Annotated in this window: 104 protein-coding genes, 1 tRNA gene, 4 pseudogenes and 3 riboswitches (1 of these 112 running past the window's edge); of the genes and pseudogenes, 54 read left to right on the top strand and 55 right to left on the bottom strand. The window is 66.0% G+C overall.

The annotated features are described in order from the left end of the window. Positions 1–368 precede the first annotated feature (368 nt). The 6 genes and pseudogenes from AC50YA_RS12480 to AC50YA_RS12505 all read left to right on the top strand — a co-directional run. On the top strand, positions 369–1,445 hold the full coding sequence (locus tag AC50YA_RS12480) for a LacI family DNA-binding transcriptional regulator (RefSeq protein WP_494982592.1): 1,077 nt from the start codon (positions 369–371) through the stop codon (positions 1,443–1,445). Between the two features lie 35 nt (positions 1,446–1,480). Further along, positions 1,481–2,788 carry an extracellular solute-binding protein gene (locus tag AC50YA_RS12485; RefSeq protein WP_494982593.1) on the top strand — a complete coding sequence of 436 codons (1,308 nt, stop codon included), beginning with the start codon at positions 1,481–1,483 and terminating at the stop codon, positions 2,786–2,788. A gap of 12 nt (positions 2,789–2,800) precedes the next feature. Then, on the top strand, positions 2,801–3,766 hold the full coding sequence (locus AC50YA_RS12490; RefSeq protein ID WP_494982594.1) for a carbohydrate ABC transporter permease: 966 nt from the start codon (positions 2,801–2,803) through the stop codon (positions 3,764–3,766). After that, positions 3,766–4,698 carry a carbohydrate ABC transporter permease gene (locus AC50YA_RS12495; RefSeq protein ID WP_494982595.1) on the top strand — a complete coding sequence of 311 codons (933 nt, stop codon included), beginning with the start codon at positions 3,766–3,768 and terminating at the stop codon, positions 4,696–4,698. Before AC50YA_RS12490 ends, AC50YA_RS12495 begins: the two co-directional genes overlap by 1 nt. Before the next feature lie 3 nt (positions 4,699–4,701). Further along, entirely contained in the window at positions 4,702–5,787 is a 1,086-nt protein-coding gene (locus AC50YA_RS12500) for a glycoside hydrolase family 130 protein (protein WP_494982596.1), read from the top strand. Between the two features lie 365 nt (positions 5,788–6,152). Next, positions 6,153–8,011, top strand: a pseudogene (locus tag AC50YA_RS12505) (trehalase-like domain-containing protein); the annotation flags it as partial. A 254-nt stretch (positions 8,012–8,265) separates the two neighbouring features. On the opposite strand, the pseudogene AC50YA_RS12510 reads toward AC50YA_RS12505, so the two are convergent. From AC50YA_RS12510 to AC50YA_RS12520, 3 genes and pseudogenes are all read right to left on the bottom strand, one after another. Continuing rightward, positions 8,266–9,146 (bottom strand): annotated as a pseudogene (locus AC50YA_RS12510) (AEC family transporter). Positions 9,147–9,242: 96 nt separating this feature from the next. After that, positions 9,243–9,668 (bottom strand): aspartate 1-decarboxylase, encoded by a 426-nt coding sequence (panD, locus tag AC50YA_RS12515; protein ID WP_185261871.1) that lies wholly within the window; start codon positions 9,666–9,668, stop codon positions 9,243–9,245. A gap of 107 nt (positions 9,669–9,775) precedes the next feature. Then, complete coding sequence (locus AC50YA_RS12520; protein ID WP_494982597.1) at positions 9,776–10,702, bottom strand: LysR substrate-binding domain-containing protein; 927 nt, start codon at positions 10,700–10,702, stop codon at positions 9,776–9,778. Positions 10,703–10,855: 153 nt separating this feature from the next. Between AC50YA_RS12520 and AC50YA_RS12525 the strand changes: the two genes are divergently transcribed. Together AC50YA_RS12525 and AC50YA_RS12530 are read left to right on the top strand one after the other, a co-directional pair. Further along, positions 10,856–12,319 carry an amino acid permease gene (locus tag AC50YA_RS12525; RefSeq protein WP_494982598.1) on the top strand — a complete coding sequence of 488 codons (1,464 nt, stop codon included), beginning with the start codon at positions 10,856–10,858 and terminating at the stop codon, positions 12,317–12,319. Between the two features lie 277 nt (positions 12,320–12,596). Further along, positions 12,597–16,094 (top strand): proline dehydrogenase family protein, encoded by a 3,498-nt coding sequence (locus AC50YA_RS12530; RefSeq protein WP_494982599.1) that lies wholly within the window; start codon positions 12,597–12,599, stop codon positions 16,092–16,094. A 637-nt stretch (positions 16,095–16,731) separates the two neighbouring features. Here AC50YA_RS12530 and AC50YA_RS12535 read toward each other — a convergent pair. Continuing rightward, positions 16,732–17,586, bottom strand: coding sequence for a LysR substrate-binding domain-containing protein (locus AC50YA_RS12535; RefSeq protein ID WP_494982712.1), 855 nt, complete (start codon positions 17,584–17,586; stop codon positions 16,732–16,734). 162 nt (positions 17,587–17,748) lie between these two features. On the opposite strand from AC50YA_RS12535, the gene AC50YA_RS12540 reads away from it, so the two are divergent. Continuing rightward, positions 17,749–19,137: an MFS transporter gene (locus AC50YA_RS12540; RefSeq protein WP_494982600.1), complete on the top strand. Its 1,389-nt coding sequence runs from the start codon at positions 17,749–17,751 to the stop codon at positions 19,135–19,137. A 53-nt stretch (positions 19,138–19,190) separates the two neighbouring features. Here AC50YA_RS12540 and AC50YA_RS12545 read toward each other — a convergent pair whose 3' ends face one another. Further along, a complete protein-coding gene (locus tag AC50YA_RS12545) occupies positions 19,191–20,345 on the bottom strand; it encodes a N(5)-(carboxyethyl)ornithine synthase (protein ID WP_494982601.1) in 1,155 nt (384 codons plus the stop codon). Continuing rightward, positions 20,342–20,479, bottom strand: coding sequence for a hypothetical protein (locus AC50YA_RS12550; protein ID WP_167349828.1), 138 nt, complete (start codon positions 20,477–20,479; stop codon positions 20,342–20,344). The genes AC50YA_RS12545 and AC50YA_RS12550 overlap by 4 nt, the downstream gene beginning before the upstream one ends. Before the next feature lie 146 nt (positions 20,480–20,625). Here AC50YA_RS12550 and AC50YA_RS12555 point away from each other — a divergent pair, with 146 nt between their 5' ends. Then, a complete protein-coding gene (locus AC50YA_RS12555) occupies positions 20,626–21,063 on the top strand; it encodes a hypothetical protein (RefSeq protein WP_494982602.1) in 438 nt (145 codons plus the stop codon). Between the two features lie 26 nt (positions 21,064–21,089). On the opposite strand, the gene AC50YA_RS12560 is transcribed toward AC50YA_RS12555, so the two are convergent. Continuing rightward, a tRNA-Gly gene (locus AC50YA_RS12560) sits at positions 21,090–21,163 on the bottom strand. 251 nt (positions 21,164–21,414) lie between these two features. On the opposite strand from AC50YA_RS12560, the gene AC50YA_RS12565 reads away from it, so the two are divergent. Beyond that, positions 21,415–21,858 carry an SRPBCC family protein gene (locus AC50YA_RS12565; RefSeq protein ID WP_494982603.1) on the top strand — a complete coding sequence of 148 codons (444 nt, stop codon included), beginning with the start codon at positions 21,415–21,417 and terminating at the stop codon, positions 21,856–21,858. Positions 21,859–21,861: 3 nt separating this feature from the next. Here AC50YA_RS12565 and AC50YA_RS12570 read toward each other — a convergent pair whose 3' ends face one another. After that, entirely contained in the window at positions 21,862–23,574 is a 1,713-nt protein-coding gene (locus AC50YA_RS12570) for a CAP domain-containing protein (RefSeq protein WP_494982604.1), read from the bottom strand. A 138-nt stretch (positions 23,575–23,712) separates the two neighbouring features. Here AC50YA_RS12570 and dcd point away from each other — a divergent pair, with 138 nt between their 5' ends. Further along, positions 23,713–24,288: a dCTP deaminase gene (gene dcd, locus AC50YA_RS12575; protein ID WP_494982605.1), complete on the top strand. Its 576-nt coding sequence runs from the start codon at positions 23,713–23,715 to the stop codon at positions 24,286–24,288. A gap of 48 nt (positions 24,289–24,336) precedes the next feature. Here dcd and AC50YA_RS12580 read toward each other — a convergent pair whose 3' ends face one another. The 3 genes from AC50YA_RS12580 to AC50YA_RS12590 form a co-directional block, all read right to left on the bottom strand. After that, the gene (locus AC50YA_RS12580) at positions 24,337–25,518 is read right to left on the bottom strand and encodes a cation:proton antiporter (RefSeq protein ID WP_494982606.1); all 1,182 of its coding nucleotides are present in this window, start codon (positions 25,516–25,518) and stop codon (positions 24,337–24,339) included. A 5-nt stretch (positions 25,519–25,523) separates the two neighbouring features. Next, positions 25,524–26,006, bottom strand: coding sequence for a cation:proton antiporter regulatory subunit (locus AC50YA_RS12585; RefSeq protein WP_494982607.1), 483 nt, complete (start codon positions 26,004–26,006; stop codon positions 25,524–25,526). 188 nt (positions 26,007–26,194) lie between these two features. Then, positions 26,195–27,598 carry an MFS transporter gene (locus AC50YA_RS12590; RefSeq protein ID WP_494982608.1) on the bottom strand — a complete coding sequence of 468 codons (1,404 nt, stop codon included), beginning with the start codon at positions 27,596–27,598 and terminating at the stop codon, positions 26,195–26,197. A gap of 194 nt (positions 27,599–27,792) precedes the next feature. Between AC50YA_RS12590 and AC50YA_RS12595 the strand changes: the two genes are divergently transcribed. Genes AC50YA_RS12595 through mnhG form a run of 6 tightly spaced genes read left to right on the top strand, consistent with a single transcriptional unit; the run spans position 27,793 to position 34,275 of the window. Continuing rightward, positions 27,793–30,852 (top strand): Na+/H+ antiporter subunit A, encoded by a 3,060-nt coding sequence (locus AC50YA_RS12595; protein ID WP_494982609.1) that lies wholly within the window; start codon positions 27,793–27,795, stop codon positions 30,850–30,852. Then, positions 30,849–31,442 carry a Na(+)/H(+) antiporter subunit C gene (locus AC50YA_RS12600; RefSeq protein WP_494982610.1) on the top strand — a complete coding sequence of 198 codons (594 nt, stop codon included), beginning with the start codon at positions 30,849–30,851 and terminating at the stop codon, positions 31,440–31,442. Before AC50YA_RS12595 ends, AC50YA_RS12600 begins: the two co-directional genes overlap by 4 nt. Beyond that, positions 31,439–33,046, top strand: a complete 1,608-nt coding sequence (locus AC50YA_RS12605; protein WP_494982611.1) for a Na+/H+ antiporter subunit D — start codon at positions 31,439–31,441, stop codon at positions 33,044–33,046. The genes AC50YA_RS12600 and AC50YA_RS12605 overlap by 4 nt, the downstream gene beginning before the upstream one ends. Beyond that, the gene (locus AC50YA_RS12610) at positions 33,043–33,588 is read left to right on the top strand and encodes a Na+/H+ antiporter subunit E (RefSeq protein ID WP_494982612.1); all 546 of its coding nucleotides are present in this window, start codon (positions 33,043–33,045) and stop codon (positions 33,586–33,588) included. Before AC50YA_RS12605 ends, AC50YA_RS12610 begins: the two co-directional genes overlap by 4 nt. Next, the gene (locus AC50YA_RS12615) at positions 33,585–33,863 is read left to right on the top strand and encodes an MrpF/PhaF family protein (protein ID WP_494982613.1); all 279 of its coding nucleotides are present in this window, start codon (positions 33,585–33,587) and stop codon (positions 33,861–33,863) included. Before AC50YA_RS12610 ends, AC50YA_RS12615 begins: the two co-directional genes overlap by 4 nt. After that, entirely contained in the window at positions 33,853–34,275 is a 423-nt protein-coding gene (mnhG, locus tag AC50YA_RS12620; protein WP_494982614.1) for a monovalent cation/H(+) antiporter subunit G, read from the top strand. Before AC50YA_RS12615 ends, mnhG begins: the two co-directional genes overlap by 11 nt. A gap of 127 nt (positions 34,276–34,402) precedes the next feature. On the opposite strand, the gene AC50YA_RS12625 is transcribed toward mnhG, so the two are convergent. Together AC50YA_RS12625 and AC50YA_RS12630 are read right to left on the bottom strand one after the other, a co-directional pair. Further along, complete coding sequence (locus tag AC50YA_RS12625; protein WP_282330513.1) at positions 34,403–34,666, bottom strand: DUF4235 domain-containing protein; 264 nt, start codon at positions 34,664–34,666, stop codon at positions 34,403–34,405. Between the two features lie 41 nt (positions 34,667–34,707). Then, positions 34,708–35,250, bottom strand: coding sequence for a heme-degrading domain-containing protein (locus AC50YA_RS12630; RefSeq protein ID WP_494982615.1), 543 nt, complete (start codon positions 35,248–35,250; stop codon positions 34,708–34,710). A 57-nt stretch (positions 35,251–35,307) separates the two neighbouring features. Beyond that, positions 35,308–35,450: riboswitch (TPP riboswitch) on the top strand. 64 nt (positions 35,451–35,514) lie between these two features. Here AC50YA_RS12630 and AC50YA_RS12635 point away from each other — a divergent pair. From AC50YA_RS12635 to AC50YA_RS12645, 3 genes are read left to right on the top strand one after another with little or no spacing between them, the layout of a single operon-like run. Next, on the top strand, positions 35,515–36,165 hold the full coding sequence (locus tag AC50YA_RS12635) for an ECF transporter S component (protein ID WP_494982616.1): 651 nt from the start codon (positions 35,515–35,517) through the stop codon (positions 36,163–36,165). Further along, positions 36,165–37,817, top strand: coding sequence for an ABC transporter ATP-binding protein (locus AC50YA_RS12640; RefSeq protein WP_494982617.1), 1,653 nt, complete (start codon positions 36,165–36,167; stop codon positions 37,815–37,817). Before AC50YA_RS12635 ends, AC50YA_RS12640 begins: the two co-directional genes overlap by 1 nt. After that, entirely contained in the window at positions 37,814–38,608 is a 795-nt protein-coding gene (locus AC50YA_RS12645; protein WP_494982618.1) for an energy-coupling factor transporter transmembrane component T family protein, read from the top strand. Before AC50YA_RS12640 ends, AC50YA_RS12645 begins: the two co-directional genes overlap by 4 nt. Positions 38,609–38,654: 46 nt before the next feature. On the opposite strand, the gene AC50YA_RS12650 is transcribed toward AC50YA_RS12645, so the two are convergent. Further along, positions 38,655–39,428, bottom strand: a complete 774-nt coding sequence (locus tag AC50YA_RS12650) for a glycoside hydrolase family 25 domain-containing protein (RefSeq protein ID WP_494982619.1) — start codon at positions 39,426–39,428, stop codon at positions 38,655–38,657. 250 nt (positions 39,429–39,678) lie between these two features. On the opposite strand from AC50YA_RS12650, the gene AC50YA_RS12655 reads away from it, so the two are divergent. Both AC50YA_RS12655 and AC50YA_RS12660 read left to right on the top strand, forming a co-directional pair. Further along, positions 39,679–41,202 (top strand): UDP-N-acetylglucosamine 1-carboxyvinyltransferase, encoded by a 1,524-nt coding sequence (locus tag AC50YA_RS12655; RefSeq protein WP_494982620.1) that lies wholly within the window; start codon positions 39,679–39,681, stop codon positions 41,200–41,202. 129 nt (positions 41,203–41,331) lie between these two features. Further along, positions 41,332–42,600, top strand: a complete 1,269-nt coding sequence (locus AC50YA_RS12660) for a glutamate--cysteine ligase 2 (RefSeq protein ID WP_494982621.1) — start codon at positions 41,332–41,334, stop codon at positions 42,598–42,600. 76 nt (positions 42,601–42,676) lie between these two features. On the opposite strand, the gene AC50YA_RS12665 is transcribed toward AC50YA_RS12660, so the two are convergent. The 4 genes from AC50YA_RS12665 to AC50YA_RS12680 all read right to left on the bottom strand — a co-directional run bounded on the left by AC50YA_RS12665 (position 42,677) and on the right by AC50YA_RS12680 (position 45,324). After that, on the bottom strand, positions 42,677–43,288 hold the full coding sequence (locus AC50YA_RS12665; protein ID WP_494982622.1) for a hypothetical protein: 612 nt from the start codon (positions 43,286–43,288) through the stop codon (positions 42,677–42,679). 163 nt (positions 43,289–43,451) lie between these two features. Then, positions 43,452–44,660, bottom strand: coding sequence for an O-succinylhomoserine sulfhydrylase (locus AC50YA_RS12670; RefSeq protein WP_494982623.1), 1,209 nt, complete (start codon positions 44,658–44,660; stop codon positions 43,452–43,454). Then, positions 44,657–45,070 carry a rhodanese-like domain-containing protein gene (locus tag AC50YA_RS12675; RefSeq protein WP_494982624.1) on the bottom strand — a complete coding sequence of 138 codons (414 nt, stop codon included), beginning with the start codon at positions 45,068–45,070 and terminating at the stop codon, positions 44,657–44,659. The genes AC50YA_RS12670 and AC50YA_RS12675 overlap by 4 nt, the downstream gene beginning before the upstream one ends. After that, on the bottom strand, positions 45,067–45,324 hold the full coding sequence (locus tag AC50YA_RS12680) for a DUF1737 domain-containing protein (protein WP_494982625.1): 258 nt from the start codon (positions 45,322–45,324) through the stop codon (positions 45,067–45,069). The genes AC50YA_RS12675 and AC50YA_RS12680 overlap by 4 nt, the downstream gene beginning before the upstream one ends. A 13-nt stretch (positions 45,325–45,337) precedes the next feature. After that, a riboswitch (SAM riboswitch) is annotated at positions 45,338–45,453 on the bottom strand. A gap of 250 nt (positions 45,454–45,703) precedes the next feature. Here AC50YA_RS12680 and AC50YA_RS12685 point away from each other — a divergent pair. Both AC50YA_RS12685 and opgC read left to right on the top strand, forming a co-directional pair. Beyond that, positions 45,704–46,087: a hypothetical protein gene (locus AC50YA_RS12685; RefSeq protein ID WP_494982626.1), complete on the top strand. Its 384-nt coding sequence runs from the start codon at positions 45,704–45,706 to the stop codon at positions 46,085–46,087. An 86-nt stretch (positions 46,088–46,173) separates the two neighbouring features. Then, positions 46,174–48,657 (top strand): OpgC domain-containing protein, encoded by a 2,484-nt coding sequence (gene opgC, locus AC50YA_RS12690; RefSeq protein ID WP_494982627.1) that lies wholly within the window; start codon positions 46,174–46,176, stop codon positions 48,655–48,657. Here opgC and AC50YA_RS12695 read toward each other — a convergent pair whose 3' ends face one another. From AC50YA_RS12695 to AC50YA_RS12720, 6 genes are all read right to left on the bottom strand, one after another. After that, positions 48,658–50,241 carry a long-chain-fatty-acid--CoA ligase gene (locus AC50YA_RS12695; RefSeq protein WP_494982628.1) on the bottom strand — a complete coding sequence of 528 codons (1,584 nt, stop codon included), beginning with the start codon at positions 50,239–50,241 and terminating at the stop codon, positions 48,658–48,660. 116 nt (positions 50,242–50,357) lie between these two features. Next, the gene (locus AC50YA_RS12700; protein ID WP_494982629.1) at positions 50,358–51,554 is read right to left on the bottom strand and encodes an acetyl-CoA C-acetyltransferase; all 1,197 of its coding nucleotides are present in this window, start codon (positions 51,552–51,554) and stop codon (positions 50,358–50,360) included. A gap of 103 nt (positions 51,555–51,657) precedes the next feature. Further along, positions 51,658–52,215: a GNAT family N-acetyltransferase gene (locus AC50YA_RS12705; RefSeq protein ID WP_494982630.1), complete on the bottom strand. Its 558-nt coding sequence runs from the start codon at positions 52,213–52,215 to the stop codon at positions 51,658–51,660. Between the two features lie 13 nt (positions 52,216–52,228). Further along, on the bottom strand, positions 52,229–52,693 hold the full coding sequence (locus tag AC50YA_RS12710) for a pyridoxamine 5'-phosphate oxidase family protein (protein WP_494982631.1): 465 nt from the start codon (positions 52,691–52,693) through the stop codon (positions 52,229–52,231). Between the two features lie 97 nt (positions 52,694–52,790). Continuing rightward, on the bottom strand, positions 52,791–53,258 hold the full coding sequence (locus tag AC50YA_RS12715; RefSeq protein WP_494982632.1) for an NUDIX hydrolase: 468 nt from the start codon (positions 53,256–53,258) through the stop codon (positions 52,791–52,793). A 32-nt stretch (positions 53,259–53,290) separates the two neighbouring features. Continuing rightward, a complete protein-coding gene (locus AC50YA_RS12720; protein ID WP_494982633.1) occupies positions 53,291–54,232 on the bottom strand; it encodes an aminodeoxychorismate lyase in 942 nt (313 codons plus the stop codon). Positions 54,233–54,324: 92 nt separating this feature from the next. Between AC50YA_RS12720 and cls the strand changes: the two genes are divergently transcribed. Beyond that, positions 54,325–55,800 carry a cardiolipin synthase gene (gene cls, locus AC50YA_RS12725; RefSeq protein ID WP_494982634.1) on the top strand — a complete coding sequence of 492 codons (1,476 nt, stop codon included), beginning with the start codon at positions 54,325–54,327 and terminating at the stop codon, positions 55,798–55,800. Between the two features lie 547 nt (positions 55,801–56,347). Here the strand turns inward: cls and AC50YA_RS12730 are convergent. From AC50YA_RS12730 to AC50YA_RS12760, 7 genes are all read right to left on the bottom strand, one after another. Beyond that, positions 56,348–58,540: a chorismate-binding protein gene (locus tag AC50YA_RS12730; protein WP_494982635.1), complete on the bottom strand. Its 2,193-nt coding sequence runs from the start codon at positions 58,538–58,540 to the stop codon at positions 56,348–56,350. Beyond that, positions 58,537–59,097, bottom strand: a complete 561-nt coding sequence (locus tag AC50YA_RS12735) for a low molecular weight protein-tyrosine-phosphatase (RefSeq protein ID WP_494982636.1) — start codon at positions 59,095–59,097, stop codon at positions 58,537–58,539. Before AC50YA_RS12735 ends, AC50YA_RS12730 begins: the two co-directional genes overlap by 4 nt. A 129-nt stretch (positions 59,098–59,226) precedes the next feature. Beyond that, positions 59,227–60,237, bottom strand: a complete 1,011-nt coding sequence (locus AC50YA_RS12740; RefSeq protein ID WP_494982637.1) for a bile acid:sodium symporter family protein — start codon at positions 60,235–60,237, stop codon at positions 59,227–59,229. Between the two features lie 132 nt (positions 60,238–60,369). Then, positions 60,370–60,993, bottom strand: a complete 624-nt coding sequence (locus tag AC50YA_RS12745) for a LysE family transporter (protein WP_494982638.1) — start codon at positions 60,991–60,993, stop codon at positions 60,370–60,372. A gap of 109 nt (positions 60,994–61,102) precedes the next feature. Further along, positions 61,103–61,582, bottom strand: a complete 480-nt coding sequence (locus tag AC50YA_RS12750; protein ID WP_494982639.1) for a hypothetical protein — start codon at positions 61,580–61,582, stop codon at positions 61,103–61,105. Positions 61,583–61,657: 75 nt separating this feature from the next. Continuing rightward, the gene (locus AC50YA_RS12755; protein WP_252568627.1) at positions 61,658–62,479 is read right to left on the bottom strand and encodes a methyltransferase domain-containing protein; all 822 of its coding nucleotides are present in this window, start codon (positions 62,477–62,479) and stop codon (positions 61,658–61,660) included. 102 nt (positions 62,480–62,581) lie between these two features. Continuing rightward, positions 62,582–63,097 carry a MarR family winged helix-turn-helix transcriptional regulator gene (locus AC50YA_RS12760; RefSeq protein ID WP_494982640.1) on the bottom strand — a complete coding sequence of 172 codons (516 nt, stop codon included), beginning with the start codon at positions 63,095–63,097 and terminating at the stop codon, positions 62,582–62,584. Positions 63,098–63,264: 167 nt separating this feature from the next. Here AC50YA_RS12760 and AC50YA_RS12765 point away from each other — a divergent pair, with 167 nt between their 5' ends. Continuing rightward, positions 63,265–65,493 carry an MMPL family transporter gene (locus AC50YA_RS12765; RefSeq protein WP_494982641.1) on the top strand — a complete coding sequence of 743 codons (2,229 nt, stop codon included), beginning with the start codon at positions 63,265–63,267 and terminating at the stop codon, positions 65,491–65,493. A 7-nt stretch (positions 65,494–65,500) separates the two neighbouring features. Here AC50YA_RS12765 and AC50YA_RS12770 read toward each other — a convergent pair whose 3' ends face one another. Further along, complete coding sequence (locus tag AC50YA_RS12770; protein ID WP_494982642.1) at positions 65,501–66,430, bottom strand: NAD-dependent epimerase/dehydratase family protein; 930 nt, start codon at positions 66,428–66,430, stop codon at positions 65,501–65,503. Positions 66,431–66,555: 125 nt separating this feature from the next. Between AC50YA_RS12770 and AC50YA_RS12775 the strand changes: the two genes are divergently transcribed. The 9 genes from AC50YA_RS12775 to AC50YA_RS12815 all read left to right on the top strand — a co-directional run bounded on the left by AC50YA_RS12775 (position 66,556) and on the right by AC50YA_RS12815 (position 74,974). Then, positions 66,556–67,287, top strand: coding sequence for a TetR/AcrR family transcriptional regulator (locus AC50YA_RS12775; protein ID WP_494982643.1), 732 nt, complete (start codon positions 66,556–66,558; stop codon positions 67,285–67,287). Between the two features lie 114 nt (positions 67,288–67,401). Continuing rightward, entirely contained in the window at positions 67,402–67,629 is a 228-nt protein-coding gene (locus AC50YA_RS12780; RefSeq protein WP_494982644.1) for a hypothetical protein, read from the top strand. Between the two features lie 224 nt (positions 67,630–67,853). After that, positions 67,854–69,725 (top strand): molecular chaperone DnaK, encoded by a 1,872-nt coding sequence (gene dnaK, locus AC50YA_RS12785; protein ID WP_494982645.1) that lies wholly within the window; start codon positions 67,854–67,856, stop codon positions 69,723–69,725. Positions 69,726–69,727: 2 nt separating this feature from the next. After that, entirely contained in the window at positions 69,728–70,399 is a 672-nt protein-coding gene (locus tag AC50YA_RS12790; protein WP_494982646.1) for a nucleotide exchange factor GrpE, read from the top strand. Positions 70,400–70,493: 94 nt separating this feature from the next. Next, complete coding sequence (locus tag AC50YA_RS12795) at positions 70,494–71,468, top strand: DnaJ C-terminal domain-containing protein (RefSeq protein WP_494982647.1); 975 nt, start codon at positions 70,494–70,496, stop codon at positions 71,466–71,468. Positions 71,469–71,483: 15 nt separating this feature from the next. Continuing rightward, positions 71,484–71,909: a heat shock protein transcriptional repressor HspR gene (locus AC50YA_RS12800; RefSeq protein WP_494982648.1), complete on the top strand. Its 426-nt coding sequence runs from the start codon at positions 71,484–71,486 to the stop codon at positions 71,907–71,909. A gap of 116 nt (positions 71,910–72,025) precedes the next feature. Then, complete coding sequence (locus AC50YA_RS12805; RefSeq protein ID WP_494982713.1) at positions 72,026–72,397, top strand: hypothetical protein; 372 nt, start codon at positions 72,026–72,028, stop codon at positions 72,395–72,397. A gap of 292 nt (positions 72,398–72,689) precedes the next feature. After that, a complete protein-coding gene (locus AC50YA_RS12810; RefSeq protein WP_494982649.1) occupies positions 72,690–74,690 on the top strand; it encodes an FAD-binding monooxygenase in 2,001 nt (666 codons plus the stop codon). 71 nt (positions 74,691–74,761) lie between these two features. Further along, positions 74,762–74,974 carry a hypothetical protein gene (locus AC50YA_RS12815; RefSeq protein WP_494982650.1) on the top strand — a complete coding sequence of 71 codons (213 nt, stop codon included), beginning with the start codon at positions 74,762–74,764 and terminating at the stop codon, positions 74,972–74,974. A gap of 46 nt (positions 74,975–75,020) precedes the next feature. On the opposite strand, the gene AC50YA_RS12820 is transcribed toward AC50YA_RS12815, so the two are convergent. The 5 genes from AC50YA_RS12820 to AC50YA_RS12840 form a co-directional block, all read right to left on the bottom strand. Beyond that, the gene (locus tag AC50YA_RS12820; protein WP_494982651.1) at positions 75,021–75,878 is read right to left on the bottom strand and encodes a prephenate dehydratase; all 858 of its coding nucleotides are present in this window, start codon (positions 75,876–75,878) and stop codon (positions 75,021–75,023) included. Between the two features lie 87 nt (positions 75,879–75,965). Next, positions 75,966–76,106: a hypothetical protein gene (locus AC50YA_RS12825; RefSeq protein WP_494982652.1), complete on the bottom strand. Its 141-nt coding sequence runs from the start codon at positions 76,104–76,106 to the stop codon at positions 75,966–75,968. 100 nt (positions 76,107–76,206) lie between these two features. After that, positions 76,207–76,926: a GntR family transcriptional regulator gene (locus tag AC50YA_RS12830; protein ID WP_494982653.1), complete on the bottom strand. Its 720-nt coding sequence runs from the start codon at positions 76,924–76,926 to the stop codon at positions 76,207–76,209. A 5-nt stretch (positions 76,927–76,931) separates the two neighbouring features. Then, positions 76,932–77,432, bottom strand: a complete 501-nt coding sequence (locus AC50YA_RS12835; RefSeq protein ID WP_494982654.1) for a PTS sugar transporter subunit IIA — start codon at positions 77,430–77,432, stop codon at positions 76,932–76,934. Further along, complete coding sequence (locus AC50YA_RS12840; protein ID WP_058930899.1) at positions 77,429–77,659, bottom strand: PTS sugar transporter subunit IIB; 231 nt, start codon at positions 77,657–77,659, stop codon at positions 77,429–77,431. The genes AC50YA_RS12835 and AC50YA_RS12840 overlap by 4 nt, the downstream gene beginning before the upstream one ends. Before the next feature lie 185 nt (positions 77,660–77,844). On the opposite strand from AC50YA_RS12840, the gene AC50YA_RS12845 reads away from it, so the two are divergent. Genes AC50YA_RS12845 through nagB form a run of 3 tightly spaced genes read left to right on the top strand, consistent with a single transcriptional unit; the run spans position 77,845 to position 81,170 of the window. Beyond that, on the top strand, positions 77,845–79,119 hold the full coding sequence (locus AC50YA_RS12845; RefSeq protein WP_494982655.1) for a PTS transporter subunit EIIC: 1,275 nt from the start codon (positions 77,845–77,847) through the stop codon (positions 79,117–79,119). Continuing rightward, entirely contained in the window at positions 79,109–80,377 is a 1,269-nt protein-coding gene (locus AC50YA_RS12850) for an N-acetylglucosamine-6-phosphate deacetylase (protein WP_494982656.1), read from the top strand. The genes AC50YA_RS12845 and AC50YA_RS12850 overlap by 11 nt, the downstream gene beginning before the upstream one ends. Further along, complete coding sequence (nagB, locus tag AC50YA_RS12855; protein ID WP_494982657.1) at positions 80,358–81,170, top strand: glucosamine-6-phosphate deaminase; 813 nt, start codon at positions 80,358–80,360, stop codon at positions 81,168–81,170. Before AC50YA_RS12850 ends, nagB begins: the two co-directional genes overlap by 20 nt. Here nagB and AC50YA_RS12860 read toward each other — a convergent pair. After that, positions 81,160–81,344 (bottom strand): annotated as a pseudogene (locus AC50YA_RS12860) (aldehyde dehydrogenase family protein); the annotation flags it as partial. The gene nagB and the pseudogene AC50YA_RS12860 overlap by 11 nt on opposite strands. A 13-nt stretch (positions 81,345–81,357) precedes the next feature. Between AC50YA_RS12860 and AC50YA_RS12865 the strand changes: the two are divergent. Continuing rightward, positions 81,358–81,777, top strand: a complete 420-nt coding sequence (locus AC50YA_RS12865; protein ID WP_494982658.1) for a hypothetical protein — start codon at positions 81,358–81,360, stop codon at positions 81,775–81,777. A gap of 118 nt (positions 81,778–81,895) precedes the next feature. On the opposite strand, the pseudogene AC50YA_RS12870 reads toward AC50YA_RS12865, so the two are convergent. Then, positions 81,896–83,622, bottom strand: a pseudogene (locus AC50YA_RS12870) (HNH endonuclease signature motif containing protein). A gap of 225 nt (positions 83,623–83,847) precedes the next feature. Beyond that, a complete protein-coding gene (locus tag AC50YA_RS12875) occupies positions 83,848–87,354 on the bottom strand; it encodes a DEAD/DEAH box helicase (RefSeq protein ID WP_494982659.1) in 3,507 nt (1,168 codons plus the stop codon). Positions 87,355–87,546: 192 nt separating this feature from the next. On the opposite strand from AC50YA_RS12875, the gene AC50YA_RS12880 reads away from it, so the two are divergent. Then, positions 87,547–88,398, top strand: coding sequence for a DMP19 family protein (locus AC50YA_RS12880; protein WP_494982660.1), 852 nt, complete (start codon positions 87,547–87,549; stop codon positions 88,396–88,398). A gap of 140 nt (positions 88,399–88,538) precedes the next feature. Here the strand turns inward: AC50YA_RS12880 and AC50YA_RS12885 are convergent, their stop codons facing one another. Next, positions 88,539–89,132 carry a DUF5655 domain-containing protein gene (locus tag AC50YA_RS12885; RefSeq protein ID WP_494982661.1) on the bottom strand — a complete coding sequence of 198 codons (594 nt, stop codon included), beginning with the start codon at positions 89,130–89,132 and terminating at the stop codon, positions 88,539–88,541. A gap of 153 nt (positions 89,133–89,285) precedes the next feature. Here AC50YA_RS12885 and AC50YA_RS12890 point away from each other — a divergent pair, with 153 nt between their 5' ends. From AC50YA_RS12890 to AC50YA_RS12905, 4 genes are all read left to right on the top strand, one after another. Next, entirely contained in the window at positions 89,286–89,921 is a 636-nt protein-coding gene (locus tag AC50YA_RS12890; RefSeq protein ID WP_494982662.1) for a protein tyrosine phosphatase, read from the top strand. A gap of 141 nt (positions 89,922–90,062) precedes the next feature. Beyond that, positions 90,063–90,641, top strand: a complete 579-nt coding sequence (locus AC50YA_RS12895) for an RNA polymerase sigma factor (protein ID WP_494982663.1) — start codon at positions 90,063–90,065, stop codon at positions 90,639–90,641. Continuing rightward, positions 90,634–91,500, top strand: coding sequence for a hypothetical protein (locus AC50YA_RS12900; RefSeq protein WP_494982664.1), 867 nt, complete (start codon positions 90,634–90,636; stop codon positions 91,498–91,500). Before AC50YA_RS12895 ends, AC50YA_RS12900 begins: the two co-directional genes overlap by 8 nt. A 278-nt stretch (positions 91,501–91,778) precedes the next feature. Beyond that, positions 91,779–92,795, top strand: a complete 1,017-nt coding sequence (locus AC50YA_RS12905) for a DUF6454 family protein (protein WP_494982665.1) — start codon at positions 91,779–91,781, stop codon at positions 92,793–92,795. 58 nt (positions 92,796–92,853) lie between these two features. On the opposite strand, the gene AC50YA_RS12910 is transcribed toward AC50YA_RS12905, so the two are convergent. Beyond that, on the bottom strand, positions 92,854–93,411 hold the full coding sequence (locus AC50YA_RS12910) for a COG4315 family predicted lipoprotein (RefSeq protein ID WP_494982666.1): 558 nt from the start codon (positions 93,409–93,411) through the stop codon (positions 92,854–92,856). Between the two features lie 211 nt (positions 93,412–93,622). On the opposite strand from AC50YA_RS12910, the gene AC50YA_RS12915 reads away from it, so the two are divergent. Both AC50YA_RS12915 and AC50YA_RS12920 read left to right on the top strand, forming a co-directional pair. After that, positions 93,623–94,123 carry a sigma-70 family RNA polymerase sigma factor gene (locus AC50YA_RS12915; RefSeq protein ID WP_494982667.1) on the top strand — a complete coding sequence of 167 codons (501 nt, stop codon included), beginning with the start codon at positions 93,623–93,625 and terminating at the stop codon, positions 94,121–94,123. Further along, the gene (locus AC50YA_RS12920; RefSeq protein ID WP_494982668.1) at positions 94,120–94,785 is read left to right on the top strand and encodes an anti-sigma factor family protein; all 666 of its coding nucleotides are present in this window, start codon (positions 94,120–94,122) and stop codon (positions 94,783–94,785) included. Before AC50YA_RS12915 ends, AC50YA_RS12920 begins: the two co-directional genes overlap by 4 nt. A gap of 44 nt (positions 94,786–94,829) precedes the next feature. On the opposite strand, the gene AC50YA_RS12925 is transcribed toward AC50YA_RS12920, so the two are convergent. Together AC50YA_RS12925 and AC50YA_RS12930 are read right to left on the bottom strand one after the other, a co-directional pair. Then, the gene (locus AC50YA_RS12925) at positions 94,830–95,312 is read right to left on the bottom strand and encodes a type II toxin-antitoxin system RatA family toxin (protein ID WP_494982669.1); all 483 of its coding nucleotides are present in this window, start codon (positions 95,310–95,312) and stop codon (positions 94,830–94,832) included. Between the two features lie 58 nt (positions 95,313–95,370). Continuing rightward, on the bottom strand, positions 95,371–96,126 hold the full coding sequence (locus AC50YA_RS12930) for a DUF1206 domain-containing protein (protein ID WP_494982670.1): 756 nt from the start codon (positions 96,124–96,126) through the stop codon (positions 95,371–95,373). A 314-nt stretch (positions 96,127–96,440) separates the two neighbouring features. Between AC50YA_RS12930 and AC50YA_RS12935 the strand changes: the two genes are divergently transcribed. Both AC50YA_RS12935 and AC50YA_RS12940 read left to right on the top strand, forming a co-directional pair. Then, on the top strand, positions 96,441–98,024 hold the full coding sequence (locus AC50YA_RS12935) for a fimbrial protein (RefSeq protein ID WP_494982671.1): 1,584 nt from the start codon (positions 96,441–96,443) through the stop codon (positions 98,022–98,024). Positions 98,025–98,132: 108 nt separating this feature from the next. Then, positions 98,133–98,579: a hypothetical protein gene (locus tag AC50YA_RS12940; RefSeq protein WP_494982672.1), complete on the top strand. Its 447-nt coding sequence runs from the start codon at positions 98,133–98,135 to the stop codon at positions 98,577–98,579. A 15-nt stretch (positions 98,580–98,594) separates the two neighbouring features. Here AC50YA_RS12940 and trmB read toward each other — a convergent pair whose 3' ends face one another. After that, a complete protein-coding gene (gene trmB, locus AC50YA_RS12945) occupies positions 98,595–99,518 on the bottom strand; it encodes a tRNA (guanosine(46)-N7)-methyltransferase TrmB (protein ID WP_494982673.1) in 924 nt (307 codons plus the stop codon). A 19-nt stretch (positions 99,519–99,537) separates the two neighbouring features. Then, the gene (locus AC50YA_RS12950) at positions 99,538–99,957 is read right to left on the bottom strand and encodes a DUF1003 domain-containing protein (RefSeq protein ID WP_494982674.1); all 420 of its coding nucleotides are present in this window, start codon (positions 99,955–99,957) and stop codon (positions 99,538–99,540) included. A 102-nt stretch (positions 99,958–100,059) separates the two neighbouring features. Between AC50YA_RS12950 and AC50YA_RS12955 the strand changes: the two genes are divergently transcribed. Then, entirely contained in the window at positions 100,060–101,400 is a 1,341-nt protein-coding gene (locus tag AC50YA_RS12955) for an MFS transporter (RefSeq protein WP_494982675.1), read from the top strand. A 1-nt stretch (position 101,401) separates the two neighbouring features. After that, on the top strand, positions 101,402–102,784 hold the full coding sequence (locus AC50YA_RS12960) for an MFS transporter (protein ID WP_494982676.1): 1,383 nt from the start codon (positions 101,402–101,404) through the stop codon (positions 102,782–102,784). 69 nt (positions 102,785–102,853) lie between these two features. Here AC50YA_RS12960 and AC50YA_RS12965 read toward each other — a convergent pair whose 3' ends face one another. After that, positions 102,854–103,579 (bottom strand): SAM-dependent methyltransferase, encoded by a 726-nt coding sequence (locus tag AC50YA_RS12965; protein WP_494982677.1) that lies wholly within the window; start codon positions 103,577–103,579, stop codon positions 102,854–102,856. Positions 103,580–103,960: 381 nt separating this feature from the next. Between AC50YA_RS12965 and AC50YA_RS12970 the strand changes: the two genes are divergently transcribed. Further along, complete coding sequence (locus AC50YA_RS12970; RefSeq protein WP_494982678.1) at positions 103,961–105,889, top strand: DEAD/DEAH box helicase; 1,929 nt, start codon at positions 103,961–103,963, stop codon at positions 105,887–105,889. Between the two features lie 141 nt (positions 105,890–106,030). On the opposite strand, the gene AC50YA_RS12975 is transcribed toward AC50YA_RS12970, so the two are convergent. From AC50YA_RS12975 to AC50YA_RS13010, 8 genes are all read right to left on the bottom strand, one after another. Next, positions 106,031–106,681: an MBL fold metallo-hydrolase gene (locus AC50YA_RS12975; RefSeq protein WP_494982679.1), complete on the bottom strand. Its 651-nt coding sequence runs from the start codon at positions 106,679–106,681 to the stop codon at positions 106,031–106,033. Between the two features lie 14 nt (positions 106,682–106,695). After that, entirely contained in the window at positions 106,696–107,703 is a 1,008-nt protein-coding gene (locus tag AC50YA_RS12980) for an aldo/keto reductase (protein ID WP_494982680.1), read from the bottom strand. 77 nt (positions 107,704–107,780) lie between these two features. Beyond that, a complete protein-coding gene (locus tag AC50YA_RS12985; RefSeq protein ID WP_494982681.1) occupies positions 107,781–108,407 on the bottom strand; it encodes a nucleoside/nucleotide kinase family protein in 627 nt (208 codons plus the stop codon). Positions 108,408–108,416: 9 nt separating this feature from the next. Continuing rightward, complete coding sequence (locus AC50YA_RS12990) at positions 108,417–108,806, bottom strand: DMT family transporter (protein WP_494982682.1); 390 nt, start codon at positions 108,804–108,806, stop codon at positions 108,417–108,419. Beyond that, entirely contained in the window at positions 108,806–109,129 is a 324-nt protein-coding gene (locus tag AC50YA_RS12995; RefSeq protein WP_248763758.1) for a DMT family transporter, read from the bottom strand. Before AC50YA_RS12995 ends, AC50YA_RS12990 begins: the two co-directional genes overlap by 1 nt. 9 nt (positions 109,130–109,138) lie before the next feature. Beyond that, positions 109,139–109,204, bottom strand: a riboswitch (guanidine-III (ykkC-III) riboswitch). A 146-nt stretch (positions 109,205–109,350) separates the two neighbouring features. After that, positions 109,351–109,881 carry a ferritin gene (locus tag AC50YA_RS13000; protein ID WP_494982683.1) on the bottom strand — a complete coding sequence of 177 codons (531 nt, stop codon included), beginning with the start codon at positions 109,879–109,881 and terminating at the stop codon, positions 109,351–109,353. Positions 109,882–109,965: 84 nt separating this feature from the next. Further along, a complete protein-coding gene (locus AC50YA_RS13005) occupies positions 109,966–110,643 on the bottom strand; it encodes a HutD/Ves family protein (RefSeq protein ID WP_494982684.1) in 678 nt (225 codons plus the stop codon). 115 nt (positions 110,644–110,758) lie between these two features. Then, positions 110,759–111,079 carry a hypothetical protein gene (locus tag AC50YA_RS13010; RefSeq protein ID WP_494982685.1) on the bottom strand — a complete coding sequence of 107 codons (321 nt, stop codon included), beginning with the start codon at positions 111,077–111,079 and terminating at the stop codon, positions 110,759–110,761. Between the two features lie 149 nt (positions 111,080–111,228). Between AC50YA_RS13010 and AC50YA_RS13015 the strand changes: the two genes are divergently transcribed. Together AC50YA_RS13015 and AC50YA_RS13020 are read left to right on the top strand one after the other, a co-directional pair. Then, a complete protein-coding gene (locus AC50YA_RS13015) occupies positions 111,229–111,555 on the top strand; it encodes a phosphotransferase (protein WP_494982686.1) in 327 nt (108 codons plus the stop codon). 87 nt (positions 111,556–111,642) lie between these two features. Then, positions 111,643–112,106, top strand: partial view of a phosphoribosylanthranilate isomerase gene (locus AC50YA_RS13020; RefSeq protein WP_494982687.1) — the 5' portion only. It continues 139 nt past the right edge of the window; only the first 464 of its 603 coding nucleotides appear in the window; it begins with the start codon at positions 111,643–111,645; its stop codon lies off the right edge, out of view.

The raw sequence follows: 112,106 nt of genomic DNA on the forward strand, positions 1-112,106 counted from the left end.
CTGCCCCTCCGACGACAACGCATTGTCACCCGCGCCGTCAAACGCAAGATGTCCAACTGGCCACTCAAACGAATACCAAAGAAACCTAAGTAAACGGCATTGGGTCTAGTCCCGGGCCAGCCACCACCGAGCGGGGTTCTCACCCGCGTCACGCCAAGCACCCTTTTGGAAAGCCCGACGGCGGGGTCCCCCGGAATCACACGGCGGGCGCCGCCGTCGTGGTCCAAAAGCGTGCCCTGCGTGACGCGATTCGCATCTGTAGGTCAGCCAGGCTCTTGACATCACTCAGCTGAACCGGTTAAGTAGAGTCTACTGAACCGGTTCAGTGGCGTGCGTCACGGGACCCGAAACCTGAAGGGCCCCACATCATGGCAGTAACCATCAGCGACGTCGCCCACGCGGCCGGCGTCAGCAAAGGTGCTGTCTCTTATGCGCTCAACGGCCAGCCCGGCGTCAGCGATGCCACCCGGGGCCGGATCCTGCAGGTCGCCAAAGAACTTGGCTGGAAGCCGAGTCTTCGCGCCAAGGGCCTGTCCTCCGCGAAGGCCTACGCGTTGGGCCTGGTGGTGGCCCGCGATCCGAAGCTCCTCGGCACGGACCCCTTCTTCCCGGCCTTTATCGCGGGCATCGAAACCACCCTCGCCGAGCATGATTACACGCTGGTCCTGAGCGTCGCCACCGCGCCCGGCGCCGAGGAGCGGGCCTACCGCAAACTTGCCGACGGCGGCCGCGTGGACGGCGTGATCCTGACCGATGTGCGGCACAACGATTCCCGGATCGGCCTGCTGCGCGAGCTCAAGCTGCCGGCGGTGACGCTCAACAGGCCGGATTCGGACTCACCCTTCCCGGCAGTGTCCATGGATGACACGGACGGCATCACGGCCGCCGTCGAACATCTGCTCGCCCTGGGGCACGTCCGGATCGGCCATGTGGGTGGCGCCCAGGAATACATCCACGGCCGCAGCCGCCGCCGGGCCTGGGAAGCGGCCATGGCCGCCGCCGGCCTCGCAGCGGATCTGTTCGCGGAAGCGGATTTCACGGCGCCCGGGGGAGTGGCCGCCACCGCGGACCTGCTCCGCCGGCCGGACCGCCCCACCGCGATTGTCTATGCGAACGACCTGATGGCGACGTCCGGCCAGTCCTTCGCCCAGTCCCAGGGCCTGAGCGTTCCGGGTGATCTGTCCATCACCGGTTACGACAATGCAGAGTTCACCCAATACCTCAACCCGCCCCTCACCACTATCGCCACTGACCCCATGCGCTGGGGCAGAGTTGCTGCGCAGGCCCTCCTGGACCAGCTCAACGGCACGCACTCCGGCCAGGATACGGACCTGCAGGCACCTTCCCTGCTGGTCCGCGCCTCCACCGGCCCCGCCCCATCCACAACCACCAAGCCAGCAAACAAGCAAGCCACCAAGCAACCAAAAGAGCACACCAACCCGTAGCAGATCCCCACCGGGACCAGTACCAAGGAGTCGCAATGAAGCGCTTTACCAAAGCCACGCGAATATTGTCAGTGGCCGCCCTGACCGTGATGGGCGCGGGCCTGGCTGCCTGCGGCGGCAGCGGAGGGGGCGGCGACGGCGGCTCCGGCCCCGCCACGGAGGCCAAGGGCCCCATCAAGATCTGGTACTCCAACAACGAGTTCGAGGTTAAGTGGGGCAAGGCCATGGTGGAATCCTGGAACTCCGCGCACCCGGACGAGAAGATCGATGCTCAGGAAATCCCTGCCGGCAAGAGCTCCGAAGAGGTCATCGGCGCCGCCATCACCGCCGGCAACGCTCCCTGCCTGGTCTTCAACACCGCGCCTGTGGCCGTTCCCCAGTTCCAGAAGCAGGGCGGTCTGGTGGCCCTGGATGAATTCCCGGACGGGCTCCAGTACATCAAGGACCGCTCCGGTGACCTGGCGGACCAGTACAAGTCCGCGGACGGCAAAATGTACCAGCTGCCCTGGAAGTCCAATCCCGTCGTCCTCTTCTACAACAAGGACACGTTTGCCAAGGCAGGGCTGGATCCGGAGAACCCGAAGCTGGGGACCCACCAGGAACTGCTGGACACCGCCCGGACCCTGGTGTCCTCAGGTGCTGCCACCACTGCCATCTGGCCGTCACCGGCCAGTGACTTCTTCCAGGCCTGGTTCGATTTCTACTCCTTCTACGCAGCCAACTCAGATGGCACTCCGCTGGTGACGGACGGCAAAGCCACGTTCGACAGCGAGCAGGGCAAGCAGGTAGCCACCATGTTCGAGACCCTCTACAAGGAGAACCTCGCCTCCAAGGAGGTCTACCAGGGTGACTCCTTCCTGGAGGGCAAGGCCGCCATGTCCCTGGCCGGCCCCTGGGCCATTTCGGCCTATAAGGACAAGGTGAACTGGGGTGCGGTCCCGGTCCCCGCTGCCGCGGCAAAGACTGATACCTCAACCTTCTCCGACGCCAAGAACGTGGCCATGTACTCCGCGTGCGAGAACCAGGGCACGGCTTGGGAGGTCCTGAAGTTCGCCACCGGCGAGGAGCAGGACGGCAAGCTGCTGACCGACACCGGCCAGATGCCCATGCGCAAGGACCTTCCCACGGTTTACGCGGACTACTTCGCCAAGAACCCGGCGTACACCCAGTTCGCCGAGCAGGCTGCGCGGACCGTGGAGGTCCCCAACGTCTCCAACTCGGTTGAAGTCTGGCAGACCTTCCGCACCGCCTACGCCAAGGCCGTGATCTTCGGGAACGAAAGCATCGACACCGCGTTCAAGGACGCGGCGGACAAGATCGACCAACTGGTAGCCCAGAAGTAGCGGTGACCCCCAATGTCACTCCGCTCTTCTAGTGGGAACCCCGTCACGGGGACACCGGCTGGTGGAACGGCGGACCGGCGGCTGGTGCCCAGGAAGCGTAAGAACTTCCTAGGCCCCCAGCCGCTGGGCCTGCTGTTCAGCGCCCCCTACGTCATCTACGTCCTGGCTGTCCTGGCGTTTCCCCTCGGCTACGCCGTCTACATTTCGTTCCACGATTTCTTCTTCACCGCACCACGGGTCAAGGTGGAGCGGCCGTTCGTGGGGTTCGAAAACTACATCACCGTCCTGTCCGACCCTGCGGTCCAGCGCTCCTTCCTGAACATCGGCGTCTTCCTCATCATCAACGTCCCGCTCACGGTGGGCCTGTCCCTGCTGCTGGCCAACGCCCTGAACCGCGTGACCCGGCTCAAGACCTTCTTCCGCCTCAGCTACTACGTCCCCTACGTGACGGCGAGCGTCGCCGTCGTGGGTGTCTGGCTGTTCCTGTTCCAGGGAAACGGGCTGGTGAACACGCTGCTGGGGCCCCTGGCCCCAGCCCCTTCCTGGCTGGTTAATTCGTGGCTGGCAATGCCCACAGTGGCCCTGTACGTGACGTGGAAACAGCTGGGATTCTTCATCCTGCTGTACCTCGCGGCGCTGCAAAACATCCCCGACGAGCTGTACGAATCGGCGGCCGTGGACGGTGCCAACAAGTGGGTCCAGTTCTGGAACATCACCGTGCCAGGCGTCCGGCCCGCCAGCGTCCTGGTCACGCTGCTGGCCACCATCACGGGCGCGAACCTCTTTACCGAACCGTACCTGCTGACCGGCGGCGGCGGCCCGGACGGGGCCTCGGCCTCCCCGGTGTTCATCATGTACCAACGGGGCATCCTGCAGGGGAACCCCGACGTCGCTGCCGCGCTGGGCGTGGTGCTGGTGATCGGCGTCCTGCTGATCGCCCTGATCCAGAAACGCCTCGTGGGCGGGAAGGAGGACTGATGTCCGTCACCAACGCACAAAACGCCAAGAACGACGACGACGCCCGCCGGCACCCGGAACCAGCGGAACCCGCCCTGCGTCCCGACTCGGGCGTCGAAAAGCGTCGCAACCTGGGTGTGGGCAGCTTCATCCTGCTGGGCGTGGGCGCCTTCGTTTTCCTCTTCCCGTTCTATTACATGCTGATCGGTTCGCTGCAGACCTCCCCGGACACCTCGATTTTCGGCGCGTTTCCCAATCCGGCCAATATCACCGGCGCGAACTATGTACAAATCAACGAGTCCATCAACCTGTTCCGCGGCCTGCTCAACTCCGGCATCTTCACCGGCGGCGTCATCCTCTTTACGGTGATTTTCGGGCTGCTGGTGGGCTACGCCCTGGCGCAGATGAAGTTCCGCGGCCGCGGCGTGGTGTTCGGCATGATGCTGCTGGTCCAGATGATCCCGTTCCAGCTGCTGCTCATCCCGCTCTACGTCATGATCGTGCGCGATTACGGCCTCGCGGACAGCTACCTGGGCATGATCCTGCCGTTCGCCATCAACTCCACGGCGGTGTTTGTGTTCCGCCAGTACTTCCTCCAGTTGCCCTCAACCCTGTTTGAGGCGGCCCGGATCGATGGGGCCTCGGAGCTGCGGATCCTGTGGCAGATCGTCATCCCGCTGGTCCGGCCTGCCATCGTCACCGCCGTGCTGCTGACCTTCATCGGCCCGTGGAACGAATTCCTGTGGCCGTTCCTGGTCACCAAGGAGCAGTCCCTGCAGCCCCTGGCCGTGTCCCTGGCCAACTTCATCTCCAACATCGCCGGCCAGGCCGGCAACCCGTTCGGTGCCATCCTTGCCGGTGCCTGCGTCCTGGCGGCCCCCGCCGTCGCGCTGTTCATTTTCTTCCAGCGCCAGTTCATTTCCACCAATATCGGTTCCAGCGTAAAGGGCTAATCCATGACTTCCCCCCACACTTCTGTACTTCCCACTGTCCCCTTCACCCTCACCCGCGCCGGCGTCATCATGACCCCCGAGCCCGGCAACGACTTTGAAGCCGAGGGCGTCCTCAACCCCGCCAGCGGCCGCAGCCCGGACGGCGAGCTGTACCTGCTGCCGCGGCTTGTGGCCACGGGCAACGTGTCCCGCGTGGGACTCGCCAAAGTGATCATCAACGACGACGGCGTGCCCACCGGCGTGGAACGCGAAGGCGTGGTCCTGGCCCCGGACGAAGGCTGGGAACGCGGCATGAACAACGCCGGTACCGAGGATCCGCGCACCACCTGGGTACCCGCACTTGGCAAGCACCTCATGACCTACGTGGCGTACGGCCCGCTGGGTCCCCGCCTCGCCTTCGCCCACTCCGAGGACCTGAGGAACTGGGAACGCCTGGGCCCCTGCTTCTTCGAGTACCAGGCCGATCTCTCCATGGACCTGAACCTGTTCCCCAACAAGGATGCGGTGTTCTTCCCGGAACCGGTGAACGACCCCGACGGCGTGCCCTCCTACGCCATGCTGCACCGGCCCATGTGGGACCTGGGCTGGATCCGTCCCGGCGAAGGCGAGCACCTGCCCGCCGGCGTCACGGACAACCGTCCCGGCATCTGGATCTCCTACGTGGCCGTGGCCGACGTCGAGCGCGACCTGCGCAACCTGGTGCACATGGGCAAGCACCGGCTGGTGGCCCTCAGCGAGTTCCCCTTTGAGGAACTGAAGATCGGCGGGGGCCCGCCCCCCATCCGCGTGGACGAAGGCTGGCTCCTGATCCACCACGGCGTGGCCGGCAAGATGGCCGCCTCTGCCTTCGAGCAGCAACAGAACGTCAACTACACCGCCGCGGCCATGATCCTGTCCGCGGACGATCCGTCCAAGGTCATCGCCCGCAGCGACAAGCCTTTGTTGGCGCCCGAAACCGAGGACGAGATCTCCGGGATCGTGCCGAATGTGGTGTTCCCCACCGCGATCGAAAAAATCGGCGACCAGCTGTTTGTGTTCTACGGGATGGCCGACTCCAAAATCGGTGTGGCCAAACTGGACCGGGTCTGACGGTGATGGCATCACTGTAGGCCACGCGGCCGGTGGTGACGGCGGTGGCCCCGGGCGGCTTCACCCTGGTGACACTGACCGCCGGCTGAGGTTCACTGCCGGCCGGTCGGCGTCACGCACGGCAGCCTTTTAGAAAGCACGACGGCGCCCTGCCGCGGATTTGCGCGGTGGGGCGCCGTCGTCGGGCCTAAAAGCCTGCTCTGCGTGACACGACGCGACGCGAGGCCAGCGACGGAAGGTGAGCCCCGCCGTCGGACTTTACACGGTGGCAATAGACGGGACATTCAGGCGAAACCGCCCGGCGGAAACATGGATTGCGGCCCCTCCTGTCTTTCCGGGCCAGGCCCTGCTTAAGGAGTGCACGCATGGCTACGCCGTTGAACCAGAGTGTGGCGGATTCCGCCTTGCTGACCCGATCGCTGCCGCTGGGGCTGCTGCGGACGTTCATCCAGTCGGACCTGGCGGACGAAGGCTTCACTCCCACCCTCCTGGCCGAACTGAAGGTCCTTGCCCGCGTCCCCGGGCTTTTGGTGGCCTGCAACTACGGCGGAACACTGTGTGACGCGGAGGGAATCTCCACCAAGACCCTTCCCCTGGGCAGCGCTGCGATCGCACTCCGAGCCCTGGCGGCCCTGCCCAACACCCACGCCGCCGTCATCTCCGGGCGCTCGCTGCGTGACCTCGCCGCTGTGTCACGGCTGCCCGCGGAGGTGCATCTCATCGGATCGCACGGCGCGGAGTCGGACATGGCCTTCGCCCACGTCCAGGACCTCGCCACCGAAGCCACGCTCCACAAAGTAGGCACTGCACTTTCGGAGGCCGTGGGTTTCCAGGAGGGCATCTGGATCGAACGGAAGCCCGTGGCCGTGTCCGTGCACACGCGGCCGGCCTCGCCGGAGGTGGTGCGGCTGGTGACGGATACGGCGCGGGAGATCGCCAGGGCGCATGGGCTGTTCTTCATCGTGGACGGTTCGGTCCTGGACCTCTCGGTATTGAAACCGGCCAAGGCGGACGCTATGGAATTCTACGGTCCCGGCTGGGCGCCAGTGCTGCGTTGTACGCAGGGGACGCCTACAGCGACGAACTGGCCATCGCCACTTTCCGCGGCCCGGACCTGGGGTTGCGCGTGGGGCGGGGGGAGACCCGCGCTTCCCACCGGCTGCGGGACCCGCAATCCTTCGCCCGCGTCCTGGCCTCCTGTTCGAGCTGCGGCGTGCCTGGCTCTTCGGCGAGGACGCCGTAGGGCTCGAGGGCCACACGATGATCGGCAACGGATCCTCCACCGCTTTGGTCACTCCGGATGCCAAGGTCTGTTGGATGAGCAACCCGCTCCCGGATTCAGGGTCGCTGTTCGCCCACATCCTGGGCGGGGACGCCGCCGGGCACTTCTCCGTTGAGCCGCTTAAGTCCTCGCAGGTTCTGGGCCAGCGCTATGTGGACAGCACCATGATCGTGGAGACGCGCTGGGCGGACGTGACTGTCACGGATTACCTGGAGCCGGCACCGGACGGGATCACCAGCCTGGTCCGGGTGCTCACCGGCACCGGCACCGGCGGCGCCAAGATCGTCTTCGCACCCCGGCCGGATTACGCCAACGCGCCGTTCAGCATGGAAGCCCGCGGCGATGAGCTCCATGTGGTGGCAACCTCCGATCCCATCTTTCTTTTTGCCCCGGGCGTCAGTTTCACCATCACCTCGGACGGCCTCCACGCCACGGCCACCGCTTCGGTCAACCTGTCTACACCAAGGTGATGTGCTGGGTGACGCTGAACCGCGCACTCCGGACCGCCGCCCGGCACGGCAGAACGCCGGATCCGTCGTGGGAACCCACAGCCCGGACCATCCAGGCGGAGTCCTGCGCGAAGGCTGGGATGACTCGGCCGCGTCCTACACGGTGGCCTACGACAGCCCCGACCTGGATGCAGCCGTCCTGCACATCGGGCTCTCCGGCCTGCTGGATGTCACTGACCAGCGGTTCCTGGACGCCGTCACCGCCGTGGAACGGGAACTGCGGGTAGGCCCCACTGTTTTCCGGTACAGGTACGACGACGGCTTGCCGGGTTTGGAGGGCGGCTTCCACATCTGCACCACCTGGCTGATTGGGGCTTACGTTGCGGTGGGCAGGATCGAGGAGGCCTGGGACCTGTTCGACCAGTTGGTGAACCTTTTCGGCCCCACCGGCCTGCTGCCCGAGGAATACGATCCAAGTACGGAGACACACCTGGGGAACCACCCGCAGGCCTACTCGCATCTGGGGTTCATCCGCTGCGCCCGGATCCTGGACCGGCACAAGCCAGAGGCCAAGTGGCCGTAACCCCGCGGGCTCGTTCCCGGCTGCCTGCCGGTTTGTCACGCACGGCACCCTTTTGGAGAGCACGACGGCGGCCGGCCGCGGAATGGCGCGGTGGGCGCCGCCGTCGGGCGCTAAAAGCCTGCCTGGCGTGACGCGGGGACCTACCGTAGGGCGCAAGCCGCAAATCAGTTAAGCAGCAGGGCGACGCCGATCATGGCGGGTACCGCCAGCACCGTGGTGATCAGGACGGTGTCCTTGGCCACGGTGAGGCCGGTCTGGTAGCGGCTGGCCGCAACAAAGACATTTTGCGCCGTGGGCAGGGACGCAACCACCACGGCCGCGAACAAGGCCTGGCCTTCGATGCCCAGGACAAAGCGGGCAAAAACGTAGGCAATGGCAGGGTGGACCACAAGTTTGAATGCGCTGGCCAGGAGGGTGTCCACGCGCCTGCCGGCGGCCGCCTGCAATGGCCGGCTGCCGCTCAGGCTCATGCCGAAGGCGATCAGCATGGCCGGAATCGCCGCCCCGCCAATGAGGTGGATGGGCTCAAGGACCAACGGCGGAACCTCCCAGCCCGTCCCTGCCACCAGCAGGCCCAGGCCGGAGCCAACAATCATCGGGTTCCGCAGGACCATCAGAATGAATCCCCAGGGAGTGGTGCGGTGCGAGCTGGTGCTGGCGTCCAGGATCATCAGGAAAACCGGCGTGAAGAAGGCCAGCTGGAAGATCAGCAGCGGCGCCACGTAGCTGGCGTCGCCCAGGACGTAGACGGCGATGGGGATGCCAAGGTTCGCGGAGTTGGCCAGGGAGGCGGCCATCGAGGACATCAGTGCTTCCGGCAACGCGCGCTTCAGGACGAAGTTCACGATGCTGAAGAAGACAATGGCGGTGCAGACCGCGGATACTGCCGTGACCAGCAGCGGTTCCGCGAAGACTTCCCCCAGCTGCGCCTTGCTGAGGGTCTCGAAGAGCAGGGCGGGGCTGGCCACGAAGAAAGTCAGGCCGCTGAGGACCTGGCGGGCGTTGTCACCGAGGATCCGTTGGCGGCCCACAACCAGCCCACCATGATGATGAACCAGACAACAAAGAAGCCCTGCAGCACGCCTACGAAGACAAGCCTCCGAGGCTGCGGCGGCGGTGTCTGCCCGGACTCACCCTCCGGCTACAGGGCGGCGTTGTTAAGGGCGAACGGCGGGCGCATCAGGCCCGGCGTGAGGCCCTCGGCGGGGTCATTGCCCAGCTGGATGATTCTGTTGTCCTGGTCCACGTGGACCACGCGGGGCTCATAGGCCCGGGCTTCCTCGGTGGTCATGGCCGCGTAGGTGATGAGGATGACCACGTCATTTTCATGCACCAGGTGCGCGGCGGGGCCGTTGATGCCAATGACACCGGAGCCGCGCTCGCCGGCGATGGTATAGGTCTCCAGGCGCGCACCATTGGTCACGTCCACGATGGCCACGAGCTCGCCGGGAAGGATATCGGCAGCATCCAGCAGGTCCAGGTCAACGGTGACCGATCCTACGTAGTGCAGGTCGGCGTGCGTGACGGTGGCCCGGTGGATTTTGGACTTGAACATTGTGCGATTCATAACCCGCCCAGTCTAGCGCCGGCTCCCGGATCGCGCTGTGACGCACTGAACATGGCGCCGGAGGCTGTGCGACGGCCCGCCCGGCAGGTGACCGGGCGGGCCGGCACCTACCCGGACGCGCCGCCGTCGTCCGTCCTTGCTACTGAGATGGCGGTGGCTGCCAGCGTCTCTCGGGCGGCGAGGATGGCGGGCCGCTGGGCGCTGGAGCGGCGCACCGACGTGAACACCGTCCTGCGCGGATGCCCCGGCAGATCCAGCAGCCGGGCGGTGGTGCCCCGCCCCGTCCAGACGAGGTCCGGCATCAGCCCCACGGCATTTCCGGACTCAATCAGCCTGATCTGCGCCTGCAGGTCCGCTGTTTCGAAGCGCACATCGGGCTCGAATCCGGCACTCCGGCAGGCCTGCTCCGCCCAGTGCCGGGAGGCTGCGCCGCGGGGCTCCATAACCCAGGGCAGTGCGGCAGTGTCTTCCAGCGACGTGATGGGCGGCCGGCTGGAATCCGCCGGCGGAACAGCCAGCCGGATCGCGTCCGTGGTCAGCTTGACGCGGTCCAGCTCCGGGTACCGCGGGGCGGCGTGGCCCGGATACTGTTCGGCGATGACCAGGTCAAAATCGCGTGCCCACGTCTCATGAAGGGCTGTTTCGGGTTCGCGCTGGATCATTTCGATCCGGACCTCCGGGTACTCTGCCGTCATCCGCGAGAGTGTGTCAGGCATCAGCGCCAGGGCCGCGGACTGGAACACCGCAATCCGGACCGTTCCCGTGACAGTGGTCAGCGACGCCGCCAGGTCCGCCTCCGCCTGCTCCAGGGTTTCGAGCAGCTGGGCGGTGTGGGCCACCAGGACTTCGGCCTGAGGCGTCAGCTGCACGCGGCGCCCCGATTTCCGGAGCAGCTCCACACCTACTTCCTTTTCCAGCAGGGCCAGCTGCTGGGAGACCGACGACGGGCTGTACTGCAGTGCCTCCGCCACCTCCGCCAGCGTGCCCCGGATTTTCAGTTCGCGGAGAAGCCGCAGGCGCCGGACATCGAGCATGGCCACATTCCTTGATGAATCTAATGGATATTGGTTAGAAGTAGTCACTTTATCTAACGCAATTGCGCTTGCATACTGGTGTACCTGAGTTACCCCCGTCACAGCCCCATGCCGGGGCGCCGTGATGGGGCCGCACCCACGCAGGAGTTCCTGATGAGCCCTAAAGATATGTCCCAGTCGATCATGCGGCGCAAGCCGCTCGACGACATCGAAGAAGAGAACAAACACAGCGGTCTGTTCAAGTCCCTTGGGCTGTGGCAGCTCACGGCCATCGGCGTCGGCGGCATTATCGGCGTCGGAATCTTCTCCCTCGCGGGCCTCGTGGCGGCGGGCAGTCAAGGAAACCCGGGCGTGGGGCCCGCTGTCCTGTTCTCCTTCCTGATCGCCGGCCTGGCCTCAGCAGCTGCCGCACTCTCCTACGCAGAGTTTGCCGGAATGATCCCCCGGGCCGGCTCGGCCTACACCTACGGCTATGTTGCGCTGGGCGAGGTGATCGGCTGGTTCATCGGCTGGGATCTGCTGCTGGAATACATAGCGATCGTGGCCGTAGTAGCCATTGGCATCTCCGGTTACCTTGAGGCGTTCCTGTCCGGCATCGGCATCCACCTGCCTGTGTGGATGACCTCGACGGCGGATGAGGGCACGGGCGGCATCGTCAACATCCCCGCCATCCTGGTCTGCCTCCTGGTGACTTGGATCCTCTCCCGCGGGACCAAGGCGTTCGGCCGGTTTGAACTCGTGGCCGTTGCCGTCAAGGTTGTCCTGATCCTTTTCATCATCGGGCTCGGCATCTTCTACATCGACACCAATAACTACAACCCGTTTATGCCCAGCGGGTTCGGCCCGGTCCTGGCGGGATCGGCAACAGTGTTCTTCGCAGTATTTGGCTACGACGCCATGAGCACCGCGGCCGAAGAAGCCAAGGACGGCAAGAAGCACATGCCCAAGGCCATCGTCCTGTCCCTGATCATCGCCATGCTGCTCTATGTCGCGGCCACCCTGGTCCTGACCGGCATGCAGAACTACAAGGACATCGACCCCAAGGCCGGCTTCGCCTCCGCGTTCACGGGGGTGGGCCTGCCCGTCATTGCCACCATCATTTCCGTCTTCGCCGTGCTGTCCATCCTCACGGTGATGCTGACATTCCTCCTGGGTGTCACCCGTGTCTGGTTCTCCATGAGCCGCGATGGCCTGCTGCCCGGCTGGTTCGCCAAAACAGACCGGCATGGAACGCCGCAGCGCGTCACCTGGATTGCCGGCGTTGCCTCCGCCCTGCTGGCGGGTGTGTTCCCTATCAAGGCCGTCGCTGACCTCACAAACATCGGCATCCTGGCCGCGTTCGTCGTGGTCTGCTTCTCTGTGATCGTGTTCCGCTACAAGAAGCCGGACGCCCCGCGTACTTTCCGTCTGCCGCTGATGCCGGTCATTCCCGCGTTCGGTGTGCTCGCCTCCGCGTTCCTCATGTTCCAGCTGCACTGGGAGACCTGGGCGCGGTTCGGCATCTGGCTCGTGATCGGCCTGGCAATCTACTTCTTCTACGGCCGCAAGCACTCCCTGATGAACCCGGACAGCCCGCGCCACGTGGAAGCCGTGGAGATGCACCGCCCGCTCAGCTGACCGCTGCGTCCCCGCCCGGACGCTCTCTGAACCCTCGGCAGGTCCAACTCCCCCCGCGTTGCCCTATCACTTTTGGTCCCCAAACCCGCGTTTTAGCGACCAAAAGTGATAGGGCATCGGGGCGGGGCTGGGCCTGCCGATTCTTGTTTAAGTCCTCGAAAATAGCATTTGGTTTTCTAACCTGTATTGCTTAGAAAACATCGCTTTATCTTATGTGATTGCAAGCTCATACTGATGAATAAGACCCCTTCCAGACCTAGGAAAGAACGAGCAAACCATGACCCACACTGCAACGGAAGCCACCGGACAGACAGATGTCCCGCAGGCCCGTGCCCTCGCGGCAAACACCATCACGCTGGTGCGCCGCTGGCTGACCGAGGCTTCGAAAGTTCCTGTTGATGCCTCGGCTGAGCAGCTCGCCGGTGTGCTGAAGGACCCGAACGGCCTGGACTTCACGGTGGGCTTCGTGGACGGCGTGGTCCGCCCCGAAGACCTGCACGTCGCTGCCCGCAACCTCGCCGCCCTGGCGCCCAAGGTCCCGGCGTTCCTGCCCTGGTACATGCGCAGCGCCGTCCGCCTCGGCGGCACCATGGCCCCGGTCCTGCCGCAGCTCGTCATCCCGATCGCCCGCCGGGTGCTCCGCGAAATGGTGGGCCACCTGATCGTTGACGCCACCGACGCCAAGCTGGGCCCGGCCATCGCCAGGATCCGCAAGGACGGCATCAAGCTCAACGTCAACCTCCTCGGCGAGGCCGTGCTCGGCGAGCACGAGGCCTCCCGCCGGCTCGCGGGCACCCACACGCTCCTGGCTCGCCCGGACGTGGACTACGTCTCCATCAAGGTGTCCTCCACCGTGGCCCCGCACTCGGCCTGGGCATTCGACGAGGCCGTGGAGCACGTCGTTGAGAAGCTCACGCCTCTGTTCACCAAAGCCGCGTCCTTCGCCAAAGCCGCGTCAGGCGCGGACGCAGGCCAGAACTCCAAGTTCATCAACCTGGACATGGAGGAATACAAGGACCTGGACATGACCATCGCGGTCTTCACCAGGATCCTGGACAAGCCCGAGTTCAAGAACCTCGAGGCCGGCATTGTGCTGCAGGCCTACCTCCCGGACTCCCTCGCCGCCATGATCCGTCTCCAGGACTGGGCCGCCGCACGCCGCGCCAACGGCGGCGCCGCCATCAAGGTCCGCGTGGTCAAGGGCGCCAACCTGCCCATGGAACAGGTGGAAGCCTCACTGCACGACTGGCCGCTGGCCACCTGGCACACCAAGCAGGATTCGGACACCAACTACAAGCGCGTCATCAACTACTCGCTGCACCCGGAACGGATCCGGAACGTCCGGATCGGCGTGGCCGGCCACAACCTCTTCGACATCGCCTTCGCCTGGCTGCTCGCCAAGCAGCGCGGCGTGGAGTCCGGCATCGAATTCGAGATGCTCCTGGGCATGGCCCAGGGCCAGGCCGAAGCGGTCAAGAAGGACGTGGGCTCGCTCCTGCTGTACACCCCGGTGGTGCACCCGGCCGAGTTCGACGTCGCCATCGCCTACCTGATCCGCCGCCTCGAAGAAGGCGCAAGCCAGGACAACTTTATGTCCGCCGTATTCGAACTCAGCGAAAACGAAGTGCTGTTCGAGCGCGAGAAGCAGCGCTTCCTCGCCTCCCTGGACACGCTCGACGACGAGATCCCCCCGGCCAACCGGCAGCAGAACCGCAGCCTCCCGCCGCAGCCCCTGCCGCGTGACCCGTTCGCAAACACTCCGGATACTGACCCGTCCCTGCCCGCCAACCGCGGCTGGGGCCGGGCCATCCTGGACCGGGTCCCGTCCTCCACGCTGGGGAACGCCGCCGTCGAAGCCGCCACCATCACGGACGCGGACACCCTCAACACCCTCATCGCCACCGCGATCGAGAAGGGCAAGGCCTGGGGCGCGCTGACCGGCGACGAGCGCGCCGGGATCCTGCACCGCGCCGGCGACGTCCTTGAGGCCCGCCGCGCCGACCTTCTGGAGGTCATGGCCAGCGAGACCGGCAAGACCATCGACCAGGGCGATCCCGAGGTCAGCGAAGCCGTGGACTTCGCCCACTACTACGCCGAGTCGGCGCGGAAGCTGGAAGCGATCGACGGCGCCACGTTCGTCCCAGCGAAGCTCACCGTGGTAACCCCGCCGTGGAACTTCCCGGTCGCCATCCCGGCAGGGTCCACCCTCGCGGCACTCGCCGCCGGCTCCGCCGTCGTGATCAAACCCGCCAAGCAGGCGCGCCGCAGCGGCGCCGTGATGGTCGAGGCACTCTGGGAAGCCGGCGTCCCGCGGGACGTGCTGACCATGGTCCAGCTGGGCGAGAGTGAACTCGGCCAGCAGCTGATCTCCCACTCCGCCGTGGACCGCGTGATACTGACCGGCGGCTACGAAACCGCCGAGCTGTTCCGTTCCTTCCGCAAGGACCTGCCGCTGCTCGCCGAGACCAGCGGCAAGAACGCCATCATCGTCACCCCCAGCGCGGACCTGGACCTGGCCGCCAAGGACGTGGCGTACTCCGCGTTCGGCCACGCCGGCCAGAAATGCTCCGCCGCGTCCCTGGTGATCCTGGTGGGGTCCGTTGCCAAGTCCAGGCGCTTCCACAACCAGCTGGTCGACGCCGTGACCTCGCTGAAGGTGGGCTACCCGCAGGACCCCACCAGCCAGATGGGCCCCATCATCGAGCCCGCCAACGGCAAGCTGCTCAACGCTCTCACCACCCTTGGCGAGGGCGAAACCTGGGCGGTGGAACCGCGCAAGCTCGACGGGAGCGGCCGCCTCTGGAGCCCGGGAGTGCGCTACGGCGTCCGCCGCGGGTCCTACTTCCACCTCACCGAATTCTTCGGGCCGGTCCTGGGCGTGATGACCGCTGACACGCTGGAGGAGGCCATCGCCATCCAAAACGAGGTGGAGTACGGCCTCACCGCCGGCCTGCACGCCCTGGACCCGGACGAGCTCGGCACTTGGCTGGACTCCGTCCAGGCCGGAAACCTCTACGTGAACCGCGGCATCACCGGCGCCATCGTGCAGCGCCAGCCGTTCGGCGGATGGAAGAAATCCGCCGTCGGCGCCGGCACCAAAGCCGGCGGTCCCAACTACCTCACCGGCCTCGGGTACTGGGTCAGCGCCGAAGCCTCAGCCACGGCAAGCGTCACCAACGCGGGCGTCGGCCGCATCCTGAACGCCGCCGCAGGTGCCCTGGATCCGGCCGGGCTTGAGTGGCTGCAGCGCTCGCTGGGGTCCGATGCCGTGGCCTGGGCCGACGAGTTCGGCACCGCCAAGGACGTTTCCGGACTGAGCGCGGAGCGGAACATCTTCCGCTACCGGGCGCTGCCGGTCACTGTGCGACTCTCCGAACGTGCCCCGCTGGCCCACCTGGCGCGGACTGTGGCGGCCGGCGTCCTGGCGGGTTCGGCACTGACCGTGTCCACCGCCGTCGAACTCTCCGCCCAGCTGCGCGCCGTGCTCACCGGGCTGGACATCAATGTGACGGTAGAGTCTGACGCCGGCTGGCTGGCTTCGGCGGCACGCCTCGCCGCGGCGGGCAAACTGTCCGGGGCGAGGATCCGCCTGATCGGCGGCGACGCCACCGCCCTCGCCGAGGCCACGGACGGGCGTCCGGACCTGGCGATCTACGCCCACGCGGTCACCGAGGCCGGCCGGGTGGAGCTGCTGCCGTTCCTGCACGAGCAGGCCATCAGCATCACGGCTCACCGCTTCGGCACCCCGAACCACCTCTCCGATGGGCTGATTTAGCCCGGACCTGATCCAGGGCGGACCGAAGACCCAACAGACGCGAAAGGCCCGGTGGCCGCCTTCGGGCGGTTGCCGGGCCTGTTCTCTTGATTGGTTGCGTAGTGTTGAATGGTTGCTTTGTGATCAGGGGGCTACGCCGGGGCGAGCCTGGAGACCGTTGGTAAATTAGCCCAGATACCAGCCTGGGGGAGTCCACGATGCGGGAACATTGTGGGCCGAGAAATCTTCGCAACGGGTGCAGGTGTAGGCGACTTCGCCCAGTGTCCTGACCGCCCCGTCGCGCCGGTAAGCCGGTGGAATGTAGGACTCTAGGTAAATGAATTCATCCGTGCCGCACTTGTCGCACGTGGGCTTGCCGATGTACTCGGCGGCCCGCGAAATGCCGGTGTTGTGGCTGGAATGATGGGTGACCAGCGGCCGTGCAGTGCTATGCCGCTGGGTATATACAGTGTGTAAATGGGTGTTCTCGGCTGTCGTCATTGGCTGCCTATCCCGAGTGCGGCCGCATCATGGGCTGCTGGGCGCACTCGTAGTGTTGAACCGGCCTCTGCTTGACCCCATGGATATTCCAGCATAGAGGAGGCGGGCTTTTACTTCAATGGTTCGTTTCCAGCCCTGATTCCTGCGGCAAATTCGGTCAAACCGACTTCTTGAGCGTCCGCCCGACGATGGTCTGGGTCAATGCATCGATCACTTCGGCGTTGGCCAGCGGGTTGCGGATCAGGGTGAAATCGACGTCGCCCACCGGCGGCAGGTCGAACCGGCGGGTGATGATCAACAGGTCTTCGGGGACCAATGACGTCGGCATCACGGCAACGCCGATGCCTGCCCGGAGTGCCGCCAGGACGCCGCTGATCTGCCGGGTGGTGCACGTGATCCGCCAGGTCCGGCCGCTTGATTCCAGCGCATCGATGGCCAGCTTCCGGCTGAGGCTGGGGGAGGGGTAGGCGATCAGCGGTACGGGGTCCCCGGGCTCCAGGGACGTCTGCTCCAATCCTACCCAGGAAAAGGTGTCGTGCTGGACCACGGTGCCGTCCTTGACGCCGGCCACCCACTTCACAAACACCAGGTCCAGTTGGCCGGCGTTGAGTTTCTTGTATAGCTGGTCGCTCTGGCCCACGGTGAGCTCGAGGTTGATCTGTGGATAGACCTGCCGGAACTCACGCAGGATCCGGGGGAGGCCGGTGATGGCCAGGTCATCGGCCGTGCCAAAACGCAGGCGGCCCCGCATGGCCGAGCCCGAGAAATACCGGGTGGCGGCATCGTGGGCCGAAAGGATGGTGCGGGCGAAGCCGGCCATCGCGTCCCCGTTGTCCGTCAGGCGGACATCGCGGGTGTCCCTGCTGACGAGGTTGCGCTTGGCCGCCGACTCCAGCTTGCGGACGTGCTGGCTGACTGTGGGCTGTGCCAGGCCCAGGCGTTCCGCTGCCTTGGTGAAGCTGAGCGTCTCGGCCACAGCAAGGAAGGAACGGAGCTGGGCGGGTTCGAACACGATGGACTCCTCTTGCTGCCGGGCCGCTTGTTCACCCACGTCAGAGTAGGTGATATTACGCTTTGTAATGGTAGTTATAGGCGCGATAGGGCTACATAATCACCTGGAACCAGCCTAGCGTGGGAAGCATCCCAGTCCGCCCGCTTCCCTGAGGACATCCCTGTGGCACCCCCACCGCCAACGTCGGCAACCGTCAGCCAGCCCGTCATCGACTCCGCCTCCGCGTCCGCTTCCGCCGCTTCCACCCAGACCCAACCCATCGCCGTCGTCAGTGAACACCTTCCCTGGCGGCACACGTTCATCTCCCTGCGAGTCCCCAATTTCCGCATCTTCGCGATCGGGCATTTTGTCGCGGTGGTTGCCCTCTGGATGCAGCGGATCGCCCAGGACTGGCTGGTGCTGGAACTGTCCGGTTCCGTCACCGCCGTGGGCATCACCGTGGCGCTGCAGTTCATGCCCTCGCTGCTTCTGGGGCCGTGGGGCGGCATGATGGCCGACCGGTTCGCCAAGCGCAGGATCCTCATCCTGTGCCAGAGCCTGGCCGGCGTCCTCGCGGCGGCGCTCGCGGTGCTTGCCCTGACCGGCGCCATCGAAGTGTGGCACGTGTACGCCATCGCGCTGCTGCTGGGCCTGGTCACCGTGCTGGATCAGCCCGCGCGGCAGGTTTTCGTCAACGAACTGGTAGGTCCGAGATACCTCCGGAACGCCATCAGCGTCAACTCGACGACGTTCCAGCTGGGTGGCCTGATCGGCCCGGCACTGGCGGGACTGCTGCTCACCGCCGTCGGCGCAGGCTGGGCCTTCGCCGCGAACGCGCTGGCGTGCTGCTCCACGGTGACCATGCTGCTGCTCCTGCGCAAGGACCAGCTGTTCGTCAGCGCTCCCGCCCCCAAGAAGAAGGGCATGCTGCGGGAAGGGCTGCAGTACGCGCTCAGCAAGCCCACCATTTACTGGCCGTGGCTGATGGCCGGCTTCATCTCCGTTTTCGCCATGAGCCTGCCCGTGCTGCTCGCCGCGTTCGCGGACCACGTGTTCGACGTCGGCGCCGGCGGCTATGGCCTGCTGAACGCCTTGGTGGCCCTGGGTGCGTTGGCCGGTGCCGTCGCGTCCACCCGGCGCCGCCAGTTGCGGCTCCGCTCCGTGGTGTTCTGCGCCGGAATGTACGGCCTGATGCTGTGCCTGGCCGCACTGGCGCCGTCCATGGTGTGGTTCAGCGTGGTGATGGTCCTGTCCGGATTCTGGTGCCTGATGTTCCTCACCGGCTCCAACCAGCTGGTCCAGATCAGCTCCAACATGGGCATCCGGGGCCGGGTCATGAGCCTGTACATCATGGTGCTGATCGGCGGCCAGGCCATCGGCGGGCCCATGCTCGGCTGGATCGCCGAGCACGTGGACCCGCACGTGGCACTCATGGTCTCCGGCGGGGTGCCGGCGCTCGCCGCGGTGACTGTCGCCGTCGTCCTGGCCCGAAAGGGTGCGCTGGCGCTCAGGGTTGACCTTAAGGACCGCCGCCGCCCGCTACGGATCGTCAGCCGGGTGGCTGTGGCATAAAGGGCCGCGGCCCAGGTGGCCGCGGAGTAGGGCCGCCGCCCAAAGGGGGCTGGCTAGGCGGGCAGGTGCGGGTACTCGGCCTCGCGCCGCTGGAACTCCAGCACGTCCTTGTTCAGGACCACGCCCTCGCGGATTTCGATGGCGCGGGAAATGGTTTCGCTCCCGTCCCACTCCGCGGGGCCGCCGATGACCGTCTCGAGGAACGGCAGCAGAGCCTGGCTGATCTCCCAGCTGGAGGAATTCCAGAGGTAGGATGGGCTGTGGTCCACCGCGTAATAGTTGATGTGGTTCCCGATGGTAAACATCGGTTCGGCGAACGTGGTGGAGCGCGCCCAGCTGAAGCCCATTCCCTCATCACATGACACATCGACCACCAGGCTGCCCGGGCTGAACGCCGCGAGGTCCTCAGTCCGCAAATACGTCAGCGGATTGTTTGGATCCTGCAGCGTGCAGTTGACCACGATGTCGCTCTCGGCCAGGAACGGCGCCAGCGGAACCCTGCCCCGCTCGGTGATGACCTGGCTCAGGAAGGGGGCCTTGTCGTCGTGATCAAACTGGACGATGTTGACGGAGTGGATCGGGGCGCCAACGGCGGCGACTCCCCGGTTGGTGAGCACCTGGACGTCGTGGATGCCATGCGCGTTCAGCGCGGTCACGGCGCCGCGGGCGGTAGCGCCGAAGCCGATCACCACGGCACTGAGCCGGCGGCCGTAGTCACCCGTGGATCCGGTGAGCGAGAGCGCATGAAGCACCGAGCAGTACCCGGCCAGCTCGTTGTTTTTGTGGAACACGTGAAGCCCGAAGCCGCCGTCGCTCGCCCAGTGGTTCATGGCTTCGAAGGCGATGAGCGTGAGCTTCTTGTCGATGGCCAGCTGGGTGATGGCACGGTCCTGGACACAGTGCGGCCAGCCCCAAAGGATCTGGCCGTCCCGCAGTTCCGCGAGGTCCTCCGGCTGCGGTTTGGGCAGGAGTACGACGTCGGCCTCCGCAAGCAGCGCTTCCTTGGTGGCCATTTTGCCCACGAGGGTTGAGAGGTGGTCATCCGAGACGCCGAAGCGTTCGCCGTAGCCCTGCTCCAGGATGATGCGATGGCGCAGTTCCGGAGCGATCCGCTCGAAATGCAGGGGATGGATGGGGAGGCGGCGTTCGTCCGGTTTCCGGGTGGATGCCAGGACGCCCAGGGTCAGGTGGCTCTGTTGGCCACTCACTTCTTTTTTGCGGCCTTGGACGTGATGTCCAGGGAGGTGGCCGGCGCTCCGGCGGCCCGCTTGTCGGCGCGCTTTTCCTTGATGGACTTGCCGGCTTTTTTGGATGCTGCTTGACGCGGGGACTTGTCAGCCATGATTGCTCCTGTAACGGCACCGAAGAGGTTCCTGACTTCTGACGATACACGCCGGGACCTAACGTGCTGCTGGGAATTGCCGCGGGAGAGACGGTGCCGATGCGCCGGCGCGCCGGACATTGTGCCGGCGGGTTCCCGGTGTGAAAATGGCGCTCTGGGCACTGTGCCGGGCAGGCCTGCGGAAGTACGGGAACAGCATCATGGGAACCATCACGATTGAAAGCACAGTCCTTATCCCCTGTGGACGGCCGGAGGTCTACGCATTCTGTGTGGATGCCCATGCCCGCTCGGCAGTTTTCGGCCAGGAGGGTGTGCAGTTGCAGTTGCAGGTCGAGGATCAGGTCACGGACCGGTCGTGGACCGAAACACACCAAACGCGCACCGAAACCGTCATCTGTTCCTGCGTGGTGTACCCGGTGGCTGACAGCACCCGGCTGACTGTGACTGCGCAGTACGTTCCCAAGGGAATCGGGCGCATGCTTTCCGGGGCCAGGGAGGGTACCTACCGGAAACAGGAGGCCGCCAGGCTGGCGGCGCTGAAGAAGGCCGTGGAACGGGAAATCAGGAAGGCCAGGAGCAGCTAGGAAGCGCTGCGGAGGTGCGAAGACTTTGGAGCGGCTGACGGGAATCGGACCCGCGTATCAAGCTTGGGAAGCTAGCGCTCTACCATTGAGCTACAGCCGCAACGCCCCATTTTGAGCGGGGCAGAACTTAGCTTAGCGCAGATGCGATCCCGCGACTGCAACCATGATCACGCCCCGCGCCCGTGTCCGCCCGAATGGCCCGGACCCGCGGCGTCATCCAGTAACTCTTCAATAACGGCGGCGTCGATGGCTAGGTCCCGGGCGGGCCGAGTGGCTACTCTGAACCCGTTAGCTGCGGTGTCATGGGGGTGGGGCGGGCTTCCACCTGACCGGCGCTAACTAAGGACTCCCATGGCATTTGCAGAGCACGAGGTGCTTATCCGGTGCGACGCAATGACCGTGTACACGTTCCTGGTGGATGGAATGAACCTTCCCCAATGGCGCATGGGTATCCGCAGCATCGGCCTGATTTCCGGTGCGGCCGGAACCAAAGGCGCCGTCTACCGGCAGACCACCACTGGCCGGTCAGGACGGACCATCCGTGCCGACTTCGAAATAACCCAGGCCAGGCCCGGCGCCGAGATCCAGTTCCGTGTGATCTCCGGACCGTCGCAGCACTCCGGCGGGTACTACCTCAGCACCGAACCGGCCGGCACGCGGGTCAGGTTCGCCCTCGAATACCAGCCCAAAGGCCTCCTGGGCCTGATGAACACCGGCATCCAGCGCACTATCAAGGCCGAAGTGTCCCAGCTGGCGCGGCTCAAGGACGTCCTGGAAGTGCGGACCGCGGCCTGAGAGCTACTGCGCCAGCCGCTGGCCCGTCCAGCTTCCGGTGATGTTCGACGGCGACGCCAGGCTTCCGGCGCTCAGGTCCCAGTACTGCAGCACATCGTTGGCCCGGCGCAGTGCCACTCCCGTGGAGTTCAGGGCCGTCACGTCACGCAGCGGACGGATCCCGGTGGCATCAGTCCAGCCGGTGGTGACGGTGGGCCGGGCTTCGGCGCGTGGCGCCGGAGTGCCGGCTCCGCGGTAGAGCTGCACCCCGCCGTCGGCCTTTATGGCCAGAAGATCCTGGAAACCGTCGGCGTCATAGTCCACCATGCCCAGTCTGGTGGCCGAGACGGCGCTGGCCATGAGGGTGCGCGAGGACATGTCGGCCAGGCCCACGTTCGGGTAGAGATAGAGGTTGCCGTCGGTATCTAGGGCAACCAACTGGGGAAGTCGGTTGTTGGCGCACCAGCCGCCGACGGCCAGCGTCATAGTCTCCCAGCCGCCCGTGCCCAACGTTGCCGCCGTTTGGAACCCGCCGGAGGCGATGCCTCGGTGGAGCGTCAGCCGTCCGTCGTTCCACTGGGTCAGGAGGTCATAGGCGCCGTCACGGTTCCAGTCGGTGGTGAACACTTCCTTGGCCGTTCCGAAACCGGAGCCGATGACCTTGGCAGCCCCGTAGGTCCTGTTCCCTGTGGAGGGGCGGTTGAGGAGCTGTCCTGACGCGTTGATGGTGACCAGATCGGCGGCACTGTTGATCGCCGCGCTGGCCAGATCCAGGGTAGGCGGCATGTGTTTGACGGCCGGATCGCACATGGTGGGCGCCGGGGCGGGGAAAGCGCCCCCTCCGGCGGAGCTGCCTCCGGGGGAGGTGACGGTTCCGGCGGGAAGCGTGGTGTAGCCGAAGAAGTTCACCACGCCCCAGATCGTGTAGAGGTTGTTGGTGTAGGAAATCCCGGCGCCCATGACGTTGAACCGCGGATCAAGCAGCATGGCGTTGTGGCCGGGTGAGGTTTTCCACCATTCCACGAGCATTGCCGCGTTCCGGTCCGTGCGGATGGCAATGACCTCACCGGCGCTGCTCGGGTTCAGGGCACGGGGGTCGGTCCAGAAGCTGGCGCGGTGCTCGATGACGTCCCGGGACGCGATGCTGTTGGACCATTCCTGCGCCATGCCGGCCACCGTGGGGTGGTACTTGACCGGGGCCAGGCTGTTGGCCGCCCGGTAATTGTTGATTTCGTTGAAAACCGTGAGGATGGCGGCTGTGTTGCTGTCCGGCACCAGGGCCTCGGTGCCAAGGGATTCGGTAGTGAGGGACTCCGTTGCGGGGGCCGGCGGGGCGGGAGCCGTGGTGTTGTTCTGTGCAAGTTCAGATTCGGGGGCCCAGAGGGGTGGCAAGGAAGGCGGCTCGGGCGCGATTGGTTCGGAGGTGGTTGTCAGGGGTGCAGCCGCTGGCACCGTCGCGGTGCCTGACGTGCCTTCTTCCCCTGCGGGCGACGCCGGTGTGATCACCGGTTCCACGGCGGGGGCGAGCGGAGAACCGGCGCCGGTGTCCGCGTAGGCTGCGCCGCCGTCGTCGTCCGCTGTTCCCGCCGGGCCCAACGTGACCGTGCTCGGCCCCAGGGCACCCGCTTGGACGGACGGCTCATCCGCCGGCGGGCCGGAATACATGCCGGCGGCCGGGGACACGAGTGCGAGCGCGCACAGCATCGCCACAACGGCGGGCGCCGCAAATTTATTCAAAACCAACCCCAGATCAGTTCAGTTGTACCAGCCGGGAGACCATCCGGCGGCTGTCATTCTGAGGCAACATTAGCCCCAGTAGGCCACAGCAACAACGAAAATGTGTGCGCTGTGGACAACGCATAGTAATTTGGGACGGTGCTGATCTCTGACCGCGACATTCGTGCCGAACTAGACTCCCAACGGATCGTCCTCGAACCGTACGATCCCGCGATGGTCCAGCCGTCGTCGGTGGACGTGCGGATCGACCGGTTTTTCCGACTTTTCGACAACCATAAGTACGCGCATATCGACCCCGCGGAAGAGCAGCCCGAGCTGACGCGGCTGGTGGAGGTGGAGGGCGGTGAGCCGTTCATCCTGCACCCCGGCGAGTTTGTGCTGGGCTCCACCTACGAGACCGTCACGTTGCCGGACGATATTGCTGCCCGGTTGGAAGGCAAGTCCTCGCTGGGCCGTTTGGGCCTGCTGACGCACTCCACTGCCGGGTTCATTGATCCGGGATTTTCCGGTCACGTCACGTTGGAGCTGTCCAACATGGCCACGCTGCCCATCAAACTCTGGCCTGGCATGAAGATCGGCCAGCTGTGCTTCTTCCGGCTGACCTCTGCCGCCGAGTTTCCTTACGGCTCAGGCGAATATGGCAACCGCTACCAGGGCCAGCGCGGCCCGACAGCCAGCCGCAGCCACCTGAACTTCCACCGCACCGAGGTCTGAGCCCCTTCACCGAGGGGTTGGTCGAGGGGTGCGTGGTTGGTCCGTGGGCTACGCCTTCGCGGCCAACCGGGCCTGCCCGCCGAGGGCCTTGAGCACCGGCTCCACATAGCGTGCGGCCAGCGGCCCGAGGATGGCCATAATCAGCACGTAGGCGGTTGCCAGGGCGGCGAGGTCGTCCGGGACCACGCCGGATGCCACGGCCAGCCCGGCAATGACAATGGAGAACTCGCCGCGGGCTATCAGGGCGGCGCCTGCGCGGAAGCGTCCGGGGCGGGCAATGCCGGCCCGCTTGGCGGCCCAGATACCGGTGAGCATCTTGGTAGTGGCGGTGATGACCGCCAGGACCAGGGCCCAGCCGAGCACTGGCGGGATTGACGACGGGTCCGTATTGAGTCCGAAGGCCACAAAGAAGATGGCCGCAAAGAGATCCCGCAGCGGTTCCAGGATCCGGGTGGCGTTATGCGCAGTGGCGCCCGAGATGGCGATGCCCAGCATAAACGCGCCCACCGCTGCCGAAACCTGCATCGCGGACGCCACACCGGCCACCAGCAGCGCGGCACCGAGCAGGTTGAGCAGGAAGACTTCGGAGTTTTCGCTGTGCACCGCTTTTGATACGCGGTGTCCGTGCCGCAGTGCCACCATCAGCACCACGGTGACCACCGCCAAGGAGATTGCTACCGTCGTGAGCCCGCCCAGGAAGCTCACGCCGGCGAGCGTTGCGGTGAGGATGGGGAGGTACACGGCCATGGCCAGGTCCTCGAACACGAGGATCGACAGCACCACGGGGGTCTCCCGGTTGCCGATCCTGCCGAGATCGGTGATGACCTTGGCAGCGATCCCTGAGGACGATATGTACGTAACACCGCCCATGACCATGGCGCCCACCAGGCCCCAGCCAAGCAGGAGGGCCAGCGCAGCGCCGGGCAGGAAATTCAGTACCAGGTCAAGAACACCGGCCTGCCAGGATCTGCGCAGACCGGTGAAAAGCTCGGCAGCCGTATATTCCAAACCGAGCATAAGCAACAGCAGGATCACACCGATTTCGCCGGAGAGATGTGCGAATTCGTGCATACCTTCGAGCTTGACCACGCCGCCTGCGCCGAAGGCGAGTCCGCCAACGAGGTAGAACGGGATGGGTGACATTCCGATCCGTCCGGCCAGCCTGGCCAACAGGCCAAGGCAGAACACAACGGCCCCCAGCTCAATGAGGGTCAGGGCCAGCGGGTCCATGCCGCTCAGCCGTTACGCAGGATATCGGCCGCCGAATCGAGGCCTTCTTGCGTTCCAACTGCAATGAGGAGGTCGCCGGAGTGAAGTACGACGTCGGGTCCCGGCGACGGGAGCACCTCGCCTTCACGCATGATCGCCACGATCGAGACTCCGCAGCGGGTGCGGATGCAGGCCTTCCCCATGGGCTGGGTCTGGAACGGGGATTCCGGGGCGATGGAGAACTGCCGGGTCACGATGCCCGGGATCTCCCTGTGCTCTTCACTCAGCTTCATGGCCAGGTGCTGGCCGCCCAGGAGGTTGCCCAGGGTGGCGGCCTCATCTCCGGTCAGGGGAATCGACGCCTGGCAGGTGTCGGGATCGTCCCAGGTGGAAACAATGAGTTCCATCTGGCCTTCCCGCAGTTCCACGACGCCGATGCGGCGGCCGGAAGCCGTCATGAAGTCCTTCCGCCGGCCCAGGCCGGGGAGGTCAGTCTCGTCCACGTTCATACCACCAGCCTAGTCTTCACAGGCGGGTTTCGGGTGGGGGTGGGCACGCCGGCGCGAGCGGACAGTTGCGGTCCTTTGCGCACACACACGCAGCGCGAACTGGCAGCAGATGACGTCAAATCCCGGATTTGAGGTCATTAGCTGCCCGTTCGCGCTTCAAGCGGGTGGGGCTTAAGTGTCCGTTCGCGCTAGGAGGCGGGGACGACGGCGATGGGGGTCTTGTCCGGCGACTTCACCGGGAGCAGGACCAGCAGGCCGGCGAGCAGCACCACCATAATGCCGAGGATTCCCCAGCGCTGGGCCTCGCCGGGGGCCACCAGGGGAGCGGCCAGCGTGATGCACAGGGTGAACAGCGCCGGAGCCAGGAAACTCACGGCACGGCCCGTGGTGGCGTAAAGGCCGAACAGTTCGCCGGACTCGCCGTGGGGGGCCAGCCGGGCCAGGTATGCCCGCGACGAGGACTGGGCCGGGCCCACAAACAGGCACAGGAACAGCCCGAAGACCCAGAAGGTGGTGCTGCCGGCCCACGCCGTGCCAAAGAAGATGTAGTCCTCGTTGCCGAGGACCAGGATCATGGTCCCGGCGATCAGCAGCCCCACGAGGGAACCCACAATCACGGCCTTGGGCCCCACCCGGTCGTCCAGGAACCCGCCGATGACCGCCCCCACGGCCGCCACCACGTTTCCGAAGATGGCGAAGAAGATGACCTGTGACAATTCGAAGCCGAACGTGCCGGCCGCGATGATCCCGCCGAACGTGAATACGGCGGCGAGGCCGTCACGGAAGACTGCGCTGGCCAGGAGGAAATAGATGGTGTGCGGGCTGGTGGCGTAGATTGCCTTGATCCGGCGGATCAGCAGGCCGTAGGAGGCCAGGAAACCCAGCGGTTGGGCCCGCGCCGGACGTGGCAGCTCGGGGACAGCGAACAGGACGGGCAGGGCGAAGATGAAGAACCATAGTGCGGAGAACACGGCCACCAGCCGGATGTTCAGGCTGTCTTCGGTGGAGGCGCCGAACCAGTCGAAGCTCGGCTGCACAAAGAGCTGGAGCACAATCAGCAGTGCCACAATGCCGCCCAGGTAACCCATGCCCCAGCCGAATCCGCTGACCTTGCCGATGTTCTTCGGCGTGGAGATCTGGGCCAGCATGGCGTTGTAGTTGACGCCGGCGAACTCAAAAAACACATTTCCCAGCGCGATCAGGGAAATGCCCAGCAGCAGGAATTCCGGCCTTGGGAACACAAAGAAGCACAGGCCTGTCAGGAGGGCGACGGCGGCCGTGTTGACGCCGAGCCACAGCTTGCGGCGCCCGCCGTGATCCGAGCGCTGCCCGGTCACGGGAGCGAGCAGCGCGATGGCGATCCCCGCAATGGCCAGTGCACCGCCAAGAACGGCAGACGCCTGGTCCTTGTCGCCGAAGGCGTTGGAGGTGAGGTAGACGGTGAAGACGAAAGTGGTCATGACTGCGTTGAAGGCCGCAGATCCCCAGTCCCAGGCGGCCCACGCGAGCACCCGGCCCTTGCCGGCGGCCTGGGTTCCGGACGCGAGTTCCGATGACGGCTGCATGGCCTCAGGAGCGCTGGCGGTGTTCATAGGCTGAATCGTATCCGCCCCTGGCGAACAAGGCGGTGATGATACGCCGGACGCCCGGGAAATTCCAAGGAGGCGTGGTCCGGTCCGGGAAAAGTGTCAGTGCTGCCTTGATAAACTGTGGCCACCGAACCTTACGAATGAACCGCCTGCCCTAACTTTTTGACAATCGAATCCCTGACGTTGCGGAGATACCAGTGATCACAGTCCTTGCCGTGCACTTTGCGGTGGCTGCTGTGGCGCCATTTCTGTTCCGGGCCTGGGGCTGCAACGCCTTCTACGCGCTGGCCGCTGTGCCAGCCGCGTCCTTTGTCTGGCTGCTGTTCCAGTACAGCGCCGTGTACTCGGATTCCGGGGCGATCTCGGAAGTCTTCCCCTGGGTTCCCGGGCTGGATCTTGAATTCGCCTTCCGGCTCGATCCCCTTGCCTGGGTGATGTCGCTCCTCATCCTGGGCGTGGGCGCTTTGGTCCTCGTCTACTGCGCGAGGTACTTCAGCACGAAGGACCAGGACCTCGGTGGTTTCGGCGCCCAGTTCCTCGCCTTCGCGGGAGTGATGTTCGGCCTGGTGGTGGCGGACGATCTTCTTCTGCTGTTCATCTTCTGGGAACTCACCACTATCCTCTCCTACCTGCTGATCGGGTTCGCCCGCACCAGGCTGGCGGCACGGCGTTCGGCCCTGCAGGCGTTGATGGTCACCACCGCGGGCGGGCTCGCCATGCTGGTAGGCCTGATCATGCTGGGCCACAGCGCCGGAACCTACCGGATCTCGGCGATCCTGGCGCAGGCTCCCACCCTGATCAGCGGACCCACCAGCGCAATCGTCGCCGCCGCCGTCGTACTTATCCTGGTGGGTGCCATCAGCAAGTCCGCGCTGGTTCCCTTCCACTTCTGGCTTCCGGGAGCCATGGCGGCCCCCACCCCGGTGAGCGCGTACCTTCACGCCGCGGCGATGGTGAAGGCCGGGATCTACCTGGTGGCGAGGATCGCGCCGGGCTTCTCTGAGACCGCATACTGGCAGGTCATCGTGCTGGGGCTTGGCCTGGCCACCATGCTGGTGGGTGGCTACCGGGCGCTCCGGCAGACCGACATCAAACTCATCCTGGCCTACGGCACTGTCAGCCAGCTGGGTTTCCTGACCATGGTGGTGGGACTGGGCACGCCGGATGCGGCCCTCGCCGGCCTCGCCATGCTCCTCGCCCACGGCCTGTTCAAGGCCACCCTGTTCCTGGTGGTGGGCATCATTGACCACCAGTCCGGTACCCGCGATGTCCGCCAGCTGTCCGGCGTCTTCCGGTCGTCGCGGGCGCTCGGAATTATGGCCGGCATCGGTGCCGCCTCGATGGCCGGCGTCCCGCTGCTCGCAGGGTTCGTGGCCAAGGAATCAGTCCTGGAAGCCTTTGTCCACCACTCTTCCGACGGCGAGGCCTGGAGCATGGTGGTGCTCGTGGGCATCGTCCTCGGGTCCATTCTCACATTCGCCTACAGTGCCCGCTTTATGTGGGGAGCGTTCGCGGTGAAACCCGGGATTGAGCGGACAACGTTCAAGGCGGTCAAACCTTCCTTCCTGGCAGCCCCGGCATTCCTCAGCCTCCTCAGCATCGTCTACGGCCTCTGGCCGGCGCCGGTGGACGCCTGGGTCCAGCCCTACGCCGCGCTGTTCGCCTCAACCGCGCCCGACGCCGGCACACCGGCCGAGCAGGCCGGCCACCTTGCGCTGTGGCACGGTTTCACCCCCGCCCTGGGACTGACGGCACTGACGTTCGCGCTGGGCCTGGCGATGTACTTCGGACGAACCCTGGTGGCCCGCGCGCAGTCCCGCGTGCCCAGCTGGATCGACGGCGATCGCATCTACCAGCTCACCATCGGCGCCTTGGACGACACCGCGGTCTGGATCACGGGCCGCACGCAGCGTGGTTCCCTGTACTTCTACCTCGCCGTCATCCTCACCATGGCGTTCGTCCTGCCGCTGACGGCCATGCTGCTGGCGGGCAAGCCGCTCCCTGGGAACCTGTACTTCATTGATCCCTACTCGCCGCTGCAGCCCGTGGTCGGCGCAGGGATTGTGATCGGCGCGCTGGCCGCGGTCAAAGCCAACAAACGGTTCCTCGCTGTGCTGATGGTCTCCGTGACCGGATACGGGATCGCCCTCATGTTCGCGCTCCAGGGCGCACCGGACCTGGCCCTCACGCAGATACTCGTGGAAACCATCATCCTGGTGGCCTTCGTCCTGGCCATGCGCAGCCTGCCGGCCGAACTCCGTGACCGTACCGGCGGCAAGTACCGGGTGATCCGGGTGATCATCGGGGCGGCTTTCGGCGTCACCATGGTCTTCGCCGCCATCCACGCCATGGGCGCCCGGGTGGCCGTCCCGGTGTCCCTGGAATTCCCCCGCCTCGCCTACGAGGGAGGCGGCGGGCTGAACATCGTCAACGTGACCCTGGTGGACATCCGGGCCTGGGACACCTTCGGTGAAATATCGGTCCTTGCCCTGGCCGCCACCGGTGTTGCCAGCCTCATCTTCGTCCGCGGGCGCGGCGACCGGAGCAGGGTCTCCGAAACCATTGCCGAGGGCAGCGTAGGCCGCCAGGTTGCAGTGGATCCCGGGTCGCGGGAAGCCGCAGCGCTGGCCATCAGCCGCAAATTCGCAGCCTCCGCGCGGGACGCCTGGATCGTGGCGGGGCGCACCCTGGCACCGGAACGGCGCTCCATCATCTTTGAAGTGGTCACGCGGCTGATCTTCCACTCCCTGATCATCTTCTCCCTCTACCTCCTCCTGGCCGGCCACAACCTGCCCGGCGGCGGCTTCGCCGGCGGCCTGACGGCCGGACTTGCCCTGGCCATCCGGTACCTGGCCGGCGGCCGGTTCGAACTGCGCGAGGCCACCCCCGTGGGTGCCGGCACGCTGCTGGGGATCGGGCTCGCTACTGCGGCGGCGTCCGGTGTGGTGCCCCTGCTGCTGGGCGGCCAGGTGTTCCAGACCGCCATCATCGAACTCTGGCTTCCGGTGTTCGGGGACATCAAATTCGTCACGTCCACCATCTTCGACATCGGCGTGTACATCGTGGTGATCGGCCTGGTGCTGGACGTGCTGCGCAGCCTGGGCTCCGAGATCGATGAACACTTCGAAGAGCAGAGAACTGCGCCGGCCGAAGACCAGCCAACCGAAGACCAGCCAACCGACGACGCCCCTGCCGCTGCCCAAGTGCAGGAACCTGTGGGCGTCCCCGCCGAAACCACCGCGAAGGGCCAAGGATGAGCGTCAACCTGACCCTGCTGACCGTGATGGGTGCCCTGTATGCGTGCGGCATCTACCTGATCCTGGAACGCAGCCTCACCCGGGTGCTGCTCGGGCTGATGCTGCTGGCGAACGCCACCAACCTGCTGATCCTGGCCACCGGCGGCTATGCCGGCCTGGCGCCGCTGTACAACAAGGACACCGGCGCCCAGGAGTACGCGGACCCCCTTCCGCAGGCCCTGATCCTCACGTCGATCGTGATCTCCTTCGCCGTGACGGCCTTTATGCTCGGCATCATTTACCGCACGTGGGTCCTGGCGCGCCAGGATGAGATCCAGGACGACATCGAGGACCTCCGCGTCGCCGAGACGCCCCGGTTCGACGCCGAGGACGACGCCCCGATCCCGGCCGAAACTTCCGAGTTTCCCCTGACCATGCTTGGCAGCGACGGGAGCACCGTCTCAAACCACGCCACGCTCGCGGACGGTCCGGAAGCTGCCGGGGATTCCATCACGGCCGGTGCCAAGGAGATTCCCGCCGCGGATGCCGCCGCTGAAGAGCAACCCGGCTCGCGAAACGTAGCACCTGGTCCCGAAGGAGGTGTGCAGTGAACATCGCAAGCTTTGCCCCGCTCGCCGTCGTACTTCCCATCCTCGGCGCCGCCCTGGCCTTTCTACTGATCCGGCACTCCTTCGCCCAGCGCGCCCTGAGCATCGCGGTGCTGTCCCTGACGCTCCTGCTGGAGTGCTTCCTGCTCGCTTCGGTGTGGGACGGCGGAACCGCCGCCGTGAACCTCGGTGGCTGGCTGCCGCCGTGGGGCATCACGATGGTGGTGGACCAGTTCTCGTCCCTCATGCTCGTGGTGTCGTCGGCTATCAGCCTCGCAGTGCTGGTCTACGCCACCGGGCAGGGCATGGCCGACGGCGACCAGGACGCGCCGGTGTCGATCTTCCACCCCACCTACCTGATCCTGGTGGCCGGGGTCTCCAACGCGTTCCTGTCCGGGGACCTGTTCAACCTCTACGTCGGCTTCGAGATCCTGCTGACGGCAAGCTATGTGCTGATGACCTTGGGTGGGACCGGCCCCCGCATCCGCGCCGGTGTCACCTACGTGGTGGTCTCCGTGGTGTCCTCGGTGCTGTTCCTGATCTCCATCGCCATGGTCTACGGCGCCACCGGAACCGTCAACATGGCCGACCTCGCCATCAAGCTCGCTGACCTGGACGAGGGAACCCAGACCCTGCTGCACCTAATGCTCCTGGTGGCCTTCGGCATCAAGGCGGCCGTGTTCCCGCTCTCGTTCTGGCTGCCTGACTCCTACCCCACGGCGCCGGCACCGGTCACCGCCGTGTTCGCCGGCCTGCTGACGAAAGTCGGTGTCTACGCGATGGTGCGCACGGAGACCCTGCTCTTCCCCGGGGACAGCCTAAACACTCCGCTCATGGTCGCGGCATTGCTGACCATGGTGGTGGGAATCCTTGGCGCCTTGGCCCAGAGCGACATTAAACGTCTGTTGTCCTTCACCCTGGTCAGCCACATCGGCTACATGGTGTTTGGCCTGGCGATGTCCTCGGTGGCCGGGCTGGGCGCCGCCGTGTTCTACGTGGCCCACCACATCACCATCCAGACCAGCCTCTTCCTGGTCACGGGCCTGATCGAGCGCCGCGGCGGCAGCTCCTCCGTGGACCGGCTGGCAGGCCTGGCCAAGCTGTCACCCATACTGGCCCTGCTCTTCTTCATCCCCGCCATGAACCTGGCCGGGATCCCGCCGTTCTCCGGGTTCCTGGGGAAGGTGGGGCTCATCCAGGCCGGCATCGAACTGGGTACGCCCCTGGCCTACGCCCTGGTGATCGGCGGCGTGGTCACCAGCCTCCTGACCCTGTTGGCCGTTGCGAGGGTCTGGAACCGCGCGTTCTGGCGCAAGCCCTCGGACGCCGAGCACCCGGACCCCGTCCTGCTGGCTGAGCCCGAGGATTCGGATACCGGCAGCCGGGCCGGCCGCAAAAACGTCACCTTGCTGCCCCGCACCATGGTGGGCTCAACCCTGGGCCTGGTGGTCCTGGGCGTCTCACTCACGGTTTTCGCGGGCCCGCTGTTCAAAGTCTCGGACCAGGCCGCCCACGAAATGCTGGACAGGTCCGCCTACATCCAGGCCGTACTGGGTGAGGACACGCCCGTTCCCCCGCTGGCCCTCAAAGACGGAGGGGGCAAATGAGCCGCCGCCGGATTTCCCTGCGCCAGGAGGTGCCCCTGCTGGTATGGCTGGTGATTGTGTGGGGTGCCCTGTGGCAGGACTTCAGCCCCGGCAACCTGCTCTTCGGCGCGTTACTGGCAGTGCTCGTGGCCCGGATGTTCTACCTGCCGCCGGTGGAACTCAGCGGCCGCTTCAACATCCTTCACGCAGTTCCTTTCGCCCTGCGTTTCCTGGGCAGGGTGGCGGCCGCCAGTGTTGAGGTGATGTATCTGGCGGCTGTCCGTGGCCCGCGGGTGGTCAATGCCGTCGTCGCGGTGCCGTTGCGGAGCCACCAGGATCTGATGGTCACCGCAGTGGGGCACGTGACCTCGCTGATCCCGGGCTCCCTGGTGGTGGAAGTGGACCGGTCAACGTCCACCCTGTACCTCCACGCGCTCAACGTCAGCAGCCCGGAAGAGGTCGAAAACCTGCGCAGGGAAGTCCGCTCCATCGAAGCGGGCCTGATCAGGATCATGGGCACCCGCGACGAACTCGAAGCAATCCGGCAGGAGGCCGCAGCATGATGCAGACCGTCCTGGCTGTCACGGCAGTCATTCTTTCGCTGGCAGCGGCGGGAGCCATCATCAGGATCTCCCGCGGCCCGTCGCTGCTGGACAGGGTGCTGGCCTCCGACGTCCTGCTCGCGATCCTCGGCGCGGCCCTGTGCATCGACATGGCCGTCAACCGGCACCTGAACAACCTGATGCCGCTGGTGGCGCTGTCCATCGTCGGCTTCATCGGGTCAGTGACCGTTGCCCGCTTTGTGGCCGACCGGCGGGAGCAAGCCAATGAATCCTGAGGCCACCGTGGTTGACAGCGTCATCGATACCGTGTCGGCGGTATTCCTGGTGGTGGGTGCCCTCATGTCGCTCGCCGCCGCCGTCGGGCTGCTCAGCTTCCCGGACCTGCTGAGCCGTATGCACGCGGCCACCAAGCCCCAGGTGCTGGGGCTGTTCCTGCTCCTTGCGGCCATCGGTCTGCAGCTGCGCACCTGGTGGGTGTGGCCGGTGCTGCTGGTGGCCTGGATTTTCCAGCTGCTGACCGTGCCGGTTTCCGCCCATATGGTGGGCCGCGCCGGCTACCGCACCAAACACCTGCACCGCGAGCTCCTCAGCTCCGATGAACTCGACGCCGTGGTCCAGAAGGCGGCACAATCGGCCCGGGATGAGTCCTCCCGGGATGAAGCGTCCGACGGCGGCCGGCGGGACTGAGCGTCACCCACCGTCCGGACCGTCCCGCGTGAGTGACGCCGCCCGCGCGAGTTTTTGTCCAGATAACACGGTTTGACGGACGGTTAGAGGCCGTTATCTGGACAAAAACTCCGGGGTGGTGGTGCGGTTAGACGATGTCCTGGGACTTGGCGAAGCGGGTGATGGCCCGCTGCGTGCCGCGGTTGGCGAGCACCTGGATGATGGTGCTGACGGAGGCCGAAATGAGCGCGAACGTCAGCGCCGAGCGGAGGCTCGTGGGGGTGTCTTCGTCTTTGCCGGTGGGAGGCTTCCGGCCGGTGGACTTTTCCCATACGGTATTGACCATCTTGGTGCCGACGAATCCGGCGCCGAGGCTGATTGCGGTGCCGAGCAGCTTGATGAACAGGTTCATTCGTTGAACTCCTTGTGAGCGGATCCGGGATTGTCTTTAGCCTAACCCGGCTGCATGGACTCCAGAATCTCCCGCAGCGCCTCCACCACGAGGTCGTGGTCCTGTTGCTGGGGCAGGCCTGAGACCGTCACCGTGGCCACGGCGCCAACGCCGGCGACGTAGACCGGGAAGCAGCCGCCGTGCGGTGCGTAAGTCGATTCGTCGAACCAGCCGTGGTCTTCGATGCGGCCTCCGTGCAGCCTGCCACGGAGTCCCACCAGCAACGACGGGATCTCGTACCTGGCGGCGGTGCGCTGCTTGGCCCGGATCCAGTGCTCGTTGTCCGGGGTGGCGCCGTCCAGGGCCACGTGGAACAGCACCTGGTCACCCTTGGTGATGTCTATCGCGATGGGCAGCCGGCGCGTCTTTCCCAGCTCCACCAGGAGCAGCCCCAGGTTGAGGGAATCGTCCTTGGTGAAATGCGGAAACTGCAGCTCGCTGATCTCGGCCTCGATCCGGGCGATCAGCGCCTCAAGCAGCCCCTCCGCCTGGGCCACTCTCGAGTCGGGATTGAAGGCAGTCACAGTCGGGTTGTTGGCAGTCATGGCCCACAATCTACCCCGCCCGCGGTGTAAACTGGACAATGCCCATCAGGGCAGATTTATTAACGACAGGGGAGCGCCGCCGTCGGACATCACTGGCATTTGCCGGGGGACCGAAGACGGGCGCTGAGAGTGCGGACAGCCGCAGACCCTCGAACCTGATCCGGTTAGTACCGGCGCAAGGGAGTCGAGTTCTCGAAGTGTCCGGCAAACGGCGGCAGCGCCGCACACCTGGTACTTTCCCCTCCTGTTCCTCAGGAGGACCGAATGACAACTGCAGCAATCAAAAAGACCGGCAATACCTGGCGCGTTGTGGACATCGTGGTGGCGGCGCTCATCGCCATCACCGGCGGCGTGATCTTCTGGGCCTGGTCCCAGGGCGCCGGCATCATTTCCGCCCCCATGAACGCCGTTTACCCCCCGCTGACCGGCCTGATCGCCGGCGGCTGGATGATCCCGGCGGTGCTGGGCATGCTCATCATCCGCAAGCCCGGCGCGGCGCTCTTCTGCGAAGCGGTGGCCGCCACCGGCGAACTCATCATGGGCTCCCAATACGGCGCCACGGTGCTGATCTCCGGAATCCTGCAGGGCCTGGGCGCCGAACTGGTGTTCTTCCTGCTGGTGTACGGCAACGTCCGGTTCAAGTCCTTCCTGCACCAGAAGTACAACCTCATCGCCGCGCTGCTGGCCGGTGCCGGCGCCGGACTGTTCTGCGGCCTCAATGACTCCTTCCTGCCGTGGGGCTGGAACATCGCCTACGAGCCCGCCGACAAGCTCGCGTACATCGTGTTCTGCACCATCTCCGGCGCAGTGATAGCGGGCGCCTTGTCCTGGATCGCCACCCGCGGCCTGGCCAGGACCGGCGTGCTGAGCTCGTTCGCGTCCCGGAAGGCAGCTTCGGAGCCCGTCTTCAACTGATGACCGCTTCCGACGCCGGCGCTTCCGGAGTGCGCCCCGCCGCGGTGTCCGCCCGTGGCTGGGGCTGGCGGCATGCCGGACGTTCCGCCCCCGCCGTCCATGGGCTCGACCTCGAGATCGCTCCCGGCGAGCGGGTGCTGCTGCTGGGCCCCTCGGGCGCGGGCAAGTCAACGCTGTTGCACGCGCTCGCCGGGGTGCTGGGGGATGAAGGGGACGACGCCGACGAAACCGGTTCGCTGCTGATCGACGGCGTGGTGCCCCGCGGGCAGCGCGGCCGCTCGGGGCTGATGCAGCAGGACCCGGAAACGCAGGTGGTTCTGTCGCGCCTGGGCGACGACGTCGCCTTCGGCGCCGAGAACCTCGCCGTTCCGCCGGACGAGATCTGGCGGCGCGTCCATGAAGCGCTCGACGACGTCGGCCTCCGAAGTGCCGGGGGCCGCGTGGGTGGCGGAGCTGGTTTGAACGCCAACGGCGCCGGTTTGAACGCCGACGGCGGGCCCGGTGCCGCCGGGCTGCCGCTGGACCACCCGACGTCGGCCCTGTCCGGAGGGCAGAAGCAGCGATTGGCTCTGGCCGGTATCCTCGCGATGCGGCCCGGGCTGATCCTGCTGGACGAGCCCACTGCAAACCTTGATCCCGCCGGTGTGCTGGAAGTCCGCGACGCCGTGGGCCGCTGCCTGGACAAGACCGGCGCCACACTCGTTGTGGTGGAGCATCGCGTGTCCGTGTGGAAGGACCTGGTGGACCGGATTGTGGTGCTCCAGCCGGGCTCCGCAGCGGGCTCCGCTGGAAGTTCCGCCGGTACGTCCGCAGTCCTGCTGGACGGGCCGCCGGACCAGGTGCTCGCGGAGGCGCGGGACATGCTGATCGGCGCGGGCGTGTGGGTGCCGGGGTATGTTCCGGCAACCCGCCGCCGTGCGTCCACAGGCTCCGGTGACCTGCTGCTGGCCGCTGAGGACCTGGCCGTCTCCCGCGAGCGTCCGCGGCGCCGCGGCCTCCGGACCATCCCGCCCGTGCCGGTGCAGTCGGGCATCACGGCCCAGGTCCGTTCCGGCCACGCACTCACCGTCACGGGGCCCAACGGCGCCGGCAAGTCAACGTTTGCGCTGACGCTCGCCGGACTTTTGGCGCCGGTGGCGGGGAAGGTGTCCGCCGCTGTCGAGCTTTCCGAGGGGGCCGGGATCAATCCCTTCAAATGGAAAGCCAACCAGCTGATTTCCCGCATCGGAACCGTGTTCCAGGAGCCCGAGCACCAGTTTGTTACCGGCCGGGTGCTGGACGAGCTGATGTTCGGCCCGCGGCACCTGGGGCATGGCGAGGAGCGGGTTGATGAGCTGCTGGAACGGCTGCGCCTGACGCACCTGGTGGACGCCAATCCGTACACGTTGTCCGGCGGCGAGAAGCGGCGCCTGTCGGTGGCCACGGTCTTGGCTGCACACCCGCGTGTGCTGGTGCTCGACGAGCCGACCTTCGGCCAGGACGCCAACACCTGGGCCGAGCTCGCATCCTTCCTCTCGGAATTGCTCGACGCCGGGACCTCCGTGGTTTCCGTGACCCACGACCAGGAATTCAGCGCCGTCCTGGGCGGGGCCGAACTGCGGCTTGGCCCGGCCTCTCGCGGCGGCGCCCGCCAGGAAGCACGTGCGGCATGAGGGCTGCCCTGACCCTCCGCGGCAACCACGCGCTGCTGACGCGCGCCAACCCGCTGGCCAAGTTCGCCGTCGTCTTCCTCATCACACTGGTGCTTGCGCTATCCATTGACTGGGTATCAGCCACCACCGCGCTCGTGGCGGAACTGGCGCTCTTTCCGCTGGCCGGCCTCACGCTCCGCCTGTTGTGGCAGCGCGGCTGGCCGCTCATCATCGCCGCAGCCCTCGGCGGCTGGAGCACGGCGATCGTCGCGGCGGACGGCGGTGCTGCACTGCTCGACGTCGGGATCTGGTCCATCAGCGAAGGTTCCCTGCAGCTGGGAATCGGTTTTATGCTGCGCGGACTCGCGATTGCCCTCCCGGCGATCCTGCTCATGACCTGCACAGACCCCACCGACCTCGCCGATGCGCTGGCCCAGAAGGCCCGGCTGCCGCACCGGTTTGTCCTTGGCACGCTGGCAGCGATGCGCCTGGTGGGACTTATGGCCGAGGAGTGGCAGACCATCGGCATGGCGCGGCGGGCCCGCGGCGTGGGCTCGCAGGGCAGCCCGCTGCAACGGCTGCGGGCCACACTTGGGCAGAGCTTTGGGCTCCTGGTCCAGGCCATCCGCCGCGCGTCCCGGCTGGCCATCACCATGGAAGCACGCGGCTTTGGCACCGGGCAGCGGACGTGGGCCCGGGAATCCACGTATTCGCCGTTGGACGCCTGGGTGCTGGTGGGCGGCGTGCTGATCGCGGCGGCTGCTGTGGTTGCCGCAGCCGGGATGGGGACCTGGAACTTCGTCTGGCGTTAGTTGGTGCGGGTTCGGGTTCTGGATTCTGGCAACGGGGCAGCGGTTGCTAAATGCACGAGTAACCGTAGTCGAAGTCCCTGGAGACGAACTGGGTCAGGGTGACCGTGCCGCCTGCGGTCAACGGCGCATTAGAGCAGTTGGCGTTGGCTCCGGAGGCCGTGCTGGCTCCTGCCAGCCAGTTGGGCAGGGCATAAAGGTTGCTGGAGCTGCTTACGGTGCCCACGATCTGTCCCCATTGATGGGCCGACGAGTAGATGCCGACGTCGGCGCCGATGCTGTGAAAGAAGTCGGTCATACCTTCCAGGACGGCACGGTTGGCATTCTTGTCGAGGGACCAGCTGTTGCCGGTTTCAACATCGAGCCACCACAGGTAGTCCGAGGGGCTGCTGATGCCGCGGATGTACGCGTCGTCGTACGCCTTGGCGTAGCCGTACATATAGGCGCACGCCGTGCCAACGTCCTTGTCCTGGCAGGTGCCGTAGGGGTTGGATGCGGCCGGGGATTCCGGGTAGCTGTTACTGGTGGGCCACCAGGAGCCAGCGAGCTCCGGGTTGGCGGTGTTGACGTAAAGGGCGACGGACGGCTGATCGGTCGGGTTCACCGTGATGGCTTCGGCCCAGCGAAGCTGTTCGACGAGGCAGGGGTTAGTGGTGTTAGCAAGGCCATTGTTCACGCCCACGATCCCGAAAGCTGGAGCGACGGGAAGCGCCGTGTTGCACTGAGGCCACGAGACATCGTTACCCAATGCCAGCTCGGCGCCCTCGCCGGGTGACGGGGCGGCCACGGACACCGGCGCCACGGTAATCCCCCACAGGGCCATGAGCAAGCACAATATGGCACACGCCAAAGCACGGGATGCTGTAGCCGCATGCCCATACATGGCTGGCCTCCTGCATGACATTCTTCCGCTGATCGGGTTCACCCGATGTTTCAGTCTCCCGCCGGGCGGGGGCGGGGTCAAGGACAACCACAAAAGGGCGACTATCTCATGAGTCGGGTATTCCTGGGAGATAGGTACGCCATTCCGGGTCGTATCCCATCAAATAGCTCATCTGTGATATTTTTTTGTTATGACTCAGGAAACTGCCGAGCACGTAGCCGCCACCCTCAGGGACGCCCGAACTGAGAAGGGCTGGACCCAGGGTCAGCTTGCCGCGGAGCTGGGTACCAGCCAGAGCGCCGTCGCCCGGATGGAGCAGGGCAAGCAGAACCTGAGCCTGAAGATGATCCAGCGGCTCGAATCGATTCTCGACCGCAGCATCGTCAAAGTGGGCAAGCCGCAGATGACGCACCTGCGGATTGAAGGCGGCCGCACCCTGTCCGGGGCAGTGGACGTCAACAGCAGCAAAAACGCCGGTGTGGCGCTGCTGTGCGCCAGCCTGATCAACCGCGGCACCACCGTACTGCGCCGCCTCGCACGGATCGAAGAGGTCAACCGGATCGTGGAGGTCCTGACCAGCATCGGAGTCGAATGCACGTGGCTTAACGACACCGACCTCCAGCTCCGCCGCCCTGCCGTCCTGGACCTTGAAGCCATGGATGTGGACGCCGCGCGCCGCACGCGCAGCGTGATCATGCTGCTGGGCCCGCTCCTGGACGAATCCTCGGAATACCGCTTGCCCTATGCCGGCGGCTGCGATCTGGGCACGCGCACCGTGGAACCGCACATGCAGGCGTTGCGCCAGTTCGGGCTGTCTGTGGAAGCAACGGCGGGTTTCTACGCCGTGCAGGCTCCGCGGCCCGACGTCGAAAATCGCTCGTTTGTACTGTCGGAGCGCGGGGACACCGTGACCGAGAACGCCATCATGGCAGCGGCGCACCGCCGCGGCACCACCGTCATCCGCAATGCCAGCCCCAACTACATGGTCCAGGACCTCTGCTTCTACCTCGAGATGCTGGGTGTGAAGATCGACGGCGTCGGCACCACCACGCTGAAGATCACCGGCCGGCCGCTCATCGACGTCGACATCGAATATTTCCCGTCCGAGGACCCCATCGAAGCGATGAGCCTCATCACCGCCGGCATCGTCACCAACTCGGAGGTGACCATTCGGCGCGTGCCCATCGAGTTCATGGAGATCGAGCTGGCCACGCTGGAACAGATGGGCCAGAAGCTGGAGGTTTCCGAGGAGTACGTGGCGCGCAACGGCCGCACCCGGCTGGTGGATGTGACCACCAAGCCGTCAGAACTGCGCGCGCCGGAGGACAAGATCCACCCCATGCCGTTCCCCGGCCTGAACATCGACAACCTGCCGTTCTTCGCGGTCATCGCCGCCAACGCGCATGGCCAGACCATGATCCACGACTGGGTCTATGAGAACCGGGCCATCTACCTGACGGAGCTGAACAGGCTCGGCGCCCAGGTGCAGCTGCTGGACCCGCACCGGATCTACGTCAACGGCCCCACAAAGTGGCGCGCAGCCGAGGTGGGCTGCCCGCCGGCGCTCCGCCCGGCCGCCTGCCTGTTGCTGGCCATGCTCGCGGCGCGGGGCGTTTCTGAGTTGCGGAACATCTACGTGATCGAGCGCGGCTACGAGGACCTGGCGGAACGGCTCAACACCATCGGTGCCAAGGTGGAATACTTCCAGGACTGATCCAAACAACGCGGGGTCACTTCGCGCCCATGCGAGGTCCCTTCATGGGCTCGAAGTGACCCCGCGTTGCTGTTGCGTTGCTTCGTCTTTTCTGCACCACAACGCCCTGGACTGACGCACAATGTAAACATGCGCACTTTCGGTGTGGAGGAAGAGCTTCTGATAGTGGACCCCGGGACGGGGGAGCCGCTTGCTCTGGCTGATGCCCTGCTCGCCAGCCGCGAGCTTGCCGCGGATGACTCCCCGGACAAGCCGCGGCTGCCGGACGCGCAGGATAAACCGGACGACGACGTCGAAACAGGCCTGAGTGCCGAGCTGAAGCTTGAGCAGATCGAGACCCAGACCCGTCCGTGCCTGGAGTACGAGGAACTGCTCCGGCAAATCCGGCGGGGCCGCGTCCTGGCGGATCAGGCTGCGCGGAAGCACGGCGCCCGGGTGGCTGCCTTGGCAACATCGCCCATGACATCCACCAGCCACACCACCCCGAACCCGCGGTATGCGACCATGCAGGAACGCTTCGGACTGACCGTCCACGAACAGCTGACGTGCGGCTTCCACGTCCACACCTACATTGAATCTCCGGAAGAGGGCGTCGCCGTCCTGGACAGGATCCGGGACAAGCTGGCAGTTCTCACGGCCATCAGCGCAAACTCCCCATTCTGGAACGGCGTTGAAACCGGGTTCGAGAGCTACCGGACGCAGGCATGGAACCGCTGGCCGACGTCGGGTCCGTCCGCTATTTTCACCACCCTGTCCACGTACCGGCGGGTGGTGACACGGCTGCTGGACAGCGGGGTGCTGCTGGACGAGGGCATGATCTACTTCGATGCGCGCCTGTCCCGGAACCACCCCACCGTCGAAGTCCGCGTGGCCGATGTCTGTCTGCGGGCCGAGGATGCGGCACTGATTGGCGTGCTGGTCCGGGCCTTGGTGGAATCGGCCAGCCGGGAGTGGCGGGAAGGCGTGGAACCCGCTCCCGTTCCCACGGTCCTGTTGCGCATGGCCGCCTGGCAGGCCAGCAACTGCGGGCTGCGCGGCCACCTACTGGACTTCGGCAGCTTCCGGCCGGCACCGGCGGAGGAAGTTGTGGAAGCGCTGGTGGATTACCTTGAGCCCGTGCTGGCCGAACAGGAGGAGCTGGACCTGGTCCGGAACGGCGTCCGGGACATCCTGGCGCAGGGGACCGGCTCGGAGCTGCAGCGCCAGGTGCGGGATGCGGCAATGGAGGAAACAGGGTGCGACGACGGCGGGCTGGGTGCCGTCGTCGCGCACGCCGTGCGGACCACCATGCGCGGGTCTGGCGGTGCTGACGGTGCGGACACCGACGCCGACGCTGACCCCGACAGCGATGCCGGACCGAAAGCTGTGCCGGTGCTGCTGCGGGTGCGCCAGTCCTGACGCACCTCGCCGAGATGGCACTTCACGGCAGTGCGCGAGTGCGCGCGAGATCAACTGCCGCGAACTGAAGCGGCGCCTAGATCTGCTCCGGACCTCCGGACAGGTCAATTGATTCTTTGTGGAAGCACAGGTAAATGCCGACGGCCTGCTCCACCAGATAGAACACGAAGGGCGGTATGTCCTTCTTGGCCATAAGAATCGCACCGAATACGGGGGCGCTTGCGGCGGCGGTCACCCCCACCCACCGATTCACGGGCGTGCGAAGCAGGGCAGTTCCGAGCGCGCCCAGCGCAGCAACATGGAGACTGGAGAAGACCAGAAACGGCCAGGCAGGGCCGCGCCGGTAAGCGAACCGCTCGAGGTCTGAGGCGCGGCCTGCGACCGTGGCAATGAACAAGGGCGCGCCGACGAGCAAGGCCGTCGCGGCAGCCGCCGGCAGCTTTTTCGAGAGGCCGGGCCGAAGCGCCTGCGCGAACGCCGCGAAGCCGAAGGGCACGGCTGCAGTGCCGGCTGCGGTCAGGAACTGCCCCGTGACCCAGATCCGTCGGGAGCGCTGCAGCATGTCCAATCGTGCTGCAGGATCCGTCGTCGTGTAGACACGCGGCACTGGGGAAATACCGATTCCCCAGACAAGCGTTCCTGCGACGACGACCGCGCCGGCATGACGATACGGATGGTTCCTGCCCATGGCTGACTCTTCTTGTCTGAGCGGCCGCACTGTCGGAGGACAAGGTGCGTATGGCCCCGAAGCTACGCTTGTACACACGAGCCGTCAACGTGTTCCCGCCTGGCTTTCATCAATGCGGTGGTGTCGGACTCGTCGAAATCACTGTGCGTATCGTGGCAGGAGGCTAGATCCGCTTGAGCGCCTGTTCCAGGTCACCGATGAGGTCCTCCACGTCCTCCAGGCCCACCGACAGCCGCACCACACCGTCGCTGAGCCCGATGGCGGCGCGGCCCTCGGGACCCATGGCGCGGTGCGTGGTGGTGGCCGGATGCGTGATGAGGGACTTGGCGTCGCCCAGGTTGTTGGAGATGTCGATGATCCGCAAGGCGTCCAACAGCGCAAAGGCGGCGTCCTTGCCCGAGCGGTCAGCCGTCGTCGCAAGTTCCAGTGTGAGGACGGTGCCGCCGGCCTTCATCTGCTTGGCGGCGAGCTGGTACTGAGGGTGTGACTTGAGCAGCGGGTACTTGACCCAGCTGACGGCCGGCTGCTGTTCAAGCCATTGGGCCAGCCGCAGCGCAGAGGCGGAGGAATGGTTCACACGCAGCGCCATGGTCTCCAGGCCCTTGGTGAGCACCCAGGCGTTGAACGCGGAGAGCGCCGGGCCGGTGTGCCGCATGAGTTGCTTGACCGGACCGTCAATGAACTCCTTGGTGCCCAGGATGGCGCCGCCCAGGACGCGTCCCTGGCCGTCGATGTGCTTGGTGCCGGAGTACACAATCACGTCCGCGCCCAGCTGGCCGCAGCGCTGCAGCAGCGGAGTGGCAAAGACATTGTCGACGACGACGGTGGCCCCGGCGGCGTGCGCCAGCTCGCTGACCGCGGCGATGTCCACGATTTCCTGCATCGGGTTGGACGGCGATTCGAAGAACACTGCGGTGGTGGGCTCCGACAGTGCAGCAGCCCACTGCTCGAGGTCCGGGCCGTCAACAAACACGGTTTCCACGCCCCAGCGCGGCAGGATCTCGTTCAGGATCACAAAGCAGGAGCCGAACAGTGAGCGCGCGGCAACCACCCGGTCCCCGGCAGCCAGCAGGGCACCCAGGGCGGTGAAGACCGCTGACATGCCCGACGCCGTCGCAAAGCACGCCTCGGTGCCTTCGAGCAGGCGGAGGCGTTCCTGGAAAGTGGCCACGGACGGGTTGCCGTACCGGGAGTAAACGAAGCGTTCGTCCTCGCCGGTGAAGGCACGCTCGGCGGCGGCAGCGGACTCGTAGACGAAGCCCGAGTTCAGGAAGACCGGCTCGGTGGTTTCCTGGAAGTTGGTGCGGTCCAGCCCTCCGCGGACCGCCTGCGTCTCGGCGCTCCAGCCGGCGGCGTCTTCGTTGAAGGTCACTTGGCTATTCCCAGGTTGGTGGGCAGGCCGCGGTTTTTCCAGCCGTTGACAGTGCGCTCGCCGTAGCGGTCCGGCTCGCCCTCGAAACCCTCCAGGACGTTGTAGGAGGTGAAACCGGCCTGCGTCGCGGCGATGGCGGCGGCTGCAGAGCGCTGGCCCGAGCGGCAGAGGAATACCAGTTCCGTGCCGTCGTCCTCCGGCGCCTGCTGCGTCAGGTCGCTAAGGAAATCCGGGTTGGGGATGCCGCCGGGGAACGTCCACGGGATGAACAGGGGATCGTTTTCGGTGGCCTTGGTGTCAGGGATACCGATGTGGGCCCATTCGCCTTCGGTGCGGACGTCCACCAGAATGGCGCCCTGCTCGAGTTTGGCCCAAGCCTCCTGTGGCGTGAGGTCGCCGGCGTAGCTCACGCGTGGCCCTCGCCGTCGAAATCGAGGTCTTCCACGGCGGAGGCGACGGCGGCGTCAGCGGTGGCGATGGCCGACGGGAGGATGAGTGCCTGCGCAACAATCACAACGCCTCCGTTGAACGTTGCGGCCGGGCTGCCGTGCAGGACATACCCTTCGGCCAGGGCAGTGGAAATCCGTTCACAGAAAGACCTGTCATCCGGCCCGGTGACAAGCCGGTACGACAGTTTCTCTTCAGGGGCGGGTGCGTCAGACACGACGGAACTCCTTCTTTCACGCTTGCAGCTCGAGTGGGTCGATATGCCGAGTATTCACCTGAGGCACCCCGCCGCGAAAGGGAGGGTTGCCGACCGGCCAGTCAGGGCTTGGCGCCGGTTCTCATTACTCCCCAAAAACGTAACACTCGCCCCGCCCCGCCGCACCGCCGCCGTCGTCATCTTCCGTAACCAACGCGTGCTTCCGTAACCCCGCCGTGCTTCCGTAACCCCGGCGCTGACGGGACAATCGGGTCATGGGAAAATTCGGGGGCCTTCGCTGACGGGCGCCTGGGCGCGCGTTTTGGCCGTGGGGCTGTGTGCCATGCCGGTACTGGTGGGGGCGACAAGCTGCCGGAACATTTTCGCGCCGCCGCCCTGCATGCCACCTGAGTTTTCCGTCTCGCCTGCCGCCGCGAAACCCGGCGACCAGGTCACCGTCAGTGCCCCAGACGCCACCTGCGATGCCCGCTACGGCGCCGACTCACGGGTCCAAGTGACGGTCACGGACGCGGCCGGCATCGCGTTGCTGGAGGAACTGGCTCCCATGTCCGACGACGGCGCGTTCACTTTTGTATTCACGGTTCCGGCCGGGTGGGCGGCCGGGAATGTCGCTGTTTCCGCCTACCCATATGGCTTGGACTGGTGCGACGATACCGGAGTGAACAACAGGGTGGCGCACGGGCCGCCGGAACTGGTCCGGGTTTCGTGTGCGGAACGGGTGGCGCCGCTGGTGGTGCTTGGACCTGAGACTAAGCAGGGCTGATCCGGACCAAAGGCTGAGGCAGATAGAGTTGGCAGAGGCACCGGCCACCGTCTTTGAAGCAGCCGTTCTTGGGGGATTACACCAGTATGCCAACAGCCACTGCACCGACCCACAATGCCAGCCATGCCGGCTCTGCCGGGCGGACCCGGCTGCGGGCCGCCGCCGTGCTCCTGCTCGCCGTCCTGCTGGCTGTGCTGGCGATGGGACTTACCGCCGGTACCGCCCGCGCCGCCAGCACAGCTCCGGAGCCGGAAAAGCCGCTGCTGGGCGCGGTCCTTGAATGGGGCGAGGATTCGGCGGCCAGCTTTGCCGAGCGGCTGGGAGCGACGCCGGCCCTGTTGGGTCATGACATTTCCATCCCCTTCCGGTCCTCGGAATCCACCGCTATCCGGCAGTTCCTGGACCAAGCTGCGGCCTTGGGCTCCCATGCCATGCTCACCGTCAAACCCACAGTTCCGCTGGAGCAGATTGATGACGCCGCGGCCCGGTCTTTTGCCGCCGAGATCACCAGGATTTTGGTGGGCTTCCGGGGCCAGGTGCTGGTCCGCTTCGCCCCGGACATGAACGGGAGCTGGCTTGACTGGGGGCAACAGCCGGCAGCCTACCGGTCCGCCTTTAGGGCAGTGGCTGCGGAGTTTAAGGAAACGAACGACGCCGGCACCGTGATGGTGTGGGAACCCTACCTTGGGCGGGACTACCCCTTTGGCCGGAACCGCAATGCCCCCGCTGCCGGCAGCGACGGCTTTGCCCTGTTGGACACCAACGGCGACGGCACCTGGGACGGCACCGACGGGGCCTATGCGCCCTACTATCCCGGGGACGATGCCGTGGAATGGGTGGGGCTGTCCGCCTACCATGACGACACCGCCGGTACGGCCGCCGTCAATACCGTGGCTGCCCCCGGGGAACTGGCTGGGATGCTGACCGGAGCCGGCAACGAGGACTTCTACGCCACGTACGTGGAGCAACGGGACAAGCCGTTCCTCCTGCAGACCGCAGCCTTCTACAGCCCCGCTGCCGGCGGCGCCGCGGAGGCCGACATCAAACGGGCCTGGTGGGATCAGACGCTCGAAGCGGCGACGTCCGGGCGGTTCGGCAAGACCGCTGCCGTGGTCTGGGACGAACGGACCAGCACCCGGGACACCGGCGTGGCCAGCATCGACTGGACCATCACGGGAAACGCCGATTTGTCTGCAGCCGCACGTGCCCGGTTGAACGCGTCCGGCCTCGTCACGGGTCCGGTCACTGAAATCGTCTCCGGCCAGGAGTACGCCCAGGCCAACACCCTGACCGGCGCGGCCGCCTGGAGCGTGGGCGCGGCCCTGCTCATCCTCCTCATCGCCCTGTGGCAGGTCCCGCGGAGGGTGACGGCCGTGGCTGCCTGGGGTTACAACGACCCGTCAAACCGGGATTCCCGCGTGGACCTGCTGCGCGGGGCAGCCATCGTGTTTGTGGTGGTGAACCATCTGGGCCTGACGTCCCTCTTCCAGCTCCTGACCCAGGAAACGGTGGGTTTCGTCTCGGGCGCGGAGCTGTTTGTGCTGTTCTCCGGTCTGGTGGTGGGTATGGTCTACGGGCCGCGGGTCAAGGACGACTTCGGCACGGTGGTGGACCTGACGTCGCGGCGGGCGGGCAAGCTCTATGTCACCGCTTTAGTGGTACTGGTGGGCATTTTCCTGGTTTCCCTGTTACCCATCTTCCAGACGGATCCCCTCACCACCTACACCGACCAGGGAACAGGTGGGGCTGGCCATGCTGCGGCCGGCCGGACCTACAACCTGTATGCCGGCATGGAATCGCTCTTTCAGTTCCCCGTACCGCCCCAGGTCCTTCCGGCCATCCTGCTCCTGCAGTTCGGGCCGTGGCAGTTCAATGTGATGGGCCTGTACGTTGTCCTGCTGCTGGTCAGCCCGCTGATCCTCGCCGCCCTGAACCGCGGCTGGACTCTGTGGGTGCTGGCGGCAACCCTGGGCGTCTACGCAGTGGGCACAGCAACCCGGACCCGGCTGCTGCCTTCGCAGTTCGAGGATTCGTTTCCGCTGCTGGTGTGGCAGGTGCTTTTTGTGATCGGCCTGGTGGCTGGTTTCCACCGGCGGAAAATCGTCGTGTGGCTCTCGGCGCACACTTGGGCGGTGGCAGCCTGCTGCGGGGCTGCCATGGTTTTCGCGTTCCTGTCGTGGGGCAACCCCTACCTTGCCAACGGGTTTGACCTCCGGCTGGCCGTCATCCCGGATTCCCTGTACCGGACCATGTACGACTCCTTCTTTGCCCGCACGTACCTGGCGCCGGGACGGCTGCTGAACGTCCTGGTCCTGGTGGTAGCGGCCTATGCGTTCCTCACGGCCTACTGGAAGCCTGCCGAGCGTGCCCTCGGATGGTTCCTCATCCCGCTGGGCCGGGCCACGCTCTACGTCTTTGTTATCCACGTCGTCCTCATCGCCGTGGTCGCCAATATCCCGGCCCTGCAGCAGGGCGACATCCTTCTCAATACGGCCGCCTACGTCGTGATCCTGGGGCTCCTGTGGGTCATGGTCCGGACGCGCTTCCTGTTCCGCATCATTCCCACCTGATCACCCTGTTGGAGTATCGGCGGCGCTGTACCGGGCGGTGAGTTCGCGCTTGAGGACCTTGCCGCTGGGACCGGTGGGGAATTCGGTGACCAGGGTGATGATCCGCGGATACTTATAGGCCGCCAATTCCGCCGCGGCGAAGTCCCGCAGCTCATCAATGGTGGCGCTGCTGCCCGGATTGAGGACGACGGCGGCCGCCACCTCCTGCCCGTGCGTTTCGTCGGGGACGCCATAGACGGCAACGCTCAGGACAGCCTCGTGCCGGCTGAGGACTTCCTCCACCTCGCGCGGGTAGACGTTGAAGCCGTTCCGGATGATCATCTCCTTCTTCCGGTCCAGGATCCGGAGGTAGCCGTCTCCATCCTTGGTGCCCAGGTCGCCGGTCCGGAACCAGCCGTCCACCACAGCCTCGGCGGTGGCTTCGGGTCGGTTGAGGTAGCCCGTGAAGAGGTTGTGCCCCCGGACCACCAGCTCGCCTAACTCGCCCGTGGGCAGCAGTTCGATGGCATCTGGGACGTCCGCGCGGGCGATCTCCACCTGGACTCCCCAAATGGCCTGGCCCACCGTTCCGGGCTGCGGCGCTTTGCCTACATGATTGAAGGTGGCAACCGGGGACGTCTCGGTCAGGCCGTAGCCTTCGTAAATGTCCGAGCCGAATTCCGCCTTGAACCTGTCCATCACCGCCACCGGCAGCGACGCGCCGCCCGAGATGCAGTAGCGCAGGGCGTTGGACCGGCCGGTGTTGGTGCGGGCAGCTTCGAGCATGGCGATGTACATGGTGGGCACGCCGAAGAAGACGTTGATGTTGTGCCGGGCGAGGGCATCCAGGGCTGCGTCCCCGCTGAACTTGGGCAGCATCACGATGGTGGCCCCCGCCCGCAGCCCGGTGTTGAGGACGCACGTCTGGCCGAAGGTGTGGAACATCGGCAGTCCGCCGAAGATGACGTCACCGCGGCGGAGGTCAAACGTGCTGGTCAGCAGCGTATTGGTCTGTTCCACAAGGGCGAAGTGGCTGCCCAAGGCGCCCTTGGGCTGGCCGGTGGTCCCGGATGTGTACAGAATCGTGGCCGTCTCGAAGGGCGGCAGCGGCAGCCAGGTGCTGATGGGCTCGGCTCCTGCCGCTTCGGTCTCCAGCCGGGCGGCGCCTTCGGTCCCCTCCGGCACCAGGACGGTGACGACGTCGATGCCCGCGGCCGCGGCGCCTTTGGCACCTTCCTCAAGGAGCGGTCCGGCGCAGACGAGCAGCTGCGCGCCGCTGTCGCGCAGCATGTACTCGATCTCACTGCCCTTCAGCAGCGCATGCAACGGCACCACCACGCCGCCCAGCGCGAGGACCGCGTAGTAGACCCGGGCGAAATCAGCCACATTGGGCATCAGCAGGGCCACCCGGCTGGCGTGCCCCACGCCACGGTCCCGCAACGCACCGGCATACGCGCGCGTCTGTTCCCAGAGTTCGCTGTAGGTCACCCGCTCCTCGCCCACCACGAGGGCCGCGGAGTCCGGGAAGCGGGCGGCTGATTCAGCCAGGATTGCGGCAACGGAGATGGTCCCCAAACCCTCTTCGGCGGTAGGTGAAGTGTTCATGGTGTCCTGTCCGGCTGGTGGAGTGGTTGACAGCAACGCGGGGTCACTTAGCGCCCGTCCAAGGCCTCCGCATGGGCGTTAAATGACCCCGCGTTGCTTTGGAGGAGGGGTGTGGGTCAGGCTTTGAGGATCAGGGCGTCGCCCTGGCCACCGCCGCCGCACAAGGCAACCACGCCTGTGCCGCCGCCGCGCCGGTTCAGCGCCAGTGCCTGATGCAGGACCAGTCGGGCCCCGGATGCGCCCACCGGGTGGCCCAAGGCGATGGCGCCGCCTTCGGCGTTGATCCTGTCCGCGTCGATCCCCAGGTCTTTGGCGGACTGCAGCACCACCGAGGCGAAGGCTTCGTTGATCTCAATCAGGTCCACGTCGTCAATGGTCAGCCCTTCAAGTTTCAGGGCCCGCTCAATGGCTCGGGACGGCTGGGAATGCAGGGAACCGTCCGGTCCGGCAGTCTGGCCATGGCTGCCGATCTCCGCGATCCAGCTGAGGCCGGCCGCTTCCGCTGCTGACTTGCTGGCCACCACAACGGCGGCCGCGCCGTCGGACAGCGGGGAGGCAGAACCGGCGGTGATCGTTGCGGCCGGGTCCTTGGAGAAGGCCGGCTTCAGGGCCGCGAGCGTCTCGACGGTGGTTCCGGCGCGGATGCCCTCGTCGGCATCAATCACGACGGCGGGTCCCCGGCGCTGCGGGACCTCCACCGGAGCGATCTCTTCAGCCAGAATGCCGGCCGCCCGGGCGGCCTCCGCCCGCTGGTGGGAGAGGGCGGCGACGGCGTCCTGGTCCTCGCGGCTGATGCCCAGACGGGCGTTCCCGGCGTCGGTGGCGGACCCCATCAGTTCGCCTGAGACGGGGTCCTGCAGGCCGTCAAAGTTCAGGGAATCCAGCAGCGGCGCATCGCCGATCGCCACGCCGCCGCGAAGCCGGGGCAGCAGGTGCGGGGCGTTGGTCATGGATTCCTGGCCGGCCGCCACAATGAAATCAGCCTCGCCGGCGCGGACCATCCGGGCGGCATCGATCACGGCAGTCAGGCCGGACAGGCACAGTTTGTTGATGGTTACGGTGGGCACATCCCAGCCGATGCCGGCGGCAAGACTGGCCTGCCGGGCGGGTCCCTGGCCAGCGCCCGCCTGGATAACCTGGCCCACGATGACGGCCTGGATCTGTTCCGGCGCCACCCCGGACCGTTCCAGTGCGTTCCGGATGGCGTGGGCACCCAGTTCGCTGGAGGTGAGCCCGGAGAGGCCGCCGCGGAACTTGCCGAAAGGCGTGCGTGCGCCGCCCAGGATGACGGGGATGTGAGCGTCGTTGCTCATGGTGTGCCTTTCGATTGCGGTTTGAGGAGTGCCGGGGGCCAGCTTAGGCGACCGCGAATGCCGCCGAACTGCGCCGGGCGCTGTGGATTCGGCTGCGATGACGTCAGCCGTGGAGCAGCCGTTGGTGGAGCAGGTGGTCCTGCCAGCGGCCGGCGATCTTCAGGTACTGCGGTGCCACGCCGATTTCCTGAAAGCCGGCCCGCCTGAGGATCCTGCGGGAGGGCTCATTGTGGAGCAGCGTTGCCGCCTGGACCCGGTGGAGGCCCAGGTCTGTCCGGGCATGGTCCGTGGCGAAGCGGACCGCAGCAGATCCGATGCCCCGCCGGTTGAGGGTGGAATCAACCCAGTACCCGAGGTTGGCGTTGAGGAACGGCCCACGGACGATGCCGGTGAGCGTGACTGCGCCGACGATGTAACCATGATCCCCGTCGTCCACCAGCACCCACGGAACCTCCTGGCCCACGGAATGCTGGGCGAGCTTGGCCCGGATGATGTCCAGTTGATGCCGGGGAGTGAAGAAGGCTTCGTCCCGGTCCGGTTCCCAAGCCGCGAGGTGCTGGCGGTTCCGGAGGTAGGCCTCGCTCAGGCGGGCTGCGTCGCTACGCCGCAGCAGCCGGATCCGGACCCCCTGGACGAGCGGAGCCGGGGCTTCGCTCTCCACAAGGTCTCCCGCGCTACTCGAAGGAGGCACGACGGCGGTCCGACAACCGGGTGTTCCAGATGTCGGGCTTGGTGACCTGGAAGCGGCGGCCGGTCAGGGCGAGCGGGGTCAACCGGATGTAGTAGTCCTTGGGTCCGGGCTGCCAAGGCTCCAGGAGCAGGGCGTCGACGGCGTCCTTGTCGGCCTGGTCCTCGATCTCTTCGGTGTCTCCGCGCACCACCACACTCCAGGCCACCTCCGTGCGGGGATCGTATCCATCGATCTCCAGTGCGGCTGGCCGGTCCGCCTTGGCACCCCACAGTTTGGTGCCGCCGGCGCTGCGGAAGACGATACTCCTGCGGTCCAGGACGTAGTTGACGGGAAAGATCTCCGGATGGCCGTCCACTACAAGGGCCAAGCGCCCCACGGTGTCCTCGGCAAGCAATTCCCAGCATTCGTCAAACGTCAATTTATTGGTCGGCTGCGCGTGAGAGTCCATGCACCAAACCTTACGGACCTCGGCGGCGGATCAACAGGGGCGGAGCAACAGGGTAGTTTCACACGTCAGTGCCCGGCCCGGCTCTTGGGCAGTTCAATTAGGGCAGCTCGACGTGCTCCACCAGGGCGTCCAGGACCGGAAGCTGGCCCTTGACCAGCTTGCCGCGGGCATCGGTTTCCGTCACCCACCGGGCATCGTCCACCTCGGGAAAGTCGTGGATGATGCCGGATCCTCTGGGCCACTCCAGCGGAAACGTGTTGCTCACAATCCGTTCGGGCTGGAAGTCAGACTCCGCCGTGAACACCGTGATGATCTTTCCCGACGGTTGCCTGAAGACACCCAGCTCGAAATAGTCAACAGCTGGCGGCGGCGTGCCGATCTCTTCGGCAAACTCCCGCACCGCGGCCACCAGGGGTTCCTCGCCGGGAAGGTACTCGCCCTTGGGAACCGACCAGGACTGGGTTTGTTTACGAGCCCAGAACGGTCCGCCCATGTGCGCTATCCACACTTGCAGCCCGCCCGCTCCCCGCCGGTACAGCAGAATCCCTGCACTGCGAACCACCATGGCGTAGGGCCTCCCAGCCGAATCCCGAAAACCTACTGGATCCCGGCAAACAATGCGTTGAGTTCGGCCGTCAGCTGTTTCTGCAGGGCAGGCGTCCCCACGTCCTTGCCGTCAATGTGGTTCACCGGTGCGAGCAGCCTGATGCTGGAAATCAGCCACACGGCGTCCGCGTCCAGCAGGTCCTGCGGTTCCAGCGGCCCGTAGCCGAGCTCCCAGCCGGCTGCCTTGGCCGCCGCGAACAGGGCACCCTGGGAGGTTCCGGGGAGGATCCCGCTGTCCAGCTGCGGCGTGATGAGCCGGCGCACCGTGCGGGTGGCGCCGGCGCCGTCGTCGGAGGTTTCCAGATGTGCCAGCAGCACAGTGGACGTGGGGCCTTCCAGGACCCGGCCGTCGGAGGAGGTGAAGATGACGTCGTCGGCGCCCTGTTTGTGGGCGTACCGCAGGGCGGCCATGTTCGTGGCATAGGACAGGGTCTTGGCGCCGAGCAGCAGCCACGGGGCACGCTCAGCCACGTCGCTGTCGTAGCCGCGGTCCAGGAGGATGACATCGATCCCTGTTTCGCGCTGGCGGCGTCCGAGGGCGCCCACCGGGGAGACCTGAACCCAGCATGTGGGGGACTCTGCGCCTTCAGGGCCGCGGGTGACCACGAGTTTCACCACCAGCTCGTCCTCGGCGGGCGACGGCGCGGGGTGCTGCGTGCGGTGTTCCGCCACGCCCGTTGCGATGGCGGCCCGCCACGAATCCTGGGCCGGGATCACCAGGTCAAGGGCCTGGGCCGACCCGCCCAGCCGGTCCAGATGCGCCTGCAGCTTCCGGACTGCGCCGCCCACCGCGAGCATGGATTCGAACACACCGTCGCCGCGGGTGGCGCCCTGATCCGTGGCCATCAGCTGGGGCTGCGAAGCGTCGGAGGGCCGGCCGTCCGGGAACGCGGGGTCAAGGAAAACGAGCACCACGGGCGCAGGAGAAGTCATGGCTCCAGCTTAGTGGGGCCCGCCGCGGCTAAGCTGTGGTCATTGCCCCGCCGGAACCGGTCCGCGGGTGCGCGCAATCCGGGGGTATTCCAGTGCTGTGGCCAATTTCGCTTGCCGGTACCGCACCAACGTGGCTGGTGGTGGTGCTCAGCATTGCAGACCTGGTGATCCGGGTCCTGGCCATCGGCATCATCCCCGGCAACAGGCGCCCCACCACGGCTATGGCCTGGCTGCTGGGCATCTTCTTTGTGCCGTTCCTGGGCCTGATTCTGTTCCTGCTGTTCGGAAACTTCAAGCTCTCCAGCCGCCGCCGGCAGCAGCAGGAGATCATCAACACCCGGGTACGGTCCGGCATCTCGGCGCTCGCCGACGTCGTCAGTGAATACCCTGGGCCCGAATGGGTGAAGTCGGCCGGGGAATTGAACCGGCGGCTCGGCTCCCTCCCCATGGTGGACGGCAATTCGGTGGATCTCATTCCCGGCTATCCGGACTCGATCCTGGCGATGACCGAAGCCGTGCGCAAAGCCAAGAGGTTCGTTAACGCCGAGTTTTACATCATGAGCACGGACTACGTCACCGATGACCTGCTGACCGCCCTGGAAGAGGCCGCCGAGCGCGGAGTGGAAGTCAGAGTGCTGTTCGACCACATCGGCACACTTCGGGTCAAGGGTTACCGCAACTTCCTCAAACGGTTGCGGGCCGGGAAAATCCAGTGGAAGCGTATGCTCCCGCTGTTGCCGACGCACGGCCAGTGGCGCCGCCCGGACCTCCGCAACCACCGTAAGATCATGGTGATCGACGGCGAACTCGCGTTCACAGGCTCGCAGAACCTGATCGAGCCGTCCTACAACAACCCCAAACACCGCAAGGCCGGGCGCGAATGGGTGGAACTGATGGCCTGCCTGCGCGGACCGATCGTCACTACGTTCAACGTTGTGTTCGCTACGGACTGGCTGAGCGAAACCGACGAGTCCCTGGAACACCAGCTGCAGCTTCCGGCCAACCCCGAACCGAGCAACGTCACGGCCCAGGTGGTGCCCAGCGGTCCCGGGTTCATTACCGAAAACAACCTACGCCTCTTCAACACCCTGATCTACTCCGCCCAGCACCGGATCTCCATCTGCAGCCCGTATTTTGTTCCCGATGATTCCCTGCTTTACGCCATCACCACAGCGGCCCAGCGGGGCGTGGACGTGGAGCTGTTCGTCTCCGAAAAGGGCGATCAGTTCCTGGTCCACCACGCCCAGCGGTCCTATTACGAGGCGCTGCTGGAGGCCGGCGTCCGGATCTACCTCTACAAGGCGCCCTTTGTGCTCCACGCCAAACACTTCACCATCGACGACGAAGTGGCCGTCCTGGGCTCCAGCAACATGGACATGCGCTCCTTCTCGCTGAACATGGAGGTCTCGGTGATGCTGCTCGGCGCGGAAATCGTGAACAACATGCGCGCGGTCGAAGACACGTACCGCGACATTTCCAACGAACTTATGCTTGAGGACTGGCTGCAACGCCCCCTCGCGGCCCGGTACATCGACAACGTTGCCCGGCTGACGGCTACCGTCCAGTAAGGCCGCCAGTCCCGGCGTATGCGACTGATTGCGCGGATCAGCCGGGCCGCCACGATCGTGCCTCAAACGGATCTTGCCCAAAAATTGTGCCGATCCGGACTGGAGCGCCGCGGAGAGGGCGGCTACTCTTGGAGAACTGGTTCATGAATCTGGACCCGACCATCAGCGAACGCATCCCGCCTGTCTGTAGACAGCGCCGAGCTGACAGATATGCCACAGACCAAAACAGCGCGTTTCTGGTTTCGGATGACCGTAGTGTCCTTCAACCTGCTGACCACGGTCACCCTCATCCAGGTCTCCGCTTCTACCCAGGACCTCGATGGAACATGTGCGGCCGCTGGCCAGGAGCTGGACAACAACTACGGCCTTCGACATGAGCGCGACGGGACCCTGCACTTCCCGCTGCATAACAGATGCAACCACCTGTATGACACGGTTCCGGACTGGGTCAATCCTGTCCTGGCCATCCTCGCAGCAGCGCCGGCCATTGCCCTGACCGGTGCGCTGGTCACCTACGGCGGGAAGCCGTCGCCGTCATCAGGCCTGCCTAGCCGCCAGGAAAGTCCGCACCCAGCGCGGAAAGCACACCGTGCGCCTTCACGCGGATTTCGTCGTACTCCTCGTCAGGTACCGAGTCGGCAGTGATGGCTCCGCCGACGCCGAGGGTGAGTTTCGCCGTCGCCGCTTCTTCGCTGCCGTCCACGGCCTCCACCGTGGTCACCAGAGTACGGATCGCCACCGCCAGGTCCGTGGCCCCGTTGAGGGAAAAATAGCCGATCGCGCCGGAATACAGGCCGCGGGGGCCTTCCTCCAGCCGGTCCAGGATTGCCATGGTGCTGATTTTCGGGGCGCCGGTCATGGAGCCGGCCGGGAAGCATGCGGCCACCGCCTCGGCCCGCGGCGAGCCGGGCTGGAGCCGCGCGTCGATGGTGCTGACCATCTGGTGCACGGTGGCGTAGCTTTCGATCTCGCACAGCCTGCTGACCGTCACCGATCCGGGCTCCGCGAAGTGGCTGAGATCGTTCCGCAGCAGGTCCACAATCATGATGTTCTCCGCCCGGTCCTTCAGCGAGGCCGCCAGGTCCTCCCGCAGCTGCCTGTCACGCTCCGGATCAGCACCCCGGCGGCGGGTGCCCTTGATCGGTTCGGCGCGCATGCCGCCGTCGGACGTTATCCTCAGGAACCGCTCCGGCGACGTGCTGGCCACCGTCAGCCCGCCAAACCGCAGGTAGCTGGCGAACGGTGCCGGATTCTTCCGCCGCAGCGCGAGGTACGTGGGCCAGGGGGCCGCCTCGGCGGCAGGCAGGCGGGCCGTGAGCGTGGTGGTCAGGCACACCTCGTACGAGTTCCCCTCACGGATTTCGTGCTGGGCGGCCGCGATTTTGGCCAGGTAGGAGGGCTCCGTGTCGCGGCTGCTGAACGCGGGCCCAACGGGACGTACGACGCCGTTGCTAGCGCCGGCGTGCGTGGTTGTCTCACCGATGGTTTGTGAGCCGAAGCTTGGCGTGCTGTGGGTTGCCGCGGCGACGGCGGCACGGGCGTCGGTCAGCCAGATGTCGGCGTCGGGCGCTTCCAGGGCAAGGAGCCAGGCCGTTCCTTCAACGTGGTCCAAAACGACGGCTCGGCCCGCGAAGATCAGGGCCGCGTCGGGAGTCGGCGCCGCCACGTCCGTTCCGCCGGTTTCGCGCTTGAGCTCATAGCCCAGGCAGCCCAGCCAGCCCAGAGTGAAGTCGCCCGGGTAGCCGTGTGGCGTGCGGACCGCCCTGCGTCCCCAGACTGTGTCCAGCCAGCGGAAAAACGGTCCCGGCACGCGCGCCGTGGCGGAGCCTGCCGTGATGACGCTTTCGCCGGACCGGTGCGTGACCGCCTGGCCGTACGTCCCGCCGTCGTCCGCTAGGATGCTGAAGCGGCTTCGCTCGGCGCCTGGCGCCTGCGCGGGCGACGGCTCCGGGGGCGGCCCGGCGGGTGTTTTGGCGGGTGCGCCGGCGGCCGCGTCGGAGGAGCCTGAGCTGGCGATTTCTGCGTTGGAGGAGCCTGCGTTGGAGGAGTCCAGCCAGACGGAGTTCGCTGAGCCGCCATAGAGGTCCTCGAAGAGGGCGGCGGCGTCCGGCCTGGCGTCCAGCCGTTCAGCGCGCAGCCTGAGGCCGCGGCGGGCGGCGAGCTCGGGAACAAGCGCCGGGGCGAGGGCAGGCAAGTAGGCGAGGGCCTGCATGAGGTCGGCGGTGGCGGAACCGTCGGCATTATTCAGTACGCGGATGTCGGCTTTGCGGGGGACGTCGTCGGCGGCGAGCCACGCGTCTTCCTGCTCAGCCCACTGGTCCCAAAACGGCTCATACGTCCCGCCGTCGCGGTCCAACGCCCGCTTCCGGCGGATGTCGTCCGGAGAGTCGGCCCAGATGACAGCGCTGAGCAGGGGTCTGGCGTCGGCGGCGGCCGCCCCTACTCCCTCAATGATCACGATCTCGGCGGGCAGCGTGACCCGCGTGTCGCCGTCGTAATGCCTGTCCCAGTCCCAGCTGGTCCAGGTGGCGGGCTCGGCGCGGCTCAACGGCGTGAGCACGGTGGAAACGTAGCGCTCGATGCCAGCGGTGAGGCCGTTCCAGCCCGGGTAGATGTCCTCAAGGTGGAAAAGTGCGACTTTGTGATGGTTCCGCAGCAGCGCGGCAAGTTCGATGGCCAGAGTGGTTTTGCCTGCGCCGGATCGCCCGTCAATGGCGATGATCACAGGTGCGGGGGTCATGAAATAGAGCGTACCTGCTGGTGCATCAGCTGCTGACGCGGCGGCGCCTGGCCGAGGACGGTGCGGACATGCGCGACGATGCCGGGCACGGCGCCGCGGATCTGCTCCCAGGCGGCGTCAAAATCGGCATGGCCCCCGTACCAGGGATCCTCGATGCCCTGGTCCAGCAAGTCGCTGCCGGCAACGGCGCGGTCGAAGCTGCGGAGCATACGGACCTTGTTCATTGAGACCGCGTCCGGCGCGGCGTCTCGGAGCCAGGCGTAGTGGTCAACGTCCAGGGCCAGGATGAGATCGCGCTCGCGGAACCACGCGGCCTGCCAGGCGCGGGCAACATGGTGCTCTGAGCTCAGGCGCGTTGCCGCAAGCCGGCGGGCGGCGTGCGGATCGATGGGCCGCCCTGCCTCATAACCGGTAGTTCCCGCTGAATCCACTGTCACATCTGAGCCCAGGCCGTCGGCTTGGAAAGCCGCAGCCAGCATCATCTCGGCCATCGGTGACCGGCAGATATTTCCTGTGCACACAGTGATGATCCGGTATGGGCTCGACCATGAATTCATGGAGCTAAGCATGCGGGACCCGGGACATTCCTGGCCAGCTGGAAATTCACATGGCGTGACAGGCCCGTAAGAAATTTGACCGAACGAGTCAAAAATGCGTCGGTTCGGCAGCCTTCAAAAGAGGCCTTGCTAGTCGTCCCGCAGCGGGCGCCGCGCCAGCCACGCTGCCACAATTGCGCCGGAGATATTGTGCCAGAGCGAGAAAACAGCGGACGGCAGTGCGGCCAGCGGGGTGAAATGCGCGGTGGCCAGCGTGGCGGCCAGACCGGAGTTCTGCATGCCGACTTCGAAGGCGAGGGCCCTGCGTGCCTTGTCGTCCAGCCGGCCCAGTTTGCCGGCCAGGTAGCCCAGGCCCAGGCCGAAGCCGTTGTGGAGAACCACTGCGAGGAACACAATGCCGCCTGCGGCCACGATCTTGGAGGCGCTGCCCGCCACCACAATCGCAACAATGAAGGAAATTACGACGGCGGATGCCCAGGGAAGTACCGGCAGCAGCTTGGCGATGAGGTTCTTGAAGAACAGCCGCGCCAGCAACCCGGCGATGACAGGCAGGAGCACCGTCTTGACGATGTCCAGAACCATGCTCCCGGCGTCGATTTCCAGGAACGATCCGGCCAGGAAGAGGACCAGCAGCGGCGTAACCACCGGTGCGATCAGGGTGGATACCGAGGCCACGGCTACGGACAGCGCCACGTCCCCCTTGGCCAGGAATGCCATCACGTTGGAGGCTGTGCCGGATGGTGCGCAGCCCACCAGGATCAGGCCTACGGCAAGCTCCGGCGAAAGCTGGAGCGCCACGGCAATCAGCCATCCAGCGCTGGGCATGATCACATAGTGCGCCACGATGCCCAGAACCACTGCCCATGGGCGCTTCGCCACCGAGGCAAAATCCGGCGGGGTCAGGGTCAGGCCCATGCAGAACATGATGATGCCCAGCAGGTAGGGGACGCTGGGCCCCAGCGGCTGGAACGCTGCCGGCATAAGGAAGCCGGCGACGCCTGCCACAACCACCAGCGCCGGGAAGATCGTGACGGCAAGCCGCGCGATTTTCGCTTCGGCGGCCAGCGCCGGGTTGGTGGGTACCGGGGCGTGATCAGTGCCGGATTCTGTCGATGTGGGGGATTTGGTTGCCTCAAGCATTTATTGATCGTGGCATTGATGTCCGGCAGGTGGCCACTTCGTGACCATGTGCCGGGCAAAAATGTCAGACAGGTGAGGTGAGCAGTGCTTCCTGGCGGATCAGGCCCAGTAGGTCAGGCCCGGTGGATCAGGCTAGTGGATCAGCGCAAGGAGAATGCCCACCGCCACAAAGAGCACTCCGAAGATCCGGCTAAGGATCTTTTGGCCGCGGGCGTTGTGCGTGAAGCGCTGGAAGGACTTGGCGGCAAAGGCGAAGAAGAACCACATGACCAGGATGTCGATGACCACCACGGTAGCCGTGAGCACAAGGTACTGCGGCAGGAGCGGCTGTTCCGGGCGGATGAACTGTGGCATAAACGCGAGGAAGAAAACGATCGCCTTCGGATTGAGCAGGTTGACCCACAGGCCGCGCCGGAACATTGACCAGGCAGGCTCGTTCCGGAGGGCGGCGGCCTGTTCCTGGTCCGGCTCCGGTTTGCTCAGGAACTGGCGGATGCCCAGGTACACCAGGTAGGCGGCTCCGGCATAGCGGATCACGTTGAAGGCCACCGGAGAGCTTGCCACCAGGACGCCAACGCCCAACGCCACGATCACTACGTGGACAACCAGGGCTGCCTGCTGGCCAAGGATGCCCCAGATGGAGCGGCGGAACCCGGACGTCAGCGAGTTGCTCATGGTGTTGATGGCACCGGCGCCCGGCGTGAAACTGACCAGGACACCGGCGCCCGCGAGGGCGAGCCAAAGGGAGAATTGCACCTGCCAAGTTTAGTGCCGTCATCAAGGTGGTCGCTGGAATGGCCACGCGGTGGGTGGGACCAGCAAATACTTTAGTTCGCATCTCAACCTCGTCTTCAAACTAAAGGTCTCATTGAGTTTCGGGCATGTTGGCACACTTGCCGTACTTTGCATTCACCCAGTGGGACATGGTGGGTGGGAGATCCTCGCTGAGTCCGTACTGGTCGAAGTACGAGTGTGGCCCGTCAGACATATACCCGGTTTCGTCGAGGCCAAGATGCCCGATCATTCGGAGCCCGCGCTGAGCTGCAGCTGCTTTCAACGTTTTGGTCTCTTGGAGGATCGGAGACTCGGAGTAGTAGTCGTTTTCAGGCCAGATTCCTGCATGGGCAATAGCAAAATATCTGGTCCAGTCGAGATCCATCCAGTCCAGAATCGCATCGTGATGCGGTTCCAATGATCCTGCAAACTCGTCACTGACGACGTTGATGCCGTCCAGCTGCATGTCGGCATCGAGGCCGATCACCACAAGTTTGGGGAGGACCCTTCCCTCCTGAACAATGAGCGGGCGGACAAGAATCTGGAGGTCGAAGCCTGCTTGAATGATCATGGTTCGAGGCTATTTGCGGCTTGCTGCCGCCGGAACAGGGCAATTGCCGTATGTGGACAACGGCGGCCCATGCTCCTACGCCCGGGCGATGACCTCGCCGTTCGGGATCAGGAACCAGCCGTCGTCGGTGGATCCCCAGCGGTGCCAGCCTGCCGAAATCCGGGCCAGGTCCGCTGGATTTGCGAAGCCGTATTCAAGGGCCTGCTCCGCGAAGGCCGAGTGCAGCACCCGCTCACCCCAGACCCGGGCCTGCCATCTCCGTTGCTGCCCGGTGGCATACAGCCAGTTGCTGCTGGTGGGGGCCACGTCGCCGAAGCCTGCGGACTGGACCCAGGACACGAGCCGGCGGCCGGCGTCGGGCTCGGCTCCGTTGCGGCGGGCGATCCTCTGGTACAGGTCCATCCATTCGTCCAGCTCAGGGATGGCGGGGTACCAGCTCATGCCGTGGAAATCAGCGTCGCGCACTGCCACAATGCCGCCCGGCTTCGCCACCCGGCGCATCTCGCGCAACGCTTCCACCGGGTCGGTGAGGTGCTGGAGCACCTGGTGGGCATGGACGACGTCGAACGTTTCGTCCTCGAAGTCGAGGTCGTAGATGTTGCCGGCCAGGAACTCGGCATTGGCCACGCCGCGCTCGGCTGCCAGTGCCGTGGCCTGGGCGATGATGTCCGGTGACCGGTCCAGGCCGGTGACCTTTCCGGGCGACACCAGCCCCGCGAAATCGCAGGTGATGCTCCCAGGGCCGCAGCCGACGTCGAGCACTGAAACCCCGGGCGTGAGGTGGGGAATGACAAAGGCCGCGGAGTTCTCCGCGGTCCTGGAGGCGTGGGCGCGGACCACCGACTCGTGGTGGCCGTGCGTGTACACATCGTCGTCGTCAGGCTGCTGCGTACTCATAATGAAACGCTACCCCTCCGGAGCGAAAAACGGACGGAACCTTCCCCAAAGTAGGTCGCACGAACTGTCGTTATGAGCGCCCATAACGACAGTTAGTGCGACCTACTTGGGCGGGGCGGGGGAGGCAGGGCCGCCGTGGGACGCTTCCTCACGGGCCGCGACGGTGGCGTCCATCATGGCGGTCATAAACCGAGTGACGAGCTCCAGTTCGGCGGGGGAGAAGTCCGCCATGGCGGCACCCATGTGGCGCGAAAGCGGCATGAACATGGCGCTGCCGTCCTGGAACGCCTTGGGTGTCATGCGGAGCTGGACCTGCCGCCGGTCCGGGCCGAGACGCTCCCTGACCACGTGGCCGGACTGGTCCAGCCTGTCGATGAGGGCGGTGGTGGCGGGCGAGCTGAGGTTGAGTTCCTTGCGCAGGATGCCCGGCGTGACCACTAGGCCCTTGGCGGTGTGACGCATGATCACGGCGAGCGCATTGAGGTCCGTGCGGTGCATGTCGTTGCGGCCGCCGGCGGTGTCCACGTAGCGGTTGGCCTCCAGCGTGAAGTCCTGCAGGAGGCGGACCAGGGCAAAGGGTGCGGAGTCCGGTGGGCGCCGGAACGCTTCATCTGCCATGTCCGCTCCCTCCGCCCGCTTGCCTGGTGCCCTGACGGATATTACTGCAGCGATGCCGATTGTACGGATTCCGCACTCGAAACTCAGCCAAAGTATTTATCTCCATGGTGGAGATACTCTAGGATGGAAATAAGTGTACCGCGGCCACCCCAAGCGAAGCAGGAATCATGAAATCCAGTCCCCGACACAGCGCGAGGGTTCCGTTCTGGCTGCGCTGGCTCGTTCCTGTTTTGCTGGTACTCACGTGGCTTGCCATCGCCGGCGTGGGCGGACCCACGTTCGGCCGGCTCGACGAGGTCTCCTCGAATGACCAGACGTCCTTCCTTCCGGCCAGCGCCGAAGCCACGGCAGCGCAGGACTGGCAGGCGAAGTTCCGCGATTCAGACGAAGTGCCGGCGGTCATCGTCATCGAGAACCACGCCGCCATCAGCCCCGCGGAGCTTGGCGACCTGGCAGCCCTGAAGACCGGGCTGGAGGGCCTTGAGCCGGGCAGCACCGTGATCGGTCCCATCCCGTCGGAGGATGGGAAAGCGGTCCAGTTCATCGCCCCGATCGGGTCCTCCGATGGGCTGAAGGAATCCGTCCAGGAGTTGAGGAACTTCCTTAGCGAATCCGCACCCGAAGGTATGCAGACCTTCGTCACCGGACCTGCTGGCCTGACCGCAGACCTGGTCAGCGCCTTCGCCGGCATCGACGGCATCCTGCTACTGGTGGCCCTCGGCGCGGTCTTCCTGATCCTGCTGATCGTCTACCGTTCACTCCTCCTGCCCCTCGCCGTGCTGCTCACCTCGGTCTTTGCCCTCTGCGCCGCCATCCTGCTGGTATTCGGCATGGCCAAGCTCGGCTGGATCCAGCTGAGCGGCCAGAGCCAGGGCATCCTGTCCATCCTGGTGATCGGCGCGGCAACGGACTATGCCCTGCTGTACGTGGCGCGGTTCCGCGAAGCCCTGACCCACACGCGCAACCGGGCCGAAGCCGTGCTGACCGCGTGGAAAGCGTCTTTCGAACCCATCCTGGCGTCCGGCGCCACCGTCATCATCGCCTTGCTCTGCCTGCTGTTCTCCGACCTGAACTCCAACAGGGCTTTGGGTCCAGTTGCGGCGGCGGGCATTCTTTGCGCGCTCTTCGCTGCCCTGACCCTCCTGCCCGCCCTGATGGCCCTCTTGGGCAGGGCCGCGTTCTGGCCGTTCCGCCCCAAACTGGTTCCGGCAGGCGAGCGTGAGCCCGAGCTGGTCACCGGCATGGAGGGGCAGAAGGGCATCTGGCGGGCCACGTGTTCGCTGGTCTCCCGCCGTCCGCGCACGGTCTGGGTCGCGGCGGTCCTCCTCTTGCTGGTGGCTTCGGCCGGCGTGCTGCAGCTGAAGGCCAACGGCGTGCCGCAGACCGACGTCATCCTCACGGCCTCCAATGCGGTGGACGGCCAGGACGCGCTGGCGCGGCATTTCGACGCCGGCAGCGGCAGCCCCGCCGTCGTAATTGCGGACGAAAGCAAAGCCGATGAAGTGCTGGCAAAAGTCAAAGCGGCCGACGGCGTGGTGGACGCGTATCTCCTGGCTGAAGGCGGGGTGCCGCTAATTTCCAGCGGACCGGCAGCCCCCGGAGCATCCAGCACTCCCAGCGCGCCGGACGTCCACGACGGCAAAGTGCTGATCAACGCCACGCTCGACTACGCCGCAGATTCCATTGAGGCGGAGGATGCGGTCAAGGTGCTGCGCGAGGACGTAAAAACGGTCGACGCCGGCGCATTGGTAGGCGGGATGACCGCCACGGCCCTGGACACCAACACCACCGCCCAGCGCGACCTGGTGATCATCATCCCCATAGTCCTGGCGGTCATCCTGCTCATCCTGATGCTCCTGCTGCGCTCCGTGGTGGCCCCGGTCCTGCTGGTGCTCTCCGTGGTGTTGTCGTACGGCGCGGCCATGGGCGTCTCGGCCCTGGTCTTCAACAACCTGCTGGGTTTCCCGGGCGCTGACGCCACCGTGCCGTTGTTCGGGTTTGTGTTCCTGGTTGCCCTGGGCGTGGACTACAACATCTTCCTGATGAGCCGGGTGCGGGAGGAGTCGCTGAAGCACGGGACCCGGCCGGGCATCCTGCGCGGACTCGGCGTCACCGGCGGCGTTATCACTTCGGCCGGCGTGGTGCTCGCCGCCACGTTCGCCGCCCTGGGCGTCATCCCCATCATGTTCCTGGTGCAGCTCGCCTTCATTGTGGCATTCGGCGTGCTGCTGGACACCGTCCTGGTGCGCTCGCTGCTGGTCCCCGCACTGGCGTACGACATCGGCCCGCGCATCTGGTGGCCCGGAAGGCTGAGCCGGCCGGAGCTGGATGCAACGGTGCTGCAGGACTCCGGCGAAGCCCTTGTGTCCGAGACGGAGGGCGCCGGCCGCCGGTAGGCCGGCCTCACCCCTGCGCGCGCCACCAGGCCACCGTGGCCGCGGCCGCCTCGGGCAGGGGTGTCGGCCGTAGGCTAAACACGGCCTCACTGGCGGCGGAGTCCATGACAAACGGCTTCTCGAACTGATAGAGCATTTCTGTTATCTCCCGGACATCCTTCGAGAACACACCCATGGCCCGGAGCGCCCAGCCCGGCACGGCTCCCACCTTCGGCGCCTGTACTCCGCCTGCCTCGGTGAACGCTGTGGCCAGCTGCCGCTGCGTGACTGCCGGACCCGTTGGCGCGTGCCACACCTTGTTCCACAGCGACGGCGTCTTCGCGGCATGGATCATCGCCGCGGCCAGGTCCGGGACGTACGTGAAGGAATGGGGCTGGTCGGCGCTCCCGATGACCCACAATTTCTTGCCGGCCAGCACGGCGGGGACCACACGCTCGCCGGCATGCGAGGTTCGCACGCGTGGGCCAAAGAAATCGCCGGCAACCACGCTGACAGTGTTGGCAGGAGAGGCGTCCCGCGCCGCCAGGAGTTTGGTCCGGACACCCCGCTTGCCGCCCTCGGCAGCCCGCGGACCCGCCTCTGTCATAGCCCGGTGCGGTTCGCTGTACGAGTAAAGGCTTTCGGGGAAGACGACGACGGCGCCCGCCTCGCTTGCTGCGGCCAGCACCGTTTGCTCGGCCGCTGGCAGTTCCGCCTGCCATGCATCCACGGTGTAGGAGGAGCCGTGGATGCAGTGAAAGACGGCCGTGGCGCCCGCGAAGGCGTCCCGCAGTTGGGCGGTATCCTGGACGTCCGCTTTCACGCGCTCCACCAGCGGATGGTCGGGGCCGCTGCCGGAACGGGTGAGGATCCTGACGTTTTTCCCCTGCTCCGCGAGGCGCTCTGTGACCGTCCAACCCGCGGGGCCGGCCCCGGTAACAACGTAGACATCGTTCATGATTCTCCTCAAGGAATTCTACTAGAGAGCAGTGCTCTCTAGTAAGCGTGCGCCTCGGCCGAAGGCTTGTCAAGAGCAGTGCTCTCAATTGTTGACACTGCTCTGGCTTGTGCCATGCTGGACCAATGAATGACCCTGCCTCGGACGCGGAAACCACCCTTCGGACACCGCGGGAGCGCGCACGGGCCCAGACCATTGCTGACATCGTCCGGCTCGGCAGGGAGCACCTGGCAACGCAGGGCGCGGCAGCCCTGTCCCTCCGCGCCGTGGCAAGGGACCTCGGCGTGGTCTCCTCCGCCGTCTACCGTTACGTGGCCAACCGTGACGAGCTCCTCACGCTGCTCCTGGTGGACGCCTATGGCGAGCTTGGCGACGCCGTGGACGCCGCGGTGAAGGCGGTGCCGGAGCGAGATTTCGATGGCAGGTTCAAGGCGCTCGGCCGGGCCGTCAGGACGTGGGCGCTGCGGGAACCGGCGCGCTACGGACTCCTGTTTGGCAGTCCGGTGCCGGGTTACCGGGCCCCCGCGGGCCAGACCACACCCCCCGGAACGCGCGTGATCTACCGCCTGATCGGCATTCTTGACGGCGCCCACCGGGCAGGTGCGCTGACCGCGGCGGCGCGCACCGCCGTCGTACCTTCTGCCTTGTCCGCCGATCTGGAAGCGATCCGCAACGAACTCGGGCTTGCCATGCCGGACGAACTCCTGGCGAGCGGTGCCCTCGTGTGGACGTCGCTCTTCGGGGCCGTGAGCTTCGAGGTCTTTGGCCAATACGGAGCGGACACCTTCCTCGCCCGCGACGAACTCTTCGAGCACCATCTCGCCGTCCTGGCGGGAATGGCCGGGCTTGGCGCCTGACGGGTACCCGCAGAACACTCCGGCGCCTGCCGCGACCCCTGTTTCACACGCCTCCGACTGAGTAGACTCCAAATGCGCCCGGATGGACGCGGAACTCAAAGGAGAGATCACGTCATGAGTGAGAACACCGCACCTGAAGAAGACCGCCGCAAGGGAAGCACCGAACCCGGGCTGGAGGGTGAAGGTGGCCAGTATGAAGAAGGCGACTACGGCGAGGCCGGCATTGTGGGCGGCGCAGAGAACCAGCCCGAGGAAGGCGACTATCCGGAAGGCGACTACGGCGAGGCCGGCTCTGTGGACAGTGCGCGCGAGGTGGAAGTGGACGAAGACAAGAACCCGTAACGGCCGTTCACGCACAGCGAACTACTGCCGGGGAAGCGGAATTTCGGCATAAAAACCCCGGAAATCCGGGGGGTCTCCAGAGGGTACCGTGGCCTAAGAATCCAAAGTTGAGCGGACTCCGCTCAACTTTGGATTGACATCGCCTGCGCCCTGAGTAAAGTTGAGTGCAGAACGCTCAACACTCGAGCGCCAGCAAGTTTCCAAGGAAAAGAAGGAAGCAACACATGTCACGTGCAGTAGGTATCGACCTCGGAACCACCAACTCCGTCGTCTCCGTTCTCGAAGGTGGCGAGCCCGCCGTTATTGCCAACGCCGAGGGCGGCCGCACCACGCCGTCCGTCGTTGCATTCTCCAAGTCCGGCGAAGTCCTGGTTGGCGAGATCGCCAAGCGCCAGGCCGTCAACAACATCGACCGCACCATCGCCTCCGTCAAGCGCCACATGGGCACTGACTGGTCCGTTGGCATCGATGACAAGAAGTACACCGCGCAGGAAATCTCCGCCCGTGTGCTCATGAAGCTGAAGAACGACGCCGAGTCCTACCTCGGCGAGAAGGTCACCGACGCCGTGATCACCGTTCCGGCCTACTTCAACGACGCCGAGCGCCAGGCCACCAAGGAAGCCGGCGAAATCGCGGGCCTCAACGTCCTGCGCATTGTCAACGAGCCCACCGCGGCAGCACTGGCCTACGGCCTGGACAAGGGCAAGGAAGACGAACTCATCCTGGTCTTCGACCTCGGCGGCGGAACGTTCGACGTCTCCCTGCTCGAAGTCGGCAAGGACGAAGACAACTTCTCCACCATCCAGGTCCGCTCCACCGCAGGCGACAACCGCCTCGGCGGCGACGACTGGGACCAGCGCGTTGTGGATTACCTGCTGAACCAGCTCAAGGTCAAGGGCATCGACCTGTCCAAGGACAAGATCGCCCTGCAGCGCCTCCGTGAAGCCGCTGAGCAGGCCAAGAAGGAACTCTCTTCTTCCAGCAGCACCAACGTTTCGCTCCAGTACCTCTCCGTCACCCCCGACGGCCCGGTCCACCTGGACGAGCAGCTGACCCGCGCCAAGTTCCAGGACCTCACCAAGGACCTGCTGGAGCGCACCAAGAAGCCGTTCCACGATGTCATCAAGGAAGCCGGCATCAAGCTCTCCGAGATCGACCACATCGTCCTCGTCGGTGGATCCACCCGTATGCCCGCTGTCTACGACCTGGTCAAGGAACTGGCCGGCGGCAAGGAGCCGAACAAGGGCGTCAACCCGGATGAAGTTGTAGCCGTTGGCGCAGCACTCCAGGCCGGCGTTCTGAAGGGCGAGCGCAAGGACGTCCTGCTGATCGACGTCACCCCGCTGTCCCTGGGCATCGAAACCAAGGGTGGCGTGATGACGCACCTGATCGAGCGCAACACCGCCATCCCCACCAAGCGGTCCGAGACGTTCACCACGGCTGATGACAACCAGCCGTCCGTGGCCATCCAGGTCTTCCAGGGCGAGCGCGAGTTCACCCGCGACAACAAGCCGCTGGGCACGTTCGAGCTGACCGGCATCGCGCCGGCTCCGCGCGGCGTCCCGCAGGTCGAGGTCACTTTCGACATCGACGCCAACGGCATCGTCCACGTCTCCGCGAAGGACAAGGGCACCGGCAAGGAACAGTCCATGACCATCACCGGCGGCACCGCGCTCTCCAAGGAAGACATTGAGCGCATGGTCAAGGACGCCGAGGAGCACGCAGCCGAGGACAAGGCCCGCCGCGAGGCAACCGACACCCGCAACACCGCCGAGCAGCTCGCCTACTCCGTGGACAAGCTGATCGCCGACAACGCCGACAAGCTGCCTGAAGAGGTCAAGACCGAGGTCCAGGCCGACGTCGACGAGCTGAAGAAGGCCCTTGAAGGCACCGATGACGCAGCCGTGAAGACCGCGTTCGAGAAGCTCCAGGCTTCCCAGACCAAGCTCGGCGAGGCCATCTACGCCCAGGCCGGTTCGCCGGACGGTGCCACGGGTGCAGCAGGCGCTGAGGGTGCTCCCGCCGGTGGGGATAAGGCTGCTGATGAGGATATCGTCGACGCCGAGATCATCGACGAAGACGAAGCGAAGAAGTAGCCATGCCGCACCACGGTAACGAGGAAGAGCACAACTCATCCGCGAGCCAGGAGCCGGTTATCCGGGACAACCGCAAGGTTGATCCGGTGACCGGGCAGGCCCGGCACCCGGAGGGCGAGAAGCACGCTGACGCGCCGAAGGGCGAGTCCCCGGTGAGCGAGCCTGTGGACAGCGACGGCGATGCACTCGCCCAGGCCGAGGAAATCCTCAACGGCATCGAGGTGCCGGCTGAGGAATCGGTGGTACAGGGTGCAGGACAGGCTGAGGCCGCCGAGCTGAAGAACGATCTCCTTCGCCTCCAGGCTGAATATGTCAACTACCGCAAGCGCGTTGAGCGCGACCGGGCCGTGGCAGGGGAGATGGCCGTCATCGGCGTCCTGAACTCTGTGCTTCCGGTACTTGACGACGTCGACGCTGCCCGCCAGCACGGTGACCTGACCGACGGCCCGTTCGCCGCGATCGCCACGAAACTGGAGAACGCGCTGAAGACGTACGGCCTGGTCCGCATTGATGAGACCGGAGTGGAGTTCGATCCCACGATCCACGAGGCCCTCATCCAGCAGCCGGGCGAGGACATCGAGGTTGACACCGTCAGCCAGGTGCTCCGCTCCGGCTACCGGTCAGGGGACCGCGTGCTCCGCGCCGCACAGGTGATTGTGGCTGTCCCGGCCTAGCATTACCCCATCGAGATGGCAGTTCGCGGCAGTGTTTCGCAAGAACATTGCCGCGAACTGCCATCTCGGCACAGAGATTTGAAAGGAAACGCCATTGGCTAGCCAGGATTGGGTGGACAAGGACTTTTACGCGATCCTTGGTATCGCCAAGGACGCTTCCGACGCCGACATCAAGAAGGCGTACCGGAAACTTGCCCGCCAGCACCACCCGGACACAAACTCGGGGAACGTTGCGTCGGAGAAGAAATTCAAGGACATCTCCGAGGCCTATTCGGTGCTCTCGGATGCGGACGAGCGCCAGCAGTATGACGCCATCCGTGCCATGGGCGGCGGCGCCAGGTTCGCTCCCGGTGGGGCCGGCGGCGGCAACGGCGGCTTCGAGGACATGTTCGGCGGGCTGTTCACCGGCGGCGCAGGGCGTCAGCCCGGCGGGTTCAACACGTCCGGCGGTATCCCGCCCGAGTTCGCCGACCTCTTCGGCGGCGGCGGCTTCGGTGGACAGCCCGGCTTCCAGCGCGCACCCCAGAAGGGCGCCGACCGCACCGCCACAACCAGCATCTCCTTCTCCGGCTCGATCCGCGGCACCACCATCGGCCTGCGCGAACCCAGCGGCGACGTCATCGACGTCCGCGTACCCGCCGGCATCAAGGACGGCCAGAAGGTGCGCGTCCGCGGCAAGGGCCAGCCGTCCCCGGCGGGCAACGGCGACCTGATGGTGGCCGTGTCCGTCAAGCCCCACGAGTTTTACACGCGCGACGGCGACAACCTCCGGATCCATGTCCCGGTCACCTTCCCGGAAGCTGCATTGGGCGCCGACATCCAGGTCCCCACCATCGACGGCGAGACAGTCAAGGTCCGCGTTCCGGCCGGCACACCGTCGGGGCGCACACTCCGGGTCAAAGGCCACGGCGTGAAGACCTCCAAAGTCACCGGCGATCTCCTGGTGACCATCGACGTCGCGGTTCCGAAGAACCTGAACAAGGAAGCCGAAGCAGCCGTGAAGGCCTTTGCCGAAGCCACCGCTGACGCCGATGTCCGTGAAGGCCTGGCCGCCAAGGCCCGGCTCTAAGCAACGGAGCAGACCGTGGAAATCAGCGCCGACCAGCCGATCTTTGTGATCTCAGTCGCGGCTGAACTGGCGGATATGCACCCGCAGACGCTCCGGCAGTATGACCGGCTGGGCATTGTCTCGCCCAGCCGGGCGCCGGGTAAGTCGCGCCGCTACTCGCAGCGGGACATCAACATGCTGCGAGAAGTCCAGCGGCTGTCCCACGAAGGCGTGTCGCTCGAAGGCATCAAACGGATTCTTGAGCTTGGGAACCAGGTGGCCGCGCTGCAGCGCAGGGTGAGCGAGCTGACCGAGGAGCTGGGCCGCCGTCGTGATCCCCTTGATTCGCGGATCTTCGCGGCCGGTGCCGCCGGCGATGTGGTGAGCCTGGCCCGCGGCCAGCGCCCCCGCGCGCGGTCCCAGGCCGTGGTGGTCTGGCGCCCCCGGGCGCTGGGAAATTAGAGTACTCACTACTCGTGACCGGACCGCCTCCCCTGGCTTGAATGGAACTGCAGCTGGGTCTCACAGCGCAGGTTCGAGCCTCTGGGGGTTTTCGCGTGTTCGGTTCATCAGTCGTTATGTTCGCAGGGTCCAGCGTTGGGCTGATCCTGCTTGCCATCGGGCAGACCGTCGTGGTGGTTTGCGTGTGCTTTGACATGGTGCGGGCGCTGTCCGTGCCGAGGTCGCACCGGCGCTACGTGGCCAGCACGGTCTTCCGGACGCTGGCGGTGCCATCCATCATCGCCTCCGGAATGAGCGTGCTGATCGACGCGCTGGCCTGGTCCTGGATGGACGTAAGCATGTCGATGTTTGTGTTGGTGGCCATCATCTTCCGCCTGCACCATGACAAGGACGAAGACAACTGGTGGAAGGGCAAAGGCAAAAAACTCGCCCGCTGGGCCCGCCGCCAGTTCAGCTCCGGAACGTCGGTAGCGCCGGCGATGGGGTAGCGGCTCCGGTGATCGAGCCTGTCATCGAGATCCTTATACGCGACCGATTCTGCTCAATCATCCAGTCCTGACCGCTCGTCAGGGCCCGAGTTCCAAGGGTGTTCGCACGGCGCCGTCGAATGATGGAGCAGAATCCGACGGCGTCTGCCCCGGCGCGCGGTCCCAGGGGCTGGTTGTGGCTTGCATCACGGCCGCGTAGAATTCCACTTCAGGTTATGATTCATATATAGAACGTCAAGTTCTATTATCGAACTCAAATGCTGCCAGCCACACAACGAAGTGAGGAAAGCCCGTGCAGTTCCACCACCACGGTTACGTATCCGGTGACCCGCGGGTCCAGCCAGCCGCCGGCGTCGGTCTGGACCGGCCCGCCGAGCTTCCCGACGAAGTGGACGTGCTCATCGTGGGCACCGGCCCCGCGGGCATGCTCACCGCGGCCCAGCTTTCCCGGTTCCCCGCCGTCACCACGCGGATCGTGGAGCGCCGCGCCGGGAGGCTCGTCATCGGCCAGGCAGACGGCATCCAGGCCCGAAGCGTCGAGACTTTCCAGGCCTTCGGCTTCGCCGAGCGGATCATTGCCGAGGCCTACCACATCACCGAGATGGCGTTCTGGAAGCCTGACCCCGCAGACCACTCCCGCATCGCCCGCGCCGCCCGCACGCTGGACGACCCCACAGGCATCAGCGAGTTCCCGCACCTCATCGTCAACCAAGCCCGCGTGCTGGACTACTTCGCCGAGTACATGGCCAATGCGCCAGCGCGGATGTCGCCCGACTACGGGTATGAGTTCCGCAGCCTCGAGGTCGGCGACGGCGACTACCCCGTCACGGTGACGTTCGTTCACACCGCCGGCACAAACGAGGGCCAGGAGCGGGTTGTCCGGGCCAAGTACGTCGTCGGCGCGGACGGCGCACGCAGCAAGGTGCGCGAATCGATCGGCTGCACCATGGCCGGCGACCAGGCCCATCACGCGTGGGGCGTGATGGACGTCCTCGCTGTCACCGACTTCCCCGACATCCGCACAAAATGCGCCATCCAGTCCGGTGCGGGCGGCAGCATCCTGCTGATCCCGCGAGAAGGCGGCCACCTTTTCCGTATGTACGTTGACCTTGGCGAGGTCCCGGCGGACGACCACGGCGCCGTGCGCAGCACCACCGTCGAGCAGATCATCGGCCACGCGAACACCATCCTGCACCCCTATACCCTGGACGTCCGCAACGTCGCGTGGCACAGCGTGTATGAGGTGGCCCACCGCCTCACGGACAGGTTCGACGACGTCCTGCCGGACCAGCGCGGCACGCGCACACCGCGAGTGTTCATCACCGGCGACGCCTGCCACACGCACAGCGCCAAGGCCGGCCAGGGCATGAACGTCTCCCTGCAGGACGGCTTCAACCTGGGCTGGAAGCTTGGACATGTACTTGAGGGCCGTAGCCCCGCAAGCTTGCTGGCCACGTACTCGGCCGAGCGCCAGGTCGTCGCGAAGAACCTCATCGACTTCGACAAGGTGTGGTCCACCATGATGGCGAAGAAACCCGAAGAGTTCGAAAACCCCTCCGAACTCGAGGAGTTCTACGTGCGGACGGCCGAGTTTCCCGCCGGCTTCATGACCCAATACACGACGTCCATGGTCACCGCAGAACCGGTGCACCACGATCTGGCCGCCGGCTTCCCCATCGGGAAGCGGTTCAAGTCCGCGCCCGTGGTGCGGGTGTGCGACGCCAACCCGATGCATCTCGGCCACCACGCCACGGCGGACGGCCGGTGGCGCATCTACGTCTTCGCCGACGCGGCAGCACCCCAATCGGGACGGCCGACGGCGGGACGACAGGATGCAGGACCGCCGACGGTGGGACAACCAACGACAGAACAACCGACGGCGGGGCAGCAGGCGGCGCCGTCGTCCGTCGTCGACTTCGCCGAGTGGATCGCGAACTCGCCTGAATCGCCGCTTGCCGCGACGCCGTCGGGCGCTGACCGTGACACGTGGTTCGACGTGAAGATCATCTACCAGCAAGACCACACAAACGTTGATATCGGTGCCGTTCCGGCGGCGTTCAAGCCGTCAGTCGGGCCGTTCCAGCTGACGGACTACGAGAAGGTCTACGCCACCGATCCCGCAGCTGACATCTTCGAGCTCCGCGGCCTGGACCGCGGCGGCGTGGTGGTGGTGGTGCGGCCGGACCAGTACGTGGCCAACGTCCTGCCTTTGGGTGCGACGGCGGAACTCGCCGCGTTTTTCGCTCCCCTCCTGCCGGTCCGTGAGAAGGGGGAGCTGCCCAAGGAGGCATGACCGGCGGGGCATCGGTCCGCTGGCCCCATTTCGCTGACTCGGTTTCGGGCCGTGGACTAGCATGGGATTTCATGGCTGAACAAGAAGACGCGCGGCACGCTCCGGACGGACCACCGAAGAAAGCTGATCCCACGTACCCAGCTCGGCGGCAGAACGGCCCCGACTTCCAGAACCGCACTCCCGTCTCCAGCCAGGAACTCAGCAAGGCTCCCGCAGAACTAATCGAGGGCCACGGGTCCAGGGTTAACTGGCGCGTCTTCATTATCGCTTCAGCCTGCGGATGAAGGCGACAGCGCGGGCGGCCGCGCCAAGGAGTGATGCGGCCAGGGATCAGGCAGTGACTGTCTGCGCGGTCCGGAACTCGGCGGCGGCATAGACGCCCAGGATGCGTACTTCGGTGGTGAAGAAATCCAGCTCCTCAAGGGCAAGGCGCAACGGCAGGTCCTCGGGGTGTCCTTCGACGTCCACCATGAACATCGTGGCGGCGAATTCGTCGCCCACCATGTAGCTCTCCAGCCGCGTCATGTTCACGCCGTTCGTGGCGAACCCGCCCAGCGCCTTGAACAGTGCGGAAGGGACGTTCCGGACACGGAACACAAAGCTTGTCACCGCCGGTCCGGGCAGTTCTTCCCGGATGGGCAGTTCCTTTTCCCGCGCCAGCACCACAAAGCGCGTGGTGTTGGACGGGTCATCCTCGACCCGCGACGCCAGCACCTCGAGGCCGTAGATCTCGGCCGCTAGTGGGGGAGCGAGGGACAGCTTGGTGGGATCGTTCCACTCCCGGACCTCCCGGGCGGAGCCGGCGGTGTCCCCGGCAATGACTGGACGCAGCCCTGCCTCACGGATCAGGCGGCGGCACTGGCCCAGGGCGTGGATGTGGCTGTGGACCTCTGTAGCCGCCTCGATGGTGCTGCCCGGAATGCCCAGCAGGTCGAAGTGGATGGGCAGGAAAAACTCGCCCACGATCTGCAGGTGCGACTGGGGAAGCAGAATGTGGATGTCCGCCACCCGGCCAGCGATCGAGTTCTCAATCGGAATCATGGCCAGCTCCGCTTCACCGCTGGCGACCAGCTCGAAGGCGTCCTCAAAGCTGGCGCACGGAACGCTTTCCAGCTGGGGGAACATCTGCATGCACGCGATATTGGAGTTGGCGCCGGGCTCACCCTGGTACGCAATCTTCTGGGCCATGGTCCGTATGCTTTCACGTCAGGTGCCCACCCGCCCAACTGGGTAGCGCTATCTGTCGCTTTGAGGCGTCCAAAACGACAGATAGCGCTACCCAGTTGAGGAATCAGAGGGCGGGGTGACGCGGAGCCAGACGTATTGGTGCGGCGCAAGCGTCACGCCGTCGTCGAGCTTGAAAGCCACCTCCGTGAGGAGGCCGACGGCGGCGGGCGAGAATCCGGAGAACGTCACCGTCTGAAGGTGCTGGGAACATGCTGCCGGGCCGCTTCGTCCACATCGACGGACTCATGCATGGAGACAACCTATCGGGGGGACCAGCAGCAGTCTTGGCTTAGCCCACGCCCAGCCGCATGGACACCTGGTACCGGTCGGAGCGGTACGTTGAGACGGCGTATTCGATGGGCGTGCCAGGGTCCTCCTGGCCGGTGAACGAACGGCGCCGGAAGAGCAGGACGGGTGACCCGGGTTCGATGTCCAGCAACGCGGCGGTCTCGTCAGGGGCGGCGGCGGCCTCGACGGTCTGTTCCGCATGCTGCACCGGGTGCCCCGCGGCGCCAAGAGCCCGGTATAGGGATCCCGTCAGGTCTTCCGAGAGCAGCCCGGGGACCAGCGCGGGCGGCAGCCACGATTCGTCCACACTGACGGGCGCGCCGTTCGCGAGCCGCAGCCTGCGGACGCGATAGGCCGCTTCCCCGGGCGCCAGGCCGAGGTGATCGGCGGCCGCCGCCGGCGGCACTGCCGTGGAGGCGTTGATGACCCGTGTGCTGGGTTCGAATCCGGCTGCCCGCATGTCCTCGTTGAACGAGGCCAGGTGCAGGGTGGAACGCACCAGCCCGTGGGAGACGAACGTGCCCTTCCCCTTGATCCGCACCAGTGCGCCGTCCTGGACCAGGTCCGAGATCGCCCGGCGCACCGTGATGCGGGAGACGCCGAACTGCTCCTCCAGTTGCCGCTCACCCAGCAGGGCGTCCCCGGGCCGCATTGTGGTGGCGACCAGATGCTGGAGTTGCCTGCGGACCCAGACGTGTTTTAGTTCCCCTGCCGTTTCCATATCTCCTATTTTCCGGGAATTTTGAACAGGTGGCCGCCTGCTTCCACGCGGCCGCCGGAGGCCGGAGGCTCGATGGCGTCCGCCGAGCTGTCCAGGATCACCACGGGACTACACATGCTCAGGTCCTTTGAGCGGACCAATGTGACGTCCACGGTGATCATGGGATCACCGGCACGGACCTGGTCGCCCTTTTGCGCGATCACGGTGAAGCCTTCGCCCTTCAGCCCGACGGTGTCGATACCGACGTGGACCAGCAATGCGGGCCCGGACGCGTGCTGGACGATGTAGGCGTGCGGCATGACCTTGATGACCCGGCCGTCCAGCGGTGCGACGGCAGTGAGGACGCCGGCGTCATCGTCGGGAACTACGGCAACGCCGCCGCCTACAAGCCCCTTGGCGAACACGGGGTCCGGCACCTCGTTCAGGGGAATGAGCCGGCCCGGCAGGGGGGAGACAACGCTGATGAGCTGGGCCGGTGCTTCCGTGCTCACGTCAGGCGTGCTCACATCAGGTCCTGGATGTCTTCGGCGAGGCTTTCGGCTTCCGGACCCACAACCACCTGGACCACCGTGCCGGACATCATGACGCCGTGGGCACCCGCGGCCTTGAGGGCGGCCTCGTCAACGCGGGAGGAGTCCACCACCTCGGTGCGAAGGCGTGTGATGCACCCTTCGATTTCTTCCACGTTGTCGGCGCCGCCAAGGGCGGCGAGGATGATTTCTGCTTTGGACATGTCCACTCCTGGAGTTGGTTCGCGGTGAATGACGCCGAGTCCAGAAGCTTTTTACAGCTTGAGGTTGACAACTGAGGCCGGCGCCCTTCACAGTGATGGTTGTCACTGGTTATAACCAGTTAGCTAGACTCTACTGAATCAAGCATCCCCGCACAAGCACCGCCCTCTTCGAGACGAGGAACATCATGACCACGGAAAACCCATCAGCATCCGCCGGGACCGGCCCCCTGGCCGCCCCGGCCCCGGGCAAGGGCAAGGGCAGCGGAAAAGCGCTGCAGAACATGCAGCGCTTCGGCCGCAGCCTTATGCTCCCCATCGCCGCCCTCCCCGCGGCTGCGCTCCTTCTGCGCCTGGGCCAGGACGACCTGCTCGGCAGCTTCGAATCCTTGACCACCGTCGCCCAGGTCATCGGCGCCGCCGGCGGCGCCCTGTTCGAGAACCTGCCGCTGCTCTTCGCCGTCGGCATCTCCTTTGGTTTCGCCAAAAAGGGTGACGGATCCACGGCCCTTGCCGCCGTCGTCGGATACCTGGTCCTGACCAACGTCTTCAAGGTCATGGCCCCGCTGGTGTTGGGAGCCGCCCCGGAGGGCGGCAAGGATCCCGTCATCAATTACGGCGTGCTGGCCGGCATTGTGATGGGCCTGACGACGGCGTTGCTGTGGCAGCGTTTCCACCGCACCACCCTGCCGGACTGGCTGGGCTTCTTCGCGGGCCGCCGCCTTGTACCCATCCTGACGTCCTTCGCCGCGATCGTGATCGGCGTGGCCATGGCGCTGCTGTATCCGCTGTTCAACACCGGGCTGACTGCCGTGGGCAACACGGTTGCGGACAACACCGTGGTGGGCAGCGGGGTCTATGGCACCCTCAACCGGCTGCTCATTCCGCTGGGCCTGCACCACATCCTGAACTCCATCGTCTGGTTCATCATCGGCGACTACGACGGCGCCCACGGCGACCTGAACCGGTTCTTCGCCGGGGACCCCACCGCTGGGGTCTTTATGACCGGCTTCTTCCCCATTATGATGTTCGCTCTGCCGGCTGCCGCCCTCGCCATCTGGCAGGAAGCCAAGCCGTCGCAGAAGAAGATCGTGGGCGGCGTGATGCTCTCCACCGGACTCACGGCCTTCCTCACCGGGATCACCGAACCGCTCGAGTTCTCGTTTATGTTCGTCGCCTGGCCGCTGTACATCGTCCACGCCTTCCTGACCGGGACGTCCATGATGCTGGTCAACTTCCTGGGCATCCATCACGGGTTCGGGTTCTCAGCAGGAGCCATCGACTACGTCCTGAACTTCGGCATCGCACAGAATCCGCTGTGGCTGATCCCCATCGGTCTGGTCTACGCCGCCGTCTACTACGTGGTGTTCCGCTTTGTGATCCGTCGCTGGAACCTGCGCACCATGGGCCGCGAGGATGAAAACGACGAGAACGGCTCAATGGCCAAAGCCGATGTCAGCTGACCGGCCGGTGACCCTGGACGCCGACGGCGGGGTGGGGCTGCGGGGCCGCCTGGCTACCGGCCGCCCGGGTGACGAAGTTATCGACGACGGCACCGTGGTGATGGCCGGAGGGAACATCGTGTGGTGCGGCCCGACGGCGGACCTGCCGGCGGGTATCGGCATCGACATCCGGCGAGTGCCGCTCATCCTGCCCGGACTCGTGGACGTGCACTGCCACGGTGCCGTGGGGAGCACATTCTCCGCGGATGCGGACGGCGCGCGCCTGGCTGCCGGCCACCACGCAGCGCAGGGCACGACGTCGGTGCTCGCCTCGCTCGTCTCAGCGCCGTCGCAGGTGCTGCTCGAACAGATCGCTGTGCTGCGGGACCTGGTGCAGGACGGCACCCTGGCCGGCCTGCACCTGGAAGGGCCGTTCATCACCAAAAGCATGTGCGGGGCCCAGGACCCGGCAGCCATCATCGACGGCGACCCGGCGCTCCTGCAGCAGTGGCTTGAGGCGGGACGCGGGACCGTGCGGTCACTGACTCTTGCCCCCGAAACCCCGCACTTTGCCGAGCTGGTGCAGCTCTGCCGGGAACACGGCGTCGTGCCTTCCCTTGGCCACACCGCCGCTACGGCTTCCCGCACCCGGGAAGTCCTGGGCGGTGTACACGGTGGGGTTGGCGGCCCGTGGTCGGCCACGCACCTGTTCAACCGGATGCCCCCGCTCGGCCATCGCACGCCCGGACCCATCGCGGTCCTGCTGCAGGCGGCCGAGCAGTCACCCGGGCAGATGGTGCTGGAACTGATTGCCGACGGCGTGCACCTGGACCCGGAGATCGTCCGCATGGTCTTCGGGCTGGTGGGACCCCGCTCCATTGCGCTCATTACGGATGCGATGGCAGCGGCGGGCATGTCCGACGGCCACTACACTCTCGGCAGCCTGGACGTGCTGGTCCAGGACCGTGTGGCACGGCTGGCCGGCACCGCCGACGCCGGTCCCGGGGCGATCGCCGGCGCGACGAGCCACCTGCTGGAGAACGTCCGCCGCTGCGTTGAGTGGGGCGTTCCCCTGGCCGATGCCGTCATGGCGGCATCCTCCACTCCGGCGCGGCTGATGGGCCTGGATCGGCCTGGCCCCAACCGGGTGGGTGGCATTGCCCAGGGTTACCGGGCGGACGTGCTGGTGACCACCGAAGAACTTGAACTCGTGCAGGCCTACCGCGCCGGCACACCACAAACGCAGGAAAGGAATGACCGTGCAGATAGTTCTGTGTGAGTCCGTCGATCACGTAGGAGCCCGGGCGGCGGACATCATCGAGGCCAGGGTCCGCCAGGGTCCTGCCGTGCTGGGGCTGGCCACCGGCGGCTCCCCGCGATCCACCTACCAGGAGCTCATCCGGCGGCACCGCGGGGAACAACTCAGCTTCAGCCAGGTCACCGGCTTCACGCTGGACGAATACGCGGGTCTGCCGCCGGAACACGAGCAGTCGTACTACTCCACCATCCGTCGGGAGTTCGTTAACCACGTGGACCTGCCCCTGGAACGGCTCTTTACCCCGAAGGGAGACGCGCCGGACCTGGTGGCCGAGACTGACCGCTATGACGCAGCCATCACCGCTGCGGGGGGTGTGGACATCCAGATCCTGGGCATCGGCGCCAACGGCCACATCGGCTTCAACGAGCCGACGTCGTCACTGTCTTCCCGCACGAGGGTGAAGACCCTCGCCGGGGCCACGCGGGCCGACAACGCGCGGTTCTTTTCCGACGGCAATGTTCCGCGGCTCTGCCTGACGCAGGGTCTCGGGACCATCCGCGAAGCCAAACTGGCAGTGCTGGTGGCGATGGGGGAGAACAAGGCCGCCGCTGTCCAGACCATGGTGGAAGGGCCGGTCAGCGCCCACTGCCCCGCGTCGGTGCTGCAGCTGCTCCGCCGGGCAGTTGTCATCCTGGACCCCGGTGCCGCATCCCAGCTGAGCCTGCTGGATTACTACCGGGAAGCCCAGGAATTCAATGACAAGCTGGGCCAAACACCCACAAGGCCCTGGCTCCAGCAGCCGGTCAGCCGTTGATGACCTGCGGTACGCCCCGGGTCTTGAGGCCTTCGACGCCGAAATCCAGGCCGTAGCCGGACTGCTTGGCTCCGCCGAACGGGACGCGCGGGTCAACGGCGCCGTGCTTGTTGATCCAGACAGGCCGGCTTCGAGGCGTGAGGCCACTTCGCGTGCGGCGGGCAGGTCGGAGGAAAGCCGGATCGGTGTGGGACGTCGACTCAACGGTGGCGAGCCGTGCGCCACGCAGAACGAGCTCGACGTCGATGCTGCCGCGCGGTTGGTCCGCGACGGCCTGGTCGCCGTCGGCGAAGGCTCCAACATGCGCTCCACCCGTGACGCTGTCTCGGTGTTCCAGGATTCCGGTGTGCTGTTCGGGCCGGGCAAGGCCGCCAACGTAGGCGGCGTTGCGACGTCGGCGCTGGAGATGCAGCAGAACGCCAGCCGCGATTCCTGGTCCTTCGAGCACACCGAACAGCGGCTCACCGAGATCATGGTGGGAATCCACCACCGCTGCGCGTCAACGGCGGACGAGTACGGCGACCCCGGCAACTACGTGCTGGGCGCCAACATCGGTGCTTCGTCAAGGTTGCTGGCGCCATGCTTGCGCAGGGGCTTATCTAGCTAGGCAAGGGCTTGTCTATCTCCTGCACCACGACCGAACGCGTTTCAGTGCGACCACGGACCCAACAACGGTTCCGTGGTCGCACTGCGTTGTGGGGGCCTGGGTTTGTGGGGCGCCTGGATCAGGCGCTGACGACGAGTTGCCAGTTCGGGAACGGGTCTTCGGGCAACGGTCCGTCCGGGAGTGCGCCGTCTGGGAACAGTGCATAGTAGAGCAGCGCATTGTCGGGGAGGTCTTCGTCGGGCAGTTCATGATCGGGCAGTTGGAGGTCGACGAGGTGAAGCTCCGGATCCGGGTCCTCCGGCAGCGGATAGTCCGGAAGTGGATCTTCGGGGACGCCGTGCTCTTCGGGGACGCCGTGCTCTTCCGGTACGCCGGGATCTTCGAATCCGGCCCGATCAGCACGGAGGACGGCGTCTGGCCATGGCTGTGGCCAGTGGGGTGGTTCCCAGTCGGGGTGTTCGCTGCGTAGTGCCGGCGGGTGGGTGATATCCAGCCGGGTGGTTCGTTCTTGGTGGCGGTGGTGGGTTTCCAACCGGTGGTGTGGCGGAGCCGGTGGTGTTTGGGGCAGGGCTGGCCGAGATTTGATATCCCGGTGGCGCCGCCGTGAGCCCAGGCGAGGAGGTGGTCGGCTTCGTTGTCGAGGGAGTGGTTGCTGCAGCCGGGGAACGGGCATTTCCCGTCGCGAAGTCTGAGCCATTGGCGTTGGGCTTTCGTGACGCGGTAGCTGGTCCGCCCGATTTCCAGCGGCGCGCCGTCACGTGGGTCTGTCAGGACTCGGTGGAAGGACTCGGCACCTTCGGCGACGAGACGGCGGGCCATGGACGGCGGGATCGGCCTGTATCCGTCCAGGGTGGCCGGTTCATCAGTGACACCCAACAGCGAAAGCACCGGGACCGTGACCAACACCTGCGCCCTCGGGGACGGAACACCGCCGCCCACACCGACGGATTGCCCGCCAAGGATGGCACCGGTTCCGCCCGTGATGCCGATTGTTCCGCCGCTGATGCTGTCCGTGTTGCCGCCGAGGAGCCAGGTGGCGGCGGTGTCGGCGCGGAGTTGGCTGAGGGTCCGGTCCTCATCGGGTCCTTGGAGGGCTCTCGCGGCAGTGGTGGTGCGGTCCCAGATCCCCGAGGCCTGATGCGCTGGGAGGTAGGCGGAGAGCCAGGCCATGCCGTCCCGGTCCGGGGCATACTCCAGCCGCCGATCCTGCGCTCCCTTGGCGTGGCGTTTTTCGATGCTGACGGGGTGGTGCCGTTCCCGCCAAGTGCGGGCCTTGTGGCGGAACCGGGACGGCACGAGCTCCCCGGCCGGGCACCCACGGGCGGGATCCGGGGCGTCAGGGTCCAGGAAATGCGCCTCCAGAGCAGCCGCCCCGGCGGGGTCGAGGTTGGTGGTTTCGTCCACAACGATCCGGGCATGCTGCCAGGAAATCGTCCCGGCCTGCAGCGCGGACATCGTCAACGGCAGGCTGGTGGTGAGTTCGTGCGCCTCGGCCAGGAGCGCCCCGGCGGTGCGTTCGCTTACGGTCAGGACGCAGGCGACCTCAGCGATCACGGCCATTTCCTGGGCGCTGCTCTCCCGCGGCGCCACGGTCGGTGCAGCCAGGGCCTGTGCCGCGTCAGTGTATTCGGCGGCCAGCCTGACCTTCAACGCCGCGGTGGCGGCTTCCGTTCGGGAGACCTCAGCCAGTCCGTCCAGGCAGGCCTCGGCTCTGCGGCGCAGCGGATCAGGTTCGCACGCGTCAGAGTCGGACCCGCATCCGATCCGGCCGAGCACGGACACGGACGCGGCGACGGACTCGAAGGCGTCCCTGCACTCCGTACCCCAAGCTGCTCTACTTCCCATGCCCAAAGCATCGCAGGGGGCACTGACATTTAAGGCCGTGCCCGGAGTAGCTGCTGTGCTTTCCATAGTCCGAGCATCTCAGGAGGCACCGACATTTTGAGGTTCAAAGGGTTCGGCAATGAACGAGCCAGTTCGCGCATAGTTGTGAGGCACAGGGCGGCAGTGGCTTAAGTATCCGTTCGCGCAGGGCGTGGGACGTCCAGGCCCCCAAGTGTCCGTTCGCGCTCAGTCCTTAAAGAGCCCCGCGAGGTCCTCGGCCGTGATCGAACCGCTGGACAGGGCGTCGCCTTCCATCACATCCGCGAACAGTTGCGACTTCCGGGCCTTCAGGGCCATGACCTTTTCCTCGATCGTGTCCTTCGCCACCAGCCGGTACACCATCACGTTGCGCGCCTGCCCGATCCGGTGGGTCCGGTCCACGGCCTGTGCCTCGGACGCCGGGTTCCACCAGGGATCCAGCAGGAACACGTAGTCGGCCTCGGTCAGGTTCAGGCCAAATCCGCCGGCTTTCAGCGAAATCAGGAACACCGGCGCGCTGCCGTTCTTGAATTCGTTGACGACGTCGGTGCGGTTCCGGGTGCCGCCGTCGAGATAGCAGAACTCGATCTTCTCCTCCACAAGGCGTTCGCGGACCTTGCCCAGGAAGCCGGTGAACTGGCTGAAGATCAGCGCGCGGTGGCCCTCAGCAACCAGGTCCTCCAGCTGCTCGAACAGCACGTCCAGTTTGCTGGAGCGGACGCCGGACAGCGACGGATCCACCAACGACGCGTCAAGGCTGAGCTGACGCAGCAGGGTCAGCGACTGGAAAATGGTGAACCGGTTCTTGTTCACGTCCTCGATCAGGCCCAGGATCTTCTGCCGTTCACGCTGCAGGTGCGTCTGGTAGACCTTCTGGTGGCGCGGGTTCAGCACCACCTCCAGGATCTGCTCCTGCTTGGGCGGCAGGTCTTGGATGACCTGGTCCTTGGTACGGCGCATCATGAGCGGACGGACCCGGCGGCGGAGCTTGTCCAGCTGCCCCTTGTCGCCATTCTTTTCCACCGGCTTTTGGTAGTACTCGGCGAACCGCTTGGGGCTCGAAAACAGGCCCGGCGCCACGATGGACGTCAGCGCCCAGAACTCCATGAGGTTGTTCTCCAACGGCGTGCCCGTGATGGCCAGTTTGAACGCCGCGGGCAGCTTCCGCGCGCACTGGTAGGCCTTCGACTGGTGGTTCTTCACGAACTGGGCTTCATCCAGCACCAGACCCGCCCAGGTCTTGGAGGCATAGGAATCATAGTCGATCCGGAACAGCGCGTAGGACGTGATCACGATGTCCGCGCCGGCGAGTTCAACGGCCGCATCCTGGCTGTTCTTGGCAAAGGTTTCGCTCACGATGCGGACCGTCAGGCCGGGAGCGAAGCGTGCGGCTTCCGCCGCCCAGTTGCCCACGACGCTGGTGGGGGCCACCACCAAAAAGGGAGTCCCGCCGTCGGGCGCTGGAACGTCGGGCGCTGCTACTTGAGCCGGCGCACCGTCTGCTGTCCCCGAAGCGGTGCCAGCCGCCGCCAGCTCGGCAGCCTGCTCCTTCGCGGCGCACATCAGGGCGAGTGCCTGCACGGTCTTACCCAGGCCCATATCGTCCGCGAGGATCCCGCCCAGGCTGTGCCGGTACAGGAAGCTGAGCCAGTTGAAGCCCTCCAGCTGGTAGGGCCGCAGCTCCGCATTGAGCGAGGCAGGCAGCGGCAGCCCGTTGATCCCGCCTTCGAGCAGCCCGCCCACGGCCTCACGCCAGGCGGCGGCCTGCTCATCCACGATGCCCAGCTGCGCGAGCTCGTCCCAGAGCCCGGCCTGGAAACGGCTGATCTGCAGCGGGGCGTCCTTGTTGTCCTGCAGCGAGCGGGCCTCTTCGATGAGGGCGCGCAGCTGGTGCAGTTCGGGGAGGTCCAGCGAGAAGTACGCGCCGCTGGGCAGCAGCATTTTGGTCTGTCCCGCGGCCAGCGCGGAGAACACGGCCGCGAACGACACCGGCTGGCCCTCGAGCGAAATCTGGATGCCAAGGTCGAACCAGTCGCGCTGTTCCGTGGCCTTGGTGGAGATGGAAACGACAGGCGCTTCCTCGGCCTCCCGGTAGTCGGCAATGTCCCCGGCAGTATCCACTGAAACGTCCGGCGCGTTCCGGAGCTCGGGCAGGACGTCCTCGGTGAAGGCCAGCGTGTCCAGGCCGCTCAGTTCGGCGGACGCGGACAGGCGCGGCGTGCCCCAGCCGCCGGAGGCCGATTCGCCCAGGGCCGGAACAATGTTCCACGGCTGGCCGATGCCCTCCAGGATGCGGGCCTCGGCGGCGTCGTCACGGTAGCCGTGGTCGCCGGGGTGCCGCCACAGCGGCTGGGCCGTGACCAGGTGTCCGGACTTGTAATGCCATTCCCAATGCAGCCGGACCCGGTGGTCCGCGCCGTAGTTGGCCAGCAGGGAGAGGGTCGGGAGGGCCAGGGCGGGCAGCGCCACCGACTCATCCGTCGCCGTGACCCGGGCAGCCTGCTTCAGCTTCGGGTAGAAGCCGGTGAGGAAGCGCGTCTCGTCCTTCGCCGGAATGTGCAGGGTGCTGCCGGCGGTCGCGAAAGTCAGCAGTTCCTCGCTCAGCCCGTTTTCCAGCGGGGCCAGCGTGATCACATTATCCGCGGAAACGCCGGGCAGTGCCTCGCCCCCGGTGGTCATGAAGATGCCGTGCGCGGGGCGGCCGATGGTCCCCACCGATGCCGGATCAACGTCTTCCCCCTCAACGGTGATGGTGGGCGCGAGCTCCAGCCCGCCGTCGTCGGCTGTTTTCGCAGCAACGTCCGGGGCGGCCGCGGCAACATCGCCGGCGTCACCGGAAGGCGAACCGTAACGGCTCAAATTAAGCCCGACGGCGGCGGGGGACTCCGCGAGCCGCACCGGCTCAGTGCCGCGGCTGTGAACCAGGGAGAGGCCGATCTTTTTGGCGTCGGTGAGCAGGCTCCACATGTTCTTCCCGGCGAAGGTGTTCAGCCCCAGCCACAGCGCGGAGGAGTTATGAACCCGGTTGGCGGCGGCGGTGTGTGCGGCCAGGAACGCCTGCATCCACTCGATGTGCGCCTCGTTGCATTCGCGGCGGAAGTTCAGGTAGCTCAGGGTGTTCCAGGAGACGTCGCCGCGGATCCACTTGCCTTTGGCGCCCATGATCACGGGCCGGGCCTTGAGCTGGCGCACGCTGCGGAGCGGGTCGCGGCGGCCTGTGTAGGAGAAGTGCGGCGCCGGTTCCTCGATCTCGAACTGGAGGGCCAGCGGGATGCCGCTGATGGACTGGGTGATGCCCGGCTGCGAAATGAGCGGGCTCAGTGCCTGCTCCCAGTCGGCCAGGTCCAGGCTGACGGGTTGGCGGGAAAGCCGGGAAACTTCAGCGGGGGCCAGGAGCTGGACGCGGATGGCCGGGTTGTCCTCGGCGGCGAACAGCAGCGCGGCCACGTGCTTGCAGTCCTTGCGGACGGGGCAGCTGCAGACGCCCACGGTGCAGCTCCAGCCGCCCGTTTTCCGCACCAGTTTGGCCGTGGTGGAGTAGGGGACGTCGGCACCTCCCCGGACCTTGCCCAACATCAGCCCGGTGGCGGCGTCGAACGACATCCCGGAAACCCGGCTGCCCATGGCATACGCCAACCCGGCCGCGAGGGAGCGGTCGTTAATGGCGGGGGTCTGTATTGCCAGTGCCGCACTCTCGTCCGGTTGGGATGGCATGGTGCGCGCTACTTTCAGCTGGCCACGGGGGTGCCGTGTCCGATCGGAGGTTATCTGCTTCATCTTAGTTCGCCCGGCGGGAGCCTGAAACTTCGCCTGACGTTCACTTCCGCCTCAACACACCGCCGCTCCTGCCCACGTAGCGTGAAAGTGTCCTGAGCAGCACCGAAGCATTCAGCAGTGAGGAATCCCATGACCATGAGCCAGAACCCTGTCGTCCTGACCAAGGCCAGCATCGATGCAGGCAACGAGGAGGTTGTAGATGCCAACGTTTACGTGGTGAACGCCATGTACGGGAAACTGCTCGACGCCGGCGAGATCGCGCCCGCGGCGCTCGGCAGCTACTACGTGGACTTCTACGTCACGCAATCTTTGGAGGGCGGCTTCGCCCAGTACGTGTTCACCGCGGACCGTGACGAGGTGGACCCGCTCATCCGCGAGGGCCTCGCGGGCATGGGCGCAACCGCCCACCTTGAGCTCTTCAACCGCACCGTTGAAGCGTTTGATGGCTTGTCCGACGAGGACGAAGAGCGTTACCTTGACGGCGACCTAGACACCGAGGAAGAGTCCAACGAAGCCGTGCGCACCATCGAAGAGCTCGACGGCGAGTTCGAGGAACTGTTCGAAACCGAAAACATCACCGCCCTCAACGCCGCCTGGCTTCTGCGCCAGGAGGGCCTGCTGATGCTCGACGACGAGGAGCTCGACGCCTACATTGAGCGTCAGGTTGCGCTCATCCCCAACCTGGAGGAGCGTCAGGCCGCGGCCGACGAGGAAGCGCTGGAGGACGCTCCGGATTTTGAGGTCATCATCCGAGAACTGTGCGGCATCGCCGGCTACACGCTGCAGAAGATCACCATGGGTGACCCCAACTACATGCACGACGGCGAGAAGACCCTGGCCTGGCACTTCACCACGGACCACGGCGACTTCATCATGGTGGAGGACGACGAAGAGGCGTTCATGATCAACCCGGAGACCCAGGAAATCGTCGCCGCTGTTGAGTTCGAGGAAGCGGACGACGACGAGATGATCGACGCGTAGGACCCTCACCACGGTCCCGGACCGGGTTCGTCGGGGTCGGTTCGCCGGGTTCGCCCAGTTCGCGGGAAAGGTGCGGGGTCGCTGGAAATTCCCGGCGACCCGGCACCTTTCCGGCGACCCGGCCGCAGTTGTACTAGCTATTAGGTGTTCTGGTCCAGCGCCTTGGCCAGGATGTCCAGCAGTTCGTCATCCACCTGGTCCACAGACGTGAGCCGGACGCGGCGGTCAAAAGGATCATCAGACCGGGCCTTCAGGGGTTCCAAACGGCCTCCCGCTGCTGCGTCGAGGCGGAGGGCGACGTCCACGGCGGTGTTGGTGGTCCGGGTGACCTGGGCGAACTTCCGGCGCGGGCTATGGAGCGAGACGTAGCCCTTCCGCATCTGGATCTCCACGCCCTCGGTGGCCGCCGCCCACGCCAGGAGCGCATCGGCGATGGGCCGCAGCTCTGCGTGGTTGATGTACTGGCCATCGATAAGCTCGTCGGCGTCGCGCAGCATAAATTCCGGGTAGCCGAACAGCTCCCAGGAGACGGCGTACTGCGCGTAACCCGTGACGCCGTGCTCGTCGCGCATCCAGTGGCGGAGCTCGGCGTCGTTCTTCAGCCCGGCGGAGCGTGCCCGCTCGGCCCAGTAGGCGACGTCGTGCCCCGTCTTCCGCAGGAGCAGGGCTTTGTTGCTGTCCACCATGGTCTGCCAGGTCTTGGCCGTTCTCTGGTGTTCCGGAGTGATCGCCATGCCTCGATGCTAGTGCGGTCCATGGTCCGAAGCCGGGCCCTGGAAAGAAATTTAGGAGGCGCCGTAACTTTCCCGGTCCGGCCAGCGATGTAGGGGGTGATGGGTTCCTCACGGAGCCGGATCTGAATTGTTCTCTAGGTTTTGGAGTGTCATATGTCGTTGTTCACTGTTCTCGCCACCAGCAAAATCGCCGCCGGTGTTCTCGCCGCGGGCACCCTGGCCGTCGGTGGAACCGGCGTCGCAGCTGTTTCCGGCGCCCTCCCGACCGACGCACAGCAGACCGCCCACGAACTGCTCGGCGCCCCCGCCCCGAAGCTGGCCGCTGACGCCACCGAGTCGGCCTCCGCAAACGCTTCCGGCGATGCAGCAGTAACCGGCGAAGCAACCGTCTCCGGCGATGAGGTCGCAGCCGAGGCCAACGCCTCCGCCGCCGCCGGTACCGCAGTGGACGCAGCAGGTGCCGCAGCCTTTGGCCTCTGCACCGCCTTCACCAACGGTGGACTGAACGAAGCCTCCGAGGGCTTCTCGTCGCTGGTCATCGCCGCCGAGGGCGAAGGCAACGTTGACGCCTTCTGCACGGACGTCGTCGCGCAGGGTGCCGCTTCCGCTGACGCCGATGCGGCTGGCGAGGGTTCTGCCGCCGCCAAGGCCGAGCGCCCCGAGCTGCCCGCCGTTCCTGCTGTCCCCGCCGTACCGGCAGTTCCGGGTGTCGACGGCGTTCCTGCCGTTCCTGCTGTTCCCGCGGTGCCGGGCGACGTTGTAGACGTTCCGGCCGTTTCGGGCCGCTAGGACCTGCTCAGCTATTGTGGGCTGCGGGAACCCGCTCCGGACGGACCGGATTCCCGCAGCCCACATGGCAGCCAGATAGCTGACCGACAGCAGCGGAGCACACCGCGCCGAATACCGGGATGAGCGAGTCCGCTGCCCGGGATGGAGGAGCCACTGGTGCTAGACACTTTGGCCGAAGAAGACGTAGATACATTTGCAGACACCGCCGGCGCTGATCCGGCTGTGCTCTTCGGCGCTGTCTATCGAACCTTTTCCGGAGCAGTCCTGGGCTACCTCAAGGCCCGTGGCGTGGACGATCCCGAGGCTGTCACCCAGGACGTGTTCCTGGCGTTTTTCCCCAAGATTGGTGAGCTGACCGGCGGGCTGCAGGGTGCCAAGTCGTTGGTGTTTTCCATCGCCCACGCCCGGATGGTGGACTACTACCGGCGGGTTGAACGCCGGCCGGACTTCACTCCGTACGACCCCCTGCAGGACGGGCGCAGCACGGCGTCCGCCGAGGACCACGCCTTGGGCCACAGCGGCGGCGCGGCCCACCTGCTGGCGGGCCTGACCGATGAACACCGCGAGGTCCTGGCACTGCGGGTGGTGGCTGACCTCTCCATCGAACAAGTGGCCGGCATCATGGGCAAGTCCCACGGTGCCATCAAGCAGCTCCAACGCAGGGCGCTGCAAAACCTCAAGGACCAGACTCTTAGAAGAAACCAGGCAGATCATGAGTGACACCGCAGGCTCACGCAACGGTTTCCGCGACGACGTGTCTGGTGACCGGCTGCTGCTGGAGGCAGGGCTGGACGACGACGCCGGCCTCCGCCCCGTTCTGCTGGAGCTCCAAGCGCTCGCCGCCGAGCAGCCGGCGCCCTCCGATGCAGTCGCCGCGCTCATGAGGCCTGCGGTGAACCAGACGGTGATCCAGGCTGCGGACCAACCGGAAGCCACCCGCCATCGGGCGGTGGTTCCTGCAACGACGGTTATGCCTGCAACGACGGTTGTCCCGCAGCTCCCTGAAACCGTTGCTTCCCCTCAGTCAGAGCCCGCCGTCGCCCCCGCCGTGGCAACGGATGAGCTCACGGTGGCGACCGACGAGCTCGCCGCCCGCCGCCGTGCTAGGCGCCGGGTCACCCTCACCACGCTGTCCGTGGCCGTCTCGCTGGCGGCCGGCGGCGCCGTTGCCGTTGCCTCCGATCAGGGGATCAGGGATTCCATCGGCCAGGTTAACCACGCAGTGACATCGTTCGTGTCCACCGTTGGCGGGCCTGCCCCCGCGCCGGTGGAGACCCCGGTTCCGGGGCCGGTCCAGCCCGGTGTCCCTGCCGTAGGCCCCACCGGGCCGGCTGTCACTGTGCCGGTTCCGGCCGCTCCGGGATCCGGTTCGAGCCAGGCCACGCAGCACGCTCCCGTTCCATCGGGTTCAGCGCCGGCAGTTCCCCTGCCAGACCTTTCCCTACCTGAAAACGTCACGCCGGGTGTGCCGGGTGTGCCGGGTGGGCTGCTGAACGGCGAAGTGCCCAGCCTGCCGGGGCAACAGCCGATGCGGCCCCTCCCGGAATCGCCGCCCGTTTCGGCTGCCCCGGGACAATAGGCTCGGCCCCGACAGTGCGTTGATTTTCGGGATGTAGTCAGAACGCATTCACCACTCCGTCATGTGGGCTCCATGAGAGTGCTGCCGGGGGTTTCCAGCGAACGCCCAGACTGAGTGTGGCCCCATCAACGGGACGTCCAGATCGGCTCCGTGAGGTGATGGCCGAGTACTCGTTGAAGCTTCCAAACTGGTATCCCCTCGAACTGGGAGTTGCGGCGCTCTAGACGCTGCGCGGCTTCGAAAACAACCCCTGAAGCAAATTCTTGAGAGGCGCCCTAATGAACCCCATACGCAACCGTGGAATCCTTGCAGCAGCAGCTGCACTCATCATCGTTACCGCAGGTGGCGTCGTCACTGCAGGCAGCGGCGTGGCCGCGCAGGCAGGCACCCGAACCGGCAACATGGACCGCCATACGGCCGACACCGCCCTTGCCGACGGATTCAAGGCATTGGATCGCAACACCAACTGGGACCTGACGGGCAAGCTGAAGCTTGACTTCCCCACGCACCACCCCCAAGGCATTGCCTACACGGAGGATCACATTTTCCTTTCGTCCGTGGAAATCGTCGAACGCACCGTCAAGTACCCTGCGCCGGTTGACGGTTTTGACCGCACGGCCGGGAAGGGGGTGGGTCATCTATTCGTACTGGACTTGTCCGGAAATCTGCAGAAGGACATCATCCTGGGCGAAGGCGACATGTACCATCCCGGCGGATTGGACTTCGACGGGAAGAACATTTGGGTGAGCGTGGCGCAGTACCGGCCCAACAGCAGCTCCATCATTTACAGCGTGGACGCTACAACCCTTGAGGCGCACAAAGAATTCGAGGTCCCCGACCACTTCGGCGGCGTAGTGATGGACCGTCAGACCGGCCATCTGGTCGGGAACACGTGGGGGTCCCGGAGGTTCGCGGAGTGGAACCGCCAGGGCAAGCAGCTCTCTACCTGGCAGAACCCGAACCACTTCATCGATTACCAGGACTGCCAGTACGTGGCCAACTCCCAAGCCCTATGCGCCGGGGTCGCTAACTTGCCCCAGACACCTGCGGCGGGCGGTGCCACGGCGACTTATGAACTGGGCGGCATGGCCCTGATCGACCTTGTCGGAAAGACCATCCTGCACGACGTGCCGTTTCAAAAGTGGTCCACGGCGGGCCACGCCGCGACCCGGAACCCGTTCAAGCTCACTGCCGACGGCAACCACCTGACCATGCATGTCGCGCCGGATGATGCGGAAGAAGGCAACGGCACGGAAATTCTCACTTACGAAGCGACGGTCACACCCGCCAAGTAGCGTTCCCCGGGAGCGGCGGCTGAACGCATAAGGTTCGCCGCCGCGTCCCGAGTCGGGGTCAGTAGCCTGACGCCGCGGTCCGGATCATTTCCCCGGCCGGGGTGGCCAGATACCAGACGTCGTTGACGCCCTGCCCCAGGATGTCGCCGGGATTCTTGTCCTGCTGGTAGTAGTACAGCGGCAGTCCATTCAGGGTCACCTGCTTGGCCCCGTCCGGCGTCGTGATCGTCCCGAGCGTGCCGGTGACCCCTTCAGCGGCCGGCGTGGCTGCGGTGGTGAGGAGCGGCGGCCACGCGGTCAGGCACGCTCCAGTGCAGGCGCTGGTGCCGGAATCCTTCACGTCCTTGGTGAAGAAATAGAGACTCATGCCAGCGGAATCAACCACGATGTTGCCGGCGCTGGAGGATGAAGTCTTGAGGTCGACGGCGGCCGCCGCGGTTGGGGAGCCAGCGGTGGGGGATCCTGTGGTGGGGGAGCCAGCGGTCGGGGTGGCGGAGGTTGCCGCCGGAGTGGTGGGAGCGGCGGTGGTTGTGGTGGTTCCAGGGCTGCCGCCGCAGCCGGAAAGCGCCGCCGCGACGGCCAGCGCGGCAAGACCTGTGCCCAGATACTTTTTCATGGAATACTCCTCGGCTGGGGCCCGGTGTCGGATCACCGGACGCTAACCGGTACGACGCACCAAGGTTGAGAATGGTTCAAAGTGAACCGTTTTCCGTTCACGGACGTTATATCGCATGTATGCGCTTAGCTTCAGCGTTTCGCTGGGCAAGCACGCAACCATGGGCCCGCAGTTAAGGCCGCGGACTGGATCAGGGACAGGAGGGGGCGTCATGCCGCTGGACGAGGACGTGGTGGCCGCGATCTATCGCGAACACGGCGCCGCCCTGCGCCGCTTTGTCCTCAGCGCGTCCCGTGACCCCCAACTGGCCGAGGACGTGGTCCAGGAGACCGTCCTGCGTGTCTGGCAGCAGGCCCCGGACATCACCGGAAGCCTTCGCAGTTACCTGTTCCGGACTGCCCGAAACATCATGATCGACAACTACCGCAAAGCCCAGCGTCGCCCGGCCGAGGTGATGGAACGCGAACTCGCCGATCCCGCCGTGGCCGTGGAACGCGTGGATGAACTCCTCAACCGCGTCCTGATGGAGGAAGCGCTGCTCCGGCTCAGCACCGAACACCGCGATGTCCTCGTGGCACTCCACTACCGCCGTTTCACCGTCAACGAGGCCGCCGTGCAGCTGAACATCCCCAGCGGAACCGTGAAGTCCCGGGCCTACTACGCAGTCCGGGCGCTACGGACCATCCTGGACGAAATGGGGGTGGAGCGGTGAACGCCTCTGAGCTGCACCACCTGCTGGGCGCCTACGTGCTCGGTGGGCTTGACCCCGCGGATTCGCAACGTTTCGAAGCCCACCTCGAGGGCTGCGCGGACTGCCGGACCGAACTCGCCGAGCTCGAAAGCCTGCCGGCCCTGCTGGACGCGCTTCCCGTCCCGGACGCGGTGGCGCTGACCGGGAGCGCCCGCCCCGGGTTTGCCCCTGATCCAGCCAGTTCAGTGCCCCGCGCGGTCCTCGATGAACTGGCCGCCCGGCGTCGTAAATTACGACGGCGGTGGGCGGCGCTGGTGGGCGCCGTCGCCGCCGCGAGCCTCGCCTTGGGCCTGGCCGCGGGGCCGCTGCTCAGCCGACCGCCGGAGCCGGACGCCAGCTACTCGGTCCAGTCCGGCAACGGCCTGCAGTTCAGCATCGACCTTGCCCGGAAAACGTGGGGCACCGAGCTGGCCGTGAACGGCAGCAAACTGCCGCTGGACGGGACCCTCTCGCTCTGGATCCGGGACCGCGACGGCGGCGAGGACCGGGCGTGTGCCTGGACGGCCACGCCCAGCGGAAGGGTGAAGGTCATGGGCGCGACGCCGGTTCAGCTGGCCAGCATCGCCAGCCTGGAGCTGCGGGATGACACCCAACAGGCAGTTGCTGTAATCATGGTGCCGTGATCCCCGTGCGGGTGATCTATTTGCCGGTAATCACGGTGCTGTGATCACGGAGTTTGGAGGGCGCGGAACTCGGCCACCAGCCCGGGGTCCTCGCAGGCCCGGGCAAACGCTTCGATCCTCATGTTGATCTCACGGCCCAGGAGCCAGGCGCCCATCCGCTCCGCCACCGGCCGCAACCAGGCCGGGCGGCACGAAAAGGTGTACTTCCACACGGCGCGGGTGCCGCCGTCGTCCGCGGTGAAACGCCAGCCGCCGCCGAAATTCGTGAAGAACCACGGTCCGGACACCATGGTCATGCCCACGTTCCTGGGTGGCGCATACGAAACGTATTCGCTCACCATCACCAGGCCCAGGCGGGACACGGTCCGTGTCCGGACGCCCTTTCCGGCGGACGTTGCGCTGTTCAGGAAACCTTGGGCAGAGATGAACGGGTCCCATTTGAGCCGGAACGCACCGGTGGTCTGGGAGAGGGCAAAGACTGTCTCCGGATCGAGGCGGATGAGTCGTTCGGCGCGTACCTGAGGCATGGACCCACCCTAACCGGAGGCCGGGTATTCCGGACCGGCCCCGGAGAAGGTGCCAGCCCTACATCTTGGCCAGGCGAGCCCGCACCACCATGAACACGCCGTAGCAGATGAGACCGGCGCCCACTGCGGCCAGCAGGTACACGCCGAAGGGCTGGTCGCGCAGGGCCCTGAGTCCACCGTCGAGGCCCGTGGATTCATCCGGATGGGCCTGCAGGGTGGCGATGGTGATGAGCATCCCGGTCAGCAGCAGGACTATGCCCTTGGCGACGTAGCCGGTCACGCCCAGGACTGTGACGGCTGTCCGGGCGGTGGGGGAAGAGGGCATCGTGAGCTGTTTCTTGAAGGTCTTCTGGATGCCGCGGATGCCGTAGATGATCCCGGTGATGGCCACGCCCAGTCCCACCAGGACCAGCAGTGCCACGCCGCCGGGGGCCTTCATAACGGCGACGGTGAGGTCGCTCGCGGATTGCTGGTTGTCTCCTCCGGACCCGGTGCCCATGGCGAAGCTGGCCAGGGTCACGGCGAGCCCGGCAAACACCACGGCCTGGGCTGCCGCTTTGGCCTTCTTACCGGCCTTTTCCTTGGTGGGCAGCCGGTTGTAGTCGAAGACGGCATCGCTGGCCTGCCAGACGGCAAGGGCCGCGCAGGCGGCGAAGCTTGCCCACAGGAGGAACGGCCCGGCGGGCTGGCTGGCAAGTTCGGAGACAGCGCCGCTGAAGTCAGCGTTTCCCGAGCCGCCCATGGCGAGGCGGATGGCGATGGCGCCCACAAGAAAGTGCAATAGGCCGCTTACCGCGAAACCGGCCCTGGCCATCAGCTCCAGTGCGCGTGAGTTGGTGACGTCCTCCGCCGCGTCTGCGGCGTCTTCTAGTTCTCTTTTGATGACGGTTCCTTCGGGCCAGCGCCTGAGGGGCGCAGATTTGCGTGCCCCCGCACAATCCCCATGGTGCCACGCCAAGCGAGCCGCGAACAGTCCTCGGGGTCCCGATCTGCGCGCCCCGTAGCATCCGAACCTGGCGGCCCGGAGCTCCCGCGATGGGGAGTGTTCCCCATCGCGGCAGACTTGCCGCCGTGCGACGATATGTCCAGCGATAGATCTAACTCCTATTACTCTCCGGGGGAGACACCATGACTTTTTACGGCGCGGACGTCAGTCAGCTGCGGGAGCTGGCGAAGGCCGTTGACAAAGCGGCAGCGCTGCTCAGCAGCCGGGCAAGCTCCCTGCAGGGCCAGATCCAGTCCGCGCCATGGAAAGGCACCGACGGCGAACTGTTCCGGCAGGACTGGTCCGGCAGCCACCGTCCCAGCCTGGAGCGGGTGGCATCCAGCCTCCGCCATAACTCCAAGCTGCTCCTGCAGCACGCCAACGAGCAGGAACAGTCTTCCGCCGAGACCGGCGGCGGCAGCGGGGGCTCCAGCGTGCTGGACAAGCTCAAGGACCTCGGCAGCCGCGCGAAGTACTGGCTGGAGGAACAGGCAGAGAAGGCAGCAGCGGCCGCGGCCCACCGCCAGGAGCTGAAGCAGGGCCTGGATGACATGCTCAAGGCCAGCCCGGAAGAACAGGCCAAGTGGTGGGCCAGCCTGTCCGAGGCGGACCGGAAGTACCTGATCGAAGGCGAAGACGAGAACGGCCCCTTTGCCGAGGACCTCATGAGGATGGATGGCGGCATTCCCGAGTCCGCCCAGGACCAGGCGAGTGCCCACCTCCGGGAACTCGCCAAGACGGAAACTCCCGTATACACGGAGACCGGCAAGGCCTCCCTTGACGCCCGGGTTGCCTGGTTCCACGCCGGCGCGGAGGTGGGCACCGTGGTGGTGGAGAATGCTGACGGTTCGGCCACCTTGAAGGTCTACGGAAACGTGGGCGTGGGAGTGAACGACACCACCGGCACGGCCGGGGTCACGCTCAACGGGGAGGCGTCGCGTGAGTACAAATTCGGCAGCGTGGAAGAGGCCATGGCCGCCCGCAACCAGATTTACACGGACCTCCCGCCGGACAGCGCAGGTGAGATCCAGGATGTGGCCGGCAACCCGCCTGGCTACATCCTGGACACCATCAACGATGCTGCGGACGACAACGGCTCCACCGGCCACGACGACAAAGCCAAGGGAACCCTCTCCCTGGAAGCCGAGCCCGAAGCCGGCCCCGCTTCGGGCTCGGCGAAGCTGGATCTCGCCTACGAGCGGAACCTGACGGACGGCACGGCAACCGCCAGCGCCGAGGTGTCGGCCCAGGGCAAGCTGAACCTCGACGGCAGGGTATTCGAGGCCTCGGGCAAGGGCGGCCTGGAAGTGAACCTGGATAAGAACGGAAACATGGAATCGATCGCCGTATCCATGGAGGGCACGGTTGCGGCGGGCGCCACCGCGGGTCCCGACCTCCAGGGCGCCAAGGCTGAGTCCAGCGTGACAGTAGGCACGCAGGGCACCGTGAAGATCGAGGTTGAGTACTCGCCGGAGAACGCGGCCGTGATCGACAGCTACATGCGCAATGTGGCGTTGGGAGACACTGTTGCGGCCGGCCATGACGCCGCCAAGCTCTACGAGGCAGGGTCTGCCACCGTCCAGGAGAACAGCGTGGTGACAGCGTCCAACGAGTTCGGTGTTGACCTCAAGGCCGGCGAGGTGGAGGTCAAGACCGAGAACAAGGCAACCACCAACGTGTCCACGTACTATAAAGTCCCGAACGACACGAAGCTCGAGAAGCTCTGACGTCCCGTGCCGAGTCCACTCCGGAGACCTTTTCCCGCAGTTCTTCCTGCACCATTTTGGGCATTACCGCCAGCCAGCCCGGCCAAGACTTACCGCTAAGGAGCAACCATGTCAGTGCATATCGAGTCCCCGCTGGGGTTCACGGCAGACTTCCCCGAGCACACCCAGGTTCTGGAGGACTCCGCCGCCGGGCCAAACACCGAGCAGTATGGCCTGCTGGGCGGCGTCCTGGTGACGGTCATCAAGGACGACACCTCCGTGACGGGCGCCGCGCAGGCCAACGGCTGGGCACACCTGATGTCAGGCTTCTACGTTGAAGACCGGGCAGGGACCATCCTCACCGAAGGTGAACTGAACGTCCCCGGCAAGTCCTCGTACGCCGTCGTGGTTGGATACACGGATCCGGCCGGCGAGGCGAGGGTAGCGGCCACTGTGGGTGTCTGGGAGAACAACCGTTTCATCGGTGTTGTGGTGATCTGGCCTTACGTGAACCCGGAGATCGAGCCGCGGCTGGGGATGCTCAAGGAGATCGTCGCCGCCATCAGCGTGAGCTGACCCGGTTTCCGAGGCTCAGCGCCGGCGGTAGCAGAGGTCGAAGATCAGCCGGCCGGCCTCGTGGGCTTTCGCCTCGAAACTCGTGCGGATCCGGCCTTCGAAGCGTGGCGCCCAGCCGCCCGTTTCATCCACGCCCCCGTTGGGGCCGGTGTGTGCGGTGCTCACCGGCGCCCGGCCTTCGCGGACGGGCGCGCCGCCCACCAAAGTTTCGACGCCGGATTGCCACACCTGGGTGAGCGGGCTTTCGGGTCCGTGGCGCTCGCCGGTGTGGAGGTTTTCGAAGTCCGGCGAGTCCGCCAGAACATCGCGGACATGGACGGCGTAGTTGGACCAGTCCGTGGCGACCCGCCACAAGCCGCCCTTCGTGAGTGCCCGTGCTGCCAGTTCGGCAAACTCCGGCTGGATGAGGCGGCGTTTGTGGTGCCGTGACTTGTGCCAGGGATCGGGGAAGAACACCCACAGTTCGCTGACTGAACCAGCAGGCAGCATGGTGGCGAGGACCTCCGGCGCGTTGGCTTCCACCACCCGGACGTTGTTCAGCCCGCGGCTATTGATCTTGATGATGGTGTTGGCCAGCCCCGGCGTGTACACCTCCACCGCCAGGAAGTCCGTGTCCGGGTTCTCCTCGGCGGCGTGGCAGATAGCATCGCCCAGTCCAGAACCGATCTCCACAATAAGCGGTGCCTTGCGGCCGAACTCGGCTTCGGCGTCGAACGTGTAGTCCGGGTGGACCGACGTGTTCGCAATGTGCCGGGGAACGTCCAGCGCCCACCGGTCCGAGTGCTCTTCCCACGCGGTCTGGCGGCGCCCCTGGAGACGGGTTCCGCGGCGCACAAAGCTCACCGGCCTGCCGCCGTAAGTGCCGAAGGACGCCTGCGTTCCGGGCGTCACCGGGCGCGGGACATGCGGAGGCTGGGGAGATTCTGGGGATTCGCTCATCCCTTCCAGAATAGAGGAGTCAGGCCCGGGCTGGCTTGCCCGCAGCCAGGGAGCGCAGTTCCCGCAGGATCTCCAACTGTTCGTCGTTGATGGCGGTAAGCCGCTCGATCTCCGCCTTGGCCTTCACGTTCGTGTCGTAGTCATGCTGCGCCATGGCCGCAGCGATGGCATCCTGGCGCTTGGCTGCGATGAGGAGAATTGCCCCTTGGAGTCCGGCCAGCATGGACAGGAACAGGTTCAAGAGGATGTACGGATACGCGTCCCACGCCTGGGACGCCAGAATCCAGGAGTTCAGGCCAGCCCACACCATCATGAAAGCGATGAATCCCGCGACGAACCGCCAACTGCCCATGCTGTTGCGCATTACATCGGCGGCGCGTTCGCCCCTGCTCAGGGTTGCCTTGTGTGCGGCATGCCAAGTCTCTCGCTGTTCGCTCATGCGCCAAGCGTAGGCTCTTCTGTGTTTCCCGCAGCCCCGACAGATGCGCCGCCGGCCCGACCGGTCGGGATGAAACATGCCACGAGCGCGCGCAATGACAGAATGGGTCCCGTGACCCGTGCTGACAACGTTGAAGTGCCTGGACTGCTGATCGACGCCGAAATCGACGACATCCCCCCAGCAGCCCCAACGCGCCTTCCGGGCCAGTCGGGCGGCGGCCCGGAAAGCCCGCAAAGCAGCCGGCGGGCCCTGGCCTACCTGGGACTCTGCCTGGTGCTTATCGGGCTGAACCTCCGCACGGTTTTCTCCAGTTTCGCCGCGGTTCTTCCGGAGATCACGTCCGACGCCGGCCTGCCGGGCTGGGCCGTTGTGGTGCTCACCACCGTGCCCGTCACGCTCCTGGGTGTCTTCGCGCCGCTGGCGCCCGTCCTGGCGCGGCGGTTTGGCGCCGAACGCGTCCTGCTCGGCGCCATGGCCGTACTCACGGCAGGGCTGCTGCTGCGCCCCGCAGACATCGGCGGCCTGGTGCCCGGTGCCGGTCACCTCCCAACCTTGCTGGCGGGAACTGCTGCCTGCGGTGCGGCCATCGCGCTGTGCAACGTGCTGCTGCCAGGCCTCGTGAAGCGCGATTTCCCGCACCGGCTGGGCCTCATGGGCGGGCTGTACACCACGGCGATCTGCGCCTCGGCCGCCCTCGGTGCCGGCTTTACCTACCCCGTCTTCACCGCGACGGGGGAGTGGACCGCGGCGCTGTGGTTCTGGGCGGTTCCTGCCGCCGTCGTACTTTTGCTGTTCCTTCCGGTGGCACTTCGCCAGCATCCTGTCCGGCACCAGGCCGGCAACCTCGGCGTCAATGTGTGGCGTTCGGCGGTGGCGTGGCAGGTGACCATCTTTATGGTGCTGCAGGCCATGATGTCCTTCAGCGTCTTTGCGTGGCTGGCGCCGATCCTGCGCGAACGCGGTGTTGACGGCGGCACCGCAGGCCTGATGGTGTCTGTTTCGATCGTGCTCCAGATGCTGGGCTCGCTGTTTGCCCCGGCACTGGCGGCGAGGTTCCGTGACCAGCGCGGCATCGCTGTGGTGGTGGCGCTGATGACCGGCGGCGGGTTTGCGCTGAGCATTTTCGGACCCCTGGAACTCATCTGGGTGTGGACCGGGCTGCTGGGCCTGGGGCAGGGAAGCCTCACCGCGGTGGCCCTGACCATGATCATGCTGCGGACCCGCGACGGGCACACCGCCGCGCACCTGTCCGGGATGATGCAGGGCGTGGGCTACGGGCTGGGTTCCACCGGCACGCTGATGGTGGGCCAGCTGCACCAGGCCACGGGATCGTTCACGGCCGCCGGGGTGCTGTTCCTGGTAGTGGGCTCGCTGGCCGCTGTGTTCGGCTACCGCGCGGGTCGGAACCGCTACATCGGCGACGCCAACCAGCCGCGCCGATAACATGCACGATTCGGCCCGGCCGGCTACGCATCCCGCCCCCACGGCCGGGATCCTGCAGCGGCCCTACCTGTGGGTGACCATCGGCGCGTGTGCCCTGGTGTTCCTGGCGGCCTTCGAATCCCTCGCGGTGACCACCATCATGCCCGTCGTCAGCCGCGAGCTCGACGGCGCCAGCCTGTACGCGCTGGCCTTCGCCGGTCCGCTGGCCACCGGCGTGATCGGCATGGTGGCGGCCGGAAACTGGTCGGACCGCCGCGGACCAACCGTCCCGCTCTATGCCTCCGTTGCCTTGTTTGTGCTGGGCCTGATCATCGCGGGCACAGCCGTGTCGATGCCCATGATGGTTGCCGGCCGCTTGGTGCAGGGACTCGGGGGCGGTGCGCTGACGGTTTCGCTCTACGTGGTGGTGGCCCGCGTCTACCCGGCCGTCCTGCACCCCGGAATCTTCGCTGCATTCTCCGCCGCGTGGGTCATCCCGTCCCTGGTGGGCCCGTTCGCGGCCGGCATCGTGGCGGAGGTCCTGAGCTGGCACTGGGTGTTCCTGGGCGTGGTGGGGCTGGTGGTTCCCGCCGTGGTGATGATTGTTCCGGTGCTCCGCAGCATGGAGGGGCACCCCGCGCAGACCGCCGTCCCGCCTTGGGCGGTGGGCCGGCTGGCCTGGGCGGCGCTCGCCGCGCTCGCTGTGCTGGGGCTGAATCTCTCCGCCGGAGTCACCATCGATGGTGTTCCCGCGGCCCCGGCACTGCTCGCAGCGGCCGCGGTCGTGATTGCCCTCGTAGCCGTGCGGCCGCTGGTACCGCGCGGAACACTGCTCGCGCGCCGCGGCCTGCCCAGCGTGATCCTGACCCGCGGCCTGGCGTCTGCCGCGTTTTTCGGTGCCGAGGTCTACCTGCCGTACCTGCTGATCGAGGAGTACAAGTTCCCGCCGACGTTCGCCGGCCTGGCGCTCACCGGAGGCGCGTTGTCCTGGGCAGCCGCTGCCGCCATCCAGGGCCGCCTCGGCGCCAGGCTGCAGCACCGGGCAGCGGTGCGCATCGGCTCAGCGCTGGTGCTCGGAGCCATCATCCTCACATTGGCGACGTCGGCGCTCCACTGGCCAGCCGCCGTCGCGATTGCCGGCTGGCTCTTCGCCGGCGGCGGGATGGGGCTGCTGTATCCGCGGCTCAGCGTGATGACGCTCGCCATGTCCACCAAGGAAAACGAAGGCTTCAACAGCTCGGCGATGTCCATTTCGGACTCGCTGGGCGGGGCGCTGGCGCTCGCCGCCACGGGCATCGTCTTCGCGGCATTTACGACGACGACGGAATCGTTCGCGGGGGTTTTCGCACTGACGGCGGTGGTGGCCGTCGCCGCGGTTGCGGTGGCGCCACGGGTTTCGCGCTGACCCCGGAGTTTTTGTCCAGATAATGCCGTCGAATGCCTGCCCACGAAGTCCCTTTATCTGGACAAAAAATCACGCCAGGCGGGTGGCGCGGAGAACGGTGTCGCCAATGATGGCCTCCTCGCCGTCCGGACCTGACGCCGGGCGCTCGCGGGTGGTGTTGACCTCCAGCTGCCATTGCGGCGAGTCCAGGCCGAGCTCCGCCACGAGCTGCGCCGGGGTGTAGAACATCTCCGGCCTGGTGTGGTTTCCCCACGGCGGCAGGCGGTCCGGATGATGGCCCACGATCAGCAGGGTTCCGCCTGGCTTGACCGCCAAAGCCGCCGTCCGCAGGGGGCCCTGCCACGCCAGATGCGGGGAATGCAGGAACTGGGAGGACACCAGATCGAAGGTTGCCGGGGGTTGCCACGCCTCTAGGTCGCACTGTTCCCAGTGGATGCGGCTGGGAATTTCACCGGCCCCCTCGGCGTGCACGCTCTCCCGGTCCAGGGCAGCTTTTTCGTGGACGAAGGCCCGTTCCAGTGCGACCGCGGAAACGTCGACGGCGGTGACGGTCCAGCCCTGCTGGGCGAGCCAGATGGCGTCGGCACCCTCGCCGCAGCCCAGGTCCAGGGCCTTGCCCGGCCTCAGTCCCGCGCCTTCGCGCAGCAGCTGGGGATTTGGCTTGCCGCTCCAGAATTTCGGCTTGCTCCGGTACCTTTCGTCCCACGCCTCGGCGGCACTGCGCTGCGGTGCGTCCCCAGGCCGGGTGCCGCCGTCGTCCGTTGTGTGGTGGTGGTCCGCACCCTGTTCAGTCATGCCTCAAGCCTGCGCCTGCCTGGTCCCCAAAGGCAACGTCCGCACCGTGCTCCCCACCCCAACTAAGTAGCGCTAACTGTCCTTTTGAGACCCCATAACGACAGTTAGCGCTACTCAGTTGGGAGGGGGCTGGCGTGGGGATGGTACGCTTATGGGACTTGATGTGCAGTGATGCCCGCTCGTCCCTTTATTTGGGAAGCGGGTTTTTTCATGTGAGAGGCACATCCTGCGTCGATGAACGCGTTCCATTTGGTCCCAGCCGCCGCCCTGAATTGGGCAGCAGCACGGTTGATCACCTGACTTTTCTTCGGCGAAACCCTTGAGCCAACCGGCATCGGGGGCCGATATCCGCATGGATACCGCCTGAAAGACCTTGAATATATGACTACTTTTGCTGCCCTCGGCACGCCCAAAGAACTTGCCGACACCCTCACAGCCCAGGGAATTGTTGAGCCGTTCCCCATCCAGGTCAAGACCCTCCCGGACACCCTGGCCGGACGCGACGTCCTGGGCCGCGGCCGCACCGGCTCCGGCAAGACCATCGCTTTCGCCATCCCGCTTGTAGCACGACTCGCTGAGCGGGAAGCCAAGCACTTCCGCAAGCCCGGCCGCCCCATGGGCCTGGTCCTCGCACCGACCCGCGAGCTCGCCACCCAGATCAATGCCACCATCGAGCCGATGGCCAAGGCCATGGGCCTGACCACCACCGTGATCTACGGCGGCATCTCCCAGGCACGCCAGGAAAAGGCCCTGCGCGCCGGCGTCGACATCGTCATCGCCTGCCCGGGCCGCCTGGAGGACCTGATCCGCCAGCGCATCCTGACCCTCGAAGGTGTCGAGATCACCGTCCTGGACGAGGCCGACCACATGGCCGACCTCGGCTTCCTCCCGGTGGTCAAGAAGCTGATGGACATGACCCCGAGCCAGGGCCAGCGCCTGCTGTTCTCCGCCACCCTGGACAACGGCGTGGACAAGATCGTCCAGCGTTACCTGTCCAACCCGCTGACCCACGCCGTGGATGAATCACAGGCCGCCGTGACCACCATGGAGCACCACGTTCTGGTGGTCAACGACCAGACCGTCAAGAAGCAGCTGATCTTCGAGCTCGCTTCCGGAGCCGGCCGCCGCGTCCTCTTCATGCGGACCAAGCACCACGCCCGCAAGCTGGCCAAGACCCTGACCGACGCCGGGATCCCCGCCGTCGATCTGCACGGCAACCTCTCGCAGAACGCCCGTGACCGCAACCTGGCCGAGTTTTCCTCCGGTGACGTCCGCGTCCTGGTGGCCACCGACGTCGCAGCCCGCGGCGTCCACGTGGACGACGTCGAACTGGTGATCCACGTGGATCCGCCCACAGAGCACAAGGCATACCTCCACCGCTCAGGCCGTACGGCCCGCGCAGGTTCGGACGGCACTGTTGTCACGCTGACCCTCCCGGAGCAGCAGTCCGACGTCAAGAAGCTCATGAAGGCTGCCGGCGTCGAGGTTAACTTCGAGCGCGTCACCGCCAACTCCCCGCTGGTTGCTGAACTTGTGGGCGAAATGGCCGACAAGATCGATCCGCGCACCCGCGCCGCTCTTCTGGCCAAGAAGTCCGCACAGCAGGGTGGCGGCACCTCCACGGGTGCCAACGCCGAGCGCAAGCGCGCCCGCCGCAGCCAGGAAGGCCCCACCGCCGGTGGCCGTGGCGGCCGTGGTGGACGTGGACGCGTCTCCGCTGAGCCGACCCGCACCGATCTTCCCCGCGCCGAGCGCCGCGCTGTTGCCTACGAAGGGCGCACCGAGGCACGGGCAGCATTTGACCGTGTAGCCGAGCAGAACGAGGACCGCGCCATTGCAGCAGCTGCTGCTCGCCGCAATTCCCGCGGCGTCACAACCTCCACGCACCGCAACGACGTCCCCGCAGCAGGTGGCCGTGCAGCGGCCGGCCGCGGTTCAGACGGCCGTTCTGATTCACGCGTTACCCGCAGCGATGCTCCCCGTGGCGGCACGGGCCGTCCGGCTACCACCGGCGGACAGCGTGGCGGACGTCCGGCAACGGGCCAGCGCGCGGCCGGAGCCCGCACTGCCGGCGCCGGTGCAGGTGCCCGCACGGGTGGATCCGGCCAGCGCGCCGGAGCCTCCACGGGTAACTCGGGCAACGGCGGCAACGCTGGCAACAAGGCTGTTTGGTCCTCCAACACCGGCGGCACGTCCGGTGGCTCGTACGCCGGTAACGGTGGCGGCAACGCTGGCGGCAGTGGCCGTCCGGCACGCAGCGGTCCCCGCCGCGCGTCGGCTCCGGCCTCGAACGAACGCCGCAGCCGCTAATCCCCAACCGCTCCCTGACCTCGCAAGCTCGGTCAGGGAACCCGGCGGTCGTGGCCCCGCCTTAACCACCATCGAGTGCTCCGTAACCGCCGTTTAGAAGGTTCATAACGGCAGTAACGGAAGCACTCGATGAGTTAAGCGTTACCAGCCGCGGGCGCGCCACTCCTCGAGATGCGGGCGTTCTGCGCCCAGGGTGGTGGGGCTGCCGTGGCCCGGGTGCACCACGGTTTCATCCGGGTAGGCCTCGAACAATCGCGCGGTGACGTCGTCCAGCAGGGACGTGAACCGCGCCGGATCTTTCTGGGTGTTGCCCACGCCGCCCGGAAACAACGAGTCGCCGCTGAAAATATGGGCAGGCCCGTCCGGGTCCTGGTACACAAATGCGATGGATCCCGGGGTGTGGCCGCGCAAATGTAGGGAGGTCACGTCGAAGCCGTCGAAGTTGCCGATGTCGCCGTGGTCCAGCAGTACGTCCACCTTCACCGGCAGCGCCTCGGCGTCGTCCGTTCCGGCCGCCGTCCTGGCTCCGGTCGCTTCCACCAACGCCGGCAGTGCGCGGACATGGTCCCAGTGCTGGTGCGTGGTGGCGATGAGTGCCAGCTTGGGTTCAGCCGCAGTATCCGCGGCCGAGTCCGCCAGCATCGCCTGGATGGCCGGAAGATCGTCCGCGGCATCGATCAGCAACTGTGCACCGCTGGCCTTCGCGGTCAGCAGATACACGTTGTTGTTCATCTCGCTGACGGAGATGCTGCGGATGGTGATGTCGCGTAGGTCGTGAATGAGCGTGTCCATGGGCTTCAGTCTATTCACGGCCCTGGTTGTTCACGGCCTTGGGACACCCAGCTGGGGTCCGCCGAGCGGGAGCCGACGACGGCGTCCGCGGCCTGGTCCAGCGCCTCCAGTTGCGCCGGGGTCAGGTCCAGGGACAGTGCGCCCAGGTTTTCGTCGATCCGGTGCGTTTTGCGCGTGCCGGGGATGGGGACCACAGCCAGTCCCAGCCGTTTGCCCTGCTCCAGCAGCCACGCCAGTGCAACCTGGGCGGGCGTAGCGGACAGCTCGGCGGCGACCGACCGCACGGTGGCCACGACTCCCTGGTTCGCGTCAAAGGCGTCCGCGGCGAACCGCGGGATCCGGCGTCGGAAGTCGTTGGCTCCCAGGCTTGAAGCGTCCACCGTGCCGGTGAGGAATCCCCGGCCCAGTGGCGAATACGGCACAAAGCCCACGCCCAGGCTGGCCGCGGCCGGAACCACGTTGCGTTCCACGTCGCGGCTCCAGATGGACCATTCGCTTTGGACCGCGGCGATGGGGTGCACGGAGTGGGCTTCGGCCAGCTCCTGCGCGGTCACCTCTGACAGGCCAAGGTGTTTGACCTTGCCCTGCTGCACCAGCCCCGCCATGGCCTCCACGGTTTCCACAATCGGAACGCGGAGGTCACGGCGGTGCATGTAGTAGAGGTCGATCACGTCCGTGCCAAGCCGCTTCAGGCTGGCGTCGACGGCCTGCCGGACGTAGGCGGCATCTCCCCGGATGTCCGTGTAGCCGTCAGCCGGAGAGCCCACCAGGGAAAACTTGGTGGCGAGCTGCACTTCGCCCCGGCGTTCTTTGAGCAGTTGGGCGATGAGTTGCTCGTTGCTGCCTCCGCCGTAGATGTCCGCGGTGTCAATGAAGCTGACGCCGGCATCCACCGCATGATGCAGGGTTTTGAGGGCTTCGTGCGGGTCAACCTCGCCGTAGACCGGGGTGAGGGCCATGCCGCCGAAGCCCAAGGGGCTGACGTTGAGGCCGTCGCCGAGGTGTACCGATGGTGCAGTCATGAGCGCTCTCCATTCGTTGTGGACTCTCGTCCCAGCCAAGAACCCTGACCCTTGCCCCAGTATTCCTGGCCGGCGTCCTAGCCCCACGGGATGATCCGGTCGGCGCCCTGGCGCGTGGCCGCGATCATCACAGCGTTGGCCTCATCCGGGCCGGTCGCCCAGGCTTCGGCCGCGGTCCGTTCCATGCCGAACTCCACGTGCCGGCCCACCAGCCGGGCCAGCCGCAGCGCGGCCGGGGTGTCCATGAACCAGACCTCATCCAGCTGCGCCCGGACGTCTTTCCACTCGCGTGCCTCCGCCAGCAGGTAGTTTCCTTCGGTGATCACCAGCGGCAAGGAGGCCGGAACCGCGATGGACGCGGCCACCGGCTCGTCCAAAGTCCGCCGGAACTCCGGTGCGTACACCACTGACTCGTCCCGGCGTACCAGGCGCTGCAACAGCGAGAGGTAGCCGCCGACGTCGAACGTGTCCATTGCGCCCTTGCGGTGCCGCAGTGGTGTGCCGTTGATGATCGCATTGCCCAGGTGGAAGCCGTCCATGGGAACCACCACGGCGAGGTCGGGGCCGAACTCCCGCTGCAGCCGGCCCGCGAACGTGGATTTGCCGGAGCCGGGCGCTCCCGTAATGCCCAGAACAATCCGCCGGCCGCCGTCGAGTCTGTGCCGCAGGGCAGCGATGGCCTGCTGCATTTCGGGGGAGTCCATGGCAAAAGCCTAAACCGGCCGCTGGTTCTCCCCGGCTTTCGCACGCGCCGACGGGACGGCAGCAGGTGAAGCCGGCAGCGCCTTCAACCCGGCCGCGCAGCCCACAATCCCCGCGATGAACAGCACCTTCAACACGCTGAAGGGTTCGACGCCGGTGGCCATCGCCCAGCCCACCGTCAAGGCAGCCCCGATCCCCACCCAGACGGCGTAGGCCGTGCCGAGGGGGATGCTGCGGATGGCCAGGCCGAGGCCGATCATGCTCAGGGTGGCCGTCACGCCGAAAACAAGAGTGGGCAGCAGTTGGGTGAAGCCGTCCGAGAGGCCCAGGGCGGTGGCCCACACGGCTTCCAGCACGGCGGAGGCCAGCAGCATCAGCCAGGCAGCGGAACGCTTATTCATTACGCCACCACCTTCAGGCCAACCACGCACGCGGCGATACCGGTCAGCAGCAGGAGACGCGCCGTCGTCGGACGTTCAGCCTTGGTGATGATCGCGTAGGCGGACGTCAGCACCACGCCCACGCCCACCCACACGGCGTACGCGGTGCCGGTGGGGATGGACTGCATGGCGATCGCGAGGCCAGCCATACTGGCGAGGACGGAGACCAGGAAGAGGAGGGCGGGCGCGAGCCGGCGCCGGCCGGAGGCTTGGAATGTCCGGTGCAGGGCTGCGGCCCAGACGGCTTCCAGCGCTCCGGAAAGAATGAGAATTAACCACGACATGACAGATCCTTTGGCCAGTCTTGTCGCGTGCCGGGTACTGAACCGTCGTCCGGAGGGTCCTGTGCGGAGCCTTGATCCCAGCATAGCAACGCCCGACGGCGGGTGGCCGGGTTGGTGGCCAACCTCACCGCCGCGGGCCCCGCCCAACTAGGTAGCGCTAACTGTCGTTTTGAGGCTCCAAAACGACAGTTAGCGCTACCTAGTTGGGGAAGCGCGGAACCTTAGAGAGCGCCGCCGGCAGCTTCCGGAGCGGAGGAGTCGCGGCCCCCGTTGCCAACGGTTTCGCGGGCGATGAAGTTCTCGATGTCGAACAGGTTGTCCGCGCGCTCGGCGATGTTCAGGAGGGTGGTCATGGAGGCGACCTCCTCCACCTGCTCCTTGAGGAACCAGAGCATAAACTGCTCGCCCAGGGCGTCATCCTCGCTGCGGGCCGCACGGAACAGTGCCTCGATTGCAGCCGTCACTTCCTTCTCCTGCTCGAGCGCCAGGGCCAGCGGCTCGGTCACGGTGGAGAAGTCGTTGCGCACGGTGGGGACGCCCGGGATGGTGAACTCAATGTCGCGGTCCAGCATGTACTGCACCATCATCATGGCGTGGTTCCGCTCTTCCACCGACTGCCGGTAGAAGTAGCGGGCAAGCTGCGGGAGGTCCTGGTTGGCGAACCAGGTGGCCACGGCAATGTACTGCTGCGAGGCCGCGAACTCGTTGCCGATCTGGGTGGACAGGAGCGCATTAAAGGGTGTGGAAGTCATAGCCAGAGTCTAGGAGCGACGCCCGCGGCTGACCAGTGTGGAAAGGCTCAGATAACGAAGGCGAGGCTGGCCTGCCGGGCTGGATCAGGCAGTCACGCGGTCGACCGAAACCACGGCCAGGAAGCCGCGGCCCAGGATCTCGGGGGTCCCGGCATCGGAGCCGACGACGGCGTCATACCGGTTCAGTGCCTCGGGTTCCCCGGGTGCCGGGGCGGCTTCGTCGCCGTCGGCTTCCGCGGCGGTTGCAGATTCCGCGGCGCCCGCGGATTCCGCAGGGACCGCAGCTTCTGCACTGACGCTGAGGTTGCCGGCGCTGACGGTGGCCTGGCCCTGCAGCAGCACAGCGAGCTGGCCCTCAAAAACCGGGTGCGCGCGCTTCTTGGAGAGCTCGATGATGGATGTGAAGCCCTTGAACGAACCCGTCCGGGTGATGACATTCAGGTCGCGGATGTCCCCGGTGGGCAGGGCCCCGTGCGCGGCAGCTTCGCCGGAGAACCTGAACGGCCGGTACTTTTCCAGCGGGTGCTCGGCGCCGTCCACGGTGAGCAGGAGGAGTTCGCCGTCGATCACGGTCAGCACACGCTCCATGCCCGGGAACGCCGAGAAATCACCGGCCTTGCTGACATCGGCGATGCTGACGCGCCAGTCCCAGGCGCCGTCCTGCGCCGAGGCGGCCTTCGGGTGGCTGGCAAGCTCCCGGGTCACCCCGCCGCCGTTGCGCCACGGTTCGGACCTGAGTTCTGCGAAGCGGATGATCTCCATCGGACCAGCCTAGTTTGTTTGGGCGTCCCCGCTTTTGTTTGGGCGTCCCCGCGACGCGTGGCATGCTGGGCGAATGCGCCAGGGGATCACCGACGAACAGAGCCGGCTGCTGACATTATGGCTTGGGGAATTCAGTGTGGTGCAGGATTACTCCTGGCCACTGCAAGACACCAACGTCCTCCACGTTGCCACGCCGCCGGGCGAAGAATTCATCGTCAAGGCGAGCACCACAAGCCACCATATCCACCGCGAGATCGCCGCCCATGCCGGCGGGTTCGAAGGGCTCCACGGCCGGGTCCCGGCGTTGCGGCATGCCTCGGCGAAGGCCGGAATCCTGGTGACGGAGTTCCTGCCGGGGATCCTGGTGGAGGGGACACCGGCCGAGGATGATCCGGAAACGTACCGCCAGGCGGGGGAGCTGCTGGCGAGGATTCATCGGCCCGCCGGGGACTCGTCCACCTACGCAAGAGCCCTTACGGCAAAGACCCGCGCGTGGATGGACCGCGCCCACGGGCTGCTGCCGGAAAAGCAACTCGACAGCTTTGAACAGGAGCTGGATGCCCTCCGCCCGGGCGTGATGCAGCGGTGGCAACGCACGGCGATTTCCAGCCGAGGAACTGGCTTCAGGACAACGGGCAGATCAAAGTCATCGACTTTGGCCGGGCCGAACCGCGCCCGTGGATGCACGATCTGGTGTGGCTCAGCCATCAGCGGTTCGTACGCAGGCCCGACCTGGCGGACGCGTTCCATGCGGGCCTGGGCAAAACGGTGGGCCCGGCGGACGAGGACGTGTGGCGGCTGGAGAACCTCAACCAGGCCATCGGCACGGTGGTGTGGGCCAACCAGGTGGGCGACACAGCGTTTGAGCAGACCGGGCGGGAAATGGTGGAGCGCGTTCTGTCCGGCCGCTGAAAGACCGGCGTCACATCAGCGCACGGGACTCTTCCCTGCTAATCTCCTCCCGGGGGACATCACGAAGACAGCCTGAAGGAGCCGGGAATGTTCGTCAAAGTCTGTGGTCTTAGTACGCCTGAATCCGTCCGTGAAGCCGTGAAGGCCAATGCGGACGCCGTCGGCTTTGTCCTCACCGCGAGCCCGCGCGGGGTCTCGCCGTCGCAGGTTTCCACTCTTCTGGACGATGTGCCGGAAGGCGTAATTGCCGTCGGCGTTTTCCGGCACGAACCTGTCGCCGATGCCATTGCCATCGCCCGATCCGCCGGACTCGAGTGGGTCCAACTCCACGGGGACCTCACCCCGGAGGACGTCACAACAGTGCACGACGCCGGCATGAAGCTGATCAGGGCCGTCACCATGGCAGCCACTGCGGACGCGTTCGCCGACTGGGGCGAGGAAATCCTGTTGATTGATGCCGCCGTGCCCGGGTCCGGACAGGCCTGGGACTACGCCTCCATGGTGGACGTGACGGCGCTCCAGGACCGCAAGTGGCTGCTGGCCGGCGGGCT

Source organism: Pseudarthrobacter sp. RHLT3-21, assembly GCF_059383495.1.

Coding starts and splice junctions, on each gene's coding strand:
- AC50YA_RS12480 (WP_494982592.1), top strand. CDS start 369: ATGGCAGTAACCATCAGCGACGTCGCCCACGCGGCCGGCGTCAGCAAA.
- AC50YA_RS12485 (WP_494982593.1), top strand. CDS start 1,481: ATGAAGCGCTTTACCAAAGCCACGCGAATATTGTCAGTGGCCGCCCTG.
- AC50YA_RS12490 (WP_494982594.1), top strand. CDS start 2,801: ATGTCACTCCGCTCTTCTAGTGGGAACCCCGTCACGGGGACACCGGCT.
- AC50YA_RS12495 (WP_494982595.1), top strand. CDS start 3,766: ATGTCCGTCACCAACGCACAAAACGCCAAGAACGACGACGACGCCCGC.
- AC50YA_RS12500 (WP_494982596.1), top strand. CDS start 4,702: ATGACTTCCCCCCACACTTCTGTACTTCCCACTGTCCCCTTCACCCTC.
- panD (WP_185261871.1), bottom strand. CDS start 9,668: ATGAATCGCACAATGTTCAAGTCCAAAATCCACCGGGCCACCGTCACG.
- AC50YA_RS12520 (WP_494982597.1), bottom strand. CDS start 10,702: ATGCTCGATGTCCGGCGCCTGCGGCTTCTCCGCGAACTGAAAATCCGG.
- AC50YA_RS12525 (WP_494982598.1), top strand. CDS start 10,856: ATGAGCCCTAAAGATATGTCCCAGTCGATCATGCGGCGCAAGCCGCTC.
- AC50YA_RS12530 (WP_494982599.1), top strand. CDS start 12,597: ATGACCCACACTGCAACGGAAGCCACCGGACAGACAGATGTCCCGCAG.
- AC50YA_RS12550 (WP_167349828.1), bottom strand. CDS start 20,479: ATGGCTGACAAGTCCCCGCGTCAAGCAGCATCCAAAAAAGCCGGCAAG.
- AC50YA_RS12555 (WP_494982602.1), top strand. CDS start 20,626: ATGGCGCTCTGGGCACTGTGCCGGGCAGGCCTGCGGAAGTACGGGAAC.
- AC50YA_RS12565 (WP_494982603.1), top strand. CDS start 21,415: ATGGCATTTGCAGAGCACGAGGTGCTTATCCGGTGCGACGCAATGACC.
- AC50YA_RS12580 (WP_494982606.1), bottom strand. CDS start 25,518: ATGGACCCGCTGGCCCTGACCCTCATTGAGCTGGGGGCCGTTGTGTTC.
- AC50YA_RS12585 (WP_494982607.1), bottom strand. CDS start 26,006: ATGAACGTGGACGAGACTGACCTCCCCGGCCTGGGCCGGCGGAAGGAC.
- AC50YA_RS12590 (WP_494982608.1), bottom strand. CDS start 27,598: ATGAACACCGCCAGCGCTCCTGAGGCCATGCAGCCGTCATCGGAACTC.
- AC50YA_RS12600 (WP_494982610.1), top strand. CDS start 30,849: ATGAGCGTCAACCTGACCCTGCTGACCGTGATGGGTGCCCTGTATGCG.
- AC50YA_RS12610 (WP_494982612.1), top strand. CDS start 33,043: ATGAGCCGCCGCCGGATTTCCCTGCGCCAGGAGGTGCCCCTGCTGGTA.
- AC50YA_RS12615 (WP_494982613.1), top strand. CDS start 33,585: ATGATGCAGACCGTCCTGGCTGTCACGGCAGTCATTCTTTCGCTGGCA.
- mnhG (WP_494982614.1), top strand. CDS start 33,853: ATGAATCCTGAGGCCACCGTGGTTGACAGCGTCATCGATACCGTGTCG.
- AC50YA_RS12625 (WP_282330513.1), bottom strand. CDS start 34,666: ATGAACCTGTTCATCAAGCTGCTCGGCACCGCAATCAGCCTCGGCGCC.
- AC50YA_RS12630 (WP_494982615.1), bottom strand. CDS start 35,250: ATGACTGCCAACAACCCGACTGTGACTGCCTTCAATCCCGACTCGAGA.
- AC50YA_RS12635 (WP_494982616.1), top strand. CDS start 35,515: ATGACAACTGCAGCAATCAAAAAGACCGGCAATACCTGGCGCGTTGTG.
- AC50YA_RS12640 (WP_494982617.1), top strand. CDS start 36,165: ATGACCGCTTCCGACGCCGGCGCTTCCGGAGTGCGCCCCGCCGCGGTG.
- AC50YA_RS12645 (WP_494982618.1), top strand. CDS start 37,814: ATGAGGGCTGCCCTGACCCTCCGCGGCAACCACGCGCTGCTGACGCGC.
- AC50YA_RS12650 (WP_494982619.1), bottom strand. CDS start 39,428: ATGGCCCTGTGGGGGATTACCGTGGCGCCGGTGTCCGTGGCCGCCCCG.
- AC50YA_RS12655 (WP_494982620.1), top strand. CDS start 39,679: ATGACTCAGGAAACTGCCGAGCACGTAGCCGCCACCCTCAGGGACGCC.
- AC50YA_RS12660 (WP_494982621.1), top strand. CDS start 41,332: ATGCGCACTTTCGGTGTGGAGGAAGAGCTTCTGATAGTGGACCCCGGG.
- AC50YA_RS12665 (WP_494982622.1), bottom strand. CDS start 43,288: ATGGGCAGGAACCATCCGTATCGTCATGCCGGCGCGGTCGTCGTCGCA.
- AC50YA_RS12685 (WP_494982626.1), top strand. CDS start 45,704: ATGCCACCTGAGTTTTCCGTCTCGCCTGCCGCCGCGAAACCCGGCGAC.
- opgC (WP_494982627.1), top strand. CDS start 46,174: ATGCCAACAGCCACTGCACCGACCCACAATGCCAGCCATGCCGGCTCT.
- AC50YA_RS12695 (WP_494982628.1), bottom strand. CDS start 50,241: ATGAACACTTCACCTACCGCCGAAGAGGGTTTGGGGACCATCTCCGTT.
- AC50YA_RS12700 (WP_494982629.1), bottom strand. CDS start 51,554: ATGAGCAACGACGCTCACATCCCCGTCATCCTGGGCGGCGCACGCACG.
- AC50YA_RS12710 (WP_494982631.1), bottom strand. CDS start 52,693: ATGGACTCTCACGCGCAGCCGACCAATAAATTGACGTTTGACGAATGC.
- AC50YA_RS12715 (WP_494982632.1), bottom strand. CDS start 53,258: ATGGTGGTTCGCAGTGCAGGGATTCTGCTGTACCGGCGGGGAGCGGGC.
- AC50YA_RS12720 (WP_494982633.1), bottom strand. CDS start 54,232: ATGACTTCTCCTGCGCCCGTGGTGCTCGTTTTCCTTGACCCCGCGTTC.
- AC50YA_RS12730 (WP_494982635.1), bottom strand. CDS start 58,540: ATGACCCCCGCACCTGTGATCATCGCCATTGACGGGCGATCCGGCGCA.
- AC50YA_RS12735 (WP_494982636.1), bottom strand. CDS start 59,097: ATGAATTCATGGTCGAGCCCATACCGGATCATCACTGTGTGCACAGGA.
- AC50YA_RS12740 (WP_494982637.1), bottom strand. CDS start 60,237: ATGCTTGAGGCAACCAAATCCCCCACATCGACAGAATCCGGCACTGAT.
- AC50YA_RS12750 (WP_494982639.1), bottom strand. CDS start 61,582: ATGATCATTCAAGCAGGCTTCGACCTCCAGATTCTTGTCCGCCCGCTC.
- AC50YA_RS12755 (WP_252568627.1), bottom strand. CDS start 62,479: ATGAGTACGCAGCAGCCTGACGACGACGATGTGTACACGCACGGCCAC.
- AC50YA_RS12760 (WP_494982640.1), bottom strand. CDS start 63,097: ATGGCAGATGAAGCGTTCCGGCGCCCACCGGACTCCGCACCCTTTGCC.
- AC50YA_RS12765 (WP_494982641.1), top strand. CDS start 63,265: ATGAAATCCAGTCCCCGACACAGCGCGAGGGTTCCGTTCTGGCTGCGC.
- AC50YA_RS12770 (WP_494982642.1), bottom strand. CDS start 66,430: ATGAACGATGTCTACGTTGTTACCGGGGCCGGCCCCGCGGGTTGGACG.
- AC50YA_RS12775 (WP_494982643.1), top strand. CDS start 66,556: ATGAATGACCCTGCCTCGGACGCGGAAACCACCCTTCGGACACCGCGG.
- AC50YA_RS12780 (WP_494982644.1), top strand. CDS start 67,402: ATGAGTGAGAACACCGCACCTGAAGAAGACCGCCGCAAGGGAAGCACC.
- dnaK (WP_494982645.1), top strand. CDS start 67,854: ATGTCACGTGCAGTAGGTATCGACCTCGGAACCACCAACTCCGTCGTC.
- AC50YA_RS12790 (WP_494982646.1), top strand. CDS start 69,728: ATGCCGCACCACGGTAACGAGGAAGAGCACAACTCATCCGCGAGCCAG.
- AC50YA_RS12805 (WP_494982713.1), top strand. CDS start 72,026: ATGTTCGCAGGGTCCAGCGTTGGGCTGATCCTGCTTGCCATCGGGCAG.
- AC50YA_RS12815 (WP_494982650.1), top strand. CDS start 74,762: ATGGCTGAACAAGAAGACGCGCGGCACGCTCCGGACGGACCACCGAAG.
- AC50YA_RS12820 (WP_494982651.1), bottom strand. CDS start 75,878: ATGGCCCAGAAGATTGCGTACCAGGGTGAGCCCGGCGCCAACTCCAAT.
- AC50YA_RS12830 (WP_494982653.1), bottom strand. CDS start 76,926: ATGGAAACGGCAGGGGAACTAAAACACGTCTGGGTCCGCAGGCAACTC.
- AC50YA_RS12840 (WP_058930899.1), bottom strand. CDS start 77,659: ATGTCCAAAGCAGAAATCATCCTCGCCGCCCTTGGCGGCGCCGACAAC.
- AC50YA_RS12845 (WP_494982655.1), top strand. CDS start 77,845: ATGACCACGGAAAACCCATCAGCATCCGCCGGGACCGGCCCCCTGGCC.
- AC50YA_RS12850 (WP_494982656.1), top strand. CDS start 79,109: ATGTCAGCTGACCGGCCGGTGACCCTGGACGCCGACGGCGGGGTGGGG.
- AC50YA_RS12875 (WP_494982659.1), bottom strand. CDS start 87,354: ATGCCATCCCAACCGGACGAGAGTGCGGCACTGGCAATACAGACCCCC.
- AC50YA_RS12880 (WP_494982660.1), top strand. CDS start 87,547: ATGACCATGAGCCAGAACCCTGTCGTCCTGACCAAGGCCAGCATCGAT.
- AC50YA_RS12885 (WP_494982661.1), bottom strand. CDS start 89,132: ATGGCGATCACTCCGGAACACCAGAGAACGGCCAAGACCTGGCAGACC.
- AC50YA_RS12890 (WP_494982662.1), top strand. CDS start 89,286: ATGTCGTTGTTCACTGTTCTCGCCACCAGCAAAATCGCCGCCGGTGTT.
- AC50YA_RS12895 (WP_494982663.1), top strand. CDS start 90,063: ATGGAGGAGCCACTGGTGCTAGACACTTTGGCCGAAGAAGACGTAGAT.
- AC50YA_RS12900 (WP_494982664.1), top strand. CDS start 90,634: ATGAGTGACACCGCAGGCTCACGCAACGGTTTCCGCGACGACGTGTCT.
- AC50YA_RS12905 (WP_494982665.1), top strand. CDS start 91,779: ATGAACCCCATACGCAACCGTGGAATCCTTGCAGCAGCAGCTGCACTC.
- AC50YA_RS12910 (WP_494982666.1), bottom strand. CDS start 93,411: ATGAAAAAGTATCTGGGCACAGGTCTTGCCGCGCTGGCCGTCGCGGCG.
- AC50YA_RS12915 (WP_494982667.1), top strand. CDS start 93,623: ATGCCGCTGGACGAGGACGTGGTGGCCGCGATCTATCGCGAACACGGC.
- AC50YA_RS12925 (WP_494982669.1), bottom strand. CDS start 95,312: ATGCCTCAGGTACGCGCCGAACGACTCATCCGCCTCGATCCGGAGACA.
- AC50YA_RS12930 (WP_494982670.1), bottom strand. CDS start 96,126: ATGGCCAGGGCCGGTTTCGCGGTAAGCGGCCTATTGCACTTTCTTGTG.
- AC50YA_RS12935 (WP_494982671.1), top strand. CDS start 96,441: ATGACTTTTTACGGCGCGGACGTCAGTCAGCTGCGGGAGCTGGCGAAG.
- AC50YA_RS12940 (WP_494982672.1), top strand. CDS start 98,133: ATGTCAGTGCATATCGAGTCCCCGCTGGGGTTCACGGCAGACTTCCCC.
- trmB (WP_494982673.1), bottom strand. CDS start 99,518: ATGAGCGAATCCCCAGAATCTCCCCAGCCTCCGCATGTCCCGCGCCCG.
- AC50YA_RS12950 (WP_494982674.1), bottom strand. CDS start 99,957: ATGAGCGAACAGCGAGAGACTTGGCATGCCGCACACAAGGCAACCCTG.
- AC50YA_RS12955 (WP_494982675.1), top strand. CDS start 100,060: ATGGGTCCCGTGACCCGTGCTGACAACGTTGAAGTGCCTGGACTGCTG.
- AC50YA_RS12960 (WP_494982676.1), top strand. CDS start 101,402: ATGCACGATTCGGCCCGGCCGGCTACGCATCCCGCCCCCACGGCCGGG.
- AC50YA_RS12965 (WP_494982677.1), bottom strand. CDS start 103,579: ATGACTGAACAGGGTGCGGACCACCACCACACAACGGACGACGGCGGC.
- AC50YA_RS12970 (WP_494982678.1), top strand. CDS start 103,961: ATGACTACTTTTGCTGCCCTCGGCACGCCCAAAGAACTTGCCGACACC.
- AC50YA_RS12975 (WP_494982679.1), bottom strand. CDS start 106,681: ATGGACACGCTCATTCACGACCTACGCGACATCACCATCCGCAGCATC.
- AC50YA_RS12980 (WP_494982680.1), bottom strand. CDS start 107,703: ATGACTGCACCATCGGTACACCTCGGCGACGGCCTCAACGTCAGCCCC.
- AC50YA_RS12985 (WP_494982681.1), bottom strand. CDS start 108,407: ATGGACTCCCCCGAAATGCAGCAGGCCATCGCTGCCCTGCGGCACAGA.
- AC50YA_RS12990 (WP_494982682.1), bottom strand. CDS start 108,806: ATGAATAAGCGTTCCGCTGCCTGGCTGATGCTGCTGGCCTCCGCCGTG.
- AC50YA_RS12995 (WP_248763758.1), bottom strand. CDS start 109,129: ATGTCGTGGTTAATTCTCATTCTTTCCGGAGCGCTGGAAGCCGTCTGG.
- AC50YA_RS13000 (WP_494982683.1), bottom strand. CDS start 109,881: ATGACTTCCACACCCTTTAATGCGCTCCTGTCCACCCAGATCGGCAAC.
- AC50YA_RS13005 (WP_494982684.1), bottom strand. CDS start 110,643: ATGGAGATCATCCGCTTCGCAGAACTCAGGTCCGAACCGTGGCGCAAC.
- AC50YA_RS13010 (WP_494982685.1), bottom strand. CDS start 111,079: ATGAATCCTCGCCAGCAGCTCCCCCGCCTGGCGGTACGTTTCCGGATC.